Source organism: Niveispirillum fermenti, from assembly GCF_048066175.1.
Taxonomy (GTDB): Bacteria; Pseudomonadota; Alphaproteobacteria; order Azospirillales; family Azospirillaceae; genus Niveispirillum; species Niveispirillum fermenti.
Map to the genome: position 1 here is coordinate 228518 of NZ_JBLTXA010000001.1, position 113087 is coordinate 341604.

Annotated in this window: 115 protein-coding genes, 1 tRNA gene and 1 pseudogene (1 of these 117 cut by a window edge); 40 read left to right on the forward strand and 77 right to left on the reverse strand. The window is 64.9% G+C overall.

Annotated features, from left to right (window positions below):
* The 5 genes from ACM9LZ_RS00955 to ACM9LZ_RS00975 all read right to left on the reverse strand — a co-directional run.
* Nucleotides 1–148, reverse strand: the 5' end (the start) of a protein-coding gene (locus tag ACM9LZ_RS00955; protein ID WP_416617459.1) for a lipid-A-disaccharide synthase N-terminal domain-containing protein. It extends 164 nt beyond the left edge of the window; the window shows 148 of its 312 coding nt (coding positions 1–148); its start codon is at nt 146–148; the stop codon falls past the left edge of the window.
* Nucleotides 145–867: a glycosyltransferase family 2 protein gene (locus ACM9LZ_RS00960; RefSeq protein WP_416617460.1), complete on the reverse strand. Its 723-nt coding sequence runs from the start codon at nt 865–867 to the stop codon at nt 145–147. Before ACM9LZ_RS00960 ends, ACM9LZ_RS00955 begins: the two co-directional genes overlap by 4 nt.
* Before the next feature lie 102 nt (nt 868–969).
* Complete coding sequence (pncA, locus tag ACM9LZ_RS00965) at nt 970–1602, reverse strand: bifunctional nicotinamidase/pyrazinamidase (RefSeq protein WP_416617461.1); 633 nt, start codon at nt 1600–1602, stop codon at nt 970–972.
* 19 nt (nt 1603–1621) lie between these two features.
* Entirely contained in the window at nt 1622–2098 is a 477-nt protein-coding gene (locus ACM9LZ_RS00970) for a nucleoside deaminase (RefSeq protein WP_416617462.1), read from the reverse strand.
* A 191-nt stretch (nt 2099–2289) separates the two neighbouring features.
* Nucleotides 2290–2442 carry a DUF3309 family protein gene (locus ACM9LZ_RS00975; protein WP_416617463.1) on the reverse strand — a complete coding sequence of 51 codons (153 nt, stop codon included), beginning with the start codon at nt 2440–2442 and terminating at the stop codon, nt 2290–2292.
* Between the two features lie 233 nt (nt 2443–2675).
* Here ACM9LZ_RS00975 and ACM9LZ_RS00980 point away from each other — a divergent pair, with 233 nt between their 5' ends.
* A complete protein-coding gene (locus ACM9LZ_RS00980) occupies nt 2676–3080 on the forward strand; it encodes a GreA/GreB family elongation factor (protein WP_416617464.1) in 405 nt (134 codons plus the stop codon).
* A gap of 109 nt (nt 3081–3189) precedes the next feature.
* On the opposite strand, the gene ACM9LZ_RS00985 is transcribed toward ACM9LZ_RS00980, so the two are convergent.
* Nucleotides 3190–3693, reverse strand: coding sequence for a hypothetical protein (locus ACM9LZ_RS00985; protein WP_416617465.1), 504 nt, complete (start codon nt 3691–3693; stop codon nt 3190–3192).
* Nucleotides 3694–3995: 302 nt separating this feature from the next.
* Here ACM9LZ_RS00985 and ACM9LZ_RS00990 point away from each other — a divergent pair, with 302 nt between their 5' ends.
* Entirely contained in the window at nt 3996–4364 is a 369-nt protein-coding gene (locus tag ACM9LZ_RS00990; RefSeq protein ID WP_416617466.1) for a hypothetical protein, read from the forward strand.
* 10 nt (nt 4365–4374) lie between these two features.
* Entirely contained in the window at nt 4375–4725 is a 351-nt protein-coding gene (locus ACM9LZ_RS00995) for a DUF2200 domain-containing protein (protein ID WP_416617467.1), read from the forward strand.
* Nucleotides 4726–4890: 165 nt separating this feature from the next.
* Here the strand turns inward: ACM9LZ_RS00995 and era are convergent, their stop codons facing one another.
* From era to folK, 9 genes are all read right to left on the reverse strand, one after another.
* Complete coding sequence (gene era / locus ACM9LZ_RS01000; protein WP_416617468.1) at nt 4891–5868, reverse strand: GTPase Era; 978 nt, start codon at nt 5866–5868, stop codon at nt 4891–4893.
* A complete protein-coding gene (gene rnc / locus ACM9LZ_RS01005) occupies nt 5865–6554 on the reverse strand; it encodes a ribonuclease III (protein ID WP_416617469.1) in 690 nt (229 codons plus the stop codon). The genes era and rnc overlap by 4 nt, the downstream gene beginning before the upstream one ends.
* The gene (gene lepB / locus ACM9LZ_RS01010) at nt 6551–7384 is read right to left on the reverse strand and encodes a signal peptidase I (RefSeq protein WP_416617470.1); all 834 of its coding nucleotides are present in this window, start codon (nt 7382–7384) and stop codon (nt 6551–6553) included. The genes rnc and lepB overlap by 4 nt, the downstream gene beginning before the upstream one ends.
* Before the next feature lie 6 nt (nt 7385–7390).
* Nucleotides 7391–7807, reverse strand: a complete 417-nt coding sequence (gene acpS / locus ACM9LZ_RS01015) for a holo-ACP synthase (RefSeq protein WP_416617471.1) — start codon at nt 7805–7807, stop codon at nt 7391–7393.
* A complete protein-coding gene (locus tag ACM9LZ_RS01020) occupies nt 7804–8550 on the reverse strand; it encodes a pyridoxine 5'-phosphate synthase (RefSeq protein ID WP_416617634.1) in 747 nt (248 codons plus the stop codon). The genes acpS and ACM9LZ_RS01020 overlap by 4 nt, the downstream gene beginning before the upstream one ends.
* Nucleotides 8550–9074, reverse strand: a complete 525-nt coding sequence (locus tag ACM9LZ_RS01025; RefSeq protein WP_416617472.1) for a DUF2062 domain-containing protein — start codon at nt 9072–9074, stop codon at nt 8550–8552. The genes ACM9LZ_RS01020 and ACM9LZ_RS01025 overlap by 1 nt, the downstream gene beginning before the upstream one ends.
* Before the next feature lie 76 nt (nt 9075–9150).
* Nucleotides 9151–11364 carry a RelA/SpoT family protein gene (locus ACM9LZ_RS01030; protein WP_416617473.1) on the reverse strand — a complete coding sequence of 738 codons (2214 nt, stop codon included), beginning with the start codon at nt 11362–11364 and terminating at the stop codon, nt 9151–9153.
* A 65-nt stretch (nt 11365–11429) separates the two neighbouring features.
* A complete protein-coding gene (gene rpoZ, locus ACM9LZ_RS01035; RefSeq protein ID WP_416617474.1) occupies nt 11430–11816 on the reverse strand; it encodes a DNA-directed RNA polymerase subunit omega in 387 nt (128 codons plus the stop codon).
* An 83-nt stretch (nt 11817–11899) separates the two neighbouring features.
* The gene (folK, locus tag ACM9LZ_RS01040) at nt 11900–12454 is read right to left on the reverse strand and encodes a 2-amino-4-hydroxy-6-hydroxymethyldihydropteridine diphosphokinase (RefSeq protein WP_416617475.1); all 555 of its coding nucleotides are present in this window, start codon (nt 12452–12454) and stop codon (nt 11900–11902) included.
* Between the two features lie 209 nt (nt 12455–12663).
* Between folK and ACM9LZ_RS01045 the strand changes: the two genes are divergently transcribed.
* Nucleotides 12664–13299: a LabA-like NYN domain-containing protein gene (locus ACM9LZ_RS01045; protein ID WP_416617476.1), complete on the forward strand. Its 636-nt coding sequence runs from the start codon at nt 12664–12666 to the stop codon at nt 13297–13299.
* Between the two features lie 202 nt (nt 13300–13501).
* Here ACM9LZ_RS01045 and ACM9LZ_RS01050 read toward each other — a convergent pair whose 3' ends face one another.
* The 4 genes from ACM9LZ_RS01050 to ACM9LZ_RS01065 all read right to left on the reverse strand — a co-directional run bounded on the left by ACM9LZ_RS01050 (nt 13502) and on the right by ACM9LZ_RS01065 (nt 15602).
* Nucleotides 13502–13702: a YdcH family protein gene (locus ACM9LZ_RS01050; RefSeq protein WP_416617477.1), complete on the reverse strand. Its 201-nt coding sequence runs from the start codon at nt 13700–13702 to the stop codon at nt 13502–13504.
* Nucleotides 13703–13811: 109 nt separating this feature from the next.
* Nucleotides 13812–14387, reverse strand: a complete 576-nt coding sequence (locus ACM9LZ_RS01055; protein ID WP_416617478.1) for an FKBP-type peptidyl-prolyl cis-trans isomerase — start codon at nt 14385–14387, stop codon at nt 13812–13814.
* Between the two features lie 76 nt (nt 14388–14463).
* On the reverse strand, nt 14464–14955 hold the full coding sequence (locus ACM9LZ_RS01060) for an FKBP-type peptidyl-prolyl cis-trans isomerase (protein ID WP_416617479.1): 492 nt from the start codon (nt 14953–14955) through the stop codon (nt 14464–14466).
* Nucleotides 14952–15602: a hypothetical protein gene (locus tag ACM9LZ_RS01065; protein WP_416617480.1), complete on the reverse strand. Its 651-nt coding sequence runs from the start codon at nt 15600–15602 to the stop codon at nt 14952–14954. The genes ACM9LZ_RS01060 and ACM9LZ_RS01065 overlap by 4 nt, the downstream gene beginning before the upstream one ends.
* A 178-nt stretch (nt 15603–15780) precedes the next feature.
* Here ACM9LZ_RS01065 and ACM9LZ_RS01070 point away from each other — a divergent pair, with 178 nt between their 5' ends.
* The 3 genes from ACM9LZ_RS01070 (at nt 15781) to ACM9LZ_RS01080 (ending at nt 18973) form a co-directional block, all read left to right on the forward strand.
* Nucleotides 15781–17457 (forward strand): NAD+ synthase, encoded by a 1677-nt coding sequence (locus ACM9LZ_RS01070; protein ID WP_416617481.1) that lies wholly within the window; start codon nt 15781–15783, stop codon nt 17455–17457.
* A 226-nt stretch (nt 17458–17683) separates the two neighbouring features.
* A complete protein-coding gene (locus ACM9LZ_RS01075) occupies nt 17684–18067 on the forward strand; it encodes a chemotaxis response regulator CheY (RefSeq protein WP_416617482.1) in 384 nt (127 codons plus the stop codon).
* 6 nt (nt 18068–18073) lie between these two features.
* On the forward strand, nt 18074–18973 hold the full coding sequence (locus tag ACM9LZ_RS01080; protein ID WP_416617483.1) for a protein phosphatase CheZ: 900 nt from the start codon (nt 18074–18076) through the stop codon (nt 18971–18973).
* Nucleotides 18974–19020: 47 nt separating this feature from the next.
* Here the strand turns inward: ACM9LZ_RS01080 and ACM9LZ_RS01085 are convergent, their stop codons facing one another.
* A complete protein-coding gene (locus tag ACM9LZ_RS01085; RefSeq protein ID WP_416617484.1) occupies nt 19021–19713 on the reverse strand; it encodes a helix-turn-helix transcriptional regulator in 693 nt (230 codons plus the stop codon).
* Nucleotides 19714–19810: 97 nt separating this feature from the next.
* Here ACM9LZ_RS01085 and ACM9LZ_RS01090 point away from each other — a divergent pair, with 97 nt between their 5' ends.
* On the forward strand, nt 19811–20491 hold the full coding sequence (locus tag ACM9LZ_RS01090; RefSeq protein ID WP_416617485.1) for a glutathione S-transferase family protein: 681 nt from the start codon (nt 19811–19813) through the stop codon (nt 20489–20491).
* Between the two features lie 129 nt (nt 20492–20620).
* Here ACM9LZ_RS01090 and mltG read toward each other — a convergent pair whose 3' ends face one another.
* The 5 genes from mltG to fabD form a co-directional block, all read right to left on the reverse strand.
* Nucleotides 20621–21631 (reverse strand): endolytic transglycosylase MltG, encoded by a 1011-nt coding sequence (gene mltG / locus ACM9LZ_RS01095; protein ID WP_416617486.1) that lies wholly within the window; start codon nt 21629–21631, stop codon nt 20621–20623.
* Nucleotides 21632–21638: 7 nt separating this feature from the next.
* Complete coding sequence (fabF, locus tag ACM9LZ_RS01100; protein ID WP_416617487.1) at nt 21639–22904, reverse strand: beta-ketoacyl-ACP synthase II; 1266 nt, start codon at nt 22902–22904, stop codon at nt 21639–21641.
* A gap of 140 nt (nt 22905–23044) precedes the next feature.
* Complete coding sequence (locus tag ACM9LZ_RS01105; protein ID WP_416617488.1) at nt 23045–23278, reverse strand: acyl carrier protein; 234 nt, start codon at nt 23276–23278, stop codon at nt 23045–23047.
* A 211-nt stretch (nt 23279–23489) separates the two neighbouring features.
* Nucleotides 23490–24230 carry a 3-oxoacyl-[acyl-carrier-protein] reductase gene (fabG, locus tag ACM9LZ_RS01110; protein ID WP_416617489.1) on the reverse strand — a complete coding sequence of 247 codons (741 nt, stop codon included), beginning with the start codon at nt 24228–24230 and terminating at the stop codon, nt 23490–23492.
* Between the two features lie 26 nt (nt 24231–24256).
* Nucleotides 24257–25192: an ACP S-malonyltransferase gene (fabD, locus tag ACM9LZ_RS01115; protein ID WP_416617490.1), complete on the reverse strand. Its 936-nt coding sequence runs from the start codon at nt 25190–25192 to the stop codon at nt 24257–24259.
* Nucleotides 25193–25526: 334 nt separating this feature from the next.
* Between fabD and rpsF the strand changes: the two genes are divergently transcribed.
* From rpsF to alr, 6 genes are all read left to right on the forward strand, one after another.
* Entirely contained in the window at nt 25527–25994 is a 468-nt protein-coding gene (rpsF, locus tag ACM9LZ_RS01120) for a 30S ribosomal protein S6 (protein WP_416617491.1), read from the forward strand.
* Entirely contained in the window at nt 25991–26275 is a 285-nt protein-coding gene (gene rpsR, locus ACM9LZ_RS01125) for a 30S ribosomal protein S18 (RefSeq protein WP_416617492.1), read from the forward strand. Before rpsF ends, rpsR begins: the two co-directional genes overlap by 4 nt.
* Nucleotides 26276–26294: 19 nt before the next feature.
* A complete protein-coding gene (gene rplI / locus ACM9LZ_RS01130; protein WP_416617493.1) occupies nt 26295–26849 on the forward strand; it encodes a 50S ribosomal protein L9 in 555 nt (184 codons plus the stop codon).
* Between the two features lie 159 nt (nt 26850–27008).
* Nucleotides 27009–28247 (forward strand): class I SAM-dependent methyltransferase, encoded by a 1239-nt coding sequence (locus tag ACM9LZ_RS01135; protein ID WP_416617494.1) that lies wholly within the window; start codon nt 27009–27011, stop codon nt 28245–28247.
* Nucleotides 28248–28348: 101 nt separating this feature from the next.
* Nucleotides 28349–29851: a replicative DNA helicase gene (locus ACM9LZ_RS01140; RefSeq protein ID WP_416617495.1), complete on the forward strand. Its 1503-nt coding sequence runs from the start codon at nt 28349–28351 to the stop codon at nt 29849–29851.
* Entirely contained in the window at nt 29841–30983 is a 1143-nt protein-coding gene (gene alr / locus ACM9LZ_RS01145; protein ID WP_416617496.1) for an alanine racemase, read from the forward strand. The genes ACM9LZ_RS01140 and alr overlap by 11 nt, the downstream gene beginning before the upstream one ends.
* A 47-nt stretch (nt 30984–31030) precedes the next feature.
* Here alr and ACM9LZ_RS01150 read toward each other — a convergent pair whose 3' ends face one another.
* Nucleotides 31031–31435: a cupin domain-containing protein gene (locus ACM9LZ_RS01150; protein WP_416617497.1), complete on the reverse strand. Its 405-nt coding sequence runs from the start codon at nt 31433–31435 to the stop codon at nt 31031–31033.
* Nucleotides 31432–31878 carry a VOC family protein gene (locus ACM9LZ_RS01155; protein ID WP_416617498.1) on the reverse strand — a complete coding sequence of 149 codons (447 nt, stop codon included), beginning with the start codon at nt 31876–31878 and terminating at the stop codon, nt 31432–31434. Before ACM9LZ_RS01155 ends, ACM9LZ_RS01150 begins: the two co-directional genes overlap by 4 nt.
* Before the next feature lie 69 nt (nt 31879–31947).
* Here ACM9LZ_RS01155 and ACM9LZ_RS01160 point away from each other — a divergent pair, with 69 nt between their 5' ends.
* Nucleotides 31948–32535: a TetR-like C-terminal domain-containing protein gene (locus tag ACM9LZ_RS01160; protein ID WP_416617499.1), complete on the forward strand. Its 588-nt coding sequence runs from the start codon at nt 31948–31950 to the stop codon at nt 32533–32535.
* Here the strand turns inward: ACM9LZ_RS01160 and ACM9LZ_RS01165 are convergent.
* The 5 genes from ACM9LZ_RS01165 to miaA form a co-directional block, all read right to left on the reverse strand.
* Nucleotides 32525–33367 carry a hypothetical protein gene (locus tag ACM9LZ_RS01165; RefSeq protein ID WP_416617500.1) on the reverse strand — a complete coding sequence of 281 codons (843 nt, stop codon included), beginning with the start codon at nt 33365–33367 and terminating at the stop codon, nt 32525–32527. The genes ACM9LZ_RS01160 and ACM9LZ_RS01165 overlap by 11 nt on opposite strands.
* A 221-nt stretch (nt 33368–33588) precedes the next feature.
* A complete protein-coding gene (gene ilvC, locus ACM9LZ_RS01170) occupies nt 33589–34608 on the reverse strand; it encodes a ketol-acid reductoisomerase (protein ID WP_416617501.1) in 1020 nt (339 codons plus the stop codon).
* Nucleotides 34609–34712: 104 nt separating this feature from the next.
* Nucleotides 34713–35228: an acetolactate synthase small subunit gene (gene ilvN, locus ACM9LZ_RS01175; RefSeq protein ID WP_416617502.1), complete on the reverse strand. Its 516-nt coding sequence runs from the start codon at nt 35226–35228 to the stop codon at nt 34713–34715.
* Between the two features lie 63 nt (nt 35229–35291).
* Complete coding sequence (locus ACM9LZ_RS01180; protein ID WP_416617503.1) at nt 35292–37058, reverse strand: acetolactate synthase 3 large subunit; 1767 nt, start codon at nt 37056–37058, stop codon at nt 35292–35294.
* 100 nt (nt 37059–37158) lie between these two features.
* A complete protein-coding gene (miaA, locus tag ACM9LZ_RS01185) occupies nt 37159–38148 on the reverse strand; it encodes a tRNA (adenosine(37)-N6)-dimethylallyltransferase MiaA (protein WP_416617504.1) in 990 nt (329 codons plus the stop codon).
* A gap of 216 nt (nt 38149–38364) precedes the next feature.
* Between miaA and ACM9LZ_RS01190 the strand changes: the two genes are divergently transcribed.
* The 3 genes from ACM9LZ_RS01190 to ACM9LZ_RS01200 all read left to right on the forward strand — a co-directional run bounded on the left by ACM9LZ_RS01190 (nt 38365) and on the right by ACM9LZ_RS01200 (nt 41198).
* Nucleotides 38365–39504 carry an OpgC family protein gene (locus ACM9LZ_RS01190; RefSeq protein WP_416617505.1) on the forward strand — a complete coding sequence of 380 codons (1140 nt, stop codon included), beginning with the start codon at nt 38365–38367 and terminating at the stop codon, nt 39502–39504.
* 103 nt (nt 39505–39607) lie between these two features.
* Complete coding sequence (gene serB, locus ACM9LZ_RS01195) at nt 39608–40507, forward strand: phosphoserine phosphatase SerB (RefSeq protein ID WP_416617635.1); 900 nt, start codon at nt 39608–39610, stop codon at nt 40505–40507.
* Nucleotides 40508–40562: 55 nt separating this feature from the next.
* Nucleotides 40563–41198 (forward strand): LysE family translocator, encoded by a 636-nt coding sequence (locus ACM9LZ_RS01200; RefSeq protein WP_416617506.1) that lies wholly within the window; start codon nt 40563–40565, stop codon nt 41196–41198.
* A 34-nt stretch (nt 41199–41232) separates the two neighbouring features.
* Here the strand turns inward: ACM9LZ_RS01200 and ACM9LZ_RS01205 are convergent, their stop codons facing one another.
* A complete protein-coding gene (locus tag ACM9LZ_RS01205; RefSeq protein ID WP_416617507.1) occupies nt 41233–41823 on the reverse strand; it encodes an FMN-binding negative transcriptional regulator in 591 nt (196 codons plus the stop codon).
* 152 nt (nt 41824–41975) lie between these two features.
* On the opposite strand from ACM9LZ_RS01205, the gene chrA reads away from it, so the two are divergent.
* Nucleotides 41976–43256, forward strand: coding sequence for a chromate efflux transporter (gene chrA / locus ACM9LZ_RS01210; protein ID WP_416617508.1), 1281 nt, complete (start codon nt 41976–41978; stop codon nt 43254–43256).
* 82 nt (nt 43257–43338) lie between these two features.
* Here the strand turns inward: chrA and ACM9LZ_RS01215 are convergent, their stop codons facing one another.
* On the reverse strand, nt 43339–43860 hold the full coding sequence (locus ACM9LZ_RS01215) for an Lrp/AsnC family transcriptional regulator (RefSeq protein ID WP_416617509.1): 522 nt from the start codon (nt 43858–43860) through the stop codon (nt 43339–43341).
* A gap of 123 nt (nt 43861–43983) precedes the next feature.
* Between ACM9LZ_RS01215 and ACM9LZ_RS01220 the strand changes: the two genes are divergently transcribed.
* Nucleotides 43984–44967 (forward strand): mitochondrial fission ELM1 family protein, encoded by a 984-nt coding sequence (locus ACM9LZ_RS01220; RefSeq protein WP_416617510.1) that lies wholly within the window; start codon nt 43984–43986, stop codon nt 44965–44967.
* On the opposite strand, the gene ACM9LZ_RS01225 is transcribed toward ACM9LZ_RS01220, so the two are convergent.
* Together ACM9LZ_RS01225 and ACM9LZ_RS01230 are read right to left on the reverse strand one after the other, a co-directional pair.
* A complete protein-coding gene (locus tag ACM9LZ_RS01225) occupies nt 44943–45491 on the reverse strand; it encodes a GNAT family N-acetyltransferase (RefSeq protein ID WP_416617511.1) in 549 nt (182 codons plus the stop codon). The genes ACM9LZ_RS01220 and ACM9LZ_RS01225 overlap by 25 nt on opposite strands.
* Nucleotides 45492–45497: 6 nt before the next feature.
* On the reverse strand, nt 45498–46391 hold the full coding sequence (locus tag ACM9LZ_RS01230; RefSeq protein WP_416617636.1) for an N-formylglutamate amidohydrolase: 894 nt from the start codon (nt 46389–46391) through the stop codon (nt 45498–45500).
* A 222-nt stretch (nt 46392–46613) separates the two neighbouring features.
* On the opposite strand from ACM9LZ_RS01230, the gene ACM9LZ_RS01235 reads away from it, so the two are divergent.
* From ACM9LZ_RS01235 to ACM9LZ_RS01245, 3 genes are all read left to right on the forward strand, one after another.
* Nucleotides 46614–46688: transfer RNA gene (locus ACM9LZ_RS01235), tRNA-Val, on the forward strand.
* A 183-nt stretch (nt 46689–46871) separates the two neighbouring features.
* Nucleotides 46872–47849 carry an ABC transporter substrate-binding protein gene (locus ACM9LZ_RS01240; RefSeq protein ID WP_416617512.1) on the forward strand — a complete coding sequence of 326 codons (978 nt, stop codon included), beginning with the start codon at nt 46872–46874 and terminating at the stop codon, nt 47847–47849.
* A gap of 7 nt (nt 47850–47856) precedes the next feature.
* Complete coding sequence (locus ACM9LZ_RS01245) at nt 47857–50190, forward strand: ATP-binding protein (protein WP_416617513.1); 2334 nt, start codon at nt 47857–47859, stop codon at nt 50188–50190.
* Nucleotides 50191–50211: 21 nt separating this feature from the next.
* Here ACM9LZ_RS01245 and ACM9LZ_RS01250 read toward each other — a convergent pair whose 3' ends face one another.
* Nucleotides 50212–51525 (reverse strand): hypothetical protein, encoded by a 1314-nt coding sequence (locus ACM9LZ_RS01250; protein WP_416617514.1) that lies wholly within the window; start codon nt 51523–51525, stop codon nt 50212–50214.
* Between the two features lie 356 nt (nt 51526–51881).
* Here ACM9LZ_RS01250 and ACM9LZ_RS01255 point away from each other — a divergent pair, with 356 nt between their 5' ends.
* The 3 genes from ACM9LZ_RS01255 (at nt 51882) to ACM9LZ_RS01265 (ending at nt 54495) form a co-directional block, all read left to right on the forward strand.
* Nucleotides 51882–52430, forward strand: a complete 549-nt coding sequence (locus tag ACM9LZ_RS01255; protein WP_416617515.1) for a PAS domain-containing protein — start codon at nt 51882–51884, stop codon at nt 52428–52430.
* Entirely contained in the window at nt 52405–53709 is a 1305-nt protein-coding gene (locus ACM9LZ_RS01260; protein WP_416617516.1) for a methyl-accepting chemotaxis protein, read from the forward strand. Before ACM9LZ_RS01255 ends, ACM9LZ_RS01260 begins: the two co-directional genes overlap by 26 nt.
* Nucleotides 53710–53829: 120 nt before the next feature.
* Nucleotides 53830–54495 carry a thioredoxin family protein gene (locus tag ACM9LZ_RS01265; RefSeq protein WP_416617517.1) on the forward strand — a complete coding sequence of 222 codons (666 nt, stop codon included), beginning with the start codon at nt 53830–53832 and terminating at the stop codon, nt 54493–54495.
* Nucleotides 54496–55085: 590 nt separating this feature from the next.
* Here the strand turns inward: ACM9LZ_RS01265 and ACM9LZ_RS01270 are convergent.
* On the reverse strand, nt 55086–56165 hold the full coding sequence (locus ACM9LZ_RS01270) for a methyl-accepting chemotaxis protein (protein WP_416617518.1): 1080 nt from the start codon (nt 56163–56165) through the stop codon (nt 55086–55088).
* Nucleotides 56166–56823: 658 nt separating this feature from the next.
* Between ACM9LZ_RS01270 and ACM9LZ_RS01275 the strand changes: the two genes are divergently transcribed.
* Together ACM9LZ_RS01275 and ACM9LZ_RS01280 are read left to right on the forward strand one after the other, a co-directional pair.
* Nucleotides 56824–57144: a helix-turn-helix domain-containing protein gene (locus ACM9LZ_RS01275; protein WP_416617519.1), complete on the forward strand. Its 321-nt coding sequence runs from the start codon at nt 56824–56826 to the stop codon at nt 57142–57144.
* Nucleotides 57145–57210: 66 nt separating this feature from the next.
* Nucleotides 57211–58656: a calcium-binding protein gene (locus ACM9LZ_RS01280; RefSeq protein WP_416617637.1), complete on the forward strand. Its 1446-nt coding sequence runs from the start codon at nt 57211–57213 to the stop codon at nt 58654–58656.
* A gap of 21 nt (nt 58657–58677) precedes the next feature.
* Here ACM9LZ_RS01280 and ACM9LZ_RS01285 read toward each other — a convergent pair whose 3' ends face one another.
* Nucleotides 58678–59121, reverse strand: coding sequence for a MerR family transcriptional regulator (locus tag ACM9LZ_RS01285; protein ID WP_416617520.1), 444 nt, complete (start codon nt 59119–59121; stop codon nt 58678–58680).
* Nucleotides 59122–59242: 121 nt separating this feature from the next.
* On the opposite strand from ACM9LZ_RS01285, the gene ACM9LZ_RS01290 reads away from it, so the two are divergent.
* On the forward strand, nt 59243–61405 hold the full coding sequence (locus tag ACM9LZ_RS01290) for a heavy metal translocating P-type ATPase (RefSeq protein ID WP_416617521.1): 2163 nt from the start codon (nt 59243–59245) through the stop codon (nt 61403–61405).
* 85 nt (nt 61406–61490) lie between these two features.
* On the opposite strand, the gene lpxB is transcribed toward ACM9LZ_RS01290, so the two are convergent.
* From lpxB to rpsB, 15 genes are all read right to left on the reverse strand, one after another.
* The gene (lpxB, locus tag ACM9LZ_RS01295) at nt 61491–62681 is read right to left on the reverse strand and encodes a lipid-A-disaccharide synthase (protein WP_416617522.1); all 1191 of its coding nucleotides are present in this window, start codon (nt 62679–62681) and stop codon (nt 61491–61493) included.
* Entirely contained in the window at nt 62678–63502 is an 825-nt protein-coding gene (locus ACM9LZ_RS01300) for an LpxI family protein (RefSeq protein ID WP_416617523.1), read from the reverse strand. Before ACM9LZ_RS01300 ends, lpxB begins: the two co-directional genes overlap by 4 nt.
* 6 nt (nt 63503–63508) lie before the next feature.
* A complete protein-coding gene (lpxA, locus tag ACM9LZ_RS01305; protein ID WP_416617524.1) occupies nt 63509–64297 on the reverse strand; it encodes an acyl-ACP--UDP-N-acetylglucosamine O-acyltransferase in 789 nt (262 codons plus the stop codon).
* Nucleotides 64298–64400: 103 nt separating this feature from the next.
* A complete protein-coding gene (gene fabZ / locus ACM9LZ_RS01310; RefSeq protein WP_416617525.1) occupies nt 64401–64874 on the reverse strand; it encodes a 3-hydroxyacyl-ACP dehydratase FabZ in 474 nt (157 codons plus the stop codon).
* Nucleotides 64852–65901: a UDP-3-O-(3-hydroxymyristoyl)glucosamine N-acyltransferase gene (gene lpxD / locus ACM9LZ_RS01315; protein WP_416617526.1), complete on the reverse strand. Its 1050-nt coding sequence runs from the start codon at nt 65899–65901 to the stop codon at nt 64852–64854. The genes fabZ and lpxD overlap by 23 nt, the downstream gene beginning before the upstream one ends.
* 75 nt (nt 65902–65976) lie before the next feature.
* Nucleotides 65977–66603, reverse strand: a complete 627-nt coding sequence (locus tag ACM9LZ_RS01320) for an OmpH/Skp family outer membrane protein (RefSeq protein ID WP_416617527.1) — start codon at nt 66601–66603, stop codon at nt 65977–65979.
* A gap of 13 nt (nt 66604–66616) precedes the next feature.
* Nucleotides 66617–68950: an outer membrane protein assembly factor BamA gene (gene bamA, locus ACM9LZ_RS01325; protein ID WP_416617528.1), complete on the reverse strand. Its 2334-nt coding sequence runs from the start codon at nt 68948–68950 to the stop codon at nt 66617–66619.
* Between the two features lie 17 nt (nt 68951–68967).
* Nucleotides 68968–70122: an RIP metalloprotease RseP gene (gene rseP, locus ACM9LZ_RS01330; protein ID WP_416617529.1), complete on the reverse strand. Its 1155-nt coding sequence runs from the start codon at nt 70120–70122 to the stop codon at nt 68968–68970.
* A 40-nt stretch (nt 70123–70162) separates the two neighbouring features.
* Nucleotides 70163–71359, reverse strand: coding sequence for a 1-deoxy-D-xylulose-5-phosphate reductoisomerase (locus ACM9LZ_RS01335; RefSeq protein WP_416617530.1), 1197 nt, complete (start codon nt 71357–71359; stop codon nt 70163–70165).
* Complete coding sequence (locus ACM9LZ_RS01340) at nt 71341–72141, reverse strand: phosphatidate cytidylyltransferase (RefSeq protein ID WP_416617531.1); 801 nt, start codon at nt 72139–72141, stop codon at nt 71341–71343. Before ACM9LZ_RS01340 ends, ACM9LZ_RS01335 begins: the two co-directional genes overlap by 19 nt.
* The gene (locus ACM9LZ_RS01345; protein ID WP_416617532.1) at nt 72104–72844 is read right to left on the reverse strand and encodes an isoprenyl transferase; all 741 of its coding nucleotides are present in this window, start codon (nt 72842–72844) and stop codon (nt 72104–72106) included. The genes ACM9LZ_RS01340 and ACM9LZ_RS01345 overlap by 38 nt, the downstream gene beginning before the upstream one ends.
* Before the next feature lie 34 nt (nt 72845–72878).
* Nucleotides 72879–73439, reverse strand: coding sequence for a ribosome recycling factor (gene frr / locus ACM9LZ_RS01350; protein ID WP_416617533.1), 561 nt, complete (start codon nt 73437–73439; stop codon nt 72879–72881).
* 1 nt (nt 73440) lies between these two features.
* The gene (pyrH, locus tag ACM9LZ_RS01355) at nt 73441–74163 is read right to left on the reverse strand and encodes a UMP kinase (RefSeq protein ID WP_416617534.1); all 723 of its coding nucleotides are present in this window, start codon (nt 74161–74163) and stop codon (nt 73441–73443) included.
* A 118-nt stretch (nt 74164–74281) separates the two neighbouring features.
* Nucleotides 74282–75205: a translation elongation factor Ts gene (gene tsf, locus ACM9LZ_RS01360; RefSeq protein WP_416617535.1), complete on the reverse strand. Its 924-nt coding sequence runs from the start codon at nt 75203–75205 to the stop codon at nt 74282–74284.
* 135 nt (nt 75206–75340) lie between these two features.
* A complete protein-coding gene (rpsB, locus tag ACM9LZ_RS01365) occupies nt 75341–76114 on the reverse strand; it encodes a 30S ribosomal protein S2 (RefSeq protein WP_416617536.1) in 774 nt (257 codons plus the stop codon).
* A 302-nt stretch (nt 76115–76416) separates the two neighbouring features.
* Here rpsB and ACM9LZ_RS01370 point away from each other — a divergent pair, with 302 nt between their 5' ends.
* Nucleotides 76417–76986, forward strand: coding sequence for a hypothetical protein (locus ACM9LZ_RS01370; protein ID WP_416617537.1), 570 nt, complete (start codon nt 76417–76419; stop codon nt 76984–76986).
* Between the two features lie 56 nt (nt 76987–77042).
* Here ACM9LZ_RS01370 and ACM9LZ_RS01375 read toward each other — a convergent pair whose 3' ends face one another.
* Nucleotides 77043–77666 carry a hypothetical protein gene (locus ACM9LZ_RS01375; protein ID WP_416617538.1) on the reverse strand — a complete coding sequence of 208 codons (624 nt, stop codon included), beginning with the start codon at nt 77664–77666 and terminating at the stop codon, nt 77043–77045.
* A 264-nt stretch (nt 77667–77930) separates the two neighbouring features.
* On the opposite strand from ACM9LZ_RS01375, the gene ACM9LZ_RS01380 reads away from it, so the two are divergent.
* The gene (locus ACM9LZ_RS01380; RefSeq protein ID WP_416617539.1) at nt 77931–78926 is read left to right on the forward strand and encodes an LLM class flavin-dependent oxidoreductase; all 996 of its coding nucleotides are present in this window, start codon (nt 77931–77933) and stop codon (nt 78924–78926) included.
* 130 nt (nt 78927–79056) lie between these two features.
* Here ACM9LZ_RS01380 and ACM9LZ_RS01385 read toward each other — a convergent pair whose 3' ends face one another.
* The 4 genes from ACM9LZ_RS01385 to ACM9LZ_RS01400 all read right to left on the reverse strand — a co-directional run bounded on the left by ACM9LZ_RS01385 (nt 79057) and on the right by ACM9LZ_RS01400 (nt 86260).
* Entirely contained in the window at nt 79057–82239 is a 3183-nt protein-coding gene (locus ACM9LZ_RS01385; protein ID WP_416617540.1) for an efflux RND transporter permease subunit, read from the reverse strand.
* 206 nt (nt 82240–82445) lie between these two features.
* Nucleotides 82446–83615, reverse strand: a complete 1170-nt coding sequence (locus ACM9LZ_RS01390) for an efflux RND transporter periplasmic adaptor subunit (protein WP_416617541.1) — start codon at nt 83613–83615, stop codon at nt 82446–82448.
* A gap of 414 nt (nt 83616–84029) precedes the next feature.
* A complete protein-coding gene (locus ACM9LZ_RS01395; protein WP_416617542.1) occupies nt 84030–85040 on the reverse strand; it encodes a LysR family transcriptional regulator in 1011 nt (336 codons plus the stop codon).
* A gap of 116 nt (nt 85041–85156) precedes the next feature.
* Nucleotides 85157–86260, reverse strand: a complete 1104-nt coding sequence (locus ACM9LZ_RS01400) for a Gfo/Idh/MocA family protein (protein WP_416617543.1) — start codon at nt 86258–86260, stop codon at nt 85157–85159.
* Between the two features lie 294 nt (nt 86261–86554).
* Between ACM9LZ_RS01400 and ACM9LZ_RS01405 the strand changes: the two genes are divergently transcribed.
* Nucleotides 86555–87472: an AraC family transcriptional regulator gene (locus ACM9LZ_RS01405; protein ID WP_416617544.1), complete on the forward strand. Its 918-nt coding sequence runs from the start codon at nt 86555–86557 to the stop codon at nt 87470–87472.
* 327 nt (nt 87473–87799) lie between these two features.
* Here ACM9LZ_RS01405 and ACM9LZ_RS01410 read toward each other — a convergent pair whose 3' ends face one another.
* The gene (locus ACM9LZ_RS01410; RefSeq protein ID WP_416617545.1) at nt 87800–88996 is read right to left on the reverse strand and encodes a phosphoglycerate kinase; all 1197 of its coding nucleotides are present in this window, start codon (nt 88994–88996) and stop codon (nt 87800–87802) included.
* Nucleotides 88997–89228: 232 nt separating this feature from the next.
* Here ACM9LZ_RS01410 and ACM9LZ_RS01415 point away from each other — a divergent pair, with 232 nt between their 5' ends.
* The 4 genes from ACM9LZ_RS01415 to ACM9LZ_RS01430 all read left to right on the forward strand — a co-directional run bounded on the left by ACM9LZ_RS01415 (nt 89229) and on the right by ACM9LZ_RS01430 (nt 94735).
* Entirely contained in the window at nt 89229–90809 is a 1581-nt protein-coding gene (locus tag ACM9LZ_RS01415) for a CYTH and CHAD domain-containing protein (protein WP_416617546.1), read from the forward strand.
* 36 nt (nt 90810–90845) lie between these two features.
* A complete protein-coding gene (locus ACM9LZ_RS01420; RefSeq protein WP_416617547.1) occupies nt 90846–91463 on the forward strand; it encodes a ParA family protein in 618 nt (205 codons plus the stop codon).
* A gap of 112 nt (nt 91464–91575) precedes the next feature.
* Entirely contained in the window at nt 91576–93159 is a 1584-nt protein-coding gene (gene guaA / locus ACM9LZ_RS01425) for a glutamine-hydrolyzing GMP synthase (RefSeq protein ID WP_416617548.1), read from the forward strand.
* Between the two features lie 319 nt (nt 93160–93478).
* Nucleotides 93479–94735, forward strand: coding sequence for a tyrosine-type recombinase/integrase (locus ACM9LZ_RS01430; protein WP_416617549.1), 1257 nt, complete (start codon nt 93479–93481; stop codon nt 94733–94735).
* On the opposite strand, the gene ACM9LZ_RS01435 is transcribed toward ACM9LZ_RS01430, so the two are convergent.
* From ACM9LZ_RS01435 to trbG, 4 genes are all read right to left on the reverse strand, one after another.
* The gene (locus tag ACM9LZ_RS01435) at nt 94725–95003 is read right to left on the reverse strand and encodes a helix-turn-helix transcriptional regulator (protein WP_416617550.1); all 279 of its coding nucleotides are present in this window, start codon (nt 95001–95003) and stop codon (nt 94725–94727) included. The two genes, ACM9LZ_RS01430 and ACM9LZ_RS01435, sit on opposite strands and share 11 nt — an antisense overlap.
* A 140-nt stretch (nt 95004–95143) precedes the next feature.
* Entirely contained in the window at nt 95144–95365 is a 222-nt protein-coding gene (locus ACM9LZ_RS01440) for a DUF2274 domain-containing protein (RefSeq protein WP_416617551.1), read from the reverse strand.
* Between the two features lie 2 nt (nt 95366–95367).
* Nucleotides 95368–96504, reverse strand: a complete 1137-nt coding sequence (locus ACM9LZ_RS01445; protein WP_416617552.1) for a TraB/TrbI/VirB10 family type IV secretion system protein — start codon at nt 96502–96504, stop codon at nt 95368–95370.
* Complete coding sequence (gene trbG / locus ACM9LZ_RS01450; protein ID WP_445376480.1) at nt 96501–97394, reverse strand: P-type conjugative transfer protein TrbG; 894 nt, start codon at nt 97392–97394, stop codon at nt 96501–96503. The genes ACM9LZ_RS01445 and trbG overlap by 4 nt, the downstream gene beginning before the upstream one ends.
* A 123-nt stretch (nt 97395–97517) precedes the next feature.
* Here trbG and ACM9LZ_RS01455 point away from each other — a divergent pair, with 123 nt between their 5' ends.
* A complete protein-coding gene (locus ACM9LZ_RS01455) occupies nt 97518–97895 on the forward strand; it encodes a nuclear transport factor 2 family protein (RefSeq protein ID WP_174835074.1) in 378 nt (125 codons plus the stop codon).
* Nucleotides 97896–97900: 5 nt separating this feature from the next.
* Here the strand turns inward: ACM9LZ_RS01455 and trbF are convergent, their stop codons facing one another.
* The 10 genes from trbF to ACM9LZ_RS01505 form a co-directional block, all read right to left on the reverse strand.
* The gene (gene trbF / locus ACM9LZ_RS01460) at nt 97901–98590 is read right to left on the reverse strand and encodes a conjugal transfer protein TrbF (protein WP_416617553.1); all 690 of its coding nucleotides are present in this window, start codon (nt 98588–98590) and stop codon (nt 97901–97903) included.
* The gene (gene trbL / locus ACM9LZ_RS01465; protein WP_416617554.1) at nt 98587–99948 is read right to left on the reverse strand and encodes a P-type conjugative transfer protein TrbL; all 1362 of its coding nucleotides are present in this window, start codon (nt 99946–99948) and stop codon (nt 98587–98589) included. Before trbL ends, trbF begins: the two co-directional genes overlap by 4 nt.
* Nucleotides 99949–99950: 2 nt before the next feature.
* Complete coding sequence (gene trbK-alt, locus ACM9LZ_RS01470; RefSeq protein ID WP_416617555.1) at nt 99951–100217, reverse strand: putative entry exclusion protein TrbK-alt; 267 nt, start codon at nt 100215–100217, stop codon at nt 99951–99953.
* A 14-nt stretch (nt 100218–100231) separates the two neighbouring features.
* Complete coding sequence (gene trbJ, locus ACM9LZ_RS01475; RefSeq protein ID WP_416617556.1) at nt 100232–101005, reverse strand: P-type conjugative transfer protein TrbJ; 774 nt, start codon at nt 101003–101005, stop codon at nt 100232–100234.
* Nucleotides 101002–103488, reverse strand: coding sequence for a conjugal transfer protein TrbE (gene trbE, locus ACM9LZ_RS01480; RefSeq protein ID WP_416617557.1), 2487 nt, complete (start codon nt 103486–103488; stop codon nt 101002–101004). The genes trbJ and trbE overlap by 4 nt, the downstream gene beginning before the upstream one ends.
* 10 nt (nt 103489–103498) lie before the next feature.
* Nucleotides 103499–103780 carry a VirB3 family type IV secretion system protein gene (locus tag ACM9LZ_RS01485; RefSeq protein ID WP_416617558.1) on the reverse strand — a complete coding sequence of 94 codons (282 nt, stop codon included), beginning with the start codon at nt 103778–103780 and terminating at the stop codon, nt 103499–103501.
* The gene (locus ACM9LZ_RS01490; protein ID WP_021696279.1) at nt 103780–104112 is read right to left on the reverse strand and encodes a TrbC/VirB2 family type IV secretion system protein; all 333 of its coding nucleotides are present in this window, start codon (nt 104110–104112) and stop codon (nt 103780–103782) included. The genes ACM9LZ_RS01485 and ACM9LZ_RS01490 overlap by 1 nt, the downstream gene beginning before the upstream one ends.
* Entirely contained in the window at nt 104109–105104 is a 996-nt protein-coding gene (gene trbB / locus ACM9LZ_RS01495) for a P-type conjugative transfer ATPase TrbB (RefSeq protein WP_416617559.1), read from the reverse strand. Before trbB ends, ACM9LZ_RS01490 begins: the two co-directional genes overlap by 4 nt.
* 147 nt (nt 105105–105251) lie before the next feature.
* The gene (locus ACM9LZ_RS01500; RefSeq protein ID WP_171009991.1) at nt 105252–105731 is read right to left on the reverse strand and encodes a CopG family transcriptional regulator; all 480 of its coding nucleotides are present in this window, start codon (nt 105729–105731) and stop codon (nt 105252–105254) included.
* Between the two features lie 10 nt (nt 105732–105741).
* Entirely contained in the window at nt 105742–107730 is a 1989-nt protein-coding gene (locus ACM9LZ_RS01505; protein ID WP_416617560.1) for a conjugal transfer protein TraG, read from the reverse strand.
* Between the two features lie 269 nt (nt 107731–107999).
* Between ACM9LZ_RS01505 and ACM9LZ_RS01510 the strand changes: the two genes are divergently transcribed.
* Nucleotides 108000–108509, forward strand: a complete 510-nt coding sequence (locus tag ACM9LZ_RS01510; RefSeq protein WP_174835064.1) for a winged helix-turn-helix transcriptional regulator — start codon at nt 108000–108002, stop codon at nt 108507–108509.
* A 4-nt stretch (nt 108510–108513) separates the two neighbouring features.
* Nucleotides 108514–109776, forward strand: a complete 1263-nt coding sequence (gene fabF, locus ACM9LZ_RS01515; protein ID WP_416617561.1) for a beta-ketoacyl-ACP synthase II — start codon at nt 108514–108516, stop codon at nt 109774–109776.
* Between the two features lie 78 nt (nt 109777–109854).
* On the opposite strand, the pseudogene ACM9LZ_RS01520 reads toward fabF (ACM9LZ_RS01515), so the two are convergent.
* From ACM9LZ_RS01520 to tet(G), 3 genes and pseudogenes are all read right to left on the reverse strand, one after another.
* Nucleotides 109855–110071, reverse strand: a pseudogene (locus tag ACM9LZ_RS01520) (DUF3363 domain-containing protein); the annotation flags it as partial.
* Nucleotides 110041–111027, reverse strand: coding sequence for a LysR family transcriptional regulator (locus ACM9LZ_RS01525; protein ID WP_465122999.1), 987 nt, complete (start codon nt 111025–111027; stop codon nt 110041–110043). The pseudogene ACM9LZ_RS01520 and the gene ACM9LZ_RS01525, both read right to left, overlap by 31 nt.
* Nucleotides 111028–111043: 16 nt before the next feature.
* The gene (gene tet(G) / locus ACM9LZ_RS01530; RefSeq protein ID WP_416617563.1) at nt 111044–112222 is read right to left on the reverse strand and encodes a tetracycline efflux MFS transporter Tet(G); all 1179 of its coding nucleotides are present in this window, start codon (nt 112220–112222) and stop codon (nt 111044–111046) included.
* 104 nt (nt 112223–112326) lie between these two features.
* On the opposite strand from tet(G), the gene tetR reads away from it, so the two are divergent.
* Nucleotides 112327–112953, forward strand: a complete 627-nt coding sequence (tetR, locus tag ACM9LZ_RS01535) for a tetracycline resistance transcriptional repressor TetR (protein ID WP_416617564.1) — start codon at nt 112327–112329, stop codon at nt 112951–112953.
* Nucleotides 112954–113087: the final 134 nt, after the last annotated feature.

The window sequence follows — 113087 nt, forward strand, 5'->3', positions numbered from 1 at the left end:
TCACGGAACGGCCGGCCCGCTCCGAACTGACCCACTGCACCAGAAAGCGCATCATGAACATGGCCTGGGCCGACAGGCCGAAGACCACCAGCCAGCCCTTGTCGGCGATGGCAGCATGCCACCAGGCGTCGATATGGGTCCAGATCATGGGGCCTTCACCTCGGTCACCGCCCCCGGCCGCTTCTGCCGGCGCAGCAGCCACATCACGCCGAACAGATCGAACAGGCCGATGGCCGCCCGGTGCAGGTTGGTGTATTTCGATACGCCCGACAGGCGCGGCCGGTCCGCGATGGGCATATTGGCATAGGCGAGGCCCCGCCCGCGCACGAAGGCCGGCAGGAAACGGTGCAGGCAATCGATGGCCGGCAGGTCGCAGAACAGGTCGCGGCGCATCAGCTTCAGCCCGCTGCCGGTATCCGGGCAGTCATCCCGCAGCATGGCCCGGCGCAGCCGGTTGGCGAAGGTCGAGGCCAGACGCTTGGACCGCGGCGCGCGGCGCGTCACCCGCACGCCATTGACCAGCACCAGCGAAGGGTCGGCAGCCAGCATGGACAGCATGGCGGGAATGTCGGCCGGGTCGTTCTGGCCGTCGCCATCCATCAGCACCAGCCAGTCCCCCGCCGCCGCCCGCGCGCCCGTGACCAGTCCGGCGCTTTTGCCGGCACAATATTCATGCCGGATCAGGCGCAGGGTGGGATATCCGGGCAGCCCCCCCTGCACGCGCGCCGCCGTGGCATCGCGGGAGGCATCGTCGACAACGATCACCTCGAATGCGGGGCCGCCCGCCATGGCGGCATAAATTTCAGCCAGAAGCGGCAGGATGTTGTCCTGCTCGTCATGGACGGAGATGACCACGGAAAGGTACACGCAACCTCCCTGTCGGTCGGGGGACGATCTCTGCGGGAATAATCCGAAAGCAGGATGAAGGAAAGTGACGCTTTGAAGCAGCCGCCGTGCGGCATCCGGGGGTCAGAGCCCCGCCGCCAGCGTCACACCCGCCGCCCGCAACCGATGCAGGGCGGTTGCCAGCGATCCACCCAGGTCGATGGCCCGGCTGGCACCCGTCAGCAACACGGACGCAAAACCCAGGCGGGTCGCATCCTCGGCCGAGTAGGCCACGCAGTAATCGGTGGCAAGCCCGGCAAAGAACAGCCGCGTGAAACCCCGTTCCCGGCAATAGCCGCCAAGACCCGTGGTCGTGGTCCGGTCATTTTCAAAGAAGGCCGAATAACTGTCGAGATCGGGACGGAAGCCCTTGCGCACGATCAGGCCCGCCATGGGCACATCCAGGCCGGGATGGAATGCCGCCCCCGCCGTGCCCTGCACGCAATGGGTGGGCCACAGGGTCTGGGTTCCATAGGACAGGGTGATATCCTGAAACGGTATGGTGCCCGGATGGCTGGCCGCAAAGCTGGAATGGCCCGGCGGATGCCAATCCTGGGTCAGCACGACCCCGGCCCCGGCGGCGTGGAACCGTCGTGCCAGGGCATTGGCCGCCGGCACCACGGCATCACCATCGGCAACCGCCAGTGCCCCGCCGGAACAGAAATCATTCTGGATATCAACCAGGACCAGAAGGTCCGCCATTGTCAGCGCCGTCATCTCCGCCCCCGCACGCCCTTCAATAGGGAACGCGATCCGCCTTCCCGCACCAGGCCTTGAACACGGCCAGCGCCGCCCCGTTGGGGCGGTGTTCACACGGGATGATACGATTGTCGGGCGGGCTTGCCACCTGCTCATAGATCAGCGCGTCGTCAAAGCCGATCTCCGCCGCCTGGAACCGGTCGTTGGCATAGACGATGCGGTCCACCCGCGCCCACAGGGCGGATGCCAGGCACATGGGGCACGGCTCGCAACTGGCATAAAGCGTCGCACCGCGCAGATCGAAGCGGGCCAAGGCGCGACAGGCATCGCGAATGGCCACCACCTCGGCATGGGCAGTGGGGTCGTTCGTGGATGTGACCTGGTTCCAGCCGCGGCCCACGACATGACCGTCCAGCACGACAACAGACCCGAAGGGCCCGCCATGGCCGGCCTCCATGCCCTGGCGCGACAGCTCGGCGGCCAGTGTCAGGAATTGCTGGTCTGGATCGGACATGGCGGCGGGCGCTTTCGGGCAGGATGGCGGGAAACCACCCAGGGATAGCGCCCGCACCCGCCGCCTGTCACGGGGATATTGGCGGCAACCGCCGCCGCGCCGCTGGTGCGGCGGCGCCAAGCCAACGAATGTTGGCGCCGGCGATTGGGCGGTGATCAGAACCTATGGGTTCTGATCACCGCAAAATAGTATCAGATATGGCCCAACAGGACCAGGATCAGCACGACAATCAGCACGGTGCCCAGCAGGCCGGAGGGGCCATACCCCCACCCCCGGCTGTAGGGCCAGGCCGGAATGATGCCGATCAGGAGAAGGATCAGGATGATAAGGAGGACGGTGGACATGGCTTCACCCATCTTCTGTTGTTGTTCCTCATGTCTTCTCAACACGTGAGAACCGGACAAGGGTGCGAGCCATGGCGTATTAACACTTTGGGAGACCGGAGAGGACACAGGGCACAAGAGGACACAAGGGCACATGGGACCGTCCATTCACGGGGATTGACCTTTTGCCGCCATTCGTCCTTCCTGTGGGGGGTGTCCGCCGCGGGCGGCCCCTTTTTCAAACCGAGGAAGACATGAACAGAAAAACCCAGATCGGGGATCCGCCGATCCGTATCCTGCGCGACGACCTTGAAAGGCTTGAAACCCTTCTTGATTCCATGCACCGGTCCTACGCGCGCATCTCCCTGTTCCTGCAGGAGGAACTGCTGCGCGCCGATATCGTCGACAAACAGCCGCGATCGCCCTTCGTGGGCCTGGGGTCGCATGTCGCCTTCGTCGACGAACAAGGGGCCCCCCACGCCGGCACCCTTTTCATGCCAGAGGACGGGTGTACCAGCCTGCCCGACGGGATTTCCATCCTGACCCCCGTTGGCTGTGCCCTGCTGGGCCTGTCGCAGGGGCAGAGCATCGGGTATGAGACCGTGGACGGGCGCAAGAAGCGCATCACGGTCACCGGGGTCCGGCCGCCAGACCCCTGACCATACCCACATCGCCCCGGCCCGTCACGCCTCCGGCTTCACCGCCGCGGGGCGGGGGCGGGCCGGCCGGCGGCGAAGGCAGGGGCATGTTCGCCCTGGACGGGGCAGATCAGCCGAACTGCAACAGGCCCGGTGCCTTATCGATGATCTCTTCCAGGATCATCTCCGCCGTTTCCAGGTCGCCCTTCAGCTTGTCGCCCATGGCCTTGGCATATTCGGGCCGACGCAGCTTTTCCGCCGCGTCGTGCAGGCTGCGCAGTTCGGAAATGAATATCTCCCGCGCGCCCAGCGGCAGCATGGTCTTGGCCGACAGGACGAAGAAAAAGCGCATGCTGGCCCGGATCAGCAGCCCCAGCATCAGCGTGTCCAGCCGGGCATATTCCTCCTTCAGGTCGTCGACACGGGCCGTATCCACGGCGCGCAGCCGCCCTTCGATCAGAATGCAGAGCGCTTTGAACTCCCCCACCTTGTTGCGAAATTCGTTATAGGTCTGGAAACTGTCCTTGGCGGCCTCGTCCTCGGCCAGCTTGGCCAGTCGCATCGCCTCACGCGCCTGCCCCTCCAGCGCGCCCAGCAGGTCCTGGATTTCCTTGCGGGTATAGGTGCGCTTCATGGCAGGCGTCAGCTCGATCAGTCGGAACCGGATATCGCACCTATATAAGCAATCCCGCCCCTACCCGGAAGCCCGCCCCGATGGTCAGGATGGTTTTTCTGAAGGGAAACGGTATGGCGGGGCAACCGCATGGACATCACGCACCAATGCATGTTCGCCTGCTCCTGAACATCCTCATGGCGCCATCATCCTATTTACCCGCTTCCCCCGCATCTTCCATAGTGGTTCAACGGCAAAGGAAACCGGGGGCCTCGGAAAGGCCCATTGTCCGGTCCAGTGCGCCAATGCCGGGAGGCACGTCCATGAACACGAACGATACCTATCTCGCGGTTTTCACCAGCAACAAGGCCAGCCCCCGCTGGCAGGCCTGGTATGCGATGTCCGGCGAGGAGAGGCGGGCCAGGGACGAGGAGGGGCTTGCCGCCCTTAAGGCGTGGGACGAGGCGCATCGGAACGTGATCGTCTATGCGGGCGGACCACTTGGCCCGACCAAGCGCACGTCGCCGGAGGGCGTGGCGGATGTGGTCAATGAGTTGACCGTCTTCGTCGTGGTGCGCGCCTCGTCACACGAGGCGGCGGCGCGGCTGTTCGAGGGTCATCCGCACTTCACCATCTTCCCCTGCGACAGCGTCGATGTGATGCCGCTCCTCGGTCCCAAATCCGACATGTGAGGCCGCACCCATGACGAAGCACCGCCTCTATACGATGAGTTTCGCCAAGGTTCACCCGCTCTATGTCGCCAAGGCGGAACGGAAGGGCCGCACCAGGGCAGAGGTCGATAAGATCATCTGCTGGCTGACCGGTTACACCCAGCCCGGACTCGACGCCGAACTGGCCAGGCAAACCAGCTTCGAGGATTTCTTCGCCCAGGCGCCGCGACTGAACCCTTCGCGGGATCTGGTCACAGGCGTGGTCTGCGGTGTCCGGGTGGAAAATGTCGAAGATCCGCTGATGAAGGAAATACGCATCCTCGACAAGCTGGTCGACGAGCTTGCCAAAGGCCGGCCGATGGAAAAGATATTGCGGCAATAATACTATTTTGCGGTGATCAGAACCAATTGGTTCTGATCACCGCCCTCAGTCGCCGCCGGACCAACTTGCGATGAGTTCTACTCATCGCAAGTTGGTATAAGATGGAGGGGAAGCGGCAGGGCGCGCACCCGCCGCCGGCCTCTCCCCTTTCCGCCGCCTGACCGCTCAGGCGTTGAAGTCCAGGCCCCAGGCCTCGTACTGGTCGCGCTCCTCGGCCCAGTTCTCCCGCACCTTCACGAACAGGACCAGATGGACCGGACGGCCCAGGAAATCCTGCATCTCCACCCGGGCAGCGGTGGAGATGGACTTGATGCGGCTGCCGCCCTTGCCCAGGATGATGGCCTTCTGGCTGTCGCGCTGGACATAGATCACCTGCGCGATTCGCACGGAGCCGTTCTCGAACTCCTCCCAGCTTTCCGTTTCCACGGTCGTGGCATAGGGCACTTCCTGGTGAAGCTGGAGGAACAGCTTCTCCCGCGTGATCTCCGCGGCCAGCAGACGCTCGGGCATGTCGGAAAGCTGGTCCGGCGGATAGAGCCAGGGGCCTTCCGGCACCGACGACGCGAACCAGGACAGCAGCGTGTCCAGCCCGTCACCCGTCAGGGCCGACACCATGAAGGTCTCTGTGAAGATGCCGAACGCCGCGAATTCAGATGCCAGCGCCAGAAGGCGCTCCCGCTTGATCAGGTCGATCTTGTTCAGCACCAGCACGGCCTGGCGCCCGGCGTCCTTCAGGCGGTCAACGATGCCGCGCGTGTCGTCATCGATGCGGCGCTGGCTGGCATCGAACAGTACGGCCACCTGGTCGGCATCGGTCGCCCCCTGCCATGCGGCGGCCACCATGGCACGTTCCAACCGCTTCTTCGGGGTGAAGATGCCGGGCGTGTCGACATAAAGGATCTGGCTGTCGGCCACCATGCCGATGCCCAGCACGCGCGAGCGCGTGGTCTGCACCTTGGGGCTGACGATGGAAACCTTGGTGCCGACCAGCGCGTTCAGCAGCGTGGACTTGCCCGCATTGGGCGCACCGACCAGCGCCACGAAGCCGCAGCGCGGATGGACCGGTGCGGGGCGGGCGGGGGCGTCGCCATCGGTGTCCTGGCCCGCGAGAAAGCGGGAAACGATATCGTCGGGATCGGTCATGACTTGCGTATCCGGGTCAGCAGGGCTTCGGCGGCAGCCTTTTCCGCCACCCGTTTGGAAGGACCGGAAGCGATGGCCGGCTCATGGCCCTCAACCTCCACGGAGATTTGGAAGACGGGCGCATGGTCCGGACCGCTGCGGCCGATATCCTTATAAAGCGGCAGTTTCTGTCCGCGCGCCAGCGCCCATTCCTGAAGGCCGGTCTTCGGGTCCTGCGGGGGTGCGGCCCGCGCGCCTTCCAGCGCCGCATCCCAATGCCGGCGGATGAAGCCGGCCGCCGCCGGCAGACCGCCATCCAGGTACAAGGCACCGATCACCGCCTCGCAGGCATCGGCCAGGATGGCCGGCTTCACATCGCCCGCCTGTTCGCCAGGCGCCAGGCGCAGGAACCGGCCGAGCCCGATGCGCCCCGCCACCACCACCAGCGCCTCTGCCCGGACCAGCGCCGTCAGGCGGCGGGCCAGCGCCCCTTCCTGCTCCTTGGGAAACCGTTCCAGCAGCCATTCGGCCACGATCAGGCCCAGCACGCGGTCGCCCAGGAACTCCAGCCGCTCATACCCCTTGCCCACGGCGCGGCGGTTGACACCGCCCACCGATGGATGCGTCAGCGCTTCCACCAGCCGCGCCTGATCGGCGAACCGGTGGCCCAGGATATCCTGAAGCGCATCAAGCCCGGCATCCATCATTGAACCCTTTCCCAGAACCGTTCGGTGCGGATCGCCTGGCCCCAGCGCCAGAAGCGCCACAGGCTCTCCTCTTCCCGCACCGACAAAAAGATGTAGGTGGCCCGGCCCACGAGATTTTCCACCGGGATGAAGCCCACGACGTCCGGTACACGGCTGTCCTGCGAATTGTCGCGGCTGTCGCCGATACCGAACACATGGCCCGGCGGTACGTTGAAGACGGGCGTATTGTCCAGTGGCCCGAAATCGCCCGACATCTCGATCACGGGATGCTGGCGGCCGCCGGGCAGCGTCTCGATATATTGCGGGGCCGTGAACGCGCCGCCGAACCCTTCATGCAGAACATAATCGGGCGCGCGGATGCGGGCCACCATCTCGCCATTGATGTACAATGCGCCGCCGATCATCTGCACGCGGTCGCAGGGCAGGCCCACGATGCGCTTGATATAGTCGATCGAGGTATCCTTGGGCAGCTTGAATACGGCCACGTCGCCGCGTTCGGGCAAACGGCCGAACAGACGGCCCGGCGCCCCCTGGCAGTCGGCCGTCACGGCCGGCGCATCATCCCCGAAGCGCAGGAATTCCGGCAGGGAATAGCGGCTGTAGCCATAGGCCGCCTTGTTCACGAACAGATAGTCCCCCACCAGCAGGGTCGGCACCATCGATCCCGTGGGAATGTTGAACGCCTCCACCGCCAAGGTCCGAAACCCCAGGACGACCAGCACGCAGATCAGCATGAAGCGCACGCTTTCCCCCCAGCCGCCGACGGCATGCGGCTTGGTTTCCACCAGTGGCGGCAATACTTCGTCCTGCGGGCGGCGAGGCTGTTCCATGGGCGGTCAGGCCGGTGGCTGGGCAATGGCGGAGATGACGACGAAGGCCTGGGCATAGGGGGGCTCATCCGTCATCGACAGATCGATGCGCGCATCCATGCCGGCCGGCACCAGGGCGGACAGCCGGTCCCGCGCGCCGCCGGACAGCAGCAGGGCCGGCCGGCCCTTGCCGTCGGAGACGACCTCGATATCCTTGAAATGCACGCCGTCGGCGTAACCCGTGCCCAGCGCCTTGGTCGCCGCCTCCTTCGCCGCGAACCGCTTGGCATAAAGGGCAGCACGCACAGGCCCGCGCCCCGCCGCATCGGCCCGCGCCCGCTCGCCAGCCGTGAAGATTCGGGCGGCGAAACGGTCGCCGAAACGGTCCAGGCTGGCCTGGATACGGCGGATATCGACCAGATCGCTGCCGATCCCCAGGATCATGCGGCCCCCGCCCGGCGACCGGCATCCATGCGGGCGCGCATTTCGACGATGGTGGCGGACAGGCCGACGAAGATCGCCTCCCCCATCATGAAATGCCCGATATTCAGTTCCATGATCGACTGGATGGCCGCCACGGGCCCCACATTGTCGAAGGTCAATCCATGACCGGCATGACATTCCAGGCCGATGGCCGCGGCGTGGGCGGCACCGGCCACCAGCCGGTCCAGTTCCGCCTGCCGCAGCGGGCCGGCGGGTGCGTCGGCATAGGCCCCCGTATGCAGTTCAACCACGGGCGCACCCAGCGCGCGGGCCGCATCCAACTGCACCGGGTCGGCCCCGATGAAGATGGACACCCGGATGCCGGCCGCCGCCAGCCGGGCAACATAGGGTGCCAGATGCGCCCTGTTCGCGATGACGTCCAGCCCGCCTTCCGTCGTCCTCTCCTCCCGCTTCTCCGGAACCAGACAGACGGCGTGCGGCCGATGGCGCAGGGCGATGGCCAGCATCTCCTCCGTCGCCGCCATCTCCAGGTTCAGGGGCCGGTCGATCTCGGCCATCAGCCGTTCGATATCATGGTCGCGGATATGGCGACGATCCTCCCGCAGGTGGGCCGTGATGCCATCGGCCCCCGCCGCCACGGCCAGCAGGGCCGCGCGCACCGGGTCGGGATTGTCGCCGCCGCGTGCGTTGCGCACGGTGGCCACATGGTCGATATTCACGCCCAGGCGCAGCGGCCTCAGAATCATGGCAATCCCTCTTCACGCACCTGAAGCGGCCGGGCGGCACGGCGCCGCTTCCGCCGCTTTTCCTGATAGAACCGGATCACGGGCTTGGCAATCGCATAGACGGCAAGGCCGGCCGCAATCCCCATCAGGGTGCCGCCGGCCAGCATGGGCATAAGCACCTGCCAGGGATGGCTGATCAGGAAGGCCAGCGTCAGGCGGGCCTGATCCTCATGCCCCGGCGTGATGCCCATCAGCACGCAGCCCAGCCGGTAACTGGCATACCAGATGGCCGGAAATGTCCAGGGATTGCCCACCACGGTGCCGACCATGGCCCCCATGATGCTGGCCCGGCTCACCCAGGCCAGCAGGAACCCCACCAGGAAATGCAGACCAATCAGCGGTGTCATGGAGACCGCGGCACCAAAGGCCAGCCCCAGCGCGATGGCATGCGGCGTGCCCTCGATGCGCCCCACGCGATGGACGACATAGCGGCCCGACCGTGCCAGTCCCATGGACGGCCAGACCAGCCGACGCAGCCGCATCGCTGGTGTCAATGGTACGCGCCGCCTGAACATGTTTACGGTCCCGGTTCCTTTTGCCGCCCCCTATATAGGGATGTCAGCGGCCGCGTTCGACCGAATGGATCACGGGTGTGGCCCGCAATGCCGCCATGATGTTGGTGAGGTGCTTCACGTCCTTGACGTCCACATCGATCAACATCTCGAAATAGTCGCTGGTGCGGTTGGTGATCTTCAGGTTGGTGATGTTGCCGCCATTCTTGCCGATCACCGTGGACAGGGTGCCCAGCGCCCCCGTCTCGTTCGCAACCACCACCGACAGACGGCCAACCAGATCGTCGGGCGCGTCGGCATCCGGGTCCCAGGACACATCGATCCAGCGTTCCGGACTGTCGTGGAAGCTCTCCAGTGTCTCGCAATCGATCGTATGGATCGTCACACCCTTGCCCGTGGTGACGATGCCCACGATGCGGTCCCCCACGATCGGGTGGCAACAACGGGCATAATGCACCGCCATGCCCGGGATCAGCCCCCGGATGGCCAGCGGCGCACCGCTGGCTTTACGCGCCGGCTTGGCCTTGGTGTTGATGGAAGCCACCACCTTCTCGTCCGCCGTCGCCGCGCTGGGCGTGTAACGGTGACCGGGGAAGATGGAATTGAAGACGTCGCGCACACCCGTCGTGCCGGCACCGACGGCGGCCAGAAGATCATCCACCGACGGCTGCTGATAGATCTTCAGCACACCTTCGAAGGCCTTTTCGGAATATTCGTAGCCTTCCTGGCGGAAGACCCGTTCCATCAGCCCGCGGCCGAGCTTGATATGCTCACCCCGCTGCTGGGTGCGGACAAAGCGGCGGATACGGGCCCGCGCCTTGCCCGTGATGACGAAATTTTCCCAATCCGGCGACGGCGACTGGTTCTTGGAGGTCAGCACCTCCACCTGATCACCGTTCTGCAGGTGGGTGCGCAGGGGCTGCATGCGGCCGTTGATCTTCGCCCCCACGCAGGTGTCACCCACCTGGCTGTGGACGGCATAGGCGAAATCAACAGGCGTGGCGCCGCGCGGCAGGGCGATCAGATCCCCCTTGGGCGTGAAGCAGAAGACCTGATCCTGGAACAGTTCCAGTTTGGTATGTTCCAGGAACTCCTCGGGCCGGCCGGCATGTTCCAGGATGTCCAGCAATTCGCGCAGCCACCGATATTGCCTGCCCTCCGTCTTGGGCTGGCCGGCGGGCGATCCCTGCTTGTAGGACCAATGGGCGGCCACGCCCATGTCGGCCACCTCATGCATGTCGCGGGTGCGGATCTGCACCTCGATGCGCTGCTTCTCGGGGCCGATGACGGTGGTGTGGATCGACTGGTAGCCGTTGGGCTTGGGCGTGGAGATATAGTCCTTGAACCGGCCCGGCACCACGGGGTACCGGGCATGGATGATGCCCAGCGCCTGATAGCATTCGCCCAGCGTATCGACGACGATGCGGAAGGCCATCACGTCGGACAATTGCTCGAACGCGACGTTCTTGGCGTGCATCTTGCGCCAGATCGAATAGGGCGATTTCAGGCGCCCATAGGTCTCCGCATTGGGAACGGCCGACTCGTTGCCGAAACGGACCGTCTTGTCCAATTCCTCGATGATGCGGTCCACGCGGGCCTTGCCCGTGGATTGCAGATCGTCCAGGCGGATGCGGATGCTCTCATAGGCGTCAGGATTCAATTCCTTGAACGCCAGATCCTCCAGCTCGTCCTTCCAGCGCTGGATACCGATACGCTCAGCCAGAGGAACATAGATTTCAAGCGTCTCACGCGCGATGCGGCGGCGCTTCTCCGGCTTCAGGAACTCAATGGTGCTCATATTGTGGAGACGATCCGCCAGCTTCACCAGCAGGACCCGGATATCCTCCGACATGGCCAGCACCAGCTTGCGGAAATTCTCCGCCTGCTTGGTGCTTTCGCTCTGCTCCCCGATATTCTGCAGCTCGATCCGCGACAGCTTGGTCACGCCATCGACCAGACGCGCGACCTCCGCGCCGAACAGACGCTGGATTTCCTCCAGCGTCGTCAGCGTGTCTTCCACCGTATCATGCAGCAAGGCCGTGATGATGCTGTTGGCGTCGAGCTTCAACTCCGTCAACAGCCATGCCACCCAGATCGGGTGCATGTAATAGGGATCGCCACTGGCCCGCGTCTGCGAACCATGTGCCTTCATGGTGAAGACATAGGCGCGGTTGAGCGCTTCCTCTTCGGCATTGGGGTCATACCCCATGACGCGCTCAACCAACTCATACTGGCGAATGATCTTGGCCTGGCGGCTCATTCTACACCGCCCTTCCGCGTCTTCCCACGCCAGCACGGCCCTGACATTTTTTTACTTCCGTCGGCTCAGATATCCTCGTCGGCCAGATCGGCGCCGCCGACCTCACCCTCGGCGAAATCCATATCGCCGCCCAGTTCGTCCTCGGCCTCCGCACGGGCGGCGTCCTGGGCCCAGGACGCCTCGCCGGCCATCAGCTCAACGATCTCCTCCTCGGGCTCGTCCTGCTCCGGCACGCGCTGGTGGCCCTTGATCAGGCTGTTCTTCAGACCGTCCAGGGCGACCGTCTCATCCGCGATCTCGCGCAGGGCGACGACGGGGTTCTTGTCATTGTCCCGATCGATGGACAGCGGCGAACCGGAAGCGATGTCGCGGGCGCGCTGGGCCGCCATCATCACCAGCTCGAAACGGTTCGGGACCTTCAGGACGCAATCTTCAACGGTTACGCGGGCCATTCGACATATACTCCAGCGACGGACAAGCCTTTATCTATAAGGAGCAGACCGGAACATTGCAAGAATGCCCACCCGCGCCCACGTCATTCCAGACCCGACAGGCGGGGCACCGATCCGGCCAGCGGCCGGATGCCCTGCCCCGGCGTCAGCGCCCCGATCAAGTCGGATACCGTAGCGCCATGCACGGGATGGCGCCAATGCGGTGCGACGTCGCGCAACGGATACAGTACAAAGGCGCGCTCGCCCATACGCGGATGCGGCAGGATGGGCGGCCCTTCCTGGAACATGCCCTTGTAGTCCAGCAAATCAAGGTCCAGCACCCGCGCCTCGTTCAACTGCCGACGCATGCGGCCGAACTCTTTTTCCACCTCATGGAGTCGCGACAGCAAGGCGGCGGGGGACAACCCGGTCTCCACCCTGGCGACGGCGTTGACGAACCAGGGCTGATCGGAAGCCGGCACGGGCGCCGTCTCGTAAAAGGCCGACACGGCCGTCACCCGTACATCGCCGGAATTCAGCCGGGCCAGCGCGCGGGTGCATATTTGTGCCGGCGTCCCCAGGGCCTCAGACGCCAAATTCGAGCCAATCGCAATCAGAATCACCGGCCTTACCTGGAAATAAGGGCCATCGCCGGCCATTTACTTGGGGGATGGCGAATGACGGCACTTGCTGCCGAACAGGCTATGGCATACCGTGCCGGAAATCGTTCGTCACCTGCCGCGTGCTTCTGGCTCCCTTGACGGGGCCAAGAGGACCGACCATAAACCTCTTCGTCCGGCCGAAGTGGTGCATGTGAAAATTGCGGCCGGAAAGTAGATTTTTCCAACTCAATTCTTAAGAGGATCGAATGGCACGAAAGATATTTTATCAACAGGAACGGCTGGCCATGTTCATTGATGGGGCCAACCTTTACGCCGCCGCCCGATCCCTGGGATTCGATATTGATTACAAGCGTCTTTTGGAGTTGTTTGCAGCAGAAGGCCGGTTGATCCGCGCTTTTTATTATACGGCACTGGTCGAAGATCAGGAATATTCGCCGATCCGTCCGCTGGTCGACTGGCTGGACTATAACGGCTACACGATGGTCACGAAGCCGACCAAGGAATTCACCGACGCATCGGGCCGGCGCAAGATCAAAGGCAACATGGATATCGAACTCGCCATCGACGTGATGGAGATGGCGGACCATGTCGACCACATCCTGCTGTTCTCCGGCGATGGCGACTTCCGTCGCCTTGTGGAAGCGGTGCAGCGCAAGGGCGTGCGCGTGACCGTGATCAGCACCGTTCGTTCGGCCCCGCCCATGGTCGCGGACGAACTGCGGCGTCAGGCCGACAATTTCCTGGAATTGCAGGACCTTGCCCCCAGCATCCAGCGCAGCCACAGCGGTCGTTACCAGCAGCCCCCGCTGGCGCATGACCATACCGGCCATGACGACCAGAATGTCCAGCCCGAGCAGATGCACGAAGAACCCGGAGAGTAAAGCGCACCCCCGGCGGGCACATCCCGCCGGGGGTATCTTGCGCGCCGGGTTGCGAACCGCCAAGCATTGAGCGATCGGATACAGACGCGCTACGCGCGGCATTCCGGAGGTCACGGTCTTTTCATGCAAAACCCCGGTGATCGGATACCGATCACCGGGGTTTTGCATGAACGCAGCAGCAGAAACCGCGCCGCAATCGCTTCTACGCGATGATATCGGGTACAAGCTGGCTTTCCAGCCGGGCGATCATGTCCTTCAGCAGCAATTTGCGCTTTTTCAGGCGTTGAATCTGGAGTTGATCGACGGGCAACTGCTCCGTCAGCCGCTGGATGACATCATCCATGTCGCGATGCTCTGTTTTCAGAGTCGCGAGTTTCTCCTTCAACATCAATTGGTCGGTCATCGGGTTCCGCGTCGCACAGCTTGTCGCAGGCGCTCCAACGCCCGGGCGCATCCATACCACAAAACGTGCCCCGCATGGGGCACGCATTTTTCAGGGGCGCGGGGTCGCATCAACGAACGGTGCCGGGCTTGGCCAGCAGGTTTGTATTGTTCGGCTTCCGGATGCCGAGCAGTTCAATGGTGAACAGCAGCGTCGCATTGGGCGGGATGCCGCCATCGGGCTGGCCGCGGGCGCCGTAGCCCAGATTGCCGGGAATGGCCAGTTCCCACTGTTCGCCCACGCGCATCATGGGCAACGCCTCCTGCCAGCCGCGGACGACGCGCCCCAGCGGCAGGCTGGCCGGCCGCCCACGGGCATAGGAACTGTCGAATTCCTTGCCGTCGATCAGAACGCCCCGGTAATGCACGGTCACCTCGTCCGACAGGGTGGGACGCAGGGCATTGCCGTCCGCCGCGCGGATGACGCGGTATTGCAGACCGCTGGGGGTCACGCGCCAGCCGGGCTTCTTCAGATTGTCGGAAAGATACTGGGTTTGCGGATCGATGCGCGGCATGGACAGCACGTCCTCCACCGAACCGCCGGCCGGCGGCGGCACCGGCCCGGTCGCCTGCGCCAGGGCTGCCGGGGCAGCCAAGGCCAGCGCCAGGGCGAACAGGGACGCCAGGGTCACGGAACGATCGGTCATGTCAGGACTCCGCATCAGGCAACGAACTGCTAGCGGGTTAGCACGGATGGCGCCCCGGGTCACCCCCTCCGGGCCATCAAAGCTCGCTCGACAGTTTCAAGCGTGTCACCGACAGCAGTTCGATGGTGAAGAAAAGGTTGGAACCGGCCGGCACCTTGCCGCTGGCCGATACCGCAGCGCCATAGCCTGCGCTGGCAGGCACCGCCAGTTCCCAGACATCGCCCGGCCGCATCAGCGGCAGCACCTGCTTCCAGCCGGCGATCACCCGCGTCAATTGCAGGGCGGCGGGCCGGCCCTGGGCGCGCGTATCCTCGAAGACCGTGCCATCCTCCAGGCGCCCCTGGTAATGCATCCGGGCCGTGTCGATCAGACGCGGCGGCACGCCCGCGGCGGGGCCGGATTTGACGATGCGGTACAGGGTCGGCCCCTGCGGCACCGCCCGCCATCCCCCCTGGCCCGAAAGCCGGTCCAGGAATGCCTGCTCCGCCGGCGTCAGGGCACGCGCCGGGGCCACTTGCAGCAACGGCAGGACCATAAGGCCCAGCAGGTGACGGCGCCGCATGATCATGGCGTGGCACTTCCCTTCCGCTCGTCCTGGAACGCCGGGGGCACGCGCCCTTCCGGCGGGTCCAGCGTCATCATGATCAGATCGCCCGGCACCTCGAACAGGGCCGGGTCCTGCGGACCACGCCGGATCTCCGACAATTGCATGGAGATGGCGGCGACACCGCCATCCCCGGTCCGCCCGTCCAGCTTCACATAGATGCCGTCAGGCGTCGCCCACACCCGGCCGTCGAAGCCACCGCCATCGGGCGTCATGTCCTGGACACGGTAACGGGTGACCTTCTCCCCCGCCACGGTCTCCGTTCCCTCCGGTTCTCCCGAAAGCCGGGCGAGAATGCTGGGGACGATACCCACTTCCGGATCAGTCAGGGACAGTTTCATGGCCATGCGGCTTTCGGGCTGGATCACCACGGCCTCGTCCAGGTCGGGCCGCACGATCAGCAGGTTGTTCATGCCATCCACCCGGCTTTCACGCCGCTCCCTCCCCTTGTCATGGAACAGCCGCGCCGACAGCGCCACCCCGTCGACCTGCAGATCCTGGCTGGCGGAGAAGGCCGCCATCGGGGCGGGCAGCGGATCGGCCCCTGCCGGCAGCACAACCGCCAGACACGTCACCAGGGCCGTCAGCAGCATGGACGAAAGGGATGGCATGATGGGCCTCCAGCCTGTTTCATCGAAAATAGCCGGCCAGCACCCGGCGGGGCAAGCCGGAGCAAGCAGGGCGGCCATGCCGTCCCCCGCCGCAGCCGGGCTTGACCCCTTATGCTCAACAAGAGAATAAGGAAGCCGACCGGCCCCGCCGCCGGCCATGCCGCAGGACGAAGATGACATGACCGATCAATTGACCATCGCGCTGGCCCAGATCAACCCCACGGTCGGCATGCTGGATGACAATGCCGCCCTGATCCGCGCCGCGCGGGCGGACGCGGCGGCGGCGGGCGCGGACCTGGTCGTCTTTCCCGAACTGTCGGTCTGCGGCTATCCACCCGAAGATCTGGTGCTGAAGCCGTTCTTCCTGGACAAGGTGGAAGAGACGGTGCGCGGCTTGGCGGCACAGACGGCGGATGGCGGTCCGGCCCTGCTGGTCGGCGCGCCCTGGCGCGTGGATGGCAAGCGTCACAATGCCGCGCTGCTGCTGGATGGCGGCGTCATCGCGGCCGTGCGGCTGAAGCATGACCTGCCCAATTACGGTCCGTTCGACGAAAAGCGGGTATTCGCCGCCGGCCCCCTGCCCGGCCCTGTGAATTTCCGCGGCGTGCGGCTGGGCGTGCTGGTCTGCGAGGATATGTGGACCCCGGACGTCGCCGAGACCCTGGCCGAAACCGGGGCCGAGATTCTGGTCGTCCCCAATGGCAGCCCGTTCGAGATCGACAAGGTCAACCGCCGTCTGGACCTGGCCGTGGCAAGGGTAGTGGAAACGGGACTGCCGCTGATCTATCTTAATCAGGTGGGCGGCCAGGATGAACTGGTGTTCGACGGTGCCTCCTTCGTGCTGAACGCCGACCGGTCGCTGGTGGCCCAGCTCCCGGCCTTCGCGCCGGCCCTTGGCCTCACCCGGTGGGTCCGCACGGAAGAAGGCTGGAAGGGCTCATCGCCCGACATGACGCCGCCGCCCGACGCGCTGGGTGCCATCTATGGCGCCATGGTGCTGGGCCTGCGCGACTATGTGCGCAAGAACCGCTTCCCCGGCGTGATCCTGGGCATGTCCGGCGGCATCGACTCGGCCATCTCCGCCGCCGTCGCCGTCGATGCACTGGGACCGGCGCAGGTGCATTGCGTCATGATGCCCAGCCCCTATACCAGCCAGGAAAGCCTTGACGACGCCGCGGAATGCGCCGGGCTGCTCGGCTGCCGCATCGACACCATCTCCATCCAGCCTGCGATGGCGGCATTCGCCACCATGCTGGCACCGGCCTTCGCCGGCCGGCAACCCGACATCACGGAGGAGAACCTGCAAAGCCGGTCACGCGGCGTGACGCTGATGGCACTCTCCAACAAGTTCGGCGGCATGGTTCTTTCCACAGGCAACAAGTCGGAAATGTCGGTGGGCTATGCCACGCTCTATGGCGACATGTGCGGCGGCTATTCCGTGTTGAAGGACGTGTACAAGACAACCGTCTACCGCCTTTCGCACTGGCGAAACGGCAACCGGCCGGAAGGCGCCCTGGGGCCGGCGGGCCGGGTCATTCCCGAGCGTATCATCACCAAGGCCCCCACGGCGGAATTGAAACCCGACCAGAAGGACCAGGACACGCTGCCGGAATACGAGGTGCTGGACGATATCCTGGAATGCCTGGTCGAGCGCGACCTGTCACTGGCGGAAATCGTGGCCCGCGGGCACGATGCCGCCACGGTCAACCGCGTGTGGCGGATGCTCGACCGCGCCGAATACAAGCGGCGGCAGGCCCCGCCGGGCGTGAAGATCACCTCCCGCAGCTTCGGGCGCGACCGCCGCTATCCCATCACCAGCGGGCTTCTTTCGCTGTTGCGCAGTGCAGAGGGATAGAAAGTCGGAAAAGTTGCGCCCCGGCCCGCCCGCCACGGCTTGACAAGCCACGGGGCGCCAACCAAAGTGCGGGCCAGTAGCCATGCTCGACCATTCCCGATTGGCTTGCCTTTGCCTATCGGGTAGTTTTGGAAGAGTTACCGGCCTGGACGGGGTAATATGCCCGAAATGTCCGGCTTTTTAGACATTGTCTTTTGGTGCAACACGTTCAGGTGGGGGTTCCGCAGTGTCCTTGAACATTCAGGTGCTGGTTGTCGACGATTACGCGACGATGCGGCGTATCATCAGGAACCTGCTCACCCAGATCGGGTTCACGAAGATCGAGGAAGCCGCCGATGGCGCCGAAGCCTTGGCCAAGTTGCGCGCCGCACCCTTCGGTCTGGTGATTTCTGACTGGAACATGGAGCCGATGACCGGCCTGCAGCTTCTGAAGGAAGTGCGCGCCGACGTGCGCCTGAAGGCCACGCCCTTCATCATGGTCACCGCCGAGTCGAAGACGGAAAACGTCATCGCGGCCAAGGAAGCCGGCGTGAACAACTATATCGTCAAGCCGTTCAACGCGGACACGCTGAAGAAAAAGATCGAGAGCGTCCTGGGCGCGCTGGGTTGATCGGCCGTGTCTGAACCGATCTTCGATCTGTCCGACCAAGATTACGACGAGATCGAGGACGCGCTCATGTCGAGTCCGCGCGGGCGTGCCTTCCTGCGTGCGCGGGACAGGCGCAACCGCGTGGTGGCGGTGGATGATGTCCGCCGCCTGATCCGTGAACATCGCGACCATCCGGAGATCGATCCCCGGTCCCACATCAAGGTTCTGCGGCGCGAGCTGCAGGACCTGTCGTCGCATATCGCGGAAACCCGGCGGGAAATCGCCGCATTGAAGCCGGATGACCCCTCCGCCGATCGCATCATGCGCGCGACGGAGGAACTGGACGCCATCCTGCAATCCACCGAGCATGCGACCACGGAAATCCTGAACGGATCGGAACGTATCCAGTCGGTTGCCGACCGGCTGCGCAAGGACCATCCCGATCTGGCCCAGATCCTCGATAACGAGGTGACGGAGATCATGACGGCCTGCTCGTTCCAGGACATCACGGGCCAGCGCATGACCAAGGTGGTGAACACCCTGCGCTATATCGAACGGCGCGTGCATGCGATGATCCAGATCTGGGGGCTGGAGGGGCTGGACGCCGAGGAAATGGCCGCGGCCCTGGCCGATGAACCCAAGGACACCCGCCCGGATGCCCACCTGATGCATGGCCCGCCGCTGCGCGGTGCCATCAATCAGGATGCGGTGGACATGCTGCTGGCCGGTGCCGCCGCCGTAAGGGCCGAAGGGGGCGATCCGCTGGCCCCGCAGCCTGTGGCATCGACGGAGCCGGCGCCGTCCCCCACCCCGCCACCGCCGCCCAAACCCGCCCCAGCGGCAAGAAAGCCGGTGGATGATGAGGATGATGGCGGCATGGGCACAGCGGCCCTGTCGCAATCTGCCGTGGACGACCTCTTTCCATGAGAGCGGTTTTCGGTTGGCCGGAAACAGCTCTCATGGAAAGGGGAGCATCATTCTTCGGCACTCTGCTGCCAGCTCCGTCTCCATCGCGCCCGTAGGGCCGGGGTCCGCTCGGGATAGCGTTCACCCGTGAATTCGGCTCGAACGACCCGGTCTGTGCGGAAATGGCGAAAATCCCGCCGCATTTCACACCAGGCCGCCAGCGTCCGGGCATTGTCGAAGTAAACGATCAGCACCGGCCATATGGTGCGCACCGTCTCCCGGCCCTGCTCATCCCGATAGGTCAGATGCAGCCTGTGCCCGGCATGGATGGCGGCCCGCAGGGCAACCATGTCGATGCTGTCCTCCACGGCACGCAGGCGCGGCGGGGCCACACCGGCCGGCCGCTGCACCACGGGGCGCAGGTCCTCCGGCACCGATGCCTCGATCTTGGCCATCAGATCGGCGGCGGCACGGACCAGCACGGGATCGCCCTGCCGCGCCACCCATTGCGCGCCCAGCATCGCCACTTCAATCTCATCGGGTGTCAGCATCAGGGGCGGCATGTCGAAGCCGCCTTCCAGCATATAGCCGATGCCAGCCTCCCCACGGATCGGCACCCGCTGCCCGATCAGGGTGGCGATATCGCGGTAAATGGAACGCCTCGATATTTCCAGTTCCGTCGCAATGATTTCAGCCGTCACCGGACGGGACGCCCGCCGCAGGATTTGAATGATCTGGAACAACCGGTCGGCGCGACGCATCACCTATCCCCCTGTTTGCAACGCTGCTGACAGTAGGGTGGCAACAGGCAGGGTGTAAACGATACCCGTCAACTGCGATGCCGTGACGGGACAGACGATGATCAAGCTGCATGCCCCCGCTCCCACCCCGGGCCTTGCGGAGCCCGACCCCGTTCTTCTGAAGGTTGAAGTGCAACTGCGCATGGCCGGTCTGGCCTATGAAAGGCTGGTGGGGGGGCCGGACACACCACCCGGGCACAGGCTGCCATTCATAGAGGATGACGGGGAAATCGTGGCCGGCAGCACCCTGATCCGCGACCATGTGGAACGCACCTATGGCATCGACCTGGACAAGGGGCTGTCTGTGCGGGAGAGGGCAAACGCCTGGTCCATCGAACGGATGCTGGAAGATCATCTCGGCCGGTTGATGGCGTATGCGCCCCGGTCGCCGGACATCAATGCCAACACCAAGGGCGTGCGCGGCCCCCTCGCAGCCAATATGCCCACCCATGACGCAGCCCCGCAGGACGGAGCCGAACGGCTGGAACAGGCCGGCCGTTCGCTTTCAGCCCTTTCCGTGCTGCTGGGCGACCATCCCTTCATGATGGGGTTCTATCCCACAGGCGTCGATGCCATCACCTTCGCCATGCTGGCCTGCCTCTCCGCACGGCCATCCGATACACCGCTACACCAGATGGTCGAGGCCCATGGCGCATTCGGCCCCTATGTGCGGCGCATGGCGGCCCGGTTCTGCTCCGACTCTGTCTGGTGGTGGGGCGAACGATCCATTGCCGCCTGAACCGGTGATGGACGGTCTTTACACCGCGCTGCCGGCACCCGCCCGCCGCCGGGATGCCGGGGCTGATACCCTTTCCCGCCGTCAAGGCGAACGGCTGTGGCAAACGCCTGCAACCGTAGCCCGATCACCTCAACCGCCGTCCCGCACCCGCCGCCAGTTCACGACATTGCGATTATGCTGTTCCAGCGTCTCCGCAAAGGCATGGCCACCCGTGCCGTCGGCCACGAAATAGAGATACTTGTGGCTTTCCGGCTGCAGAACGGCCCGCAGCGACAGCAGGCCGGGATTGGCGATGGGGCCGGGGGGCAATCCATCGACCATATAGGTGTTGTAGGGCGATTCCAGTCGCCAGTCGGCCCGGGTCAGGTCACGGTCGATCTGCCCGCGGGCGTCCGACAGGGCATAGATGATGGTCGGGTCCGATTGCAGCCGCATGCCCAGCCGCAGGCGATTGATGAACACACCCGCCACACGTGGCCGCTCTGCCGCCACGCCGGTTTCCTTCTCCACGATGGATGCCAGGATCACGGCCTCTGCCGGTGTTTTCAGGGGCAGGTCGGGCGCCCGTTCGGCCCAGAGCCGTTCCAGAACCTGAGTCATATCCGCACCCATGCGAGCCAGAACCGCTGAACGCGCATCGTCGCGCAGGAAATGATAGGTCTCCGGCAACAAGGTGCCGTCGGCCGGAATCGTCGTCACCTCCCCGGCCATGGCGGGCTGGGCCTTCAGCAGTTCCACGATCTGCCAGCTTGTCAGGCCCTCCGGCACCGTCACGCGATGGATGACGGTCTTGCCGCTGATGACCAGGTCGATGGCCTGTTCCAGGCTGATCCCCGCCGCAAAACGATATTCCCCGGCGCGCAGGCGGGCACCATCGCCCCGCAGCCGGACGGCGACCAGCATGTCCCATTCGTGCCGGGTCACGCCGCCATCGGCCAAAGTGCGGGCAATCCCCTGCACACCGGTGCCGCGCGGGATGATCAGCACCGTATCGGTCGCCAGTGGTCCCGGTCCGGCATATCGCTGCCAGCCGATCCATGCCGCCGCGGCCCCCGCCGCGACCAGACCCAAAAACAGCGCCGCTGTCAGCCAGAGCCAACGGCGGCGCTGTTTGGTCGTGTTTTCCGGCTGCCCGCTCACGCGCAGATCAGGACACAGCCTTGAAGACCAGCGAAGCGTTGGTGCCGCCAAAGCCGAAGCTGTTGGACAGGGCGGCGCGCACCTTGCGCTCCCTGGCCTGCTTCGGCACCAGATCGGCACCCTCCGTCCCCTCATCGGGGTTTTCCAGGTTCAAGGTGGGCGGCACGATCTGGTCGCGGATGGACAGGACCGAATAGATCGCCTCCACAGCGCCGGCTGCACCCAGCAGATGGCCGATGGCCGACTTGGTCGATGACATGGAAGCGCCGGCCAGATCACCGCCGAACAGGCGCTTCACGGCGCCCAGTTCGATCAGGTCGCCCAGCGGGGTGGAGGTGCCGTGGGCATTGATGTAGTCCACATCACCCGGGTTCAGGCCGGCCCGCTTCATGGCCATGCGCATGGACCGGAAGCCGCCATTGCCATCCTCCGACGGGGAGGTGATGTGGTAGGCATCGCCGGAAAGGCCATAGCCGACAACTTCGGCATAGATCTTGGCACCGCGCGCCTTGGCGTGCTCCAGTTCCTCCAGCACGACAACGCCGGCGCCCTCGCCCATGACGAAGCCATCGCGACCCTTGTCGTAAGGGCGGCTGGCCTGTTCGGGCGTATCGTTGAAGCCCGTGGACAGCGCGCGGGCCGCGGCGAAGCCGGCGATACCCAGGCGGCTGCAGGCGCCCTCCGCCCCACCCGCGATCATCACGTCGGCATCATCCAGCGCGATCATGCGCGCGGCGTCGCCGATGGAATGGGCCCCCGTGGAGCAGGCGGTCACCACGGCGTGGTTCGGACCCTTGTAGCCGTGATTGATGGAAATATGGCCCGACGCCAGATTGATCAGGCAGGACGGGATGAAGAAGGGCGAGACGCGGCGCGGCCCCTTCTCGGCCAGCACCAGCGATGTCTCGTAGATGCCGGGCAGACCGCCGATGCCGGAGCCCACGGAAACGCCCGTGCGCTCGAATTCCTCGTCGTTGGATGGCTTCCAGCCGCTGTCCTTGATGGCTTCATCGGCCGCCGCGATGGCGAACATGATGAAGTCGTCCATCTTCTTCTGTTCCTTGGGCGGAATGAAGAGATCGAGGTTCAGCGTTCCATCGCTGCCATCGCCACGCGGCACCTGGCCCGCGATCTTGCAGGGAAGATCGGAGACGTCGAAGCCCTGGATGGTACGGATGCCGGACTGACCCTTGATCAGGCGGTCCCAGTTGGTTTGCACCCCAACCCCGAGCGGGGTCACGAGACCAAGACCGGTGATGACGACGCGGCGCATGTATCCGACCTGCAAAAGTGGAAACGGAAAGGGGCATCGGCCAGCGACCGGCCCAACAGGAAATGGGGATCGGCAATCGGCATTGCCAGACCCGGGGACGGCGGCAAGCCGGCCCCGGGCCCATCACCCACCCTTGGAAATCAGCTCTTGGAGCTGATGAAGTCGATGGCGTCCTTGACGGTCAGGATCTTCTCGGCGGCGTCGTCCGGAATCTCGATGCCGAACTCTTCCTCGAACGCCATGACCAGTTCGACGGTGTCCAGGCTGTCAGCGCCCAGATCGTCGATGAAGCTGGCGGTATCGGTGACCTTGGCCTCTTCGACGCCCAGGTGCTCGACAACGATCTTCTTCACGCGTTCAGCAACATCGCTCATTTATTTGACCTTTCAGGATCTTCCGGTGGGACCAGCCCAGGGCTGGTTGTTTAGGGCTCTTGCGGGGTCCAGAACAAGCGGATTCCTTGGCCCGGCCCCCGCGATGCCGGTCAGGAAAGCGTCGTCACTTAACATGAACCGCGCGCCCTGACCAGCACTCAGCAAGCATCGACGCCGGCGACCCCGCACAAGGGGGCGCGCTGGGCCTGCATCAGATCATGGCCATGCCGCCATTCACATGCAGCGTCTGACCCGTGACATAGGCCGCCTCGTTGGAAGCCAGATAGAGGACGGCGGCGGCAATATCGTCGGGCGTGCCCAGTCGGCCGGCGGGAATGCGGCTGTTCATCGCCTCCTTCTGCGCGTCGTTCAGAACGTCGGTCATGGCCGTGGCAATCATGCCGGGCGCCACGGCGTTCACCGTGATGCCCCGCGTCGCCACCTCCTGGGCCAGCGCCTTCGACATGCCGATCATGCCGGCCTTGCTGGCCGCATAATTGACCTGTCCGGGATTGCCCGTGACACCCACGACGGAGGTAATGCCGATGATACGGCCCCAGCGGCGCTTCATCATGCCCTTCACGGCGGCGCGCGCCAGACGGAAACCGGCCGTCAGGTTGACATTGATGACACTGTCCCAATCCTCGTCCTTCATGCGCAGGATCAGGCCATCGCGCGTCAGGCCGGCATTGTTGACCAGGATGTCCACCGTGCCGCCCAGCGCGGCCTCGGCCTTCTTGAAGAGATCCTCCACCTGTGCCGGATCGGACAGGTTGGCGGGGACGACGACAGCGCGCTCGCCCAGGTCGGCGGCCAGCGCTTCCAGCGCTTCCACCTTCGTGCCGTGCAGCGCGACCTTCGCACCTCTGGCATGCAGCGTGCGGGCGATGGCGGCGCCGATGCCGCCCGATGCACCCGTGACGAGGGCCGTCTTGCCGGACAGGTCGAACATGGTAACCTCCCAAAAAAGAAAGCGGATCAGCCCAGGGTGAACGCATCGATATCGGCGGGCCCGCCGATGGAACTGGCCACCAGTTCCTTGTCGATCCGCTTGGCCAGGCCTGCCAGCACCTTGCCGGCCCCCAGCTCCACCAGTTCGGTCACACCCTGCCCTTTCATATAGAGCACGCTTTCCCGCCAGCGGACGGCGCCGGTCACCTGCTCCACCAGCAGGCGGCGGATCATGTCCGGGTCCGTCACGGCAGTGGCCGTGACATTGGCGACCAGCGGGGCCGCCGGCGACCGGATGACGGTGCCGGCCAGCGCCGCGGCCATGGCGTCGGCTGCCGGCTGCATCAGGGGACAATGGAAGGGGGCGGACACGGGAAGCAGCATGGCGCGCTTGAACCCGCGCTCGGCCGCGATCCTGATGGCGCGCTCCACCGCCTCCTTATGCCCGGAGACGACCACCTGGCCAGGGGCGTTGTCATTGGCCGCCGTGCAGACCTGGCCCTGCGCCGCTTCCGCCGCGATCTCGCGTGCGGCTTCCAGATCGGCGCCAAGGATGGCCGCCATGGCGCCCATGCCGACAGGAACCGCCTTCTGCATGGACTGGCCACGCAGCTTCAGCAGGCGCGCGGTGTCGGAAAGGCTGATGGCGCCAGCCGCGCACAGCGCGGAATATTCACCCAGGCTGTGGCCGGCCACGAAGGCGGCCCCCGACAGGTCCAGTCCCTTCTCGGCCTGAAGCACACGAGTCACGGCGACCGAAACCGCCATCAGGGCCGGCTGGGCGTTCTCCGTCAGGGTCAGTTCATCACCCGGCCCCTCGAACATCAGGGCGGAGAGCTTCTGGCCCAGGGCCTCATCCACTTCGGCGAAGGTGTCGCGTGCTATGGCGAACCGCTCGGCCAGTTCGCGGCCCATGCCGACGGCCTGGCTGCCCTGGCCGGGAAAGACGAAAGCGCGGGTCATGGTGGTTCCTGCAATATGTCCGGTGCGGCCTTGATACAGCGACGGGTGGCCCTGTCAAGTCACCGTGCCCGCCGGGAGGGGCCGCAAAGCCTTGTGACGCGGACGTAAGCCCGTATATTCCGGCCCGGTGCCCATGCGTGGAACCATCGGCGCCCATGCGACCGGCCCGCGCCGCCGCCCCTTGCGCGGCGCGGGACAGTCTGTATAGTGCGCGGCTTCCGAAACCCCGCCGGCGCTTTGCCAAGGTGCCGGCTAGGACCGTGCGGCTGGCCCCCTCCCCTTCAAACCGGGATCGGGACGCAGCGACGGACCATCAATAGCCATGGGGAATTTTATGGCGCTTTATGAAACCATCCTGATCTGCCGGCAGGATATTTCCTCCACGCAGGTCGAGAGCCTGACCGAAACCTTCAGCAACATCCTGAAGGAACAGGGCGGCTCGGTCGTCAAGACCGAACAGTGGGGTCTGAAGACCCTGACCTACCGGATCAAGAAGAACCGCAAGGGTCACTATGTCTATCTCGGCCTGGACGCGCCCGCCGCGGCCGTTGCCGAGATGGAACGCAACATGTCCATCAACGAGGACGTGCTGCGCTACATGACCGTCAAGGTCGAGAAGATCGACGAAGGCCAGACCGCCATGCTCGCCAACAAGGGCGAACGTGCCGAGCGCGGCCCCCGCGGTGGCTTCGGCGACCGTGGCCCCCGTCGTGAATTCGGTGACCGCGGCCCGCGCGAGGGCGGCTTCAGCCGTGGCCCGCGTCGTGAGGCCGCTTCGGAAGGTGAAGGAGACCGCGCATGAGCACCGAACGTCCCCAGGGCGCGTCCACGGGTGGCGCTCCCCGCTCCGGTGGCGGTGGCCGCCGGCCGTTCTTCCGTCGCCGGAAGACCTGCCCGTTCTCCGGCCCCAACGCGCCGGCGATCGATTACAAGGACATCAAGCTGCTGTCCCGCTTCATCTCGGAACGCGGCAAGATCGTTCCGTCCCGTATCACCGCCGTTTCGGCGAAGAAGCAGCGTGAGCTGGCCCGTGCGATCAAGCGCGCCCGCTTCCTGGCTCTTCTGCCTTACGTCGTGAAGTAAGCGAACCGGGAGAAAAGACATGGACGTCATTCTGCTGGAACGCGTCGAGAAGCTGGGTGTGCTGGGCCAGGTGGTCAAGGTGAAGCCGGGCTATGCCCGCAATTACCTGCTGCCGAAGAAGAAGGCCCTGCGCGCCACCAAGGAAAACCTGGCCTATTTCGAGACCCAGAAGGCGCAGATCGAAGCGCGCAATCTGGAGCTGAAGAAGGAAGCCGAGGTCGTGGCGACCAAGGTCGACGGCATCGCCGTCGTCGTGGTCCGTCAGGCTGCCGAGTCCGGCGTCCTGTACGGTTCCGTCTCCTCGCGCGATATCGCCGAGGCCGTGACGGCGGCCGGCACCACGATCGCCCGCGGCCAGGTGGCCATCGCCGAGCCGATCAAGACCCTGGGCCTGTTCAAGGTCCGCGTCGTTCTGCATCCGGAAGTGTCCGTGACCGTGACGGTCAACGTGGCCCGTTCGGTTGAAGAAGCCGCGGTCCAGGCCCAGCGTGGCGGCATGGTCGTTGGCCGCGACGACGAGGACGAGGACGAGGCGACCGAAGAGGTCGAAGCCACCGAGGAGACCGAGGCCTGACAGGTCCCGGTGCCGGATGGAAACATCCGGCTTCCCCGATTGGGTGAAAAAGGGCGTTCCCTGCATGGGGGCGCCCTTTTTTACATTCAAGAACCTTCCCTGTGACATTAACCATGACTACATTTCCAGGACGTTTCAGCGGCCTGGGGATGTACCGACATGCTGTTGTTCCGTCTGCTTTCCTCACTGGTCCGGCACGGACGCCTCTGCCTGATCGATGCACGCGGCGGGCGCCATTATTACGGCACCGCAACGGATGAGGAGGCGCCCGTCACCGTGCGGGTGACCGATCCGGCGCTTCATTGGAAACTGGGGCTGCATCCCGGCCTATACGCAGGCGAGGCCTATATGGACGGCACCCTGCAGATGGTCGAGGGCAGCCTGTATGATTTCATCAGCCTGATCACACGCAATGCGGGGCTGGGTCACCTGAGCCCGACGAGCGCGTTTGTCCAGCGCTTCGGCGTCGGCGTGCAACGCTTCATCCAGCAGCGCAACCCGCTGGACCGGTCGCGCCGGAACGTCGCCCATCATTACGACCTGTCCCGTCAATTCTATGACCTGTTCCTGGACGCCGACAGGCAATATTCGTGTGCCTATTTCCCAAAGCCGGGCCTGACACTGGAACAGGCGCAGGAGGCCAAGAAGCGGCACATCGCATCCAAGCTGCTGTTGCAACCGGGGTGCCACGTGCTGGATATCGGCTGCGGCTGGGGCGGCATGGCGCTGACCCTGGCGCAGATGGCGGATGTGAGGGTAACTGGCATCACGCTTTCCAAGGAACAACTGGCCGTGGCCCGGGAGCGGGCCGCCGCGGCCGGCCTGGATGACCGGGTGAATTTCGAGCTGTGCGATTACCGCGAATTGCCCGGCCGGTTCGACCGCATCGTCAGCGTCGGCATGTTCGAGCATGTCGGCGTGCCGCAATATCCCCTGTTCTTTGAACGGGTGCGCGACCTGCTGGCCGATGACGGCGTGGCCCTGCTGCATTCCATCGGACGGATGGAAGGGCCCGGCACCACCAATCCCTGGATCCGCAAATACATCTTCCCCGGCGGTTATTCACCTGCCCTGTCGGAGGTGACGCCCGCGATCGAGCAGGCTGGCCTGTGGCTGACGGATGCCGAGATCTGGCGGTTGCATTATGCGGAAACGCTGCGCCATTGGCGTGAACGGTTCCTGGCCAACCGGGAGAAGGCCAAGGCGCTTTATGATGAGCGTTTCTGCCGCATGTGGGAATTCTACCTCGTCGGGTCGGAATGCGCCTTCCGCCATCAGGGGCATCTGGTGTTCCAGTTGCAGATGGCCCGGCAGGTCGATGCCGTACCTTTGTCACGCGATTACATGATCGACGCTGAACGGCAGCGGCCGGCGGGGCGCAAGACGCGCGCTGCCTGATTTATCCACAGGATATCCCCCGATCCATCCCCGCCTTTTCAAGTCAGCCCCCGCGCGATGGCGTAACGCTGTCGGCGGGGGCCTGCTAAACTGGCGCCATCATGGATGCCAAGCTGATCGACCCCGCCGCTTTCGCCGGTGCCACCCCCGTTGCCTATCGCACGCCGCCGCACAATGAAGAGGCGGAGCAGACGGTGCTGGGCGCCATCCTGGTCAATAACCGGGCCTTCGAGAAGGTCGGCGAGTTTCTGCGGGCTGAACATTTCTTCGATCCCGCGAACCAGAAAATCTTCCAGGCCATCGCCAAGATGGTCGACCGGGGCCAGGTGGCCAACCCGATCACCCTGAAGGCCTATTTCGAGCAGGATCGCGACCTGTCGGATATCGGCGGTCCGGAATATCTGGCCCGACTGGCCGCCGCCATCGTCACGGTCCATAATCTGGAGGATTATGGGCGCGTCATTCATGACGCCTATCTGCGCCGGCAATTGATCGAAGTCGGCGAGGATATGGTCAACCATGCCTACAAGCATGACCTGGACATCGGCGCCAACGACCAGATCGAGGATGCCGAAAAGAAACTGTTCGAGCTGGCTGCCACAGGCGACATCAAGGGTGATTTCATCCCCTTCGACCGGGCACTGACGGCAGCCATCCAGACGGCAGAGGCGGCTTTCCGCCGATCCAGCCACGTCACGGGCGTCACCTCGGGCCTGCGCGACCTGGATACCAAGCTGGGCGGTCTGCACCCCAGCGACCTGCTGATCCTGGCCGGCCGCCCGTCCATGGGCAAGACGGCGCTGGCCACCAACATCGCCTTCAATGCCGCCAAGGCCTACATGCTGTCGGGCGGCAAGGAAGGGGCGCCCGTCGGCTTCTTCTCGCTGGAAATGTCGGCGGAACAGTTGGCCCTGCGTATCCTGGCCGATCAGGCCGAAGTGTCGGGCGACAAGATCCGCCGTGGCGAGATTTCCGCCACGGACTTTCCGAAATTCGTGGAAGCCAGCCAATACCTGTCCAAGGTGCCCTTCCATGTGGATGACACACCGGCCCTGACCATCTCCGCCGTGCGTACACGCGCCCGCCGGTTGAAGCGCACCCATGGGCTGGGCCTGATCGTGGTCGATTATCTCCAGCTTCTGCGCGGCGGCGGGTCCGGGCGCGGCGAACAGAACCGCGTGCAGGAGATTTCGGAAATCACGCGCGGCCTGAAGGCCATTGCCAAGGAACTGGACCTGCCCGTCATCGCGCTGTCGCAGCTTTCCCGCTCGGTGGAAAGCCGCGAGGACAAGCGGCCCCAGCTTTCCGACCTGCGCGAATCCGGCTCCATCGAGCAGGATGCCGACGTTGTGATGTTCGTCTTCCGCGAGCAATATTATCTGGAACGCGCCGAACCGGGTCGACGGCCCGACGAATCGGAAGACAAATATAATGACCGTTACCAGCAATGGCAGGAGCGGCTGGCGCAGGTTCATAATACGGCCGATGTCATCATCGGCAAGCAGCGCCATGGGCCGGTCGGCACCGTGCGCCTCTATTTCGACGGCAATTATACGCGCTTCGGCGATCTGGATACCCAACACGGCGGATCATATGACGAATGATCTGGCGGGGCTGTTGCAAAGCCCCGAGGCGGCGCGTGTCGGCGCCGTCCTGATCATCGATCTGGCCGCGCTGGTTTCAAACTGGCGCGACCTGGCGGCCCGCGTGGCACCGGCCGAGTGCGCCGCCGTCGTAAAGGCCAATGGCTACGGGCTGGGTGACATTGCTGTGGCCAGGGCCCTTTGGCAGGCCGGTGCCCGCAGCTTCTTCGTGGCCGATATCGAAGCGGGCCTGCGCATTCGCCGCGCCTTGCCCGATGCCCGCGTCATCATCCTGCATGGTGTTCCCGCCGGCACGGAGGACGAAGTGGCCGGCCAGCGCCTGACGCCCGTGCTGAGCAGCCTGGGCGAGATCGCCCGCTGGTCGGGCCATGCCCACCGGCTGGGCGACCGGCTGCCCGCGATTATTCATATCGATACCGGAATGAATCGCCTGGGCCTACCATCCGATGAATTGGAACGGTTGTGCAATGATCCTGATCGGCACTTGTCAGGGCTGGATTTGAACGGGTGGATGAGTCATCTCGCCTGCGCCGATGATCCCCGCCACCCATTGACGCCCGAACAATTGCGTCGGGTGCATGCCGCGCTGGCCCGCCTGCCCTCGGCACCGGTCAGCCTGGCCAACTCGGCCGGCATATTTCATGGCGCCGATTACCATTTCGATCTGGTTCGGCCCGGCATCGCGCTTTACGGCGCCAATCCGGCCCCCTGGCTGGCCAACCCGATGCGGCCTGTGATCCGGCTGCTGGCCCGTATTCTCCAGGTTCGCGCGGTCGCCCCGCCCATGACGGTCGGCTATGACGCAACCCATCATGTCGATCGCCCGAGCAAGGTCGCGGCACTGGGGATGGGTTATGCCGATGGCTACCCCTGGTCGCTGGCCGGCAAGGGCACGGCCAGCATTGCCGGCCATGCCGCGCCGCTGGTGGCGCGGGTGTCCATGGATCTGTTGACCGCCGATGTCAGCGCTGTGCCAGACCATCTGCTGCAAGTCGGGGGCTGGGCCGACATTATCGGCCCTCATCGGGACGTGGACCAGGTGGCGCGAGAGGCCGGCACCATCGGGTATGAGATATTGACCCGGCTGGGCCAACGCTATCACCGGATCTATCTCGGGGGCGCCAGCGTTTGAGATACCGGTAACCGGCTGTGATCACCGGGACTTGATATGAGGCGGTTTCACTGCGGCTTGGCGAACCATTCGACAATGGCCGGCATCCGCCTTTCAAACCCGCCCGGAATGAACAGGTTCAGCAGACCGGCCCGGTCCGCCCCCGGATTGCGGAAATCATGATCGACACCGGGAGGGATGCGAATGAAGGAGCCCGCCGCGAAGGATCGCCATTCAGTCCCGATCAGGATTTCCGGTGTACCGGCCAGAATATAGAAGATTTCATCATTGTCCGCATGCGCATGGGCGCCGATTTCCCGCTGACCCGGTTCCAGCCACCATTGCGAGATGGAATAGCCGGCCGCCGTTTCCGCCTCGTCCGCCAGGAAGATCGCCGTCAACCCGTCGCCCAGGGCGTAATGCCGGCCGCCGCCCGGCGGAAGGGCGATAATGTCGTGTCGCGGTTCGCTCATGCCCCCGTTTCCTCGTTCCAGCGGCGCTGCATCTCTTCCGGACTGACCTGTTCGATGGTCTGCGACAGCATCCAGCGATGGCCGAACGGGTCCATGACCATGGCACTGCGCTCCCCGAAGCTTTGATTTGCCGCCGGGCGGATGATGATGGCCCCTGCCGCCGCGGCGCGCGCCAGATCCTCATCCACGGCCGTCGTGGACAGGTACAATGTCACCGGTGTGCCGCCGATCGTGTCGGGGCTGAGTGCGCCGAAATCCGGATATTCGTCGGACATCATCACCACGCTTTCACCCAGCCGCAGTTCCGCATGACCGATCCGGCCGTCCATCGGGTCGGTCATGCGGAAAATCTCCACCGCCCCGAAGGCCTGGATATAGAATTCGATGGCCGCAGCCGCATTCTTCACGGTGAAATAGGGCATCACGCCCGTGACGCTGGACATTTCGCACCCCTTGTCATCAGATTTCAATTACGAAACGTTTCGTTTCGTAATGAGTCAATGGGGAACGAAATGAAACCGCGCGGGCGTCCGCCCAGCCCGGCCGCCAGGGAAAAGGCCTTGTCGGCGGCGCACGGAATATTGATGGAGGAAGGGTTCGGCCGCCTGACCGTGGAGGCAGTGGCGGCCCGGTCGGGCGTGGGCAAGGCCACCATCTATCGCAACTGGACCAACGCTTGCGAACTGGCCATGGCTGCATTGATCGATGGGGCACCCGTCGAGGCGACAGCCATGGAGCCCGGTTTCAAGGCCGCATTGACGGCGCAGATGCGAGCCCTGGTGAAGGCCTTTGCCACCACACGCGGACGGCAGATCGCCATGACACTGGCCGCCGCCGACCCGGAAAGCGAGATGACACGCGCTTTCCGGAACCGCGTAATCCTGTCCAGCCGGGAGGCGGGCCGCGCGCTGGTGCAGGATGCCGTAAGACGCGGTGAAATCGGCCCGCCTGTCGAGATCGAGATCCTGCTGGACATGATCTACGGCCCCGTCTTCTATCGCATCCTGGCCGGGCATCAGCCGCTGACCGCCGGCTTCGCCGAAGGGCTGGCGGAAAACGCCGTCACGATCCTGAAGGCGCCGGGTGGGGTCACGCCGTGATCGAGATATTGGCCTCCGACACCTGAACGGCGATGGTCAGCGTTTCGGTATAGGTGCTGGTATAGGTCATCTCCATCACCGACCCGGCCGCCATGCCGGCCGCGTCCGATGATGCCCCGCCGGGGTCCATCGCCTCCAGCGCGCCGTTCAACCGTTCAAGCGTCTCTCCGGCAGCGGCCAGATCGTCGCGCGAGGCCTTGAGGCTTTCCTCCAGTTCCCGCTGCTCCTCCTCGCTCATCCACAAGGTATTGTCCTTGCTGGCTTCTGCCTGGGTCAGCAGCGTGCGGGCCCGGCCCGCGATGTCGCGAACCTCCTGCACATAGGCGCGGGCATAGGAAACCGGGACACCCCCTGGTGTCATGCCGGGCTGCGCTTCCACGGGTTTGGCGGGATCGGGTTCTCCCCGCGCGATGGCGGCTGCACGTTCAGCAGGATCGACATCGCGGCCTTCCACCAATGCCTTCGCCTCGTCCGAGAGCTTGCGGGTCATGCCCGAGGCTTCGCGCGCCACATTGGCCAGCTTGCGCACATCGCCCTTGGCGGCGGCCTGCCGCGCCTCCTGCTCCAACTCCCCCATACGGCGCTTGGATTGCGTCAGCTTCTCATTGGCGGCCTTGCGGTCGATCTCCGACCGGGCCTGATCCAGGAACTTGCCCAGTTCCTCCACCCGCGCCAGCGACTTGGCCGCGTCGTTGAAGGAGCCGCCCAGACCAAGGTCCATCAGGCGCTTATAGATATCTTCCTGTGACCGGCCGGTGGTCGGCGTGTCCTTGGATGCCTTGAACCGCTCCTCAACCGCCTTGTCCACATGGCGATCGATCGCCGTCTTCATCGCTTTCGCGTTGGCGGCACTGAAGAGCGAGTTCGCGTTTAGCGAAATCATGGGCTCCCCCAAAAGGCGATCATTTTGATCTACCCTCAAACTACCCTGTTCGCGTCAAACGGGCAAGAAGCCTGAATACGGTCTTTCGTGATAGCATATGAAAAGCAAAACCGCCCGGCGGAAGAACCCGCCGGGCGGTCTGCTTGACAACCAAGAAGCCGTCGGACGGCTCAGTTCTTGGACTTGTCCACCAACTGATTGGCGGCGATCCAGGGCATCATGGCGCGCAGCTTGCCACCCACTTCCTCGATCGGATGCTCGGCCTGGCGGCGGCGGGTCGCCTTGAAGGACGGGGTGCCGGCCTTGTTCTCCAGCATCCAGTCGCGCACGAAGCGGCCGGACTGGATGTCTTCCAGCACGCGCTTCATTTCGGCCTTGGTCTCGTCCGTCACGATGCGCGGACCGGTGACGTAATCACCATATTCGGCCGTGTTGGAGATGGAATAGCGCATATTGGCGATGCCACCTTCGTAGATCAGGTCCACGATCAGCTTCACTTCGTGCAGGCACTCGAAATAGGCCATCTCCGGGGCATAGCCGGCCTCGACCAGCGTCTCGAAACCGGTCTGGATCAGCTTGGTCAGGCCGCCGCACAGCACGGCCTGCTCACCGAACAGGTCGGTCTCGCACTCTTCCTTGAAGGTGGTCTCGATGATGCCCGAACGGCCACCGCCGACGGCCGACGCATAGGACAGGGCGACGTCCAGGGCGTTGCCGGAAGCGTTCTGATGCACGGCCACCAGGCAGGGAACGCCGCCGCCCTTCTTGTATTCGCCGCGCACGGTGTGCCCGGGGCCCTTGGGCGCGATCATGAACACATCCGTGTCGGGACGCGGCTCGATCAGGCGGAAATGCACGTTCAGGCCATGGGCGAAGGCAATGGCGGAACCCTGCTTCAGGTTCGGGCCGATCTCGTTATTGTACAGGTCGGCCTGATGCTCGTCCGGCGTCAGGATCATGATGACGTCGGCGGATGCAGCGGCCTCCGCCGGGGTCACGCAGGTGAAGCCGGCGGCTTCGGCCTTGGCGCGGGTCGGCGAGTTCGCCTTCAGCGCGATGATCACGTCCGTCACACCGCTGTCGCGCAGATTCTGGGCGTGGGCATGGCCCTGGCTGCCATAGCCGACGATGGCCACCTTCTTGCCCTTGATCAGGTTGACGTCGGCGTCGCGATCGTAATAGACGCGCATGGGAATGTTCCTTCGTTCTGCTCTGCTGTTGCTCTGTCCGTCCCCGGCGCGGGGTACGGCATCGGGTTGAAAAGGCGCGTCCCGGCCCTGCCGGGACAGGTCCCTTAAAGGGTGGCCGTACCGCGCGACAGGGCGGCAGCCCCCGTGCGGCTGATATCGATCTCACCCAATTGCTTCATCAGGTCGATGAACCGGTCCAGGTCCTCCGCGGCACCGGTAATCTCGAACACGAAGCTGCTGATCGTGGCATCGACGACACGGGCCTTGAACACATCGGCGATGCGCAGGCTTTCCACCCGCCGCTCACCATTGGCCACGACCTTGACCAGGGCCATCTCCCGCTCGATGAACGGGCCTTCCAGCGTCAGGTCCTTGACCTTGTGGACGGGAACCAGGCGATCGAGCTGCACCTTGATCTGTTCGATGATCATCGGCGTACCGGAGGTGACGACGGTGATGCGCGACAGGTTGTCGCCCGTATCGATCTCCGCCACCGTCAGGCTCTCGATATTGTAGCCGCGGCCGGAAAACAGGCCGATGACCCGGGCCAGCACGCCCGGCTCGTTATCCACCAGCACGGAGATGGTGTGGCGGCGGATATTGGACTCTTGGATTGTCACGGGGAAAGGCTCCCAGCTTCTTTGTTCTTCAGGGGCGGAGGATCGGCGGACGAGGGGGCCGGCTTATACCAGTACCATCCCCTCCTCCGGCGTGGCCTCGGCCACCTTGTCCTCCGGCCCCAGCAGGATCTCGTTATGCGCCTTGCCACCCGGGATCATGGGGAAGCAGTTTTCCTTCTGGTCCACGCACATGTCCACGATGACGGCGCGGGGCGTGGCGATCATCTCGGCAATGACGTCATCGACCTCGCTCACCTTCGTGGCGCGCAGGCCCACGCCGCCAAAGGCATCGGCCAGCTTCACGAAATCCGGCAGCGCTTCGGAATAGCTTTCCGAGTAGCGCGAGCCATGCAGCAATTCCTGCCACTGCCGGACCATGCCCATCCACTGGTTGTTCAGGATGAACACCTTGACCGGCAGGCGATATTGCAGGGCCGTCGACATTTCCTGGATATTCATCTGGATCGACGCCTCCCCGGCCACGTCGATGCAAAGCGCCTTGGGATTGGCGATCTGCGCCCCGATTGCAGCCGGCAGGCCGTAACCCATGGTGCCCAGCCCGCCCGAGGTCAGCCAGCGGTTCGGCTTGTTGAACGGCAGGAACTGTGCCGCCCACATCTGATGCTGCCCGACCTCTGTGGAGATGAACACATCATCGCGGCCAGCAATGGCGGCACGCAGCCGTTCCAGCGCGAATTGCGGCTTGATGACCTTGTCCGTCTTCTCGTACCGCAGGCAGTCACGGGCGCGCCAGACGCCGATCTGGTCCCACCATTCCTTCAATGCCGCCTGGTCGGCCCGCTTGTTGCGCGCCTTCCAGATGCGGATCATGTCTTCCAGCACGTAAGCCGCATCGCCGACGATGGGCAGATCGACGCGAACATTCTTGTTGATGTTCGACGGATCGATATCGATATGGATCTTCTTGGAATTCGGGCTGAACTCGCTGATCTTGCCCGTGACCCGGTCATCGAACCGCGCACCGACGCAGACCATCAGGTCACAGCCATGCATGGCCAGATTGGCCTCGTAGGTGCCGTGCATGCCCAGCATGCCCAGCCATTGCTGATCATGGGCCGGATAGGCACCCAGACCCATCAGGGTGGTGGTGCAGGGATAGCCCGTCATGCGGACAAGCTGTGTCAGCAACTGGCTGGCCACGGGGCCGGAATTGATGACGCCGCCACCGACATAGAAGATGGGACGCTTGGCATTGGCCAGCAGTTCCACCGCCTCCTCGACCTTGTTCAGGTCGGGCTTCACCTGGGGGCGATAGGATTTCGGCTGGCTTTCGCCCGGCGTGCGATAGGTGCCCTCGGCGAACTGCACATCCTTGGGAATGTCGATGACGACGGGACCCGGACGGCCGTTCTTGGCCACATAGAACGCCTCGTGCAGCGTCCGGGCCAGATTGTTGACATCCTTGACCAGGTAATTGTGCTTGGTCGCGGGCCGGGTGATGCCGGTCGTGTCGCATTCCTGGAACGCATCATTGCCGATCAGATGCGTCGGCACCTGCCCCGTCAGGCAGACGATCGGGATGCTGTCCATCAGTGCATCGACCAGACCGGTGACGGCGTTGGTGGCACCGGGGCCGGACGTGACCAGCACGACGCCGACCTTGCCGGACGAACGCGCATAGCCTTCCGCCGCATGGACGGCGGCCTGTTCGTGGCGAACCAGGATGTGCTTGATCTGGTTCTGCTTGAACAGCGCATCATAGATGGGTAGTACCGCGCCGCCCGGATATCCGAAGATCGTGTCTACACCCTGGTCCCGAAGGGCCTTGATGACGATTTCCGCACCGGAGAGGCTGGTTCCCGAAGACATGATATGCGCTTTCAAACAGTTCCAACTGGGTTGAAAAACGCCGCCTTTCGCAGGGGCGAAGGGCGACGTGGCGGCACACTAGATGGAACCGGAAAGGTGGTCAACCCATTTTAGTAATGTTCTTAGTCATGTCAGCCATGATACGGTCATAAAATTTCGTGAACGCTGTTCCAGATGCAAGTTCCATCGCATCCAACCGCAGTGCGGCAGGCATTTGATTGCGAAACCAGGTCATCTGGCGCTTGGCATAGTTGCGGGTCAGTTGCTGGGCGGTGGCGGTTGCCGTGGCCCGGTCCATCCGCCCTTCGATCAGCGCCGCGATTTCCGGCACGCCCAGCGCCTTCATGGCCGGCAGGGCGGGGTCCAGCTTCTGCCCCAGCAGCGCCGCCACCTCCTGCTCCGCGCCCTGTTCCAGCATAGCCAGGAAACGCCGATCGCACCGGGCGTAAAGCACGGCACGCGGCGGCTCAACGACAAGGGTGGTGAAGGAGAGATGTGCCGGCACGTCGCGCGGCGGGTCGGCCTGCCAGGCGCTGATCGGCCGGCCCGTAGCCTGCATCACCTCCCAGGCGCGGATCAGACGCTGGCTGTCGGTGGGATGCAGGCGGGCGGCCGTGACGGGATCGATCGAGGCCAATCGCGCGTGCAGGGCGGGGCTGCCGATCGCTGCCTGCAGGTCCATGGCCGCCTGCCGCACATCCGCCGGAATATCGGGAATGTCGGACAGGCCCTGCATCAGCGACCGCAGATAAAGCCCGGTCCCGCCCACCACGATGGGCAGCCGGCCCGCCGCATGTGCGGCATCGATCTCGGCCAGGGCCCGCTGGCGCCAGCGGGCGGCGCTCATCCGCATCGAAGCCGGGACGATCCCGTAAAGCGCATGCGGCGCCGCCGCCTCGTCCGCCGGCGACGGGCGGGCAGTGATGACACGCAGGTCAGCATATACCTGCATGCTGTCGGCATTGATCACCACACCGTCCGCACGGTCCGCCAGGGCCAGGGCCAGCCCCGATTTGCCCGACGCGGTCGGCCCGCCAACCACCAGCACGGGGTGCTGCGGCGGGTGGGTGGGTCCAGGGTCTGCTGCCATCGGCGCCACGGCGTCGGCCTTTTTGAAGAAATATGGAAAGGAAGATCAGGTATCTGGTAGCCGCCGCAGGGGCTGCTTGTCATGGGCTTATCACGGCGGGGCCAGGAAATTTCCACCCTGCCGCCATGATTGGGGTGTTCCATAAGGAGATTGGCGGTACAAGGTGACCGTCCATGCCCGTCGATGGGGCCGGCCACGGGACAGGGAGTTCGCGTCATGCGTGATCTGCGGATCGATTTCTTCCGGGGCCTCGCCCTTTGCGCGATCTTCCTCAACCATATCCCGGGACCGGCCACGGCCCTGACCTGGCGGCATTACGGTTTCTCCGATGCGGCGGATGCCTTCGTCTTCCTGGCGGGATTCAGTGCGGCGCTGGCCTGGGGCGCCGGGTTCCGCGGCGAACGGGACACCGCCCGGGCCAAGGGAAGCGCCCTGCGCCGTGCCCTGCACCTCTACCGGGCCCATCTTCTGCTGGTGGGCGCCATGCTGGTGCTGGTGACGGCGGGCGCCTGGATTTATGCCAATCCCGCGATCAAGGAGATGATGGCCCTGGGCTATCTGGGCAACCATCCGGCAGACGGATGGCTGCGCGTCGCCCTGCTGGTCTATCTGCCCAATCTGGGCGACATCCTGCCCATGTACATTGTCTTCATCAGCATGCTGGCGCTGCTGGGGCCGGTGATGGCCCGCAACCCGCTGCCGACCTTCGTCCTGTCCGCGCTGGTCTGGGCCTGGGGGGGCATGACCGGGATCGCACCGCCCGCCCATCCGGGAGGCTGGTCCTGGTTCTTCAACCCGCTGTGCTGGCAGTTCCTGTTCGTCATCGGCTTCCTGCTGGGCAATCGCGTATCCAGTGGCAAGCCGCTGCCGCATCATCCGCTGCTGATGACGGGCGCCGTCATCATGGTGCTTTACGCGCTGCTGGCCACGACACCCTGGCAGTCGTTTGGCATCGGGCGCGAGTTCCGCGTCTTCGACCCCGATGCGCTGATCCCGCATGGCAAGGCGACGCTGGAGATCGGGCGCCTGCTGCACTTCCTGTCCCTGGCTTATATCGTGTCGTCCCTGATCCGGCCGGATGCCGGCTTCCTGGGGGGGCTGGCCGGACGGCAGTTCTCCATCATGGGCCGGCACAGCCTGCCCGTGTTCGCAGGCGGTGTGCTGCTGTCGGTTCTGTGGACCATCCTGATCGAACAGACGCCCACGACGAACCGCATGGAATGGATGATGGGCCTGTCGGGGCTGCTGATCCTGCGCGCCATCGCCATGGTATGGGAACATGCGGGTCCCGCCGACCGGCCCGCGGCACGCCCGATGCCGGCACCGGCACCGGCGATGCCGGTCGCCGCGACCTGATCATTCCGGATGGCATCCCCTCACGCATGATCGGTTGCCAGCAGACGGCAGGGACGCGATAAGGGCGGCAATCGACCACCCCTGACGGACGGGAAACCCGATGCTGCGCCAAGTCCTGACCCTGATCGCCAATCCCGCCGCACCGGCGCTGGACGACGCCACCGCCAAGGCGGCACGGGCGGCGCTGACCGAACTGGGGGCCGAAACGGCGCCGGCGGACTGGCTGGCACCGTCCCTGGCCTGCGATATCGGGTTCGACGGGCTGAACGAGGATCAGGCGCAGGCCGCCGTTGCCCGCGCCCTGGCGGGCCGCCCCGTGGATATCGTGGCCCAGGCCGTTGAGGGACGGCGCAAGTCCGTACTGGTCGCCGACATGGAATCGACCATCATCCAGCAGGAAATGCTGGATGAGCTGGGCGACCTGATCGGGGCACGCGAACGTATCGCCACCATCACGGCCCGCGCCATGAATGGGGAGATCGGCTTCAAGGGCGCCCTGCGCGAGCGGGTGGCCCTGCTGGCCGGGCTGGATGCCGGCGTGCTGACGCAGATGATCGGCCGCGTCACCTATATGCCGGGGGCCGCCACCCTGATCGCGACGCTGCGCCGGCATGGCGTCTATTGCGCACTGGTGTCGGGCGGGTTCAAGACCTTCACGGCCCACGTGCGTGAAACGCTGGGCTTCGATGAGGATCAGGCCAACGACCTGATCCTTGCGGATGGCAAGCTGGCCGGGACGGTGGTCGAACCCATCCTGGACAAGGATGCCAAGCATCAAGCCCTGATCCGCATCACCGCCGCGCGCCGGGTGCCGGTAGCCGCCAGCATCACCGTCGGCGATGGTGCCAACGACCTGCCCATGCTGATGGCGGCGGGCATCGGCGTGGCCTATCACGCAAAGCCCAGCGTGGCGGCACAGGCCCGCGCCCGCATCGATCATGGTGACTTGACGGCACTGCTTTACATCCAAGGCTACAGGGCTTCGGAAATCACAGTGGCATAAGGTTGCCCGGAACGGCACCATCGGGACAGGTTCATCCAGGATGGAGTGCGCGTCCATGCCGGTCTTTCCCGTTGAAACGCTGCTGCTGTTCCTGACGGCGGCCCTGGCGCTGAATCTGACGCCGGGGCCGGACATGCTGTTCTGTCTGGGCAGCGGCGCCCAGCGAGGCCCCAGGGCCGGGCTGGCCGCCGCGTTGGGCGTGGCGACAGGGGCGATGGCGCATACCGCCGCCGCGGCCTTCGGTCTGGCGGGCCTGCTGATGGCCTCGCCGCTGCTGTTCGAGATTGTGCGCTGGGCGGGTGCGGCCTATCTCCTGTGGCTGGCCTGGAACACGTTCCGCGCCCCACCGCCGGCCGCCGCCGGCACGGCGACCAGCCAGCGCGATATCGGCCGCATCTTCCTGCGCGGGGCCATCACCAACATCCTCAACCCCAAGATCGCCATCTTCTTCCTGGCCTTCCTGCCGCAATTCATCGATCCGGCCCGCGGATCGGTCATCGTGCAAGCCCTGGTGCTGGGCACGCTGCTGAACCTGTCGGGCACCATCGTCAATGCGATGGTGGGGATGGGGGCCGGTGGGGTGGGGCGACGTCTGGCCCGCAACCCCGCAGCCGCCCGCATGCTGAACCGCATCTCCGGCACCGTCTTCCTGGGCATGGCCGTGCGCCTGGGACTGATGAGCCGGACCTGAAGGCGGCCGCCCCTGACACAGGGGGCCCAGGGCATCAGGGTATCTCCAGCACGCCGGAAAGCCCGGCCCGCACACCGGCCCGGTCCGCCTCCGGCCGGTTCTGGCTCAGCTTGGCCTTACCCTCCACCTTGTCCACATGCAGGACCAGCCCGACAATGGCGCGCAGATTTGCGGCAATGAAATCCGCCGGGGCGTCAGCGACCTTCCAGGGCACCTCCCGCCCCATCTCCTGTCGGTCGGTCAGACGGCTGACGATGGCTAACACGGCATCCGGGTCCTCCACCACCTCCAGACGCCCGTGAACATGCACGGTCAGGTAATTCCAGGTTGGCACGACCTTGTGATGGATGGCCTTGCCCAGATACCAGGACGGGCTGACATAGCCGTCACCCCCCTGGAAGAGGGCCAGCGACGGCACGCCCGGATCGAAGCGTCGCCAATGCGGGTTGGCCCGCGCGACATGGCCTGTAAGCCGCAGCCCGTCCGCCCCGCGCTCCCGCAGCAGGGGCAGCAGTGTGGACAGCAATCCGCCATCCCCCAGACTGACCAGCGTAGCCAGCGGCCGGTGGTCGATCAGGTCCAGCGCGGCCTGCATCTCCATCGTGAACGCATCGGGTATATACATCGGCGCGCGCTCCCCGTCTCGTGCCGTCGGACCTCCCCCATTCCTGCCGCAGAACGCAGCGCATCGCATTCATTGACTTGTAACAATGACAAACTTGCATCCGGCCCGTGGCACACGCAGCATCGCGCCACATCGGGGGGGGGGGGAGCTTAATGCCTGATTTTGCTCAAGCGCTGCGTTTCTGGTTCTGGCTGGGCTGCGTCAGCTTCGGCGGGCCGGCGGGGCAGATCGCCCTGATGCAGCAGGAGCTGGTGGAACGGCGGCGCTGGATCGACGGCACGCGGTTTCTGCACGGGCTGAACTTCGCCATGCTGCTGCCGGGACCGGAGGCGCAGCAGCTTGCCACCTATATCGGCTGGCGCCTGCATGGGACCCTGGGCGGGCTGGCTGCCGGCGGGCTGTTCATCCTGCCCGGCGCGCTGGTGCTGCTGGCCCTGTCATGGCTGGCGGCCGAACATGGGGATCTGGCCTGGGTCGGCGCCCTGTTCGACGGGGTGAAGCCCGTCGTGATCGCCATCATCGCGGCTTCCGTCTGGCGGCTGGGCCGGCGCACCTTGCGCGGGATCGCTGCCCTGCTGCTGGCCCTGGCGGCCTTCCTGGCACTCTATCTGGGCCACCTGCCCTTCCCCATCCTGATCGCCCTGGCCGCGCTGCTGGGTTATCTGGCCGCACGAATGGGCCGCGACTGGTTCACCCACCCCGCACATGCCCCCGGACATCCCGACGATGGCGAGGGGCACCTCCCCGACGACCGGCCCCCGTCGCGCGGTTCGCGGCGGCTGGTACGGCTGGCCCTGCTTTTTGCCGTGCTGCTGCTGGTGCCGGTCCTGGGGGTGGTGCTGTTGCTGGGCCGCACGCCCTGGGCCGATATCGCCGACCTGTTCACCACAGCCGCCTTCGTCACGTTCGGCGGCGCCTATGCCGTGTTGCCCTACATCGCCGAGCGCGCCGTGGAACATTATCACTGGCTGACGGCGGCGGACATGCTGAACGGGCTGGCCCTGGCCGAAAGCACGCCGGGCCCGCTGATCCTGGTCACCCAGTATGTCGGCTTCTTCGCGGGCTGGAACCATTCCGGCGGCCTGTCGCCGGGGATGGCCGGGATGATCGCGGCGGGCCTTACCACCTATGTCACCTTCCTGCCCTGCTTCTTCTTCATCTTCGCCGGTGCCCCCTATATCGAGGCGCTGATCCGCAACCGGGCGGCGGCCGGAGCGCTGGCGGCCATCACGGCGGCCGTGGTCGGCGTCATCCTGAACCTGGGCGTGGTGATGGGCGAACAGGTGCTGCTGCCCGGCGGCCAGCCGGACCCGGTGGCATTGATCGTCGCATGTCTGGCGCTGTTCGCGCTGCTGCGCCTGCAGGTCGCCGTGCATTGGCTGGTGCTGGCGGGTGCCGGCTTCGGGCTGGTCCGCATGCTGCTGGTCGCCTGAACCAGGGTCCATGACGACGAAGGGCGCCCCCATGGGGGCGCCCTGGCGGGACGTGGGAAAGACCGATCACGCCGGGCGCGAATCAGACTTCGTCTTCCTCGTCATCATCTTCCTTGACCTCCGGCCCGACATCGACATCGATGGGCACACCGGGGGCATATTTGGACTGGCGGATGGCCAGGGCCGATTTCACATGGCTGACATTGGGGGCCGCCGTCAGCTTCGTGGTCAGGAAACGCTGATAGCTGTCCCAGTCCACCGCCACGACCTTCAGCAGGAAGTCGGTTTCCCCGGCCAGCATGTTGCATTCCCGAACCTCCGGCCAGCTATTGACCAGTGATTCGAAACGCTTCAGATCGCTTTCCGCCTGGGACGACAGGCCGACCTGTGCGAAAACCGTGACATGGAATCCCATGGATTCCGGGTTGATGTCGGCATGGTAACCGCGGATGTAGCCGGCCTCCTCCAGCGCGCGCACACGGCGCAGGCAGGGGGGAGCGGAAATGCCGGCGCGCCGGGCCAGTTCCACATTGGTCATCCGGCCGTCCGCCTGCAGGTCACGCAGGATGCGCCGATCGATTCGGTCGAGTTTGACCCGCCGCATGGTGATTTTTTAACTCCAGGAGTTCATGATTTGAGCAAGGATATTACACGCCCAGCCCCTTCCCGCAAGGGAGAGCCGGATTACGATATAAAATTTCCCAAATCAAGCCCCACAGGTGCGGATGTGACCAGTAAACCCCCAACCTGCTGGGTAGTGTCCGACGGGCGGGCGGGAATCGAAAACCCCTGCCTGGGGCTGGCGGAAGCGCTGGACCTGACACCGGTCGTCAAGCGGGTCCGGCTGCGCACACCGTGGCGGCAGACCACCCCCTATCTGCCGCTGCCCGGCATCGCGGCGGCACTGGCACCCGGATCGGACACGCTGGACACGCCCTGGCCCGACCTTCTGATCAGTTCCGGCCGTCAGGCCGTGGCCCTGTCGATGGCGGCCGGACGCCGCTCGCCCCGTACGGTGCGGGTGCATATCCAGAATCCGGGCGTGCCCTTCGACCGGTTCGATCTTGTCAGCCTTCCAAGCCACGACCGGAAGAAAGCCCCCAACCTGGTGGAAAGCCGCGGCGCCATCCACCGCGTGACGGCAAGGAAACTGGCCAGGGCGGCCGCGGATTTCGCACCGCTGGCAGCCGGGCTGGCCCGCCCCCTGGTGGCGGTGATGATCGGCGGGTCCAACCGGTTCTATACGCTGGACGAAGCGATGATGACCGGCCTGGCCGACCAGTTGGCCACCCTGGTGCGCGACCAGGGGGTGGGCATGATGATCACCACATCCCGCCGGACGGGGGCGGGCAACGAAGCCATCCTGCGCCGGGCCCTTACAGGGCTGCCGGTGTTCCTGTGGGACGGTACGGGACCGAATCCATATTTCGGGATGCTGGCCCTGGCGGACCACCTGATCGTCACGTCCGACAGCGTCGCCATGGTTTCGGAGGCGACCGCCACGGGCAAGCCGGTGCATGTCATCGATCTGGCCGGCAATGCGGAGAAGTTCGACCGGTTCCACGCCATGCTGCGCGCAGACGGGGTGACACGCCCCTTTACGGGGCGGCTGGAGACATGGACGTACACTCCTTTGGACGATACCGCCCGGTTGGCCGCCCGCGTCCGGGAATTGCTGGACGAGCGTCAGGCCGGCAGCGGGGCCGGCTGATCGGCATTGCCGGGGGGCGGGGCGGCCGGGTCGCCCAGCGGACGGACCATCAGCACCCAGTCCAGCCAGCGGCCATGCTTGACACCCAGGCCCGGCACCGATCCGGCCAGCGTGAAGCCCAGGGCGCGATGCAACCCCAGGGAGCCCTGGTTGCTGCCATCCCCGATGACGGCGACCATGCGGCGGTATCCCGCGCGTGTACAATGGTCGATCAACGCCTTCAGCAAGGCCCGTCCCACCCCCATCCCCTGCGCGTCGGGTGCAACATAGATGGAATTCTCCACTGTGAAGCGATAGCCGGGCCGGTCGCGGAAGGCGCTGCCATAGGCATAGCCCAGCACCCGCCCCGCCTGTTCGGCCACCAGATAGGGATAGCCGCCGGTCTGCACGGCCAGCATGCGCCGCGCCATTTCCGCCGCATCGGGCGGTGCCGCCTCATAGCTGGCCGTCCCCTCCAGCACATGCGGCGCATAGATGGCGGCGATGGCATCGGCATCCGCCACCGTGGCCGGGCGCAACAGCATTTTCCTTCACCCCCCCTTCACGGCGGCCGCCCGGCGACCGCGCGGCTTCAGCCCGTCGCCGGGCAGGCGACCCAGCCGGGCGACCAGCCGGCACATATGCTCGGCCAGCACCTCCAGATAGGGCCGGCGGGCCAGGGCATGCTCGTCCATATATAGCGACCGGTTCAACTCCACCTGCAGGGCATGCACACCGTCGGCGGGGCGGCCGTAATGGCGTGTCGTGTAGCCGCCGGCATAGGGGGCATTGCGGCCCACCACATAACCCAGCCCCGTCAGCACCTCCTCCACCGCCCCGACAACGCCGGCATGGCAGGCGCTGCCGTAGCAGTCGCCCAGGACCATATCCAGGCTGCCGCTCTCCGCGGCTTCCGGCGGCAGGCCGATGGACGGCATGGAATGGCAATCGATCAGGATGCAATAGCCGAACCGGTTCCTGGTTTCGTCAACCAGTCGCCGCAGGGCTGCATGGTAGGGGTAGTAGCAGCGGTCGACCCGTTCCACGGCCTCCGCGAAGCGCAGACGCTGGCCGTAAATCTCCTCCCCACTGGCGACGACACGGGGAATGGTCCCCAGTCCTGCTGCCACCCGCGGGCTGCGGCTGTTGACATAGCTGGGCAGGGGCCCGTCGAACATCACGGGATCGAACTCGAATGGCTCCCGGTTCAGGTCCAGATAGGCGCGCGGCAGCATCGCTGCGAGCAACGGAACGCCCAGGCCAACGCAGGACCCGAAAATCTCATCGACGAAGCAATCCTCCGACCGGCGCAAGGCGCGCGGGTCCAGGCGTGACCGTGCGATGAAGGCAGCGGGATAATCCCGCCCGCTGTGGGGCGATGCCAGCACGACCGGCATCTGCGGACCCGCCGGCGGCCGGTGGATGATGAAGACGCCACCGCCCATGCCGGTGCCGGGGGGACGGCCGGGGACAGGGGGGGCGGAGCAGGCGTCATCCGGGCAACTCATGCCCCAGATGTATCGGATTGCGACGCCCCCTTCCAGCCAGCCGAAAGGGTCGGCAAAAAAACCGGCGATTTTCTGAAAACAGGGTGTTGCATTGCCCCGAACTGGTTGCTATAAGCCCGCCCACCCCGGAACGACAACGCCGGGGCGAACGAACGGATCGGGCGCGTAGCTCAGCGGGAGAGCACTACGTTGACATCGTAGGGGTCACAGGTTCAATCCCTGTCGCGCCCACCATCCGTTGCAAAGTCCGGAAGGGCCGGTTCCAGCAGGAACCGGCCCTTCGGCTTTCCAGGCCTTTTCCAAACGGATAGGCTTCCGGCTCTAGCCCCCGATGCCACCCCATGTTGCAATGGACGCCATTGCCATCGTCCCGCACCGGTCAGAGGGCGTTGGCGGCCTTTGCGTTCGGGAGTGTCCATGCGTTCGCGGCGTTTCATTTTCTTTCCGGCGGCCGTCGCCGTCCTGATCGCTGCCATCTGGATGCTGTTTCCCATCGGCCATCTGAGGGATCGGGACAAACTGGTCATTGCCGAAAGCCGGCAGATCATGTCCGCCCTGATTTCGGTGGCAGAAGCGGACGGCCATTTCGCCCAGCAGGGCCTGGCGGTGGAACTGCTGCCCGTCGCCAATGGACGCATGGCCCTGCAGACCATGCTGGATGGCCGGGCCGATCTGGCCCTGTCCTCGGACGTGCCGGCAGCCAACGCCATCGCCACAGGGCAGCCGATTCGCCTTCTGGCCACGGTGGAAACATCCGACCGGGACGTGGTGGTCGCATCGCCCGCCGGCAACGAGATCACCCGTCCCGATGCTCTTGCCGGCCGCCGCGTCGGATTCGTCCCCGGTACCAATTCGGAATATTTCCTGGGCCTTCTGCTGCGCCAGAACGGGTTGAGCGAACAGGTGACGCGCGTCCCGCTGGAAAGCGACGCCATCATGCAGGCCCTTTACCGCAATGAGGTGGATGCGGTTTCGGTGTGGACGACGTTGCGAATTACATCCGCCGACATGTTCCCCCAGGGCTTCGACGTCCTGGCCCTGCCGGGCCTTTACACCGAAAGCTGGATTCTTTCCACACGGGCAGACGTGGTGCAGGAGCGCTCCGACACGCTGCGGCGCCTGGAGAAGGCGTTGCTGGCCGCGGAGCAGACCATCCTGCATGATCGCGAACACGCCATTCCGATCGTGGCGGCCGCGACGGGCATCAGCCCGGCGCTGGTGCGTGCCCACTGGGACAATTACGGTTTCACCTTGCGACTGGACCAGGCCCTGCTGCTCTCGCTGGAAGCCCATGTCCGACGGGCCGGCGGCAATCCGGGGCCGGAACTGCTGGACTTCCTGCAACTGGACCTGTTGAAATCCGTTGATCCCAGTCGTGTGACCATCCTGGATTAGCCTCGGCATGAATATCAGGACACGGATCGTCGCCACGCTTATCTTTGCGGCCGTCGCGGTGGCGGTGTCCGTGGGCGCGGCGCTGTGGGCCTGGGGCATGATGGGACGCCTGACAGCGCATGTGACGGAAACGCACGCCCTGGTGCGGACCATCTTCGAACTGAGCCTGCTGACACGGGAATATTCCGACACGGGCAGCGAGCGGGCCCTGTTCCAGTGGCAGCGTGGCCATGCGAACCTGGACATGGAGTTGTCCCGCCTGCTCGATGCCTCCACCGACGAGATCGACCAGACGCTGCTGAAACGGCTGAAGCTGGATAATGCCATGGTCCGGCCGGTGCTGGAGCGCTATGCCCTGGATCATACGGACCCCGAGGCCGCCAATACGGCGCTGGCATCGCTGATGCTGCGCTTCAATGTCATGGCATCGGATGCCGACCGGCTGGCGGCGAACGCCAATGCACGGGTCAATCAGCAGGGCCGGCTGCTCCTGCTTTTGCAGATCCTGCCGCTGGCGCTGCTGGCACCGGCCGTCGCCCTGGCCCTGGCCGCCAGCCAGCGCGTGATCGGCGGCCTTCAGCGTGTCGGGCAGGGCGTGGAGGCTATCGGCGGCGGCAATCTGGGGCACCGGCTGGATGTCAGCGGCCAGGACGAGTTCGCGCAATTGTCCGCCGGCGTCAATCGCATGGCGATACAGCTCCAGGCGCTTTACGCCGACATTGCCGGCAAGATGGAGGCGCTGTCCGTCGCAAAGCAACTGGCCGAGGCTGGAGAGAAGGCCAAGGGCGCTTTCCTGGCCAACATGAGCCACGAGATCCGCACGCCCCTGAACGCCGTGATCGGATTCGCCGACCTGCTGCGCGACGGCACGGCACCGGTGGCGGATCGGGAGAAATGGCTGGGCCTGCAGATGGAGGCCGCCCGCGCGCTGATCGCCATCGTGGACGATGTGCTGGACCTCTCCAAGATCGAGGCCGGGCGCCTGGACCTGGAGCCCGCGGCCCTGGACCCTGCGGCCCTGGCGGAAAGCTGTGTGGCCCTGCTGATGCCGCGCGCGGCAGACAAGGGGCTGGCCATCCGCGCTGCCCTGGCCGACGACCTGCCGAACTGGGTCGTGGGCGATGCCGTCCGTCTGCGGCAGATCCTGCTGAACCTGCTGTCCAACGCCGTCAAATTCACCAGTACCGGCGGCGTGACCCTGAGCCTGGTGCGTCACGGCAGCAGTCTGGTCTTCACCGTCAGCGACACCGGCATGGGTATCCCGCCGGAACGCCAGCAGCATCTGTTCATGCCCTTCAGCCAGTTGGACGCCTCGATCACGCGGCGTTTCGGCGGCACGGGCCTGGGGCTGGCCATCACCAAGCGGCTGGTGGACGCCATGGGCGGCAGTATCGCGCTGGACAGCCGGCCGGGCCAGGGCAGCCAGTTCCATGTCACCCTGCCCCTGCCCGAGGCGCGGGCCCCGCGCATCCAGCCGGAGCCGGAACCGCAGGCGGCCTTGCCGTCCTATCGCCCGCTGACCATCCTGCTGGCGGAGGATGTCTTCGCGAACCAGATGCTGGTCCGCGCCATCCTGGAACGCGCCGGGCACCGTGTGCAGGTGGTGGAGAACGGACAGGAAGCCGTGGACATGCTGGCGACGGCCGGGGACCTGTTCGATCTGGTCCTGATGGACGTGCAGATGCCCATCATGGACGGGATGGAAGCCACGCGGCGCATCCGCAAGGCCGGAGCACGCCTGCCCATTCTGGCGCTGACCGCCAATGTCCTGCGGGAGGAACGAGAGGCCTGTGAGGCCGCCGGCATGTCCGGCCATCTGGCCAAGCCGCTGACCCCCCAGGCGCTGAACAAGGCCATAGCGGAGATCGCGGGTTTCCGTTTCACCCGAGCGGATGCCCTGCCCGCCCCCTCTGTGGCCGATGCACCCGACCCGACCCCTGCGCTCCCGACCGATCCCCCGGCCGGCGATACGGTGCTGGTCATGGATGTGCTGGAGGAACTGCTGGCCGTGACGGGGGATGAGATCGGCATCACTCTGCTTCAGGATGCGATGGAGTCCTTCAAAGTCCGTTGCGACGCGATCTTGAATGCCGGGGGCGATCTGGCCTGTATCGAACGCGAAGCGCATGCCCTCGTCTCCACAGCCGGCAATCTGGGCTTCATGCCCCTGTCGCAGCAGGCCCGCAAGATGATGAACGCGGCGGCGGATCATGACCAGGGCCGGACCGAACGCCTGCTGCGCGACCTGCCGGACCTGTGCGCAGCCGCATTGACTGTCGGCGATGACATGCTGAAACGCCTGCACGAACGCCAGAAGGATACCGGACCCACGCTGGCCTGACCGCTGGTCTGAACTCTGGGTTTACTTCGGTGCGTTACCCGTGCGGCGCGGGTCCAGCAGGGGCCGCTGACGCTGGAAATCGGTGCGTGACCGGCGGACGACATGTTCGGGCACATCGACCCAGCCACCGATCAGTTCGCCGGACAGGAATCGGATGCCGGCCTCCTCGCACAGATCCTCCATGGCCATGCCCTCCACCCCTTCCACGGCCGGCAGCAGGCGGTGACGCAGGGCCTGCTGGGCGAAACGGGTGATATCGGGCCGCCACCGTTCCACCGACGCACCCGGCGGCAGTGCCGCGTTGACGACCCGGATGCCCGACGCCTCGATGCCCCCCAGGTCCATGCCGGTCAGCGGCACCTCCAGCATCACGGTGCTGCCAAAGGGTTTCACGGCGGCCACCAGTTCGGACAGCCGGCCGGCCGGCACGCCCGCGGGCATGCCATGGAAATGATAGGTGGTGAAGGGCAGCAGGTGGCGGGGGATATCCCGCAATACATGCAACAATGTCTGCCGCCGTGTCGTGGCCGCCAGACTCTCGAAATGGATGGGCAATGACAGGAAAAACCGAAAGCGGTTGTCGTAAAGCTCCAGCGCCGTGGCCAGCGACTCGTGCGCGACACGGATGTCCAGGTCCAGGATTTGCTGCGGGTCCGCCGGGTCCTCCAGACAATCATAACCCCAAAGCGGCGACCGGCCGGCACGGGTCCGGCAGCCCCGGGCCATGTAGAGTGACAGGACCTGCCGTCCCACATCCCAGACGGGGCGGTAGCGTACCTGCAGCGGACCGGCCTTTTCCATAGGAGCATGCCGGGCGACACCCTCTGCGGCAGACGGCGGCATGGCGGGGCCGTGCGGCGGCGCGACCGCCCCGGCCCGCGCCGCGTCCAGCATCTGGCGGAGATTGGCGGGGACCAGCACCATCTCCGATCCCATTTCATGCATGGCCGTGCGGACGGTGATACTGTCCGTATCGGCACCGCCAAGCAGCATGACCTGCAACTCTTCCACCACCTTGGCGCACACCAGGCGGGCTTGGTCCGGCCCCAGATGGGCGAAGACGACGACATAGGCCTCCGCCCCGTGACGGAACCAGGCATCATGGGCGGAAAGATGCTGGGTCAGGAGCTTTTCCGCCAGTTGGTGAACCCGGCTGGCAATACCCTCCCAGCGGTTGCCCAGCTTCTCATGCAGGCTTTCAAGCCCCATCAGGTGGATGCTGCCGGCCTGGGTCGGATCGCGTCGATCGAAAATGCGGCGCAGGGCGGCGGACAGGTCCGAACTGCCCCCCGGTGCCATCCCCGGCTCGGCCCTGGATGCGTCGGCCGGCGGCACCTTCGCGCCTGGCGGACTGGCGGCGGGTGGTGCGCCAGACGGGCTGGCATGCGGTGCGTCATCCGCCGGCGGTGCAGGCAAACGCCTGCCTGCGGCTTTCGGCTCGCGGCCCAGTAAAGCGGAAAGAAAGGACGCCACCATTTCGCGCATCGCCCGGACCTCCACCCGTCAACCAAGAATAATCCCATCCCGGTTAACGATCCCTATCTCTCCTGATAGAATGCCATCACCCGCCACGCTTTATAATGACGGCCGCAATGCAGCGATAAAGTACATGATATGGATCAATGCGGGCACTCAATCATTCAGGCAAGCACGCGGCATGCGATGCCCTGTTCGGAAAGATCGGAAACGCCATGACGGTTGCAGATACCGCGCGCAGCAAGGGCCGGCCACCCCTGACCGGAATTGAACGAACCTTCCATGATGATGAACTGATCGTCACCAAGACCGACAAGGGTGGCCGCATCACCTATGCCAACCGCACCTTCCTGCGCATCGCCGGGCTCAGCGAGGGAGAGGCCCTGGGCAAGCCGCACAACCTGATCCGACACCCCGACATGCCGCGCGTGGTCTTCAAGCTGCTGTGGGATACGCTGGGCGCCGGCCAGGAGATTTTCGCCTATGTCCTGAACCGGGCGGTGAATGGCGATCATTACTGGGTCTTTGCCCATGTCACGCCTTCCCACGATCTGGGCGGCAATGTCGTGGGATATCATTCCAACCGCCGCACGGCGGACCGCCGGATCGTGAACGATGTCATCACCCCGCTCTACAAGCAATTGCTGGCCGAAGAGGCCAGGCACCAGCGCATCCGCGAGGGGATGGCCGCCAGCGAGGCGATGTTGATGGCAATGCTGCGGGAACGGGGGGTCAGCTATGAACAACTCATCTTCTCTCTTTAAGGCGCGGCTGACCGGCGTGGCCGTGCTGGCGGGATCGGTGATCGATCTGGCCGGCAACGGGCTGGGGCTGCACACGGTGGCCATCGCGGGCGGCGTCATCACTCTGCTGGCGGCCTTGGCCAGCTTCTACTATCTGGCGCGTGTGGACCGGGTGCTGACGGGCGCTGCGGCCGTGCTGGAAAGGCTTGCCCGTGGCGATTACGAGGCCCGGATCACCGGTATCAGCGAAGGCGGGCCCCTGGGCACGCTGCTGCACATGATCAATGATGTGACCGACCGGGCCGATGCCTTCGTGCGCGAGGCGACCGCCTCCCTCCAGGCCATCACCAACCAGAACTATCACCGCCGTGTCATCGAGAAGGGCATGGTCGGCACTTTCCTGCTGGGCAGCCGGGCCATCAATGCCGCCAACAACGCCATGTCCGACAAGGTCAGCAATTTCCAGCGGATCGCAGACGAGTTCGAGAAGACCGTGAAATCGGTGGCGGACGGTCTGGGCAATGCCGCCCGCGACGTGGAGGATGCCGCCTCCACCCTGGCCCAGGCCGCCGAGGGCACGAACCATGAATGCATGGCCGTGGCCGCCGCCGCCGAGCAGGCCAGCACCAACGTGCAGACCGTGGCCGCCGCCGCCGAGCAGTTGAGCGCCGCCATCCGGTCCATCACCCAACAGGTGGATCGTTCACGCGACATCACCAACGCTGCCGTGGGCCGTGCGCGCGCCGCCAATGACAGGGTGGCCACCCTGTCGGTCGCTGCCGTCCGCATCGGTGAGGTGGTCGGCCTGATCCAGGAGATCGCGGCGCAGACCAATCTACTGGCCCTGAATGCCACGATCGAGGCGGCAAGGGCCGGAGAGGCCGGCAAGGGCTTTGCCGTGGTGGCGTCGGAGGTGAAGAACCTGGCCGGCCAGACCGCACGCGCCACGGAGGATATCCAGACCCAGGTCGCCGATATCCAGGCCGCCACGCAATCGGCCGTGGACAGCATCAACGAGATCACCCAGGTGATTGCCGATGTGAATGGCACCACGGTCAACATCGCCGCCGCCGTCGAACAGCAAGGCGCCGCCACGTCGGAAATCGCCCGCAACGTGGAGGAAGCAGCCGTGGGCACGCGGAACGTGTCGGAACGCATCACCATCGTCACGCGGGCCGCATCGGAAACGGGTGCCTCCTCCAGCCAGTTGTTGGGCTCCGCCGAACATCTGGCCCGCGAATCCGGGCATCTGGGTGGGGAAATGTCATCCTTCCTGACGGCCCTGCGGCGCGTGATCTGATCGCTGCAACCGCGACGCGCAAGAAAATGACGGCTCCCGCGACATTTTTGTCCGGGGGCCGTTTGATTTTCGCGTTGCAGGCCCTACATTCTGGCAACCCCACAAAAATAGAGGTCTGCCATGTCTATGACGTTCACCCGCCGTGGATTCCTGCATTCCGCCGGTGCGCTTGCCGCCGGCGGTGCCCTGATGGCCGGCCCCTTGCGTGCCGGCACCGCCTGGGCTGCGACCGGCCCGGCCATCGGCCAGCCTGCGCCTGCCTTCACCGTGACGAATGTCGACGGGGCCAGCGTCAATCTTGCAGACTACAAGGGCAAGCTGGTGGTGCTGGAATGGACCAACCATGGCTGCCCCTTCGTCCGCAAACATTATGATTCCGGCAATATGCAGGCCTTGCAGAAAGAGGCGACGGACCAGGACATCGTCTGGCTGGCCGTGATCAGCTCCGCCCCCGGTGAGCAGGGACACCTGTCCCCCGCCGACGCCAAGGCGCGCATGCAGGAGGAACGCTGGGCCGCCAGCACCATCCTGCTGGACCCCGAAGGCACCATGGGCCGGGCCTATGATGCCAAGACCACACCCCACATGTACATCATCGGCACCGACGGCACCCTGCTCTATAACGGCGCCATCGATGACAAGCCGACGGCCAAGCAGGAAGACATCAAGGGCGCGCGCAACCATGTGCGCGAAGCGCTGGCCGAAATCCGGGCCGGAAAGCCGGTCAGCATGGCCAGCACGAAGCCTTATGGCTGCAATGTCAAATATTCCAAGACCACCACCTGACCCTGGGATGACTGATGACATGCCGGACAAGGGGCCGGCGGAATGGCCTTGGCAATGATGCCGCCTGCCCGGGCCGGCATCATTGCCGGGCTTCCTGCCATCATGCAGGTCCGGGTAATTGGGCTACATTTCAGGCAGAAAAAAAGGCCGTGGCATTGCCACGGCCTGAGTTTAGGGAGGAAACGCCCAAGAAGTGCGTTACGACAGAGGGCCAAGGGCCGTGTCGCAAGAACGAATATGCTCGCTGCGACGCCGTTGTGCAAGTGCAAAATATAGCGGTCGCCATGCGGGAATTTCCTACCAAACCCATGGATTGCCAACATTTTCAGCAATTTCGACCAAGGTAGGGGTGACGCTGCATTGCAGCATAGTTATGCGACGTGATTATTTGACTTGAAAATGGGCATTGTCAGATGCGGGCAACAATGCCACGGCCAACGCCCCAACCAATGCAGTCCCTGTAACCTGTAACAGTGGTACAGCCCACGGGGCACCTGCCCGACGGCAGGAAACAAAAAGGGGCGCCGGCAGCATGCCGGCACCCCATAACGCATCATCGAACCTGCCCCGGAGCGCCCCTGCCCCGTGGTTCAATGCGCTGTTTCGCCCCCCGTCTGGACGATCACGCCATACCAGCCCAGACCGCGATAGGTTTCATAGCCCGGCGTCAGGGCAAAACCGACCAGCCGACCGAACTTGTCCACGTAATGCCCCATGGCCTTGCCATGGGTTTCCAGCGGGAAGGTTTCCGACAATTGCCCGCGGCCGTCGGAAGAGGAGATGATACGCCCGGCGGCATCGACAAGCAGGCACCGCGTTCGCCCCTCCTCGCTGCGATCCAGACGCACGCCGGAGGTCACGGCGCGGGCCTGCGGTTCCCAGTCGAAGAAGATGCCCATGGCGCCGATGATCTCGCCATCCACAGCACCATCGCGGCGCACCGCCGTGGAATAGGTGGCAACGGTGCGCCCATCCAGCGTGGGGTTGGCGGTGATGTCCACCACTGTGAAATCGGACCCGTCACGGGTGCTCAGCGCCTGACGGAACCAGGATTCGTTGGCCACATTCGTGCCAATGGCATTGGGGAAGCGCCGCGGCCGGCCGGTGGCCACCACCCGGCCCTGACGGTCGGCGACCCACAGATCCAGATAGACCGTGTAGCTGTCCAGGATCACGCCGAGGCGGGAAGAGGCGAAGGCCGACGCTTCAGTACCGGGCTGGGCGACGCAATCGACCACGGCCTTGTCCGTCGCCCACCAGCGCACATCGCAGGAGCGCTCATACAGATTGCGGTCGATGATTTCGATCATGTTGAGCGCCAGATCAGCCAGACGCTGGCCGCGAAAGCGAACCATCAAATCTTCACCGACCGTCGCCATACGGTCGACCAGTTGCCCAATTTCTGTGCGAAGCTCGCTGGCGACGACACTGACCTGCCGGGAGATGGAGTTCACCTCGTTCGCCACGACGGCGAACCCCCGCCCCGCGTCGCCGGCCCGACCGGCTTCGATCAAGGCATTGAAAGCCAGCATCTTGGTCGTCCGGTTGATGTCCTCAATCGCGGAAACCTTCTGGCTCGCCACATCCAGCACATTACGGGTGAGATCGATCAAGCTGTTATCCATGGGGGCGGCCTCTTGTTGCGCTGCACTCGCATTTCCGCAAAGCAAAAAGCGTGCCCTTTCACCGGAGAAACTTAAACCATTGATGAAAAATGAAAGTTAAATTACGCAACTGCGATACAAAAATTTTCATGCCCGCTTTTTAAGCATTTCGGCTCTCAGCGCATAGGTCATGGGCTGTTGCATTCGAAACAATGTGCAGAATCTGGGCTTAATTTAGCAAAAATATAATCAAAATTGAAACTTCTGCCGCAGATCTACGGCCTCCCTGCCCAGCCGACAGGACAGCTCTCAAGTTCTATGAGGGGCGATGTCGCAAGCCGGGGAGGAAACCCGGAAAAGGCGATGGCGGAACGGCCGGATTCCAAGGGGCGATAGGAAGCCGGCCATTCCGCCATCCAACGACCCCGGCTTGGGGTATCGGAGCCGTTGGCGCCTTAGACCGTCGACGCTGATGGGGTTAAGCGACGACGGGATCTCGGTTTAAACGTCCGTGAATGGCCATGTGGCCATTCACGGACGTTTTGTCCGGCACCGGAAACAGGGGCGACGTTCCGGCGCCGAACGATGTACAGTAATCCTGAAATATGAACTTCATGTCAAGCGATTTCATAATGAGCAATCCTGAACTTTTCCACCTTGCCCCCTGGCCCTCGCCTGTGTCACCCTGCCCACCGGTCATGTGTGGAGATGGATGATGCCCGCAGTGGCGAGCCCCCGCGGGAAACCGCGTGGCGAGGAAAGCGAGAAGACGAAGCTGACGCGGCAGATGCGGCGGGAGGCCGGAAAATGGCTGGCCAGCAAGCGTGAGCAGGCGGGCATGACCCAGGCGCAGGTTGCCGAGCATGTCGGTTACCGCTATTACACCTTCGTTTCCCAGGTCGAAGGCGGCCATGGGCGCGTACCGTCCGAACATTTCGAGCTTTGGGCACAGGCCATCGGCGTCCCGCCGCAGGATTTCACCCGTAAGCTCCTCAGCTATTACGAGCCGGAAATCCACCGGCTGCTTTTTCCCGGTGATTGTTGATATCGCGCATCTGCGTGGCTTGGGGCCAGCGCGGATGCCGGAGCAAGGAGGGGGCACTTGGGCGACGTGCTGCGGTTCATCCGGGCCGTGACGCAGACCGGCCACTGGACAAACCAGGAGAAGGCGGAGCTTTTCCGCCTGACAGAGGGGCTGGCCGCTCATGACAGCGGAGTGGAGACGGCGTCGGGCATTTCCGACAGCGGTGATCCCTGGTTCATCATCTATTGCGCCGAGACGGGTGACGTGCTGGTGCATGTGGCGCGCATTGCCGGCCGCTTCGTGGTGCATGACCTGTCGGGCGACCTGCTGATCGAAGGCGATGACCTGCGCGGGCTGATCAGCCGCGCCGCCGGCCGGCAGGCCGTGGAGGATGCGCATGGCGGATACGGCAACGTCGTCGTGCTGGCTGCCCTGGCGCTCGTCGTCGATTTCTTCCTCAACACCGAACGGGCCGTGGCCGCCGCACCGGACCATGAACAGCCTGCCGCATTACCCCTTCCGTCCGCCGATCCGCTTCTACTGTTCACGGATGATGATGCGTCCCCGGCCATCGGCGGACAGCCTGACCGCGCACCGGATCGCGGTGGCACGCATGGTCACTGGGCCCTGCCGGTCCTGGGCGAAGGCCTGATCAACACAGGCGATGATCGCCATGCCGTGCCGCCGGCTTCCACTCTCACCGTCCGGGAAAATCCGGGCGACCTGCCGTCCATACTGCTGCCCGACACGGATCCGGCGCTGCCCGCAACCGATCCGGAACGGCCACCGACGGGCGGGCTTGTCCTGCTGGCCGGTGACGAGGGGGCGACGCTGGTCGGTGGTGACGGGCATGATCTGCTGGTCGGCGGGGATGGTGACGACCTGCTGATCGGTGGTCATGGCAATGACACGCTGATCGGCGGCAGCGGCAGCGATACGCTGATCGGCGGCGAAGGCGACGACACGATCTTCGTTGCTGCCGGCGACGTCGCCACGGGCGGTCCTGGCAGCGACCGTTTCCTGATCATGGACAGTCTGGTCGACCAGTGGGTCCAGCAGAAGGTTCAGGGTGCGGCCATCAACCTGTCGCAGAACGTCACCGATTTCCGCTTTGCCGATGGCGACGAGTTGCTGTTCACCGCCCAACGCTGGCATGTGACCCTGCGCCTGACCGATGGTTCCTATGAGCGGACCTTCGGCCCCAACGGCCTGTCCGATCTCGTGGGGCCCGGCGCCGCCGACAAGGTGGCATCCATCCTGGATGCGGAAGGCCGCCGGTCCGACAAGGATGGCTGGGACGGTGACAGCCTGGCCAGCCTGCTGCCATCGGGACAGGCACCGGCCGATGATCTGGATATCGCGGGGGGCGTGGATATCGAAATCGACGCCGACAATGACGGTCAGATCGACACCATCGTCACCGTTCGCCCCCGGCAGGATGTTCCACCGGCGCACGAGCCACCGCCCGATCCGGACAACAGTGTCAGCCTGACCGGGATCAGCGATCCGGTCGATACCGGCTATTGGGGCTGACCGCGCGCCCGGCACCCGCGATCATGTGAATTCCGACTGGTCTGGACCGTCATGATCCGGGTGCTGGCAAAGCGCGTGATGGCCCAGCACCTCGATCACCCGACAATCCGCGATGGTGCCATGGGCACAGTGCGCGACCATGCGCTCCAGTTCCGCCTCCAGCGCCCGCAGCCGGCCGATGCGGGCCCGCACGGCTGCAAGCTGCGTGCGGGCAATGGCATCGGCCGCGGCACAGGACTGGTCGGGCCGGTCCGACAGGCTCAGCAGACTGCGGATGGCATCCAGCGGAAAGCCCAGCTCGCGGGCATGGCGGATGAAGGTCAGCCGCTCCAGCACCTTGCCTTCATAGAGCCGCTGATTGCCCGTGCTGCGTTCCGGCGGGGTCAACAGGCCGATCTGCTCATAGTAACGGATGGTCGGCACCTTTACGCCGGCCGCCGCCGCAAGCTTCCCGATCGTCAGCATCAAATTTCCCCTTGAACCTATAGCCGCTGGAGACATTAGGCTTTTCAGCGGATAAGGACAACGCCCCCGGGCGGGCAGGAGATTTGGAATGAAAGCGGGGACGAAAGCAGCCCAAGGCACCATGCGCTCACATGAATGGGCCCTTTCCGGCATGGATTGCGGCTCCTGCGCCACCAGGATCCGCGACGCGCTGGGGCAAATGCCCGGTGTCACGGGGGTGGACGTGGCGTTGATGGCGGAGCGGCTGCGCCTGACCCTGGAGGCCGGCCGAACGACACCGGCGGAAGTGGAGGCGGTGGTGCGCGCGCTGGGCTATGGCATCACCGCGCGTCCGAGGGACGCAGGATCGCAGCCCGACAGCCACGACCCGCAGGGACATGCAGGTCACGTTCATGATGACCCGGCCGGCCGGGCCCTGCCCTGGTCCCGCACGGGCAAGGGCAGGCTGGTCATCTTCACAGGCCTGTTGCTGGCCGCTGCATGGGCGGTGGAGATACTGGGTTCGTCCACGACCGGCAGATGGGCCTTCACGATTGCATGCCTGTTGGGGCTGGCGCCCGTCACCCGGCGCGCGCTTGCCGCCCTTCGCCGCGGGCAGCCCTTCACCATCGAAAGCCTGATGAGCGTCGCCGCCATCGGTGCCCTGTTCATCGATGCCGCGGAGGAAGCGGCCCTGGTGGTATTCCTGTTTGCCGTGGGCGAGGTACTGGAAGGGGTTGCGGCCGGCAAGGCCCGCGATGGCATCCGGGCCCTGACCCGACTGGTGCCCCGCACCGCCCTTTTGCAGGAAGCCGGCGTGGTGCGGGAAGTGCCGGCCGAAACACTGGCCGTCGGCCAGACCGTGCTGGTCCGCCCCGGCGACCGCATCCCCGCCGACGGCGAGATCATCCAAGGCACATCCGGCATCGATGAAAGCCCCGTCACGGGGGAAAGCGTACCGCGCAGCCGAGGGCCGGGCGACGACGTCTTCGCCGGCTCCATCAATACGGAAGCCGCCTTGCAGGTGAGGGTTTCGAGGATGGCGGCAGACAACACGATCGCCCGCATCATCCGGCTGGTGGAAGAGGCGGAAGAGGCCCGCGCGCCCACGGAACGCTTCATCGACCGGTTCAGTCGCGGGTACATGCCCGCCATCGTGATGCTGGCCGCCCTGGTCGTGCTTGTGCCGCCGCTGGCCTTCGCCCAGCCCTGGGATATCTGGGTCTATCGCGGACTGGCCCTGCTACTGATCGGCTGTCCCTGCGCCCTGGTGATCTCCGTCCCCGCTTCCATCGCCGCCACGCTGTCCACCGGCGCGCGGCACGGCCTCCTGATGAAGGGGGGTGCCGTGGTGGAGGCCGCAGCCAGTATCGGCCAGGTCGCCTTCGACAAGACCGGCACCCTGACGCATGGCCGCCCACAGGTGACCGATATCGTGCCGCTGACCGGCGCCACCGAGTCGCAGGCATTGGCCGTGGCCGCCGCGGTGGAGGCCGGGTCCAGCCACCCGCTGGCCCAGGCCATCCTGCGGAAGGCGCAGGATGCAGATACACCCGTGCTGAATGGGCAGGAGGCCCGGGCCATTGCCGGCAGGGGCGTTGAGGCCGTTGTGGAGGGTGAGCGCGCCTGGGTCGCCAGTCCCCGACATGCCGCCGAGGCCGGCGCACTGGACGATGACGGTCGCACCCGTGCCGCAGCGCTGGAAGCGGAGGGCAAGACAGTGGCTGTCGTCTTCCGCGCGGGACGGGGTCTGGGCCTGATCGCCCTGCGCGACGAGCCGCGCGCCGACGCGGCCGAGGCCGTGCGCCAATTGAAGGCGCTGGGCATCGGTGCCACGATCCTGACGGGGGACAATCCCCGCACAGCCGCCGCCATCGCCGGCGGAATGGGTATGGAATACCGGGCCGAGATGCTGCCCGGCGACAAATTGCAGGCCATCCGGGAGATGGGTGGCACCCGCGGCATCATGATGATCGGCGACGGCATCAATGATGCGCCGGCCCTGCGTCAGGCAAGCGTCGGCGTCGCCATGGGATCGGGCACGGATGTGGCGCTTGAAACCGCCGATGCCGCCATCCTGCGCAACCGGGTGACCGATGTTCCCGCGCTGATCCGGCTGTCCCGCGCCGCGATGACCAATATCCGGCAGAATGTCGCCCTGGCGCTGGGGTTGAAAGCCATTTTCCTGGCCACCTCCATCCTGGGGTTGACGGGGCTGTGGATTGCCATCCTGGCCGACACGGGCGCCACGGTGCTGGTCACGCTGAACGCCCTGCGCCTACTGGGCCACGATCCAGACCGGTAGATGTATGCTCCTTGAAGATAGTTGCTTGGCTACGCCGCACCAGCGATGACGCCCCCGACCCGTTCCTTTTTTTCAGGCCGGACCGTTATTTCCCACCGGACAGGCCTGGTGCCCCGGCACCGGCAATCACACGCAACACCGCGTCGGCGGCCCGCTGGCTGGGGGTTTGCGAACCGTCCTGACCCAGCCAGCGGGCCACCTGCGCCACGCCATCCACCTGCTCGCGCCGCGCCGCCGGGTCGGACAACAGCCTGTCCACCGCCACCGCCAGCTTCTCCGGCGTGCAATCCTGCTGCAGCCGTTCGGGCACCAGCATGCGATCCAGCATGATGTTGACCAGATTGGCGTATTTCACGCGGATCAGCCGCCGGTAGAGATAGAAGGTCAGCGGATGGATGCGATAGGCGATGACGGCAGGCAGTCGGGCCAGCGCCAGTTCCAGCGCCACGGTACCGCTGGCGGCCAAAGCCACCCGGCTGGCGGCCATGGCGTCGTATTTCTCCTCATCCCCCTGGACGACCAGCGACGGCACCGGCCACTGCGCCGCCGCGGCCGTGACGGCGGCGGCAACCTTGCCCAAGGTGGGGATGACGACATGCAGGCCGGGATGGCGCTGTTTCAGGATAGCCAGCGTCGCCGCGAAATCGGGCAGCAGCAGCCTGACCTCGCTGCGCCGGCTGCCGGGCAGCACGCACAGCAACGGCACGTCCGGCGCAATGCCGTGACGGGCGCGGAAGGCGGGGCCGTCCCCGCGTTCCACCCCCGCCTCAACGATGGAATGACCGACAAAGGTAGCCGGCAGGCCCACCGCCTCGAAGTAAGGCGGCTCGAACGGCAGCAGCACCAGCAGGTGATCCAGAAAGGCCGCAATCTTGCGTGCCCGGCCAGGCCGCCAGGCCCAGACGGTGGGGGCGACATAATGGATCAGCCTGATCCCTTTATCGGCGCGCCGCACCTTCTTCAGGACACGGAAACAGAAATCCGGTGCATCGATGGTCACAACGGCGTCGGGCTTCGATGACAGGATCGCCGCCGCCGTCTGATCGATGCGGCGGATCAGGCCGGGCAGCCTCGGCAGCAACTCCGCCAGGCCCATCAGTGTCAGTTCCTCCATCGGGAACAGACTGTCCAGCCCCTCGGCCATCATGCGTTCCCCGCCGATGCCGGCAAAGCGGACCTGCCCGCCCGTCGCCTGTTTCAGCGCCGCCATCAGCCGGGCGCCCAGCACATCGCCCGATGGCTCCCCCGCGATCAGGAAGATGAAGGGTGCGGTCATGGACCGGCCTCCACCCCCGCCACCCACAACCCCGCCATGTCGGCAGCGGCCAGGGCGGCTGGCCGGCCCGGGAACAAGGTGCCGCCAGCCTCTGCCGCGATGCCGGAAAATCCGCCGGCGATGGCGGCGGCCACCGTGTCCGGCCCGATGGTGGGCAGGTCCAGCCGGCGATCCTGGCCGGGCTTGGCACATTTGACCAGAACAGGGCCGGTCCCCGCCCGCTTCAGCCCGGCGCAGCGGGCGATCAGGGCGTCGGTCCCTTCGATCGCCTCCACCCCCAGCACCAGCCCCCCCTGGATGACGACCGCTTGCCCCACATCCATGGCACCCAGGGCGCGGGCCACGATCAGCCCGTGGGCGATGTCCGCATGGCCGGCGGCATCGGGTGCCACGCGGGTCAGGACACCCGCCGGGGTCAGCAGGTCAGCGACAAGCCCCTGGATGCCCATCACCTGGAAACCTTCCTCCTCCAGCAGTGCCGCGATGGCCCGCAGCAGGCCGTCATCGCCCAACGCCTTCAGGCCAAGACGCGCAAAGAATTGTGCAGCCCGCCAGTCGGGACGCAGGTCGGTCAGCGATGGCCGCCGCACACCACCCGCCATGACGATATGGGTCACCCCTTCCGCCCGCAGACGGTCCAGGATGGCGCCGGCCGCTCCCATGCGGGACATCATGTGCGGCATGTCGGGTGTCAGCCAGGCCTCTGCCCCCTGCCCTTCCAGCGCGACCACGAAGTAGGGCCGGCGTCCCTGGCGGCAGCTTTCCACCACCTGCCGCGGCAGGTCGCCGCCGCCGGCGATGATGCCCAGCCGTTCGGCCATCACTGGTCAGCGCGGCAGGGTCAGGGCGCGGGAACCCCGGTCGGACAGAAAGGACAGGATGTCGGCCACGGATGCCATGCCGGCATATTCATCGGCCACCAGGGCCTGGCGGCTGGCAAGGTCGCCCTCCCCCTCGAACAATTTTCGGAAGGCGCCGCGCACGGCGTGCATATCTTCCCGCGAGAAGCCGCGGCGCTGCATGCCCACCAGGTTCAGGCCGGCAAGCCAGGCGCGGTCGCCCTTCACCAGGCCATAGGGGATGACATCCGCCTCCACGCCCGACATGCCGCCGATCATGGCATGGGCACCGATGCGCACGAACTGGTGAACGGCTGACAGCCCGCCCAGCACGGCATGGTCGCCCACCACCACATGCCCGCCCAGCGTGGCATTGTTGGCGAAGATGACATTGTCGCCGACGATGCAGTCATGGCCGATATGGACGCCGACCATGAACAGCCCGCCATCGCCCACGCGCGTCACCATGCCCCCACCCTCGGTGCCGGTATTCATGGTGACATGCTCGCGAATACGGTTGTTGCGGCCGATGATCAGCTCGGAAGGCTCGCCCTTGTATTTCAGATCCTGCGGCGCATGGCCCAGCGAGGCAAAGGGCCAGACGGTCGTGCCTTCGCCGATGGTGGTCCGTCCATCGATGACGACATGACTGATCAGGCGCACATAATCGCCCAGCACCACGTCAGGCCCCACTACGCAGAAGGGGCCGACCTCCACGCCGGCACCCAGCCGCGCCCCCGGATAGACCACGGCACTGGGATGGATATTCGCGCTCATGGCCGGAACCTCGATCAGTTTGATGTGGAAAGGGGCGGTTGCCCGCCCCCTCACTGCCTAACAAAGGCGTTTGACAAAATTGCGTCCGGCCAACGCGGCCGGATCAGCCTTCCATGACGATCATGGCCGTATATGTGGCCTCGGCATGCAGATTTCCATCCACCCAGGCTTCGCCGCGGAACTTCCAGACATTGCGGCGATTCTGCACCTTCTGGACCTTGATGTGAATCTGGTCGCCGGGGCCGATGGGCCGGCGAAACTTCGCCTCCTCGATCCCCATGAAATACACCAGACGGCCTTCTGCCTCCTGTCCCAGGGTCTGCATGACCAGGATGGCCGAGGTCTGGGCCATGGCTTCCACGATCATGACGCCGGGAAACACCGGCTTCTGCGGGAAATGACCGGTGAATTGCGGCTCGTTCATCGTCACGTTCTTGATGCCGGTGCAGCTTTCACCGGGGACGATATCCTTCACCCTGTCGACCAGCAGCAACGGATAGCGATGCGGGATCAATTCCATGATCCGCATGATATCAAGTTCCTTCACTTCGGCCTTACTCGTTTCCGTCGTGCTCATCGCCCCGTCCACTTCTACCCCTCGCCAGTCGCGCCATCATCGCCACCTGCCGAAAATACTGCCGCTTGGGCTGTGCCGGCGTACCGAGCACCTCCGTCATGGGCGGCACATCCCGCATGACGCCGCTCTGCGCTGCGATCCGGGCACCGGCCCCGATGGTCAGATGGCCGGCAACCCCCGCCTGCGCCGCCAGAACGGCGTGATGGTCGAATCTGGTGCTTCCCGAAATACCCGACTGGGCCACGATGACGCACCCAGTCCCGAGCGTGACGTTGTGCCCGATCTGGACCAGATTATCAATCATGCAGCCCCGCCCGATCACGGTATCGGGCCCGGCACCCCGGTCGATTGTCACATTCGCCCCGACCTCCACATCATCATCGATGATGACGCGGCCAAGCTGGGGCACGCGCACATGGCCCGCAACATCCATGGCGAAACCGAACCCGTCCTGACCGATACGGGCACCGGGATAGATGACGACGCGGTCACCCACCAGGCAATGCGACAGCGACGCACAGGCCCCGATGACACTATCCGCCCCGACCCGCACATTGCGACCGATAACGGCATTGGCGGCAATGCGGCTGCGCGGCCCGATCTCCGCACCTGCCTCCACAACGGCGCCGGCCGCCACCTCCACCCCCTCGCCCAGCCGGGCGGTGGGGTCGATATGGGCGGCGGGCGACACGGCCCCTGAGGCGACGGGCAACGGATAGAAGGCCTGCGCGCACAGCGCGTAGGCGCGATAGGGCTTCGGCGACAGCAGCAGGGCCATACCGGCCGGCGCCCGATCGGCCAGCGACGGATGCACCACACAGGCGCCGGCCTTGCTGGCCCGGAAGGCCTCCACGTACTTTCGATTGTCCAGGAAGCCCAACTGCCCCGGCCCTGCCTGATCCAGCGGCGCCACATCGGACAATAGCAGGTCCGGATCGGCTCCCGACGCCACCTCGGCTCCCGACCGGGAAGCCAGTTCGGCCAGGGTGAAGGGGCCGGCACGGTCGAAGAAGCGGGGATCGGCCATGGGGAAATCCTTCATATTGGAATACTGGCACCGCGAACAGCGCCCGGATGGCAACCCTGCCCGCAGCGGCGCCGGTTACGGTGCCGGCAGCGTGACCGTCACCTGGGGCAGGCGGTTGTTCAGCCTGTCCAGCACCTCATCCGTCAGGTCGGTGGCCTTGCCTGACTGATAGACGATGAACTGACGGGAAATGACCAATGTCGCCCCCGACTCTCCGGCCACCTCGGCGATCACCTGATCCAGCGTGTTGATCACATTGTTGCGGGCCTGGTTGAAGGCGATGTCCAGCCGCCGGGTGCGTTCCTGCAGGGCGCGGCCGGTGGCCGAGACCTGGGTTTCGAACTCCGTGCGCTTGCGGTCGAACTCCTCCACCGACACGGTCTGTCGCAGGCGGGCAAGTTCCTGTTCCGCCTGTCGCAAATCCTCCTGCTGCCGGCCAACATCACGCTGAAGCAGATCCTTCTGCACATCCAACTGCTGCTGGATGTTCTGCATGGCCGTGGCCTGCTGAAGGATGGACGGAATGTCCACCACGGCCACCTGGGCATAGGGCAGTCCACGGCGGGCCGGTGCGGGGCTGGTGGCAGATACCGCCTGCTGCGGTTCCGCCGCCACCTGCGCCATGGCCGGAGCCGGAAAGACGGACAGCCCGGCCACAAGGGCCAGGCTGCCAGGCAAGGGGGACAGGCGGCGGCGCTTCAAGGCCCCGCCCCCGTCAGAACCGGGTGCCGAAGCTGAACTTCAGCGTCTCGGTCTGGTCATAAGGCTCCTTGGCGATCGGGTAGGCCAGATCCAGGCGGATCGGACCGAACGGCGACTTCCAGGACACGCCCACGCCGGCGGACATGCGGATCTTGGCGCTGTCATAGAACACGTCGCCTTCGCCCGGCTTCTCCTTGGCCGCCGTCAGGGTGCCGGCATCGTAGAAGGCATGAGCCTTCACGCCCAACTCGTCCGGCAGGCCCAGCTTGGTGGTCAGTTCCAGGCTCGCACGGCTGAAGATCGTGCCGCCGAGCGCATCGCTGTAGCGCGTATCGTTGATGTTGGGCACGTTGCGGGGGCCGATACCGCCGATCTCGAAGCCGCGCAGCGTGTCGCCGCCGATGAAGAAGCGGTCGTTGATGCGCAGGTCCTTGCCCATGCCCCAGATATAGCCGGCCTCCGTCGTCAGACCCAGAACCACCTCCTCGAACGGCTCCCAATACTGGCCGCCCGTGATGCGGTTGCGCAGATAGCGGGTATCACCGCCGACACCGGCGAATTCGACCGACCACAGGAAGTAATAGCCCGATGTCGGCTCGATGCGGCTGTCGCGGTCGTCATACAGCAACTGGCTTTCCACCGACGACGTGATGGTCGAGCCCATCTGGTCCTGCAGGAAACGGGAGGACCCGAAATAAATATTGTCGATCTTGTTGTGAACCAGCGAGTAGCTGATACGCTGACGCAGCTTTTCCGACAGCGGGAAACCGGCGCGCAGCACCATGCCGGTGCTTTCCAGATCATAGGAGATGGTATCGCGGTTATCGCGCACCACGCGGAACAGATCGACACCGGCCGCCAGGTCGCGGTCCAGGAAGTACGGCTCCGTGTAGCCCAGATCGACCTCGAAGCTGCGCGAGGACAGCAGGGTCGACAGGCGCAGGTCCTGGCCCGTCCCCATCAGGTTGCGCTGACGGATGGAGAAGTCCAGCAGCGCGCCGTCGGTGGAGGAATAGCCGGCACCCAACTGGATTTCACCTGTGGGCTGCTCCTCCACCTCCAGCGTGATGACGGACTGATCGCGGCTGCTGCCCTCGGCCGTCTTGATCTCGACGCCCGATTGCAGGAAATAGCCCAGATCCTTCACGCGCTGTTCGGAGCGCCGCACCTTGGAGATGCTGAACGGATCGCCTTCCACCAGCAGCATCTCACGGCGGATCACCTTGTCCAGCGTGGAGTAATTGCCGATGATGTCGATGCGCTCCACGAAGACGCGCGGACTTTCCTTCAACTCGAACACCAGATCGATGGTCTGGTCTTCCTGGTTGCGCTGCAACAGCGGGTCGATCTCGACGAACGCATATTGCAGGTCGCCCAGACGGTTGGTCAGCGCCGTGATGCTCTCTTCGATCTTGTCGCCATTGTACCATTCCCCGGCATAGGCGGTCAGCGCGCTGTAAAGCGGCTCGACATCCACGTCGGGAATGTCGGAAACGATCTCGATCTTGCCGAAGCGGTAGCGCTTGCCTTCATCCACCGTGATGGTGATGAAGAAATCCTCCCGATCGGGGGTCAGTTCCGCGACGGCCGTCAGAACCTTGAAATCGGCATAGCCGTTGCGCAGGTAATGCCGGCGGATCTGCTCCTGGTCATAGCGCAGGCGCTCGGGATCGTAATTGTCGTTCGAGGACAGGAACCGCCACCAGCGCGACTCCTTCGTGATCATGATGTCGCGCAGGTCGCTGTCGTCGAACACGTTGTTATTGACGAAATTGATCGCCTGCACGCCCGTCATCTGGCCTTCTTCGATCTCGAAGATCAGGTCGACGCGGTTCTGCTCAAGCTGGACGATCTTCGGCTCGATGCGCGCAGCGAAGCGGCCCTTGCGGCGGTAAAGCTCCTGGATGCGCTCCATATCGTTCTGCACGCGGGTCCGCGTGTAGACGGTACGGGGGCGAAGCTGCACCTCCGGGGCGATATCCTCCGTCTTGATACGGCGGTTCCCCTCGAACGCGATGCGGTTGATGATGGGGTTTTCCACCACCGCGATCAGCATCACGCCACCGTCGCGCCGGATCGACACGTCGGCGAACAGGCCGGTCGCAAACAGCGACTTCAGCGACTGATCGATCTTGTCCGGATCGAAATTGTCGCCCACCTGCACGGTGAGATAGGAACGGACCGTCGTCGGCTCGATACGCTGCGAGCCTTCGACACGGATTTCGCGAATGATGCCGCCATCAAACGCCTCCTGGGCCATGGCGCCGGTTGACAGCGCGATGGTGGATGTAGCGGTGGTGCCGCCCAGCAGCAGGCACAGCGCCGCGAACCTGGAAACCGAGACCAACTGTTCCCCCGAAAAGGCTATGACAGGACACCCTTGAAGAAGTCGACGACACGTAGCTGCACAAGGTCATTCCACGTGGCGAAAACCATCAAGGTCAATACCAAAGCCAGACCGACCCGGAAACCATATTCCTGGGCCCTCTCGCCAAGCGGCCGTCCGCGAACGGCCTCCACTGCGTAATACAGCAAATGTCCCCCGTCCAGCATCGGAATAGGGAACAGGTTGATCAGGCCGAGATTGATGGAAAGCACGGCCACGAACCAGATCATGGTCACGAAGCCCGTCTGGGCGACCTGACCCGACATCTGGGCGATGCGGATGGGCCCGCCCAGCTCGTTCGTGCTGCGTACACCCATCACCATCTGCCAGACGGCGTCCAGGGTGCCTTCCGTCAACCGGACCGTCTCCTTGCAGGCTTCCCACAGGGCCGTCAGCGGCGTCTGGCGGCGATATTCATCATTTCCACGCAGCACACCCAGCCGGCCTATCGTGTGGATATTGCCGAACCGGTCCTCCATCTGCTCCGCCCGCGGGGTCACGGTCAGTTCCAGCCGGTCCGAACGGTCCGGATTGGCGGGATCCGGCCGGTCCACCACCATCTGCACGGTGTGCCCCGGATTCATGACGATGACGCCCAGCACATCCTCGAACCGCGGCGTGCTGCGGCCGTCCATGGAGACGATACGGTCGCCCGGCTTCATCCCGGCATCCGCCGCCGCCCCTTCGGGAAGCACTTCCCGGATAATGGGCGGGGTATAGGGCTGGCCATAGATCATGAACATGAAGGCCAGCGCCAGGATGGCGAACAGGAAATTGGCGGCCGGCCCGGCCGCCACGATGGCCATGCGCTGGCCGACCCGCTTGTGGTGAAAGGATACGGCGCGTTCCGACGCCTCTATCTGCGCCACCTGGGCGGAAGGCGTGCTGGCGGCACCGGCGTCGCCGAACATCTTCACATAGCCGCCCAGCGGGATCAGGCTGAACTTCCAGCGCGTGCCACTACTGTCGGTGCGGCCGAAAACCTCCGGCCCGAACCCGATGGAAAAGACCTCGACCCGGACGCCGTTGCGGCGGGCCACCAGGAAATGTCCCATCTCGTGCACGAAGACCAGCACGGTCAGCACGACGAGGAACATGACCCCGTAATTCCAGACGAAGCCCAAGACTTCCATCAAAGCGCCTCCAGGGGCACCGGCACCCAAATCCACCGGCTCAATTTGCGCGACCTAAAACCGCAATTTCGGCAAAGGCGTGGCAACGTGCCTCCGCATCCGCCGCTTCCACCGCCGCCAGAGACCCCGGCGGGGTATGCGGCAGGACGGACAGGCACTTTTCCACCACCCGCGGGATGTCCAGAAAGCGAAGCTCTCCGGCCAGGAAGGCGGCCACGGCCACCTCGTTCGCGGCATTCAGGATTGTAGGGGCCGCCCCCCCGCTTTGCAAGGCGCGTCGGGCCAGTCCCAGGGCCGGGAATCGGGCCATGTCGGGCGACTCGAAGGTCAGCGTGGCCGCCCGTGCCAGATCCAGCCTGTCCCCCGGCGTGGCGATACGGTCCGGCCAGGCCAGCGCCACGGCGATGGGCGTGCGCATGTCGGGCGTGCCCAGTTGGGCCAGCACCGAACCATCGACATATTCGACCAGGGAATGGATCACCGATTGCGGATGGACCAGCACATCGATCCGGTCCTCCGGCATCGCGAAGAGATGGTGGGCCTCGATCAATTCCAGCCCCTTGTTCATCATGCTGGCACTGTCGACGCTGATCTTGGCACCCATGGACCAGTTGGGATGCGCACAGGCTTGCGCCGGCGTCACGTCCCGCATCGCCTCTCGCGTCCAGGTACGGAAGGGTCCGCCCGAAGCGGTCAGCACCAGCCGGGAAATCCGGTCGCGCCGCGCCTCGTCGAACACCTGAAATATGGCACTATGCTCGCTGTCGACCGGCAACAGCGTGGCGCCATGGCGCCGGACGGACTGCATCACAAGGTCGCCGGCACAGACCAGCACTTCCTTGTTGGCAAGCGCGATGGTCGCCCCGCGCTCCACCGCCGCCAGGGTCGGGGCCAGGCCGGCCGCGCCGACGATGGCCGCCATCACCCAATCGGCCGCGGGACGGCTGGCAGCCTCCACCACGGCCGCGGCACCGGCCGCCACCTCGATCCCCGTCCCGGCCAGGGCGTCCTTCAGGTCGGCATAACAGGCATCGTCGGCCGCTACAGCCAGAGCCGGGCGCAGCAGGCGGGCCTGCTCGGCCAGCCGGGCCACATTGCGGCCGGCGACCAGCGCCTCCACCTGGAAACGGTCGGGATATGCTGCCAGCAATTCGACCGTGTTGGTTCCCACCGACCCGGTGCTGCCCAGCACGGTCACGCGGCGGGTTTCCTGCGGCGTCACCAAAATCGCACCCACTCCCCGGCCACCAGCTCGAACAAGGCATAAAGCGGGGCTGCGAACAGCAGCCCGTCGATACGGTCCAGGATGCCGCCATGGCCGGGGATCAGGTTGGAACTGTCCTTCACGCCCACGCGGCGCTTCATGAAACTCTCGAAAAGGTCGCCGGCCTGCCCCGCCACGGCCAGCACCGCGCCGATGCCGGCATAGGCGGCGATCGCCAAGGCGTTCACATGGTGCGGCACATCCGTGGCGGCCGGCGGCACCAGCCAGCCGGGCAGCCAGTCCCCGCTCTGCGCGGCACCGAACAATGCGCCCAGGCCGGCAGCGGCAGCCATGCCGCCGATCAGACCGGCCCATGTCTTCTTGGGGCTGATGCGCGGCGCCAGCTTGGGCCCGCCGATGGACCGGCCGGCGGCATAGGCACCGATATCGGTGGCCCAGATGGCCAGCACCAGGAAAAGGAACAAGGCCAGCCCATAGGGGCCGCTTTCCAGCCGCAGCCAGTACATCGAAACGAACGGCACGATGACATAGACGGGAGCGAAGAGGATCAGGCCGGGCGTGCGGCCGGCCGCGGGGGCGACAAGCCGGACCGTTTCCCACGCCGACAGGCCGGCGAGCGCCAGCAGCAGCAGCTGGAACGGCACCCCGCCCCACCAGACGGCGGCCAGCACCGGGGGTGCCAGCACCAGGGCGGAGATGACGCGCAGCGTCAGGTTCGACCGTGGCGGGCGGGGGGGCGGCATATCGGTCACGGGATCATCGACTTCCGACCGTGGCGCCGAAACGCCGGTCACGCCGGTGATATTCCTGGATAGACGCCTCCAGGTCGCGCTTGGTGAAATCGGGCCAAAGCGTATCCACGAACACGAGTTCGGCATAGGCCAGTTGCCAGAGCAGGAAATTGCTGATGCGCTTTTCCCCGCTGGTGCGGATCATCAGGTCCGGGTCGGGAATGTCGGGAGCGGTCGAAAGCTGGCCGGCGAAACTGTCGGCCGTGATGTCGCCCGGGGTCAGTTCCCCCCGCTCCACGGCCTGCGCCAGCCGGCGGGCGGCATCGACCAGTTCCTGGCGCCCGCCATAGGACAGGGCCAGGACCAGCGTCATGTCGGTATTCCCGGCCGTCACCGCCTCGGAATGGTCGATCAGCGCCTGGATGTCGGCGGAAAGACGGGCGCGCTCCCCGATGACACGCAGACGGATGCCGTTCTTGTGCAGCTTGGCGATCTCCCCCCGCAGATAGAAGCGCAGAAGCTGCATCAGGGTCGAGACCTCGTCGTCCGGACGACTCCAGTTCTCCGTGGAGAAACTGTAGAGCGTCAGGTAGCGCACGCCCATCTCGCGCGCGCCTTCGATCACCTGACGGACGGCGTCCACGCCCTTCTTGTGGCCGGCCGTCCGTGGCAGGCCGCGTGCCGTCGCCCAGCGTCCATTGCCATCCATGATGATGGCGATGTGCGTGGGCGGCGGGGTATAGGCGGGTGTTTCGGGGCCCGGCATGGCTGGCAGGTCCTTAATCCTTCGTCGGGACGGATCAGACCTGCAGGATTTCCTTTTCCTTCGTGGCCAGCGCCTCATCAACCTTCTTGATATGGGCGTCGGTCACGGCCTGGACCTTGTCGGACCATGTCTTCTGCTCATCCTCGGAAAGCTCGCCATCCTTCTGCAGCTTCTTCAGGACGTCCATGCCATCGCGGCGCACATTGCGCACGGCGACACGGGTCTGTTCCGCATATTTGGCGGCGACCTTGGACAGTTCCTTGCGGCGCTCCGAATTCAACTCTGGAATCGGCACGCGGATGGTCGACCCCTCCGTCTGCGGGTTGAGGCCCAGCCCGCTGTCCCGGATCGCCTTTTCCACGGCCTTCACCGTGGAACGGTCGAAAACCTGCACGTTGATGAGGCGGGGCTCCGGCACGGAGATATTGGCCACCTGATTCAGCGGCACGGTCGTCCCATAGGCCTCGACGGTCACCGGCTCCAGCAGGTTGGCGGAAGCGCGGCCCGTGCGCAGACCCGCGAATTCCTTGCGGAGCGTTTCCAATGCGCCGGCCATGCGACGCTCGATATCCTTGATCAGATCGGGAGCGGCCACCTTATGCCTCTTCGGTTATGATGGTGAATTTACCCTGCCCGGCCATCACTTCGGCGAAGCCGCCGTCCTTCTGGATGGAGAAGACAAGGATGGGAATCTTGTTTTCGCGGGCAAGCGAAATCGCCGAAGCATCCATGACCTGGAGGTCGCGCGACAGCACGTCCAGATAGGTCAGACGGTCGTAGCGGATGGCGTCCTTCACCTTCTTGGGGTCGGCGCTGTAGACGCCATCCACCTTGGTGGCCTTCAGCATCGCATCGCAGCCCATTTCGGAGGCGCGGAGTGCGGCGGCCGTGTCGGTGGTGAAGAACGGGTTGCCCGTGCCGGCGGCGAAGATCACCACGCGGCCTTTTTCCATGTGGCGCTCGGCGCGGCGGCGGATATAGGGCTCACACACGCTGTCCATGGGGATGGCCGACTGCACGCGGGTTTCCACGCCGGCCTTTTCCAGGGCGTTCTGCACGGCCAGCGCGTTCATCACGGTGGCCAGCATGCCCATGTAATCCGCGGTGGCGCGCTCCATGCCGGAAGCAGCACCGGAAATGCCACGGAAGATGTTGCCGCCGCCGATCACGGCGCAGACCTCGATTCCCATATCGATGACGGACTTGATCTCATTCGCCATCCGGCTGACGACGTTGGGATCGATCCCGTATTCCCGCTCCCCCATAAGGGCTTCGCCTGAGAGTTTCAGAAGAACGCGCTTGTAACGGGCCTCGGGCACGGGCTTGTCCTTTCGATTGGTCCGATCCGCAAAGGGCGGCCGGGACCGGCCGAAACCGGTCCCAACTCCTCACTGGCAAACAAAGCCGGCGCGTCACCAGCACCGGCTCCGTCCCGCCTCAGCCGGCCATCTTGGCGACTTCGGCGGCGAAATCGGCCTGTTCCTTCTCGATGCCTTCGCCCAGGGCGAAGCGCACGAAGCCGGTCAGGGCCACCGGGGCGCCAGCGGTCTTGGCGGCATTCTCCACGACCTTGCGGATCTTGGTCTCGCCGTCGATGACATAGAGCTGCTCCAGCAGCACCACTTCCTCATAATACTTGCGGATGCGGCCTTCGACCATCTTCTCGATGATGTTCTCCGGCTTGCCGCTCACCCGGGCCTGCTCGACCAGCACGGCACGCTCGCGGTCCAGGTTGGCGGTGGAGACGTCGCCGACGTCCAGCGCCTCGGGACGGGCGGCGGCGACATGCATGGCGATCTGCTTGCCCAGATCGGCCAGCACGGCCTTGTCACCGGTCGATTCCAGGGCGACCAGCACGCCAATCTTGCCCAGCCCCGGAACCAGGGCGGAGTGGACGTAGGAGGCCACGACGCCGTCATTCACCGTCAGACGGGCGACGCGGCGCAGGCTCATGTTCTCGCCGATGGTGGCGACCAGGCTGGTCAGCTCATCGGTGACATTGCGGCCGGTGCCCGGATAGTCAGTGGCCTTCAGCGACTCCAGATCGCCATTGCCGTCCAGCGCAAGCTTGGTGACGGTGGACACGGCGGCCTGGAAAGCCTCGTTGCGGGCAACGAAGTCGGTCTCGGCATTCAGCTCGACGGCGGCGCCGGCCAGGCCATTGGTGGCAACGCCAACCAGGCCTTCGGCGGCCACGCGGCCAGCCTTCTTGGCGGCGGCGGCAAGACCCTTCTTGCGCAGCCAGTCGATCGCGGCTTCCAGGTCGCCGCCCGTCTCGGTCAGCGCCTTCTTGCAATCCATCATGCCAGCGCCGGACTTCTCGCGCAGGTCCTTCACGAGCGCAGCGGTGATCTCGGCCATTTTCGCCTCTCTATCGTCGGAATGTGACGGGTCAGGATAAATCTTGCTGGGGCCGGCGCAAACGGCCAACCCCGGACAGCACAACGGCCGGACCGCACCCGGACAGGGTCGCGGCCCGGCCGTCGCACATCAAACTCAGGCCTCGGCCGGGGCTTCTTCCGGCACGACCTCGACGGGGGCCTCTTCCTGGCTGCCGATATCGATGCCGGCGGCCGACATCTCGGCCTGCAGGCCGTCCAGCACGGCGCCGCTCAGCAGCTCGCAATAGGTCTCGATGGCGCGCAGCGCGTCATCGTTGCCCGGAACCGGGAAGGTGATGCCATCGGGATCGGAGTTGCTGTCCAGGATGGCAACGACCGGGATGCCCAGCTTGTTGGCTTCCTGGATGGCCAGGCTTTCCTTGTTGGTGTCGATGATCACCAGCAGGTCGGGCAGGCCGCCCATGTCACGGATACCGCCCAGCGCGCGCTCCAGCTTGTCGCGGTCGCGCGTCATGTTCAGCAGTTCCTTCTTGGTGCGGCCGGAGCCCTCACCCACGGAAAGCTGCTCGTCCATGTCCTTCAGGCGGCGGATCGACTGGGAGATGGTCTTCCAGTTGGTCAGCATGCCGCCGAGCCAGCGATGGTTCACATAATACTGGCCGCAGCGCTTCGCCGCCTCGGCCACCTTTTCCTGGGCGGCGCGCTTGGTGCCGACGAACAGGACGCGGCCGCCGCCGGCGACAACGTCACGCACGGCCTGCATGGAGCGGTGCAGCAGCGGAACGGTCTGTTCCAGGTCGATGATATGCACGCCGTTGCGCGCACCGAAGATGTAGGTCGACATCTTCGGGTTCCAGCGACGGGTGTGGTGACCGAAATGGACACCAGCTTCCAGAAGCTGGCGCATGGTGAAAGTGGGCATAGCCATAGGAAAACGTCCTTTTCCGGTTTGTCCTCCGTGGGCGACGTCGCCCTGGCACCTGCCAGGCCGACACCGGATCGATGGAAGGCCCCTGTCCGGGGGAAACTGTCCCCTGATAAAAGCCATCGCACCGCAAGCCCACGTGTGGGATTAACGACGGGCGGTGGAATACCCCAGCCGTGCCGGCATTGCAACCCCGCTCCAGTATCCGCTTTGCGCGTCGGCCATGTCTTGGCAGGGGGGCCGGGCTGTCATATGGTCCGCGCCCGCGGGTTGACCCCGATTTCCGACACCCCATGTAGCAGCGCATGAACGCCCCCGTCCGCCCGTCCAATGCCTCGCCCGATCTGTTGACGGGCTTTCTGCGACTGAATGCCGGCGGGCGCGATCCCGTCACCCCGCTGTGGCTGGAAGCCGATGGGTTGCCGGAGGTGCCGCGGCGCCTGCTGGCCCATGACCATGGCATGACGGCAACGCTGGAAGCCTTCTGGGGCGAGCGGATGCGCCTGGAGGTGCTGCATACAGAGGAGATCGACGGGCTTCTGCGCCGCCATGTGCTGCTGTCGGGCGCCGACCGCGGCATTCCCGCGGAACTGGGCCTGATCGAGATCCGGCTGGAAGCGCTGCCGCCCGGCGCCCTGTTCGCGGTGAGGCAACGGCGCATCCCGTTCGGCGCCATCCTGTCGGCCTGCGGCACCGCGTTCCGCAGCCAGCCGGCCGGGTTCCTGCGCCTTGTCGCCGACGAGTCGCTGGGCCGCCTGCTGCGTGTGACACCGGGCAGCCCCGTCCATGGCCGGGCCACCACCCTTTACGCCCATGATGATGGGCGCCTGCTGGCCAATGCCGTCGAACTGCTGAGCGGACATCGGCCGGGTTGAGGGACCCGGGTGAGGGGCCGGCAGCGCATGGCCCCTGCCCGCCCGTTCCAGATCGGCTATCGCCGCAACACCACGGCCGCGGATGCCACGCCGAAGCCCAGCGACACGGCCGCCACCGCCAGCAGCAGCCAATAGACCTGCCGCACCTCCGCCAATGCCCCGGCGGTATGGACGCGGAATTCATCGATCACGGGATCGTTGGCACGGGCCGCCGGCACCTCGTTGGCCAGCACTTGGGTCTGTTGCAGATACCAAAGCTGCGACACGGGCTCCCCCGCCCGCATCGCGGCGACCACGGCCGCGACTCCATTGGCCAGATTGTCATGCGCCAAGCGCAACTGCCGGGCCTTCTGCTCGTTCATGGGGGCCAGCGCCTGCTCCAGCCGGGCAGCCAGGCGGCGGAACTCCGGAATGCGGGTGTCCACGCGCGCGGCCGTGGCGTCGCGCGTGCGCTCATCGAAGATCAGCAGGAGGACGTCGCGCTGCAAGGCACGGCTGGTGGAGCGCAGTTCGGTGGCCGTGGCGAACACCTCCTGCCCGCGTTCCTGCGCGCGCAGCGCCGGCAGGCCGAGCATCAGGGTCGCAGCCAGCAAGGCCACGATCACGGGGACGAGACCCGCCGCCAGCGCCGGCAGGATGCGGCCGCGCGGTTCTTCCAGATCCCAATAGCGATTGGTCATTCAACAAACTCCCGGGAACTTTGAGATCAACTGCCTTTTCGTTCTTTTCCCGGACTGTCGCATGGGCCGGCAACAAAAAGCGACTGCTTATCGACCCTGGCGGCGCGGCCATGCCTGGCCACAAGCCACGGGCAGGGTCGCAGCGGGAACCTGGAAGACCCATATGGGAGCAAGGGCCCATTCTGGTCCGGAACCGATCGACGTCACGGCGTCCCGCCCGCAAGGCGGGGCCATAACAGGGCTGCGGGCAAACATCCCGCAGATATGACATTGGCAGAACTCTCCATCCTGGAACTGGGACGGGTGCGGCAGGGCGGGACACGGCGCGCGGCGCTGGACGAGGCCCGGACCCTTGCACAACATGCCGAGAACTGGGGCTACAAGCGGCTCTGGGTCGCCGAGCATCACAATATCCAGACCGTGACCACGGCCGCCACGGCCCTGGTCATCGCCCATGTCGCGGCCGGCACCTCCACGATCCGGGTCGGCGCCGGCGGCATCATGCTGCCCAACCATGCGCCCTATGTCATCGCCGAGCAGTTCGGCACGCTGGAAACATTGTTCCCCGGCCGCATCGACCTGGGCCTTGGCCGCGCGCCGGGCACCGACCCGTTGACCTTGCGCGCCCTGCGCCGGGATCCCGCCAACGCCGACAATTTCCCGCAGGATGTGCTGGAGCTTCAGGCCTTTCTGGCGCCGGCCGGCCCCGGCCAGCGGATCGAGGCCGTACCGGGTTCCGGCACCAATGTGCCCTTGTGGATCTTGGGCTCCAGCCTGTTCGGAGCGCATCTGGCAGCCGAACTCGGCCTGCCCTACGGTTTCGCCTCGCATTTCGCGCCGGGCGCGCTGGATCAGGCGCTGTCCGTCTATCGGACCCGCTTCAAGCCGTCCGACCAGCGCGACCGGCCCTATGCGCTGGTCGGGGTGAACATCATCGCCGCCGATACGGATGAGGAAGCCCGGTTCCTGGCGACCTCGCAGCAGATGTCCTTCACGGATCTGGTGCGCGGGGGCCGCAAGCTGACCCAGCCGCCCATCACCGACATCGAAACCTATTGGACCAATCCGCGGGAAAAGGCGCAGGTGCAGCAGATGCTGGCCTGCAGCATCGTGGGGGGGCCGGCCACGGTGCGGCGGGGGATCGAGGATCTCCTGACCCGCACGCAGGCCGACGAACTGATGATCGTCTCCGACACGTTCGATCCGGCCAGGCGGCTGCGTTCGTTCGAGATCATTGCGGAGGTTATGCGCGGCGCCTGACAGCGCCCCATCATAAGGGAACGGCAAAAGGCCCTGGGCATCCGCACCGATGCCCAGGGCCTTTTGCCATCACGATCCCGCAGGTACCGCCCGGCGCCGGTGACGGCCACCGGGCGGTACCCCCATCCGGTCAGTCGCCGGCCGCCGCCATACCGGCCGGGATGGACGCGGCCGCCCGTTCCTGACGGCGGGCACCGGCCATGTAGCGCAGAAGCACATAGAAGACCGGGGTCAGCATCAGCCCGAACAGCGTGACGCCCAGCATGCCGAAGAACACGGCGATGCCCATGGCGTGGCGCATCTCCGCGCCGGCCCCGGTGGAGGTGACCAGCGGCACCACGCCCATGATGAAGGCGATGGACGTCATCAGGATGGGGCGCAGGCGCAGGCGGCTGGCCTCGATCGCGGCCTGGACAACGGTACGGCCGTGCATTTCCAGTTCGCGGGCGAATTCCACGATCAGGATCGCGTTCTTCGCCGACAATCCGACAAGCACCATGAAGCCGATCTGGGTGAAGATGTTGTTGTCCCCCCCGGTCAGCCAGACACCGGCCAGGGCCGACATCAGGCTCATGGGCACGATCATCAGGATGGCCAGCGGCAGGGTCAGGCTCTCATACTGGGCCGCCAGCACCAGGAAGACCAGCAGGACCGAGATGGGAAACACCCACAAGGCCGCGTTGCCGGCCAGGATCTGCTGATAGGTCAGGTCGGTCCATTCGAACCTGATGCCGCGCGGCAGCACCTCCGCCGCGATGCGCTCCGCCGCCGCCTGGGCCTGGCCCGACGAATAGCCGGGCGCCGGCCCGCCATTGATGTCGGCAGCAGTGTAGCCGTTGTAGCGGACCACCATTTCCGGACCATAACTCTGCGTCACCTGCACCAGCGACGACAGCGGCACCATGACGCCCTGGTCGTTGCGGGTCTTCAGCAGGCCGATATCGTCGGCATGGGCCCTGAACGGCGCATCCGCCTGGACCCGCACCTGATAGACACGACCGAACGTGTTGAAATCATTGACATAGAGCGAACCCAGATAGACCTGCATCGTCTCAAACACATCCGTGACCGGCACGCCCAACTGCTTAGCCTTCACCCGGTCCAGGTCGACATCCAGTTGCGGGACATTGATTTCATAGGAGGTGAAGGTCGGCCCCAGTTCGGGCGTCTGCGCGGCGCGGGCCACGAAATCGTTGGCGGCCTTGGCCAGTGCCTCGTACCCCAGCGACCCGCGATCCTCCAGTTGCAGCTTGAAGCCGCCCAGCGTGCCCAGCCCCATGACGGGCGGCGGCGGGAAGACGGCCACGAAGGCTTCCTTCACGCCGTTGAACTGCTGTTGCAGGCTGGCGGCGATGACATCGGCCGACAGGCCTTCCTTCTGCCGTTCCTCGTAAGGCTTCAGCGTGGTGAAGACGATGCCGGCGGAGGAGGAATTGGTGAAGCCGTTCACCGAAAGGCCGGGAAAGGCCACGGCATTGGCGATGCCGGGCTGCTTCAGCGCGATGTCCGTCATGGTGCGGATCACATCTTCCGTGCGGTCCAGCGAGGCACCGGTCGGAAGCTGGGCAAAGGCGATCAGATATTCCTTGTCCTGGGCCGGCACGAAACCGCCCGGCACCGCGCGGCCCAGCACGAAGGTCAGGCCCAGCAGCAGGACATAGACCAGCATCATGGCCCCCTTGTGCCGGATGACGCCGCCCACACCCTTGCCATAGCTTTCCGATCCCCGCTGGAAAACGCGGTTGAAGCCCCGGAAGAACCCGCCCAGCACCTTGTTCATGCCGCGGGTCAGCCAATCCGGCTTGTCGTGATGGCCCCTCAGCAGCAGGGCGGACAAGGCCGGCGACAGGGTCAGTGAGTTGAAGGCCGAAATGACGGTGGAAATCGCGATGGTCATCGCGAACTGCTTGTAGAACTCGCCCGACAGGCCGGACATGGCGGCCAGCGGCACGAACACGGCCACCAGGGTCAGGGCGATGGCGATGATGGGGCCGCTCACCTCCTGCATCGCTTTATAGGTCGCCTCGCGCGGGGACAGACCTTCGGAGATGTTGCGCTCCACATTCTCCACCACGACGATGGCGTCATCGACCACGATGCCGATGGCCAGCACCATGCCGAACAGCGACAGGGCATTGATGGAAAAGCCGAACAGCAGCATCAGGGAGAAGGTGCCCACGATCGAGACGGGCACGGCCAGCAGCGGGATGATGGAGGCCCGCCAGGTCTGCAGGAACACGATCACCACCAGCACGACCAGCGCGATGGCTTCCAGCAGCGTGTGAATGACCGCGTCGATGCTGGCCTGCACGAAGCGGGTCGGATCATAGACGATGGCATATTCAACGCCGTCGGGCATGTCCTGCTGCAATTCCGCCATCACCTCGCGCACGGTTTCGGAGATGGCGAGCGCATTGGCGCCCGGTGCCTGGTTGATGGCGATGGCCACGGCCGGCTTGTTGTCCAGAAGCGAGCGCAACCCGTATTGGGATGCCGCCAGTTCCACCCGCGCCACGTCACGCAGATAGGTGACGGCGCCATCGGCCGTCTTCAGGACAATGTCCTGGAACTCCTCCACCGACTTCAGCCGGCCCTGGGCATTCACGGAAAGCTGCAGGGGTGCGTCGGGAACGGACGGGCTGGCGCCGATCACGCCGGCCGCGACCTGCACATTCTGTTCGCGTATGGCGTTGACGACATCATTGGCCGTCATGCCGCGCTCGGCGACCTTCTGCGGGTCCAGCCAGACCCGCATGGCATAGTCGCCCGACCCCCACAGCAGCACCTCGCCCACGCCGGAAATGCGCGCCAGCCGGTCGCGCACGTTCAACACGGCGTAGTTGCGCAGATAGGTCATGTCATAACGGTCGTCCGGCGAGCGCAGATGCACCACCATGGTGAGCGTCGGGGAGGACTTGACCGTCGTGACGCCCAGCCGCTGCACATCCTGCGGCAGGCGGGGCAGCGCCTGGGCCACGCGGTTCTGCACAAGCTGCGTGGCCTTGTCCGGATCGGTGCCCAGCTTGAAGGTCACGGTCAGGGCCATGTTGCCGTCGCTGTTGGCCTGGGACTGCATGTAAAGCATGTCCTCCACGCCGTTGATCTGTTCCTCCAGCGGCGAGGCGACGGTTTCGGCGATGACCTTGGGGTTGGCGCCGGGATACTGGGCGCGCACCACCACCGATGGCGGCACGACCTCCGGATATTCGGATACGGGCAACTGGAACAGGGCGATGAACCCCGCCAGGAAGACGACCACCGACAACACGCCCGCGAAGATCGGGCGGTCGATGAAGAAACGGGAAATGTTCATGGGAGCCTCGGTCCGCGAACAGGGCGCGGATTGGATTGGGCCTGGATGAAAGACAAGACGCCCCCGTCACCCTGCCCAACAGGATGCAGATCACGCCGGGACCTGCCCCCTCCCCACCTTCCCCGCGGAAACGGAGAAGGCGGGGCAATGCAAAAGGGGGACAGACGGGTGCCGGACCGAACCTGTGTGAGACGGGGCGGGCGGCGTTACCGGGCCGCCACCTGCGTGTCGGGGCGTTCCATCGCCACCAGCTTGGGATTGATCACATCGCCGGGACGGGCGCGCTGGATGCCGTTGACGATGATCCGCTCGCCGGGGGCCAGCCCCTGCGTCACGATGCGCAATCCTTCCTGACGGCTGCCCAGGGTGACAGGCCGGTAGGCCACCTTGTTCGCCGCATCCACCACCAGCACGAACTTCTTGTCCTGATCGGTGCCGATGGCCCGTTCATCCACCATCACGGCCGCCTGCGGCTCCGACCCGCCCACCTTGATCCGGGCATAAAGGCCGGGGACCAGCATACCGTCGGGATTGTCGAAACGGGCGCGGACCCGGATGGTGCCGGAAACCGGGTCCAGGCGGTTGTCCACGTCATCGATGCTGCCATCGCGCGAATAATCCGCCTCGTTGGCCAGGCCAAGCTGTACGGGCACACCGGCCTTGTCCTTCACCGACGCGATATGGCGCAGATAGGTCTGCTCATCCACATCGAAAGAGGCATAGATGGGGGAAACCGAGACCAGCGTGGTCAGGGGCTGGGATGCCGCCCCGGCTGCCACGACATTGCCGACCGTGATCTCGGCGCGGGAAACCCGGCCGCCGATGGGGGCGGCCACGCTGGTATAGGACAGGTTCAGGCGTGCCACCTCCAGTTCGGCCTCCGCGGCGCGCAGGCTGGCGCCGGCATCGCGGGCGGCGTGCTCACGCTCGTCCAGGGTGCGGCGCGTGATGGTGCTGTCGGCGACAAGCCGGGATGCGCGGTCCAGTTCCGCCTTCGTGAAGCGCACACGCGCCTGGGCGGCCGCCAGTTGCGCCTCGGCCCGCGACAGTTCCGCCCGGTAGGGGGCGGGATCGATCGTGAACAGAACATCGCCCTTCTGCACCAGAGTACCATTGCGGAAATGAACCTGGGTGATGGTGCCGGAAACCCGGGGGCGGACATCCACCCGCTCCACGGCCTCCAGCCGGCCGGAATAGCTCTGCCAGTCCACGACCTTGCGGGCCACGACGGGGGCGACATCCACCTCCACCGCGGCCGGGGCCGCGATGGCGACGGGCGTGTCATCCGCCTGCCCCTGAATGGCGGCGGCGGCGATGACGGCCAACGACACCCCAGCCGCCATCACATAGACCAGCTTGCTGCGCGTGATCGACATTGGGTCAACTCCTGCAAAAATGCGCAGACAAGGGTTTCCCGCCGCCGCCTGCGGGCGGGGGATCACGGAAACGGCCGGCCTGTGGAAGACAGCTCCGCCGTCAGCGCCCGGCATGCCGGACCCCTGGTCAAACGCCTTTGGTTTCGTTTTTGAAAAGCCCCATCCGGCTGGATGAGGCTGCCTCGATTTTCGACTTTACCGGCTTTGCTGCGCCGCCGCTGTGATGGCCGTCGCACCTTGTCGATTTTTTTGGCAACCGATGAAACCCGGAAGATATCGGCTGTCAAAATCCTTTGCCGTTCAAGCCACAAGCACATTCAGCCCCATGAGGCCGCCGGCCCTGGAGGTAATTGAGCAAGTGCAGCATCCCGCAGGCGCCGTCATGAATAAAGACGGTTTTTCTGAGCAGACAATTCACCCAGGACGAACAATCACCCCCGGCCCCACCGCCGGGTCGGCCCCCATGCCCACCCCACAGCAGGCCTCAGCGCTGTAACAGGCCAGGGGATGGTCCTCCCCCTGCAGAAGCGGACATTTCTCAAACAGGCTGACCACCCAGTCCACGAACAGCCGCACACGATGGGACGGCTGGCGGTTCTGGGGATAAACCGCGGAAATCGGCATGGGTGCCGGCCGGTACTGGGGCAGCACCTCCACCAGTTCACCCGCTTGCAGACGGTCCAGCGCCATGAACAGGGCCGGCTGGATCAGGCCATAACCTTCGACACCACACGCGACATAGGCTTCGCTGTCATTGACGGCGACCGGCCCGGTCAGCGGCACCTCCACCTCCACCCCGTCCCGGACGAAATCGAACGGGTAAGACCGGTTGCCCAGATGGGGGGAGAAATAGCGCACACCCTGATGACCAGCCAGGTCCTCCAGCCCTTCGGGACGGCCGAACCGGTCCAGATAGGCGGGGCTGGCGCAGGTCAGCCGGGACAGGCGGCCCAGGCGCCGCGCCACCAGCGAACTGTCAGGCAGGGGGCCGATCCGCAGCACGCAATCAACACCCTCCTGCACGAGGTCGATCTGCCGGTCATTCATGCCCAGCTTCAATTCGATATCGGGATAAAGCGCATGAAAATCCCGTAGGGCCGGCACGACCACCAGCCGGCCGATTGATGTCGGCATGTCCACATGCAGCCGGCCCCGCGGGTGGCGCTTGCCATCGATGAAGATGGTCTCCACCTCCTCCACCTCCGCCAGGATGCGCTGGGCGCGCTCATAGAAGGTCTGGCCATCGGCCGTCAGGCTGAGGCTGCGGGTGGTGCGCTGGAGAAGCCGGCAGCCCAGATGGGCCTCCAGCCCCTGGATGATGGTTGTGACCGATGCCCGCGGCAGGCCCAGCATGTCGGCTGCCCGGGCAAAGCCGTTCAAATCCACGACATGCACAAAGACGTGCATCGCCTGCAACTTGTCCATGATGAACCCCATCCCCACTGGCCCGCCGGCCCCGACATGGCCGTCATCATAGGCCGGCGGGCGGCGGCCCCGCTATGCGCCCGGTCACTCCGCCGCCTTGCCGTCCGCGTGACAGGTCACCCGGCCACGTTCTGCCGCACGCCGGTCTGTGCGGCGCGCTCCACCGCAGCCACCAGGCGGCTGTTGTGAAGCGCGTGGGCGAAGCCGGGCGTGTGGTGGGTTCCGGCCGCCATGTCACGCGCCAGCGACGCATAGACTTCACCGACATTGATCGCGGCCCCCTTCCAGAAATCGGCCGCGGTGGGGCCGACACCTGTGGCGACGGGGGCATCGGGTGCCTCGAACGGGACGCTGGCCGACAAGGTCAGATCGCCCACCTGCACGCCGGCCAGGTGACTGCCCTGGAGCTTCAGCCAGCCCAGCGATCCGCGAACCTCCAGGATGAAATTCGCATCCTCCGCCGGTATACCCGCCAGGACCTGAACCGAGACGGGCGCACCGCTCGACGTCCGGGCGATCAGATCCAGATGATCGGGAATGTCGCGAACGGAGGTCTCGCCGGTATCGACAATGTCGATCTCCGGCCAGAGAAGTTCGGTGCGCGCATCGACCTCGGTGATGTCGCCCAGCACGGCCTCGATGACGTCCAGCACATGGCCCGTGGTGATGGTCATGAAGCTCGCACCCGATGCGGCCTTGTTGAAATAATCGTAGGCTGCGATCGTTTGCGGGCCATAGCCGAAGGTCGTGGCACCGACACGGGCCGACAGCAGGCGGCCAAGCCTGCCCGAAGCCACCAGTTCGGCCGCCCGGCGGGCCGCCGGATTGTGCCGCCCCTGAAGGCCGATGGCCGTGTGCAGCGAGGATGCGGCTGCCGCCATCTCCGCGGTCTGCGCCAGCGTCGCGCCCAGCGGCGCCTCGCAATAGACGGTCTTGCCGGCCGCAAGCGCCGCCATCACCAGATCCCGGTGGGCCGGAACCTTCACGGCCACGGTGACGATATCGATGGATGGATCCCTGATCATCGCATAGGGATCGGCGTACCAGCGCGTAGCACCGAACGCCTCGGCGGCGGCCCTGGCGCTCTCCTCACGCCGCGTGGCCACCGCGGCCAGCACAAGGGCGGGCTGCGCCTGGAGCGCCGGAACGTGCGACGCCCCGGCCCAGCTTGCCCTTGTATCCGCGCCGATGATGCCAACGCGATATCTGTTATCCGACATGTTTCTATGCTCCGCTGCGGGTCAATTGGGACGCCTGTGGGTGGGACGCCTGTGGGTCCGTCGCCCGAAACATAGGAACGCCTCCGGAGCGGAAGCTACGCAGTTACGATCAGGAACCGGCTCTCCACGCTCAATCACACGGCCGGCCCGTGATGATTGAGACGAACGGGCGCGCTCTTGATAGAATATGCATAGTACGGCGCATGCCTTTGCAGCGAAGAATGGACATCGCACCATGCATGGCCGGCAAGCCGCCATGTCCGCAAGCGCAGACCGGCAGGACATTCGACCCCCATGACGAAGCCAGAATTCTCCGACCTCCTCCAGATCATCGAACGTCACGCCCGCCACGATTACGTGACGCCGATCAAGGGCTTGAAGGTCGGGCGGACGGATATGCCGTCAGAGGTGGGCCATTCGATCTATCAGCCGTCCTTCGGACTGGTCGCGCGTGGCGTGAAGGAATTAATGGTGGGCGAGACCCCGTTCCATTACGCCGCTGGAGAGTCGCTGCTATGCACCGCCGATGTACCGGTGACCTCGCAAGTAACCGAGGCAAGCCCTTCGGCGCCTTATCTTGCGGTCCATCTTGATATCGATCCCATGGTTGTCGCCGACCTTCTGCGCGAGCGTGCCGGCGACAGGCCCAGGTCGGACGACACCGTGATGGCCGGGAAATACAGGCTTGATCCGGAACTGCTCGATCCCCTGATCCGGCTGATCTCGCTGCTTGACCGCCCACGTGACATTCCGGTCCTGGCGCCCTTGATCCGGCGGGAAATCACCTGGCGCCTGCTGCACACCGACCATGGGCCGCTGCTCAGCCAGCTTGCCTTCGCGAACGGGCACGCAACGCGGATCGGGCGCACGACAGCGTGGATCAGGGCCAACTATGCCGAAGCCCTCAACATCTCCGACCTTGCCGCGCAGGCCAATATGAGCGTCGCGAGCTTCCACCGCCATTTCAAGGCTGTGACCTCCATGTCGCCCGTGCAGTTCCAAAAGCGCGTCCGCCTGCAGGAAGCGCGGCGCGTCCTGTCAGGCTCCAGCACGATTTCCGCCGTCGCCTATGATGTCGGCTACCAAAGCATATCCCAGTTCAACCGCGACTATCGGCGGCTGTTCAACCTGACCCCCAGCGACGATGCCGCCACGTTGCGCGCCACACTTGGCCGTGAACCATCGGCAGCCCCACAGGCCCTGACGGGCTGACGGGTCGCGAAGCCCTGTTCCCACCTTCGAGAGTCCGTCCAGGACTTTTTTTATTTACTATCAAAACCTTACTTTATCATCACTCCTGCTGCGGCCTGGGGTAATACCAACGTGCGATGAGTAGAACTCATCGCACGTTGGTCCGGCGGCGACCGCCGCAGCGCCGCTTGTGCGGCGTCGCCCGAGCCAACGAATGTTGGCGCCGGCGATTGAGGACGGTGACCGGAACCAACAGGTTCCGGTCACCGCAAAATAGTATAACGGCGAAATGAAAAAGCCCGGCTCACGAAAGCAAGCCGGGCGCATCATTTGCCACCATCCTCGCTGTCAGGCGTGCTTCTCCAATGCAGCGACACCCGGCAGCACCTTGCCTTCCAGCCATTCCAGGAAAGCCCCCCCCGCCGTGGAAACGTAGGAGAAGCGGGCGGCCACGCCGGCATGTTCCAGCGCCGCGACCGTATCGCCGCCGCCGGCCACGGACAGAAGCCGTCCCTGGGCCGTCAGGTTGGCGGCAATCGCGGCCACGCCGTTGGTGGCCGTGTCGAAGGGCATCAGTTCAAAGGCGCCGAACGGGCCGTTCCAGACCAGCGTCCTGGCGCCTTCCAGCTTCCGGCCCACCAGTTCGATCGTGGCGGGGCCCGCATCCAGCATCATCTCGCCGTCTTGGATATCGGTCACGGCCGCCACGCGATGATCGGCATTGGCCTTGAACTCCCGTGCCATCAGGCCATCCACGGGCAACACGATCTCGCACCCGCCGCCGGCTGCCTTTTCCATGATGGCGCGGGCCTGGTCGGCCATATCACGTTCGCACAGGGAAGAACCGACCGACACACCCTTGGCAAAAAGGAAGGTGTTGGCCATGCCGCCACCCAGCACCAGGATATCGACCTTCGACACCATGTTGAGCAGCAGGTCGAGCTTGGTGGAGATCTTGGCCCCGCCGACCACGGCGGCCACCGGCCGTTCCGGTGCCGCCAGCGCCTTGCCCAGCGCTTCCAGTTCCGCCTGCATCAGGCGGCCGGCCGCACTGGGCAGCAGGTGGGCAATGCCCTCCGTCGAGGCATGTGCCCGGTGGGCGGAAGAGAAGGCGTCGTTGACATAGACGTCCCCCAGCGCCGCCAGGCCCTTGGCCAGTTCCGGATCGTTCTTTTCCTCACCCGCATGGAAACGGGTATTCTCCAGGATCAGGACCCCACCGGCGGGCAGGGTCGCCACGGCGGCGGCGGCCTTGTCGCCAACGCAATCCTCGGCGAAGGCCACCGGCGCCCCCAGCGCCTTTTCCACGGCCGGCACGACCTGACGCAGGCTGTTCTTCGTGTCCGGGCCGTTCTTGGGACGGCCGAAATGCGACATGACCACAACCTTGGCGCCCTTGCCGGCGATTTCCTTCAGCGTCGGCACCAGGCGGTCGATGCGGGTCGTGTCGGTGACCTGCCCGTCAGCCATGGGCACGTTCAGGTCGGCGCGGACAAGCACGGTCTTGCCCGTGACATCGATGGTGTCGAGGGTCTGGAAGCGCATGGAGGAGGTCCCCGTCAGGAAGGATGTGGCGTTCTTTACCAGGGCGCAAGGAAACACCATTGCCCGCCGGCTTTCAACACCCGCACCCGTCGGTGTGGCGTGCAAAAAAATCGCCCGCTGCGATAGACAGGCTTTCACGGAATTGTCATCGTCCCCACATGAATGGCGGAAATCCGGGCGAATCGTCCTTTCCGCCGGCTTTCGTGCGCAATCATGGGGTGAACGGAAAAGAATGTCGGGTCAGGAGATCGAGCTGAAACTGGCGGTGGCGCCGGCCGACATGGATCGGCTGCGCAAACTTCCCTGCCTGTCGGCCACCATCGCCAAGCCATCGGTCAAATCGCTCGATAGCATCTATTTCGATACCGTGGATCGCCGGCTGGCCGCCAGCGGCCTGTCATTGCGCGTGCGCCGTGTGGGACGCAAGCTGGTCCAGACGTTGAAATCCGCCCCGGCACCCGGGGCCGGTGCCCTGGTGCGCGGCGAGTGGGAGGCGGAGGTGTCGCAGCCCCGCCCCGATCTTTCCGTCCTGCCCGACCCGGCTGTGCTGGAACCGTTGGGCGATTTGTCGGCCGACGCGCTGGAGCCCGTGTTCGAGACGCGCATCCGCCGGCAGGTGCGCCGCCTTTCGCCTGTGGACGGCATCGTGATTGAAGTGGCGCTGGACCAGGGAGAAATCCTGGCCCCCGGCGGGCTGTCGCTACCCGTCCACGAGGTGGAACTGGAACTGGCGGAAGGCACGGACACGGGCGCTCTCTATGATCTTGCCCGCGCCATCCATGCCGACGTGCCGGTGCGCCTGGAGATGGCCACCAAATCGGCCCGCGGTTATGCGCTGGCCGCCGGCACGGAGCCGGCCAGTGTCAAGGCGTCCAGGCTGACCCTGGCGCCCGACGCGACGGTGGAGGAGGCCCTGTCGGCCATCGTCCGTCACTGTCTGGGCCATCTGATGGCGAACGAGCCGGTCACCCGGCTGGGCCAGGACCCAGAGGGTGTGCATCAGATGCGCGTGGCGCTGCGCCGCCTGCGTTCCGCCCTGCAGATCTTCCGGCCCTTCATTCCGGCCGAACAGATGGATGACCTCGCCCCGCGCGTGAAGGCGCTGGCCGATGCGCTGGGTCCCGCACGGGAATGGGACGTGTTCCTTGGTGAATTGCTGCCGCCCGTGGCCGGGGCGCTGCCGGACCATGCCGGCCTGGAGGCGTTGACGACGGCAGCCCGTGCGGCCCGCGACCAAGGCTATGTGCAGGTTCGGGCGGCCCTGGCCGATCCCGGCCATACGGCACTGCTGCTGGATCTGGCCGCCTGGGTTGATGCGCGGGGCTGGCGCAACCAGCCGGTCAGCGAGCAGTCGACACTGCTGCTGGCGCCCGTGATCGACATGGCCGGTGCCCTGCTGGGCAAGCGTCACCGCCAAGCCCGCAAGCGGGGGCGCGGCTTTGCCCGCCAGGCGGCCGCCGCGCGGCATGAATTGCGCATCGCACTGAAGAAACTGCGCTATGCCGCCGATTTCTTCCGGTCCCTGTACGAAGGCAAGGCCCTGCGCCGCTTCCTGGACGAATTGTCGAACCTGCAGGACCATCTGGGCCATTTGCAGGATGTGGCGACGGTGGACAAGCTGGTGGCCGACCTGGAACGCGATGCGGCAGCCGGCCGGCCCGGCGAATGGCGTCTGGGTGCCGGCCTGGTCGCCGGCTGGCATGCACGCGGCCTGCACGACCTGGAAGAGGATATCGTCGCCGACTGGCAGCGCTTCGGCGAGGCAAGACCCTTCTGGCAGGAAAAGGAAGAGGAGGAGGACGGCGACAGGTAACCCCCCATCCCTTTCCGGCAAGCTAGAGGAACTCCCATGCGCACCATCCTGGTCAGCAATATAAAAGGTGGCGTCGGCAAGACGACCATCGCGACGCACCTGGCGGCATCCTTCGCGCAGTCGGGGCACAGGACGGTACTGGCCGATGTCGACCGGCAGCGCTCCTCGCTGGGCTGGCTGAAATCCAGGCCGGAAACGGCGGCAGCCATTACCGGTGTGGATTGGGTGAAGGATATCGGAAAGCCGCCAGCGGCCACAGGCCGGCTGGTTATCGACGCGCCGGCCGCGATGCGTCCCAAGGATGTGGAGGAACTGGTCCGCCGCGCCGACATCGTGGTGCTGCCCGTATTGCCGGGCGCCTTCGACGAGGCGGCGACGGCCCGGTTTCTGGCCAAGCTGGAAGAGGTGAAGGCCATCGCCCGCGAAAAGGTCCCCGTGGCCATCATCGGCAACCGTCTGCGGGCCCGGACAAGGGCCGCCGACCGGCTGGATGCCTTCCTGGCTGGGGCTGGGCATCAGGTCGTCGCCCGCCTGCGCGACAGTCAGCTTTATCCCGATCTGGCGGCCGACGGGTTGACCCTGTTCGACCTGAAAGGCAAGCGGGCCATCGACCTGCGTGCCGATTGGGAACCGCTGCTGGCGTTTGTGGGATAGGCAGGGGGCGGTCTCGTCTCCATTAGGGCAGCCTTGCGAGGCTGCGGCTTGTCCTGTCGGGCGGGCTTGGATAGGTTGCACCGCATTTTCCGCCCACCGCAGGAACATGCCCATGGCCGCCGACGCCGTCACCACCGCCCCCGCCGCCCACCCCGACCGTGTCCTGATCCTGGATTTCGGGTCACAGGTGACGCAGCTGATCGCGCGCCGCGTGCGCGAGGCCGGCATCTATTGCGAGATCATTCCCTTCAGCGCCGATGCCGAGCGTATCCGCGCCTTCGCGCCCAGGGCGGTGATTCTGTCGGGTGGGCCCGCCAGCGTGACGGAAGCCGACAGCCCCCGTGCCAATGACGCCGTCTGGTCTCTGGGCGTGCCGGTCTTCGGAATCTGCTATGGCCAGCAGACCATGTGCGAACAGTTGGGCGGCAAGGTGGAACCGGGTGACACCCGTGAATTCGGCCGTGCCTTCGTGGATGTCAAGGATGACTGTGCCCTGTTCGAAGGCGTGTGGGCAGTGGGCGCGCGCGAGCAGGTATGGATGAGCCATGGCGACCGCGTGACGAAGCTGCCCGACGGTTTCCGCATCGTCGCGACCTCCGAAGGCGCCCCCTATGCCATCATCGCCGACGATGCCCGTCGTTTCTACGCCGTGCAGTTCCATCCGGAGGTGGTCCACACCCCCCATGGCGATGCCCTGATCCGCAATTTCCTGTTCAAGGTGGCCGGCCTGAAGGGCGACTGGACCATGGCCGCCTTCCGGGCAGAGGCCGTCGCCCGCATCCGCGAACAGGTGGGCGCGTCCAAGGTGATCTGCGGCCTTTCGGGCGGCGTCGACAGTTCCGTGGCCGCCGTGCTGATCCATGAGGCCATCGGCGCGCAATTGACGTGCATCTTCGTCGATACCGGCCTGATGCGCACAGGCGAGGCAGAGCAGGTGGTCACCCTGTTCCGCGACCATTACAACATCCCCCTAGTACATGTGGATGCGTCCGACCTGTTCCTGGGGCAACTGGAAGGCGTGTCCGACCCGGAGCAGAAGCGCAAAATCATCGGCCGCCTGTTCATCGAAGTGTTTGATGGCGAGGCTGCGAAAATCGGCGGCGCGGAATTCCTGGCCCAGGGCACGCTCTATCCCGATGTGATCGAAAGCGTGTCCTTCACCGGCGGCCCCAGCGTGACCATCAAGTCGCACCATAATGTCGGTGGTCTGCCCGACCGCATGAAGCTGAAACTGGTGGAACCGCTGCGCGAACTGTTCAAGGACGAGGTGCGCGCGCTGGGCCGTGAACTGGGCCTGCCCCACAGCTTCGTTGGCCGCCACCCGTTCCCCGGTCCGGGCCTGGCCATCCGCGTGCCCGGCGAGATCACGCGCGAGAAGCTGGAAATCCTGCGCAAGGCCGACGCGGTCTATCTGGAGGAAATCCGCAATGCCGGCCTCTACGACGCCATCTGGCAGGCCTTCGCCGTCCTGCTGCCCGTGCGCACGGTTGGTGTGATGGGCGATGGCCGCACCTATGATTACGCCTGCGCCTTGCGGGCGGTAACCTCGGTGGATGGAATGACGGCCGACTATTACCCATTCGATCACAGCTTCCTGGGCCGCGTCGCCACCCGCATCATCAATGAGGTGCGGGGCATCAACCGCGTGACCTATGACATCACGTCGAAGCCGCCCGGCACGATCGAGTGGGAATAATTCGGGCCTATCCGAACGCCGCCGATAACCGCCGATCTCCGCACATAACTAACTGAAATCATTAAATAAATCTGCCATCATCTATCGCCGTCTATCGCGGGGCAAACCTCGCGATAGACGGTATAGCTGACGGTGTGGCGTCTCTTGTCGCATTGCCAAAACAAATATACCGTCAGGAGCAAGAGAGCTTCTGACGGTATTTTTTTCGACCTTATTCCCTTGAGAATAATAGGAAATTTTCCGTTCAGGGAGGCCATTTCTGGCCTGACGGTATATTGGGCGGCTCTCTGGCGTTTTTGAACGATCTCGGAGGGTCAAAATGCTGACTGACGCGGGCATCAAAGCCCTGAAACCAAAGGATAAATTGTATAAGGTCGTTGACCGTGACGGTATGTATGTCGTGGTCAATCCCTCGGGGGCGGTCGTGTTCCGATATGACTACCGCCTCAACGGGCGTCGGGAGACTTTGACGCTCGGCCGCTACGGCGCGTCCGACCTGTCTCTGGCGCGGGCGCGCGAGAAGCTAATCGACGCCAAGCGCGCCATACTTGAAGGGCGGTCGCCCGCCCGAGAGAAGCAACGCGAGAAGCGCCGTATCAAAGAGGCAAAGAGCTTCGGCGAGTTTGGCGAACGCTGGTTGCAGGAGGCGAAGATGGCCGACAGCACCCGCGCGATGCGGCGCTCGATCTATGAGCGGGACATTCTTCCGACTTTTCGGAACCGGCTGCTGACCGAAATCAGCCCCGATGATCTCCGCGCCATGTGCGCCAAGGTGAAGGCACGCGGAGCCCCGGCCACGGCCGTTCACGTCCGCGACATCGTGAAGCTCGTTTATGCCTTTGCGATCCTGCACGGGGAAAAGGTGCCGAACCCGGCCGATGAGGTCGGGCCTGCCTCTATCGCGACCTTTGTTCCCAAAGACCGCTCTCTCTCGCCTGCTGAAATCCGCGTCATGCTCGGCCAGCTTGAGCATGTGCCGACGCTGCCGACGATCCGGCTCGGCATGAAGCTGTTCCTGCTCACCATGGTCCGAAAGAGTGAGCTACAGGATGCGACTTGGGATGAGGTCGATTTCGAGAACGCGGTCTGGTCGATCCCCAAGGAGCGGATGAAGCGATCCAAGGCGCACAACGTCTATCTCGCGGAGCAAGCCATCGACATCCTCATTGCGCTCAAGACCTGCGCCGGCAATTCCAAATATCTGCTGCCATCGCGTTACGACGCGGATGCTCCCATGTCGCGGGCGACCTTCAATCGCATCACCACCGCTGTCGTGATGCGGGCGAAGAAAGAGGGCTTGCCGCTCGAACCGTTCACGGTCCACGATCTACGCCGGACGGGCTCCACGCTCCTGAACGAGCTGGGCTTCAATAGCGACTGGATCGAAAAGTGCTTGGCGCATGAAGACGGGCGGTCGTCCCGTGGCATCTACAACAAGGCAGAATATGAGCACCAGCGCCGCCATATGATGCAGGAATGGGCGAACCTTGTGGACGCTTGGGTAGCGGGCCAGAAATACGCTCCAACGCTGTATCCGCCGTCAATGGACCTTTTGGTGCCTGAACCTAGCGTTTGACGGGCCGGAATTTCCTGAGCTTCACATCAGGAGACGGCGCACGTTTGATAGCTTTCTCTCTGGAGGCTTGGCGACGTTCTTCAAGCCAAGCCTCCACCTCGGCCAAGTCCCAAACCACGCACCGGGCCGTCAGATAGAACCGTTGGGGAAAATCACCCCGTTGCTCCATGTCGTAGATTGTAGTGTCAGCAAGGGGAACGAGTTCTCGAAGCTGATGCCTGCGAATCGTCCGTTTACCCAGCGCAGATGTTGGATCACTCATCTTCATAACCTCGTTAAGCCATGTTCAACGGGATTCCGGGCAACCGGAGGCTCCCGAAACTAGGCGAACCATGCAGCGAGGTCAGCGGCGTGTAGCGTGCCGCATTTGCGCCTATGCGCTGGCGGCACCCCCTGCCGGAATGGGACTTAGCTGGCGGCCCGCCGCGCCTTGGCGAAACCGCGATCCGTAGCGATGAAGTGTTGAAGCATCGGCACGATGAGTTTGGCGGGATCGGCGACGGGCTGGCCGCTCTGGCGAGCCAGCACCTCGGCATAGACGATCAGATCGCGGTTGAGGGTCGCGGGCAGCTCCAGCATGACCTTTACGGGCTTGTCGTCGGGCAGCGGGCCGAGTTTCAGTTTCGTCATGGTCAACCTCCTGCCGGCTCGAATACTAAATCGCGGGTGACGATGATCCTGACCGGGAAGCCCGGCCGGATGGTCAGCGTCGGCGCGACCTGCAATTGGCGCTGCACGATCTGCTGGCCCGCCTGATTGACGGTATCCTGCGCCCCGTCGCGGATGGCGCGGATCAGCCGGTCCTCGTCGCTCGTCGCCAGCTCCGAGCCGACTGCAAGCAGCGTGGACAGCCCTGCGGCCTTCATTAGATCCCACCAATGATAATCGACCCCATCCTCAAGCCCGGCATAGCCGCTGGCATCCGCGCCCGGCAGGCGCTCCAAAACGATGGAGCGGCCGCCCGGCAGGATCAGACGATTCCACACCAGCAACACGCGGCGCTGGCCGAAGGTCACGCCATCATCGTATTGGCCGATGATACGGGTGCCCTGCGGGATCAACAGCAGCGAGCCGGTCGGGCTGTCATAGACGTTCTCGGTGACTTGGGCCGTGATCTGGCCGGGCAGATCGGAACGGATGCCGGTTATCAACGCGGCCGGGATCACGGCCCCGGCCTGAAGGATATAGGGCGATGCCGGCGGCGCGACGCGATCCGGGGCGACGGTCTGCCGGTCCACGGGTCCATTGAGAAATGCCGCGTGGCGATCCTGTGTCGCGGGCTGTCCGCCGAGGCCAAGCCCGCCGAGGCCGGGCATGGCCGTCCCTGCCGGCGCTCCCGTGCGCGGGCCGGACTGGAAAAAGACGTTGCTCAAGCGCGCGGCTTCTTCCTCGGCCCTGCGGCGTTCTTCTTCGGGATCGACGGCGGGCGTCGTCATGACGGGCGGCGCGACCGGCTGTCCCCTTGTCTGCGCGTCGAGGATCGGACGGCCGAGGTCGCCGGGTAGCGCGGGGCCGAGCGCCGGCCCGCTATAGTCGCTCGGCAGGCCGGACAGGCCGTCCGCCGTGGGCCGGTTCTCGGTCGAATAGAGTTCGTCGCCTCCCGGCCCCCCGTCGCGGGTCTGGAACGCGTACATCAGCGCCCCACCGATGCCGAGAAGCGCGACGGCTCCGACGCCTGCCAGCATCTTGCGGGACAGGCGCGTAACACGGGGCGGCTCGGCGCGCAGGCGCATGGGCGCGATGGTGTCGGTGATGGTGTTCTCGCTCATGACGGGGTGTCTCCGGTCGCGCTGGCGGGCTGGGCGGCGGCGGCCTGCGTCGGGTTGGTGCGGACGATCCTGACAACCTGCTGGCGGTTGCCGCTGCCAAGGCGCAGCTCGGCCGCGCCGAACAGGCGATCCACGATCAGGACGTTCTGATGGATACGGCTGTTGACGATCTGCGGCTCGCCGTTCGCGCCAAGCACGAAGATCGGCGGCATCTCGCCCTGCACGATCCCGGCCGGGAAGACGACATAGACGCGCCTGCCATCGTCGAAGACGGAAACCGGCCGCCATGGCGGGCTGTCGCCCTGCACCTGCAAGGCGTAGCGATAGTTCCGTGCCGCCTCGGCCGGAATGATCGGCGCGGCCGGAACCGTCTGGCGCTGGCCGGCAGGCGGTGCGGGATAGGCCCATGCCACGGCGGGCATGTAGAGCGATTCCCGCGCGCGCAGCTCGATCATGTAGGTGCGCCGGTCGGTGGTGACGATAAGGTTGGTGGAAATGTCCGGCCGCGTGGGCTTCACGAGGATATGGACACGACGGTTTGCGCCGCTGCCGCTTTCGGTGTCGCCGATGATCCAGCGGGCGGTGTCCCCGGCCGCGATCGGCCCCGCGCCTGTCAGACTCTCGCCCGGCTCCAGCGCAATGGTCGTGATCTGCCCGACTGCGGCATAGACCTGATAGAGCGCGCCTTCCGACCACGGATAAATCTGGATGGCGTTGTAGTAGCCTTCGCGGCGCGGCTCGACGCGGGCGGCGGCATTGGCGTTCTCGACGCGGCCGGTCGGCGTGCCGGCGGCGGTGCCGCCGCGCGCCACGGTCCATGCCGGGGGCACATGCAGCGGCCGGGGCGTATTGTCGGTTGCCGCCGCCTGCACGGTCGGCAGCGGCGGCACGCTGGCGTCGTAGCTGAATTGCGGTGTCCGGTTGGTCGCGCAGCCTGCCAAAGTAATTGCAAACGCCGTCGCAAAAATCGCATAGGTTAGCGACTTCAGGATCAGTAAGGAGGAACCAACAGAATGGATTCTGTGCCGACGATTGTTGCCCGGTATATCGACGCCTACAACAGGATGAATGTTCAGGCGATGCTCGACTGCCTGTCGGGCGACGTTCGGTTTATCAACAGATCGAACGGAGAGACGACGAACGAAACGCACGGGATCGAGGCATTTCGCGCGCTGGCGGAACAGGGCGTCCAGTTGTTTGCTGAAAGAGAACAGACGATCCTCGACTGTATCGCGATAGACGACCGTGCAGCCGTGCGCATCGGCTATCGCGCCAAGGTCAAAACCGACCTGCCCAATGGCTGGAAGGCCGGGCAGGAAGTCAAGATGACGGGCACCTCGTTCTTCATGATCTCCGAGGGAAAGATCAGCGAGGTGATTGATGCAAGCTGAGCGTTTCATTGGCTCATCTCCCGCGACCATGAAATTGCATTGACGTAGATTCCCAGCGGATTGGCGCGCAGGCGTTCGGCGTCGCGCGGTGGCTGGATGACGATGGTGAGGATGGCCGTCCATCGTTCCGTGGTGGAAAGCTGGCCGTTCTCGAAATGCCTTTCCGTCCAAGCCACGCGGAAGCTGTTGGGCGAGGCCCGGATGACGCTGGACACCTCGACGGCGACCTGCTGACGGCCGACGCGGGTGAAGGGATCATTGGCACGGGCGTAATCGTTGAGCGCCGCCGCGCCGCGATCCGTGGTCCACTCATAGGCGCGAAGCCAGTTCTGACGGACAATGATCGCGTCGGCCGGGATCGCGCGGACCTGCTCGATGAAGCGGCCGAGATGAAAAGCGATTTGCGGATCGGTCGGGCGATAGTCGGCATTGGCGGGCGCGACGGTCTGCGCCTGACCGAGATTGTCCACCTGCACGACCCAAGGCACCACGGTCCCGCGCGCGGTCTGCCAGACCAGCGCCGAGGCGAAGCCGGCAGACAGGATCAGGGAGCCGAAGGCCATGAGCCTCCAGTTGCGAGCCTGCACGCGGGCCGAGCCGATACGCTCATCCCAAGCCTGCGCGGCCTTCTGATAGGGCGTCTCGGGTTCCGGCGATTTGCCGTAATGGGTTGCTGGTCGTTTGAAGATGCTCATGAGCGGTCACTTTCGGAAAGGTTGACGGAGGAACCGGAACCGTGGCTGTCGCCAGACCGCACCGCATGGGCGGCCATGGTGGTGCCGTGGTTCATTGCCTGCGAGCGGCGCATCTGCTGCGCCCATGCGGGCGGGCTGCCGGCCGGGCCGGATGCTGCTGCGGTGGGATCGGCGCTCGCGCCGCCGACTGTGCCCATGGTGGAGCTGCCGCCCGACGCGCCGAAACCGGCTTTCGCACCAGCGGAGAAGCTGGATTTGACGGATTCGCTGGCGCGCGCGGCGGCGCGTTTGAGGGGCGAGATAGCCGCCGATCCTGCGGCACGCGCGACGCCGCCGAGGCCGGAAGCGACACCGGCCGCGCCGGACTGGCCGAGCGAGCCGACGCTGTAGGCAGCGGTCGCCGCGCCCGCGGTGGCCGCACCGCCGCGGACGGCCGCGGCCCCGCCGGACAGGGCAGCGGCACCGCCTTTGGCGGCGAGCATGGCCCCGCCGCCAGCGGCGACGGCTGCGCCTGCGACCGCAAGCCCGGTTCCCACGGCAGCACCCGCGCCAAGCTGCGGGCCGCCAGAGACGATGCCGTTGGCGATGCCGGGACCGAAGATGCCGAGGCCGAGCAGCGACAGGGCTGCCAGCACAATCGCCATGGCGTCGTCGATAGTCGGGGTTGCCCCGCCGAAACCGGCGGTGAATTGCGAAAACAGGGTGCTGCCGATGCCGATGATAACGGCGAGGACCAAGACCTTGATGCCGGACGATACTACGTTCCCCAAGACCTTCTCGGCCATGAACGCGGTCTTGCCGAACAGCCCGAAGGGGATGAGGACGAAGCCGGCGAGCGTCACCAATTTGAACTCGATCAGCGTCACGAAAAGCTGGATCGCCAAAATGAAAAACGCGAGCACAACCAGCGCCCACGCAAACAACAGGCACGCGATCTGGATGAAGTTCTCGAAGAAGGCGATCCAGCCCATCAGGTCGGAAATGGAGTCGAGCAGCGGGCGGCCGGCGTCGAGGCCGGTCTGCGCCACGCGGCCCGGCCGCATCAGATCGGTGACGGAAAAGCCGGTGCCCGACGCCATCAGGCCGAGGCCGGCGAAGCTCTCGAAAACGATCCGAGCGAGATTGTTCCAGTTGGAGATGATGTAGGCGAAGACGCCGACGAACAGGGTCTTTTTGATTAGCCGCGCGATGATGTCGTCATCCGCGCCCCATGCCCAAAACAGGGCGGCGAGCGTCACGTCGATGACGATCAGGGTGGTGGCGATGAAGGCGACTTCGCCGCCGAGCAGGCCGAAACCGCTGTCGATGTAGGAGGTGAATACGCCTAGAAACGAGTCGATGACGCCCGTGTTGCCCATGGTCAGCGCGCCTCGCTGCGGTCACGGCCGAGGAAGCGGTCGCGGGATTCTGCCCATGCGGCGAGGCAATCGGTGTCGCTCGCCGCCGCCTCGCCGAGCTGCTGGCAGCGGCGCAGGGTTTCGCGCAGCGGATCAGCCGGGGACTGGAAGGCCGAGGCCGGGGGCGGCGCGGAAGGCTCGTCCTTCCGCGCCATGTCGATTGCGGTCGCCGTGACGGCGATGGCGATGAATACAACGGCCCCGAGCCGGGCCAGCATCTTGCCGTCCATGGCGAGCCTCCCCGTCAGTTGTTGCCGTTGAACATCTGCGCGTTGCCCGGCTGATAGCCGCTGCCGGGCGTCAGGAACCGCTCGCGCTGGATGCGGCCCTGTTCGGCGGCGGTCGCGCGCTCGGCCTCCGTGAGCGCATCGGCGCGGCCGTTCGCCGAGATGACCGCGATCAGGTCGGAAAGCTGTTGCGACTGGAGCGCGAGAAGCTGATTGCCGGCCTGTGTGGCTTGCAGCGCGCCGGTTGCGCCCTGACTCTGGCCGACCAGCGCGGCCATCTCGGCACTGTTGCCGTCGATATTGCCGACCGCACCCGCCTGCACGCGCATGGCGTCCTGCAAGCCGCCGACCGTGTTCTCCCAGCGGCCGCGCGCATCGGCGACAAGCTGGGCGTCGGTCGCCGATAGCGAGACATTGCCATATTGGCTCTGGAACGCTTGGTCGATCTGCCCGACCTCGAACGCGATATTCTGCGCCTGCCCCAAAAGCTGCTGCGTGCGCTGGACGTTCTGCTGGAGCTGCTGGAGCGACGAATATGGCAGGCTCGCCAGATTGCGGGCCTGATTGATGAGCATCTGCGCCTCGTTCTGGAGGCTGGTGATCTGGTTGTTGATCTGCTCCAGCGTGCGCGCTGCCGTGAGCACGTTCTGCGCATAGTTGCTCGGGTCATAAACGATGCGGTCGAAGCCGAATTGCGCATGGACCGGGCTCGCCAGCATGGGCGACAGCGCGACGGGCACGGCGAGCGCCAGTGCAAGGGCCGAGGCCCCGACGAACTTGGGATAGGTCATGGAAGAATCTCCTGTGTGGTATCGAGCCGGGCCGGCGCGGCGGATTCCGGCCGGTCGGCAAGATTGGTGAGGTTTGGGATCAGTTCGGCCGCCCAATCGACGCCGCGCTCGCGCAGCCATGCGGCGAGGAAGCCGTCGCGGCCGTGTTCGGCGACGATCTGCGCAATGAGCGTCTGGTCGGATTTGGCGGATGCGGCGCAGAGTGCGAGGCCGACTTCGGACAGGCCAAGCTCGAACAGGCGATTGCCCCTGCGGCTTTGGCAGTAATAATCCCGCTTGGGCGTGGCCCTTGCGAGGATTTCGATCTGCCGGTCATTCAATCCGAAGCGCCGATAAATCTCGGTAATCTGCGGCTCGATGGCGCGCTCGTTCGGCAGCAGGAGCCGCGTGGGGCAGCTCTCGATAATCGCGGGTGCGATGTTGCTGCCGTCAATGTCGGACAGGCTTTGCGTGGCGAAGATGACGCTGGCGTTTTTCTTGCGCAGCGTTTTCAGCCATTCGCGGAGCTGGCCGGCGAAACCTTCATCGTCGAGCGCGAGCCAGCCTTCATCTATGATGAGCAGCGTGGGTCGGCCGTCGAGCCGGTCGCCGATGCGGTGGAACAGGTAGGACAGGACGGCCGGGGCCGCGCCGGTCCCGACAAGGCCCTCGATCTCGAACGCCTGCACATCGGCCGAGCCGAGATGTTCGGCTTCGGCGTCGAGCAGCCGGCCATAGGCCCCACCGACGCAGAACGGCCGGAGCGCCTGTTTCAGATCGTTGGATTGCAGCAGCACCGCAAGGCCGGTGATCGTGCGTTCCTCGACCGGTGCCGAGGCGAGCGAAGTCAGCGCCGTCCAAAGATATTCCTTCACCTCGGGCGTGATGGCGATGCCTTCGCGCATGAGGATGGCGGCGATCCAGTCGGCCGCCCATGCGCGTTCATAGGTGTCGTGGATGCGGGCAAGCGGCTGGAGCGAAACGGACGCCTCGGCCCCTTCTGTCAGCCCGCCGCCCAAATCGTGCCAGTCGCCGCCCATGGCGAGCGACGCGGCGCGGATGCTGCCGCCGAAGTCGAAGGCGAACACCTGTGATCCTGCATAGCGCCGGAACTGCAAAGCCATGAGGGCGAGCAACACGCTCTTGCCCGCCCCCGTGGGGCCGACGACAAGGGTGTGCCCTACGTCGCCGACATGCAAAGACAACCGGAACGGGGTTGAGCCTTCGGTCTTTCCAAAGAGCAAAGGGGGCGCACCGAAATGCTCGTCCCGTTCCGGCCCCGCCCACACCGCCGACAGCGGGATCATGTGGGCGAGATTCAAAGTGCTGATAGGCGGCTGGCGGACATTGGCGTAGGCGTGTCCGGGCAGGCTGCCGAGCCATGCGTCAACTGCGTTGACGCTCTCGGGCATGGCGGTGAAGTCGCGGCCCTGAACGATCTTCTCGACCAGGCGCAGCTTCTCGTCGGCAATGCGCGGGTCGGCATCCCATACGGCGACGGTGGCCGTGACATAGGCCATGCCCGCCACGTCCGCGCCGAGTTCCTGCAAGGCCATGTCGGCGTCGAGCGCCTTGTTGGCCGCGTCGGTGTCCACCAGCGCGGACGCCTCGTTCGTCATCACCTCTTTCAGAATCGCGGCGATGGACTTGCGCTTGGCGAACCATTGGCGGCGGATGCGAGTCAGCAGCCGCGTCGCATCGGTCTTGTCGAGCAGGATCGCCCGCGTGCTCCACCTGTAGGGGAACGGCAGGCGATTCATTTCGTCGAGCAGGCCCGGCGTCGTCGCGGTCGGGAATCCCACGATGGTCAGGACACGCAGATGCGCGTCGCCAAGGCGCGGCTCCAGCCCGCCGGTCAAGGGCTGGTCGGCGAGCAGCGCGTCGAGGTGCATCGGCACCTCGGGCACGCGCACGAGATGCCGGTTGGTCGAGATGGTGGAATGGAGATAGGTTAGCGTCGCGCCGTCATCCATCCAACGGCACTCCGGCATGAAGCCGTCGAGCAAGGCCAGCACGCGGTCGGTGCGGTCGATGAAGGCGCGCAGCAGCTCCCACGGGTCGACGCCGGTTTTCTCGCGGCCCTCGTAGAGCCATGTTTCGGCGCGGGCGGCTTCCTCGGCCGGGGGCAGCCAGAGGAAGGTCAGAAAATAGCCCGACACGAAATGCGTGCCTGCTTCCTCGAACCCGGCTTTGCGCTCGGCATCGACCAGCGCCGATGCGGGATCGGGAAAGGTGCTGTCGGGATAGGTTGCGGCCTCGTTGCGCTGCGCCTCGACAAAGATGCTCCAACCGGAGCCGAGGCGGCGCACGGCGTTGTTGATGCGGCCGGCGACGGCGACCAGCTCGGCGGCGACAGCGGAATCCAGATCGGGACCGCGAAACTTCGCGGTCCTCTGAAAACTGCCGTCCTTGTTCAAGACGACGCCGGAGCCGAGCAACGCGGCCCATGGCAGATAGTCGGCGAGCCGGGTGGCGGTGCGGCGATATTCGGAAAGGTTCATCATGGCCGCGCCCTCACGCCGCCAGATGGCCGGGGATGCGCAGATGCCTACGCCCGACCTCGACGAATTGGGGATCGCGCTTCGCCGCCCATACGGCTGCGAAATGGCCGATGGCCCAAATGGCGATGCCGACCAGCCAGAGGCGCAGGCCGAGGCCAACGGCCCCGGCCAGCGTTCCGTTCAGAATCGCGATGGAGCGCGGTGCGCCGCCGAGCAAAATATGCTCGGTCAGCGCCCGGTGGACCGGGATCGAGAAACCCGGCACCGCGTCGAGCTGTTCGAGTCCGCCCGCCATCAAACGAGCGCCCCGCCGCCGAAGGAGAAGAACGACAGGAAGAAGCTCGATGCGGCGAACGCGATGGACAGGCCGAAAACGATCTGGATCAGGCGACGGAAGCCGCCGCTGGTATCGCCGAACGCGAGGGTCAGGCCCGTCACGATGATGATGATGACGGCGATGATCTTGGCGACCGGCCCCTCAATGGACTGGAGGATTTGCTGCAAGGGCTGTTCCCACGGCATCGACGAACCGGACGCATGGGCGGCCGGGGCGAGCATGAGGCTGATGGCAAGGGTGGATGCGGCGGTCGCGGCGAAGCGATAGCCGCGCGTGAGCGTGCGGATCATGAAGATTCTCCTGTGCTGGTGGGGATTGTCGAAGGGATGGGATGCCTGATGCGGTAGTCGCCGTCCGGCCCCAGCCCCTCGACGCGGGCAAGCTCGGCGAGCCGGCGCGCGGAACCGCGCCCGGAAAGGACGGCAACAAGGTCGATAGTCTCGGCGATGAGTGCGCGCGGGACGGTGACGACAGCCTCTTGGATGAGCTGTTCAAGGCGACGAAGCGCGCCGATGCCAGTGCCGGCGTGAATGGTGCCGACGCCGCCCGGATGACCCGTTCCCCATGCTTTGAGCAGGTCGAGGGCTTCGGCACCGCGCACCTCGCCAATGGGAATACGGTCGGGGCGCAGGCGCAGCGAGGAACGGACCAGATCGGAAAGCGTCGCCACGCCGTCTTTCGTCCGCATGGCGACAAGGTTGGGCGCGGCGCATTGCAGCTCGCGCGTGTCCTCGATGATGACGACGCGATCCTGCGTCTTTGCCACCTCGGCGAGCAGCGCGTTGGTCAGCGTGGTCTTGCCGGTGCTGGTGCCGCCTGCCACCAAGATATTGGCGCGGGCTGCGACGGCTTCGCGCAGCGTTTCCGCCTGCTCGGCGGACATGATGCCCGCCGCCACATAGTCGTCGAGCGTGAACACCGCGACGGCGGGTTTGCGGATGGCGAAGGCCGGCGCGGCGACCACGGGCGGCAGAAGCCCCTCGAACCTCTCGCCACTTTCCGGCAGTTCGGCCGAGACGCGCGGGCTGCGGGCATGAACCTCCGCGCCGACATGATGGGCGACCAGCCGCACGATGCGTTCGCCATCGGCGGCGGACAGCCGTTCGCCCGTGTCGGAAAGTCCTTCGGACAGGCGGTCCACCCAAAGGCGGCCGTCCGGGTTCAACATCACCTCGACCACGGCCGGGTCTTCGAGCAGCCGGGCGATTGCGGGGCCGAGCGCGGTGCGCAACATGCGCGCGCCGCGCTGGATCGCTTCCTGTCTGTGGTGGTTGGTGGTCATGTCGGCCCCGGCTTTCTGGCGGGGCGCAACAGGCGGTCCCCGGATCGGGGTCGATTAAGAAAGCCCGGAATTGGGCCGGTTCAACAAGTATCTAGCTGCGTGCGGTGATCGGCGGCGAACGGCGGTAAATAGGATGGGTCCGAATACTTACTCTTGATCGCCGTTGCTCTCGGACTCGTCCGGCAACGGATCGTCGGGAAGTGAGTCGAGGTCGCGCGACAGCTCTTTGAGGAACCTGTCGCCGGTCGCCAGACGCCGGCCGAGATTCTGCATGAAGCCCTCGAACCGCTCCGCGCCTTTGGCACGGGCAGCGGATTGTGCGGCTCCCGTGAGCGGCGGGGTGATCGTCATCCAGAAATGGATGAACTGCGCGACCGTCTCGCCGAGGACGGCGAGATCTAGGTCGAGCGTGTCGATCTGGCGGCCGAGCTTGTCCAAGCGGCGCGACATGGCGGCTTCAAGCTGGTCGTCGGCATCGCCGGACAGGTAGGACATGACCGCCGCCTCCACGATGGCGGATTTCGAGACATTGCGGCGCAGCGCCACCGAGCGGCGCAGCGCCATCGCCTCGATCTGCGGAATGAGCGCGGGGTCGAAATAGATATTCAGGCGGGTGCGTGTGGTCATGGGCGTGTCCTCAAAGCTCGATTCCATCATCGGGGTTCAGCGCCACCTGCCGCGCGACCATCCTCATGCGCTGGCGCATGGCGCGGGCCTTGGCCGCGTCAACGTCTGGCTCGTCGTCCAGAAACTCGAACTCCTGTTCGGGCGGCTGCACCGACGCGACGATTTCCTCATGCTCCGGCAATTCCGGCTCGCGGCGGATGCCGGCATTGGCGGGATCGCCCTCGGCCCCGTCTGCCGCGACCGTCGCGGAACGATTTTCCGCCGCAACCACGCGGCCGGACCAGTCATCGGCGGATGGGCTGGGCGCCAGCGGAGCGGCGACCAGATCGGGCGGGGTCAGGATGCGTTCCTGAAACCGCGCATCCTCGTAGTAGCGGGCCTTGGTCGCGCGGACCGGCGGCGTGCCCGCCACCATGACGATTTCGTCCGTTGGCGGAAGCTGCATGATCTCGCCCGGCGTGAGCAGCGGCCGGGCCGTCTCCTGCCTCGACACCATCAGATGCCCGAGCCACGGGGCTAATCTGTGCCCGGCATAGTTGGTGGAATCGCGCAACTCAGTCGCGGTGCCGAGTGCATCGCTCACCCGCTTGGCGGTGCGTTCGTCGTTCGTGGCGAAGCTGACGCGAACATGGCAGTTGTCGAGAATGGCGTTATTCGGCCCATAAGCGCGTTCAATCTGGTTGAGGCTCTGCGCGATCAGGAAGCCTTTGATGCCGTAGCCCGCCATGAAGGCGAGCGCCGATTCAAAGAAGTCGAGCCGGCCGAGCGCCGGAAACTCGTCCAGCATCAACAGCAAGCGATGGCGCTTGCTGGAGGTGGTCAATTCCTCGGTCAACCGCCTGCCGATCTGGTTGAGGATCAGGCGGATGAGCGGCTTGGTGCGGTTTATGTCGGACGGCGGCACGACCAGATAGAGCGTGACGGGCTGGCGGCTGCCGACCAGATCGGCAATGCGCCAGTCGCAGCGCGCCGTCACCCGCGCCACCACCGGATCGCGGTAGAGGCCGAGAAACGACATAGCGGTGGACAGCACGCCGCTGCGCTCGTTCTCGCTCTTGTTCAACAGCTCGCGGGCCGACGACGCGATCACGGGATGAACGCCAGCCTCGCCGAGATGCGGCGTATCCATCATGGCGCGCAAGGTCGCCTCGACCGGGCGGCGTGGATCGGACAGGAAGTTGGCGACGCCTGCCAGCGTCTTGTCCTTCTCCGCATAGAGAACATGCAGGATCGCGCCGACAAGCAGGCTATGGCTGGTCTTTTCCCAATGGTTGCGCTTGTCGAGGCTGCCTTCGGGATCGACCAGAATATCCGCGATATTCTGAACGTCCCGAACCTCCCATTCGCCCTGTCTCACCTCTAGCAACGGGTTGTAGGCGGACGATCTGGCGTTGGTCGGATCGAACAGCAGGACGCGGCCGTGCTTCGCCCGGAAGCCGGCTGTCAGCGTCCAGTTTTCCCCTTTTATGTCGTGGACGATGGCGGATGCGGGCCATGTCAGCAGCGTCGGCACCACCAATCCGACACCTTTGCCGCTCCGGGTCGGGGCGAAGCATAGGACATGCTCGGGACCGTCATGGCGCAGATAGTCTTGGGTATGACGGCCGAGCACCACGCCATCGGGGCCGAGCAACCCCGCCGCGCGGATTTCCCGATCCTCGGCCCATCGCGCCGATCCATATGTGGCGACGTTGCGTGCTTCCCGCGCCCGGATGATCGACATGAAGATGGCGGCGGCGATGGCGAGGAAGCCGCCCGATACCGCGATGATGCCGCCCTCGACGAAGATCGCGGGCGCGTAGGCGTCGAACGAAAACCACCACCAGAAAAACGCGGGCGGATAATAGACCGGCAGACCCGCCAGCTCGAACCATGGCGCTCCAAGCTGCGGCTGGAAGCCGAGGCGAAACGCCGTCCATTGCGTCGCTGCCCACACCATCACCAGAACGATGGTGAAGACGACAGCGATTTGGCCCCAAAGGATTCGTCCTCCGCGCAATGCAGGCTCCAGTCGGCAAAAGAGACGGAGCCGATCAGAGAGTAGGCAAAATTGGGACAGGCAACAGGAAAGGGGCTGCGGGAGGGCTGCCGGATACTATCGGCGGCAAATAGGACGGGTTGCCTTCACCGCCATCCGGCCGGGTGATCGCCGCTGCGCAACTGGCGGGGCGAATCGCCGCAACGGACGCATTGGATGGCCCTCGCGTCATGTCGCCGCTGTCATAGATGTAACTTGCATAATAGAAGTTACATCATTATGGATGTGCCATGCAACGAACAAGCTTTCTGTCATCCGAATGTCCCGCAGCCCGAGCGCTGGAAAGCGTCGGTGACTGGTGGAGCATCTTGATCCTGCGAGACGCCTTCCAAGGGTTGAGCAAATTCGATGAATTCGAGAAAAACCTCGGAATTTCCGCGAACATTTTGGCGAGGCGATTGAAGCATCTCACGGCGGAAGGACTGTTTGAAAGGCGACGATACAATGATCATCCGCCTCGATTTGAATACGTCCTTACCGACAAGGGGCGAGATTTTTATCCGGTAGCAATCGCCCTGTTTGCATGGGGGAACCGGAACCTTGCGCCCAATGAAATAGCCATGCGCCTTGGAGACAAGAAAACCGGATGGGAGAGGACCGCCGTTATCATCGACGCGAATACAGGAGAAGCAATCACTCCTGAAAACACCGTTCTTCTGGCAGGCCCCGCCGCAACAGAGGAAACGATGCGCGTCATAAATCGCGTGAAGCAAATAAGCTCAGAAAAAGAAACGGAATAATCCAATGCGCCGAATTGTTGTAACCGGCATGGGTTTAGTTGGCCCTCTTGGTTCTGGCATCGAAACAAGCTGGAAAAGACTTCTCGACGGGAAATCGGGAATCAGGAGTTTGCCCGATGAAATTTCCAACGATCTACCGGTGAAAATCGGCGGACTCGTTCCTAGCCTGATTGAAGATTCCGAAGCCGGTTTTGATCCCGACTTGATCGTTGACACAAAGGATCAACGAAAAATGGATCGCTTCATTGTGTTTGCACTTGCGGCCGCGAAGGAGGCTCTTGAAACGGCGGGATGGCATCCCACCAGCGACTACGAACGTGAGCGCACGGCGACAGTTATCGCCTCTGGTATAGGCGGGTTTCCTGCTATCGCTTCGGCAGTTCGCATAACGGATACACGGGGAGCACGGAGGCTCTCACCGTTTACCGTGCCATCGTTTCTTGCCAACCTCGCGGCAGGACAGGTTACCATCAGGCATGGATTTACAGGTCCTATTGGCACGCCTGTAACCGCCTGCGCCGCTAGCGTTCAGGCCGTCGGCGACGCCGCGCGGTTGATACGCTCCAACGAGGCCGACATCGCTCTGTGCGGCGGGGCAGAGGCATGCATTGACAAGGTTAGTCTCGGGGCATTTGCTGCCGCGCGAGCACTATCCACCGGCTACAATACTACCCCGGAACTGGCGTCGAGGCCGTTCGACGCCGGGCGCGATGGTTTCGTAATGTCCGAAGGGGCGGGTCTGATCGTCATAGAGGAATTGGAACATGCCCTCGCTCGGGGTGCCAAGCCCATAGCCGAATTGGTAGGATACGGCACTACCGCTGATGCACACCATATGACTGCCGGTCCAGAGGACGGTCGAGGTGCGGCCCGTGCGATGAAAATCGCGCTCCAGAGTGCCGGGTTGAAGCCAGACGATATTCAGCATTTGAACGCTCATTCGACCTCCACCCTCGTAGGGGATCGTGGAGAAATAGCGGCGATAAAATCCGTTTTTGGCAATCATGACGTGGCGGTAAGCGCCACGAAATCGGCGACCGGACACTTACTTGGTGCCGCAGGCGGCATTGAGGCGATTTTCACGATACTCGCCCTACGGGATCAAATCGCTCCCCCAACGAGAAATTTAGCAAACCCCGATCCTGCGGTCGCAGGTATCGACCTCGTTCATCAATCTTCACGTCCTATTGTCATGGAACATGCCATTTCCAACGGATTCGGCTTTGGCGGCGTTAATGCAAGTGTCGCTTTCCGGCGATGGCAGTAACAGTTCCTGACGGTGGCGGCTTATGCGACTACTTCGGTTCGCTATGATGTTGAGAGGAAGCCGAATATAGCGTTGATCCTATACCGCCAGTCCTATCTGCTCGCGCAACTGCCACGATACCGATCCACCCTGCATAATGCATGACCTCGCTGCCGAGCTGGCGGTTGATGACCTGTCTCCACGGGACAAGGGTGCATTTATGGCTCTTTTCAACCACAGCGAACTTGCTGCTGGATAATTGTACGGTGCCGATGGACTTGCAGCTCACGCCCTCGCTATCCGTGGCAGTACCGAATTCGTGCAGACCTGTCGGCCCATGTCGTTGGCGAGGCTGAGCAGGTTGCGAAGCGCCGTGCTGCGGTTGGACGGCGACCAGACAGCCGAGAAGGCGACCGGCTCCGGCTCGTCGGCGAAGGGCAAGAAGACAATGCCGGTTGACGGCAACAGCGCCGTGGCCGCACTGACGATGGTGATGCCGAAGCCCTGTCCGACCAAGGACAAAAGGGTGCCACGCCCCACGTCGAAGCGCAGGATCGACGGCGCAGGCCAGTGCTCGGCGTGGCGTAGCACGATATGGCTATGAACCTGCGGCCCAGTGCCGCCACGCCGGACAAGAAACGTCTCGCCTGCCAGATCGGGCCATGTGACGGCTGACCGCTTGGCGAGCGGATGTCGTTCCGGTAGCACCGCCAAGAGCGGTTCGGTCCATGTGCGACGGGAATGGCAGTCGGGTAGTTGGGGCGTGCCCGCGACGAACGCCACATCCAACCTGCCGGCGCGAAGCTGCACCACCGCTTCACGGGCTGGGCCTTCGGTGATTTCGACTTCAACGCCGGGGTGATCCTTGCGGTATCGGCCGATCAGCTTTGCTAGGAAGCTGCGGGGGATTAGGGCATGGATTCCGATGCGAAGCCGGCCGCTTTCTCCGGCTGCCGCCATGCCAGCGGTCTTAATCGCATGGTCCAATAGATCGACACCGGCCGCGATCCGCTCGACGAAGTGGCGACCGGCCTCGGTCAGTCGGACACCTCGTGCATGGCGCTCGAACAGGAGGATGCCAAGGTCTTCCTCCAGTGCCTTCACGCGCGCGCTGACGCTGGATTGCGCCACGCCGAGCGCATTGGCGGCGTGGCGGAAGTTCAGATATTCGGCGACGGCGAGAGTGTGAACTAAGGTCATCATCGGCACTCGCCCCGAGAGGAGATGATGGCTCAACGGATTTAATCCGTCATTCCCCGTAAGTCTACGCATACCAATTCGCCATGACTCAATCACAATGAGTTGCGAAAGGTCTGCGTAGTATTGGCAGACATATTAAATAGAGGATCACGCCGACAATCCAAACCCAACCGTTCCATGCTCCTATGGTAGCAGAATAGAGTGCCGTGAAGCCAAGCGGTCCCGCGATAGAGCTTAGATTGGTGAGGCTTGTAAGCGTTCCCTGTAAAGCTCCTTGCTTGTTACTGCTGACATTATTTGAAAGCATTGCCTGCAAGGCCGGCATGCCAACACCTCCGGCGGCAAGCAGCAACAAAATCGGGAACACCATCCATCCCTGCGTGGCAAAAGCCAGAAGAATGAAGCCAGTCGCATCCGCAGCCATGCCAAAGAGCAGCGTGCGCCGCTCTCCAAGCCGGCTTGAAAGCGGACCGGTAACAAACGCTTGGAAGATTGCATGTGTTGCTCCAAACGCCGCAAGCGACAAACCAACAGTCGTGGTGTCCCACTGAAAACGGTCCTCGCCATAGATGACCCACAGGGCCGCAGGCACTTGGCCGATCAGTTGAATAATGAAGAAAACTGCGAAAAGTGCAGCTAGCCCGCGCAATGTATCATCCAGCCGGAACAGAACGAATGGTTTGATACGAACCGGCTTTCCGGCCCCGCCATGGCTGTGATGAGTCTCCTTGAGAAAAATGTAGGCAAGCAGGAACGCGAAGCCGTTGAGAAGGGCAGCGGCGATAAACGGAGCATGGGCAGAAATACCACCGAGCATGCCACCAAGTGCTGGCCCGGCAATCATGCCTGCTCCATAACAGGCCCCCATGTAGCCGAACCAGCGTGCGCGAGAACCTTCCCCCGTCGAATCGGCAATGGTTGAGGCAGCTACGGCTCCGGTTGCTCCCGTGATGCCAGAAACGATTCGGCCGATATAGAGAACCCATAAGACCGGCGCTGATGCCATAATCGTGTAATCGACTGCGGCCCCCGCAAGAGAAGCCAGAAGCACCGGACGCCGACCGTAAGCATCTGAAAACTGTCCAAGCACGGGCGCGAAGATGACCTGCATCAACGCATAGAGTGACAGCAAAGCACCATAGTGACCAGCGACCTGCTCCGCCGGTACAAGCTCGCGCAGAAGCGTCGGAAGGACCGGCATGATGAGGCCGAGTCCCATGGCGTCGAGACTGACGATCAGCAGGGCGATGATGGCAGAGCTGCGCACCTGAAACTCCAGCGCCGCTCAATGCGAGCGACTTTATCAATGATAAGAACATAGACATAGAAATTATCGTTGATAAATTGTCAAGCACTGGCAGAGGAACGTGAATGACCAAACTGGACAAAGGCACCGTGATCGCAGCGGCGCTGGAGCTGCTGAACGAGGTTGGCATGGACAACCTGACGACGCGAAAGCTCGCTGAACGCCTCAAGGTTCAGCAGCCTGCGCTTTACTGGCATTTCCAGAGCAAGCGCGCGCTGCTTGACGCACTTGCGGAGGCGATGTTGACGGAACGCCACACCCGCTCGCTACCCGGAGAGAACGAAGACTGGCGGCTATTCCTGAAAGAGAACGCCCAGAGTTTCAGAACGGCGTTGCTCTATTATCGCGACGGGGCGCGCATCCATGCCGGCACTCGACCGACAGAACCGAATTTTGGCACTGCCGAGACACAAATACGCTTTCTCTGCGCGGCGGGCTTTGGTCCGAAGCACGCTGTTTGGGCGCTCCGGGCGGTCAGTCACTATGTGGTCGGTTCCGTTCTCGAACAGCAGGCATCTGATGCCGATGAGAGAATGTCGGACAGATCAGATGTGTCCGGGCAGGCAGCATCGTCCTTCCTGCACGATCTGTTTCACGAGTTGGAAACAGAAGGCATAGATGCTGCGTTCAACTTCGGACTTGACAGCCTCATCACCGGTTTCGAGCGGCTACGTTCATCCGCAATAGATTAAAGGCTTATGCGCGACCCCAGTGAGGTCGGCAAGAACGCTGGCGGCATTGCAGAAATGGGCTGGAAAAGTCGTGCTTCGTCTCGGTGGCGATATGACGATAGTTCAGACAACCGAGAAGGCGACCGGCTCTGACT

Coding starts and splice junctions, on each gene's coding strand:
- ACM9LZ_RS01215 (WP_416617509.1), bottom strand. CDS start 43,860: ATGCGGCGGGTCAAACTCGACCGAATCGATCGGCGCATCCTGCGTGAC.
- fabZ (WP_416617525.1), bottom strand. CDS start 64,874: ATGAGCACGACGGAAACGAGTAAGGCCGAAGTGAAGGAACTTGATATC.
- ACM9LZ_RS01255 (WP_416617515.1), top strand. CDS start 51,882: ATGACGGTTGCAGATACCGCGCGCAGCAAGGGCCGGCCACCCCTGACC.
- ACM9LZ_RS00980 (WP_416617464.1), top strand. CDS start 2,676: ATGAACAGAAAAACCCAGATCGGGGATCCGCCGATCCGTATCCTGCGC.
- ACM9LZ_RS01135 (WP_416617494.1), top strand. CDS start 27,009: ATGCTGTTGTTCCGTCTGCTTTCCTCACTGGTCCGGCACGGACGCCTC.
- ACM9LZ_RS01190 (WP_416617505.1), top strand. CDS start 38,365: ATGCGTGATCTGCGGATCGATTTCTTCCGGGGCCTCGCCCTTTGCGCG.
- ACM9LZ_RS01445 (WP_416617552.1), bottom strand. CDS start 96,504: ATGAGCGAGAACACCATCACCGACACCATCGCGCCCATGCGCCTGCGC.
- ACM9LZ_RS01370 (WP_416617537.1), top strand. CDS start 76,417: ATGAACGCCCCCGTCCGCCCGTCCAATGCCTCGCCCGATCTGTTGACG.
- era (WP_416617468.1), bottom strand. CDS start 5,868: ATGACCGATCCCGACGATATCGTTTCCCGCTTTCTCGCGGGCCAGGAC.
- ACM9LZ_RS01510 (WP_174835064.1), top strand. CDS start 108,000: ATGCAACGAACAAGCTTTCTGTCATCCGAATGTCCCGCAGCCCGAGCG.
- ACM9LZ_RS01240 (WP_416617512.1), top strand. CDS start 46,872: ATGCGTTCGCGGCGTTTCATTTTCTTTCCGGCGGCCGTCGCCGTCCTG.
- ACM9LZ_RS01490 (WP_021696279.1), bottom strand. CDS start 104,112: ATGATCCGCACGCTCACGCGCGGCTATCGCTTCGCCGCGACCGCCGCA.
- ACM9LZ_RS01525 (WP_465122999.1), bottom strand. CDS start 111,027: ATGCGTAGACTTACGGGGAATGACGGATTAAATCCGTTGAGCCATCAT.
- ACM9LZ_RS01025 (WP_416617472.1), bottom strand. CDS start 9,074: ATGCGGCTGCGTCGGCTGGTCTGGCCGTCCATGGGACTGGCACGGTCG.
- rpsF (WP_416617491.1), top strand. CDS start 25,527: ATGGCGCTTTATGAAACCATCCTGATCTGCCGGCAGGATATTTCCTCC.
- trbF (WP_416617553.1), bottom strand. CDS start 98,590: ATGAGCATCTTCAAACGACCAGCAACCCATTACGGCAAATCGCCGGAA.
- ACM9LZ_RS01500 (WP_171009991.1), bottom strand. CDS start 105,731: ATGACCACACGCACCCGCCTGAATATCTATTTCGACCCCGCGCTCATT.
- rpoZ (WP_416617474.1), bottom strand. CDS start 11,816: ATGGCCCGCGTAACCGTTGAAGATTGCGTCCTGAAGGTCCCGAACCGT.
- ACM9LZ_RS01380 (WP_416617539.1), top strand. CDS start 77,931: ATGACATTGGCAGAACTCTCCATCCTGGAACTGGGACGGGTGCGGCAG.
- ACM9LZ_RS01070 (WP_416617481.1), top strand. CDS start 15,781: ATGACCGATCAATTGACCATCGCGCTGGCCCAGATCAACCCCACGGTC.
- ACM9LZ_RS01430 (WP_416617549.1), top strand. CDS start 93,479: ATGCTGACTGACGCGGGCATCAAAGCCCTGAAACCAAAGGATAAATTG.
- ACM9LZ_RS01405 (WP_416617544.1), top strand. CDS start 86,555: ATGACGAAGCCAGAATTCTCCGACCTCCTCCAGATCATCGAACGTCAC.
- rnc (WP_416617469.1), bottom strand. CDS start 6,554: ATGATGGATGCCGGGCTTGATGCGCTTCAGGATATCCTGGGCCACCGG.
- ACM9LZ_RS01440 (WP_416617551.1), bottom strand. CDS start 95,365: ATGACGAAACTGAAACTCGGCCCGCTGCCCGACGACAAGCCCGTAAAG.
- ACM9LZ_RS01165 (WP_416617500.1), bottom strand. CDS start 33,367: ATGAAGACGGCGATCGATCGCCATGTGGACAAGGCGGTTGAGGAGCGG.
- ACM9LZ_RS01180 (WP_416617503.1), bottom strand. CDS start 37,058: ATGTCTTCGGGAACCAGCCTCTCCGGTGCGGAAATCGTCATCAAGGCC.
- rpsB (WP_416617536.1), bottom strand. CDS start 76,114: ATGGCTATGCCCACTTTCACCATGCGCCAGCTTCTGGAAGCTGGTGTC.
- ACM9LZ_RS01415 (WP_416617546.1), top strand. CDS start 89,229: ATGTCGGGTCAGGAGATCGAGCTGAAACTGGCGGTGGCGCCGGCCGAC.
- ACM9LZ_RS01225 (WP_416617511.1), bottom strand. CDS start 45,491: ATGCTGTTGCGCCCGGCCACGGTGGCGGATGCCGATGCCATCGCCGCC.
- ACM9LZ_RS01205 (WP_416617507.1), bottom strand. CDS start 41,823: ATGTATATACCCGATGCGTTCACGATGGAGATGCAGGCCGCGCTGGAC.
- ACM9LZ_RS01060 (WP_416617479.1), bottom strand. CDS start 14,955: ATGATCATGCGGCGCCGTCACCTGCTGGGCCTTATGGTCCTGCCGTTG.
- ACM9LZ_RS01230 (WP_416617636.1), bottom strand. CDS start 46,391: ATGGGCGGTGGCGTCTTCATCATCCACCGGCCGCCGGCGGGTCCGCAG.
- ACM9LZ_RS01290 (WP_416617521.1), top strand. CDS start 59,243: ATGCGCTCACATGAATGGGCCCTTTCCGGCATGGATTGCGGCTCCTGC.
- miaA (WP_416617504.1), bottom strand. CDS start 38,148: ATGGCAGCAGACCCTGGACCCACCCACCCGCCGCAGCACCCCGTGCTG.
- ACM9LZ_RS01245 (WP_416617513.1), top strand. CDS start 47,857: ATGAATATCAGGACACGGATCGTCGCCACGCTTATCTTTGCGGCCGTC.
- lpxD (WP_416617526.1), bottom strand. CDS start 65,901: ATGGCCGATCCCCGCTTCTTCGACCGTGCCGGCCCCTTCACCCTGGCC.
- trbL (WP_416617554.1), bottom strand. CDS start 99,948: ATGGGCAACACGGGCGTCATCGACTCGTTTCTAGGCGTATTCACCTCC.
- ACM9LZ_RS01390 (WP_416617541.1), bottom strand. CDS start 83,615: ATGTCGATCACGCGCAGCAAGCTGGTCTATGTGATGGCGGCTGGGGTG.
- ilvC (WP_416617501.1), bottom strand. CDS start 34,608: ATGCGCGTCTATTACGATCGCGACGCCGACGTCAACCTGATCAAGGGC.
- trbB (WP_416617559.1), bottom strand. CDS start 105,104: ATGACCACCAACCACCACAGACAGGAAGCGATCCAGCGCGGCGCGCGC.
- ACM9LZ_RS01395 (WP_416617542.1), bottom strand. CDS start 85,040: ATGGACAAGTTGCAGGCGATGCACGTCTTTGTGCATGTCGTGGATTTG.
- ACM9LZ_RS01410 (WP_416617545.1), bottom strand. CDS start 88,996: ATGCGCTTCCAGACCCTCGACACCATCGATGTCACGGGCAAGACCGTG.
- ACM9LZ_RS01160 (WP_416617499.1), top strand. CDS start 31,948: ATGAAACCGCGCGGGCGTCCGCCCAGCCCGGCCGCCAGGGAAAAGGCC.
- ACM9LZ_RS00995 (WP_416617467.1), top strand. CDS start 4,375: ATGACGAAGCACCGCCTCTATACGATGAGTTTCGCCAAGGTTCACCCG.
- ACM9LZ_RS01085 (WP_416617484.1), bottom strand. CDS start 19,713: ATGCGTCGCGCCGACCGGTTGTTCCAGATCATTCAAATCCTGCGGCGG.
- ACM9LZ_RS01030 (WP_416617473.1), bottom strand. CDS start 11,364: ATGAGCCGCCAGGCCAAGATCATTCGCCAGTATGAGTTGGTTGAGCGC.
- ACM9LZ_RS01300 (WP_416617523.1), bottom strand. CDS start 63,502: ATGGCCGAACGGCTGGGCATCATCGCCGGCGGCGGCGACCTGCCGCGG.
- fabF (WP_416617561.1), top strand. CDS start 108,514: ATGCGCCGAATTGTTGTAACCGGCATGGGTTTAGTTGGCCCTCTTGGT.
- ACM9LZ_RS01400 (WP_416617543.1), bottom strand. CDS start 86,260: ATGTCGGATAACAGATATCGCGTTGGCATCATCGGCGCGGATACAAGG.
- ACM9LZ_RS01260 (WP_416617516.1), top strand. CDS start 52,405: ATGAACAACTCATCTTCTCTCTTTAAGGCGCGGCTGACCGGCGTGGCC.
- lepB (WP_416617470.1), bottom strand. CDS start 7,384: ATGGAACAGCCTCGCCGCCCGCAGGACGAAGTATTGCCGCCACTGGTG.
- ACM9LZ_RS00985 (WP_416617465.1), bottom strand. CDS start 3,693: ATGAAGCGCACCTATACCCGCAAGGAAATCCAGGACCTGCTGGGCGCG.
- ACM9LZ_RS01140 (WP_416617495.1), top strand. CDS start 28,349: ATGGATGCCAAGCTGATCGACCCCGCCGCTTTCGCCGGTGCCACCCCC.
- rplI (WP_416617493.1), top strand. CDS start 26,295: ATGGACGTCATTCTGCTGGAACGCGTCGAGAAGCTGGGTGTGCTGGGC.
- ACM9LZ_RS00975 (WP_416617463.1), bottom strand. CDS start 2,442: ATGTCCACCGTCCTCCTTATCATCCTGATCCTTCTCCTGATCGGCATC.
- tsf (WP_416617535.1), bottom strand. CDS start 75,205: ATGGCCGAGATCACCGCTGCGCTCGTGAAGGACCTGCGCGAGAAGTCC.
- ACM9LZ_RS01420 (WP_416617547.1), top strand. CDS start 90,846: ATGCGCACCATCCTGGTCAGCAATATAAAAGGTGGCGTCGGCAAGACG.
- rseP (WP_416617529.1), bottom strand. CDS start 70,122: ATGGAAGTCTTGGGCTTCGTCTGGAATTACGGGGTCATGTTCCTCGTC.
- ACM9LZ_RS01455 (WP_174835074.1), top strand. CDS start 97,518: ATGGATTCTGTGCCGACGATTGTTGCCCGGTATATCGACGCCTACAAC.
- fabD (WP_416617490.1), bottom strand. CDS start 25,192: ATGACCCGCGCTTTCGTCTTTCCCGGCCAGGGCAGCCAGGCCGTCGGC.
- ACM9LZ_RS01345 (WP_416617532.1), bottom strand. CDS start 72,844: ATGCCGGGCCCCGAAACACCCGCCTATACCCCGCCGCCCACGCACATC.
- lpxB (WP_416617522.1), bottom strand. CDS start 62,681: ATGACCGCACCCTTCATCTTCCTGATCGCGGGGGAGCCATCGGGCGAT.
- ACM9LZ_RS01155 (WP_416617498.1), bottom strand. CDS start 31,878: ATGTCCAGCGTCACGGGCGTGATGCCCTATTTCACCGTGAAGAATGCG.
- alr (WP_416617496.1), top strand. CDS start 29,841: ATGACGAATGATCTGGCGGGGCTGTTGCAAAGCCCCGAGGCGGCGCGT.
- pncA (WP_416617461.1), bottom strand. CDS start 1,602: ATGACGGCGCTGACAATGGCGGACCTTCTGGTCCTGGTTGATATCCAG.
- rpsR (WP_416617492.1), top strand. CDS start 25,991: ATGAGCACCGAACGTCCCCAGGGCGCGTCCACGGGTGGCGCTCCCCGC.
- folK (WP_416617475.1), bottom strand. CDS start 12,454: ATGGCCGGCGATGGCCCTTATTTCCAGGTAAGGCCGGTGATTCTGATT.
- fabG (WP_416617489.1), bottom strand. CDS start 24,230: ATGTTCGACCTGTCCGGCAAGACGGCCCTCGTCACGGGTGCATCGGGC.
- trbJ (WP_416617556.1), bottom strand. CDS start 101,005: ATGACCTATCCCAAGTTCGTCGGGGCCTCGGCCCTTGCACTGGCGCTC.
- ACM9LZ_RS01090 (WP_416617485.1), top strand. CDS start 19,811: ATGATCAAGCTGCATGCCCCCGCTCCCACCCCGGGCCTTGCGGAGCCC.
- lpxA (WP_416617524.1), bottom strand. CDS start 64,297: ATGAGCGCGAATATCCATCCCAGTGCCGTGGTCTATCCGGGGGCGCGG.
- ACM9LZ_RS01435 (WP_416617550.1), bottom strand. CDS start 95,003: ATGAAGATGAGTGATCCAACATCTGCGCTGGGTAAACGGACGATTCGC.
- ACM9LZ_RS01200 (WP_416617506.1), top strand. CDS start 40,563: ATGCCGGTCTTTCCCGTTGAAACGCTGCTGCTGTTCCTGACGGCGGCC.
- ACM9LZ_RS01375 (WP_416617538.1), bottom strand. CDS start 77,666: ATGACCAATCGCTATTGGGATCTGGAAGAACCGCGCGGCCGCATCCTG.
- guaA (WP_416617548.1), top strand. CDS start 91,576: ATGGCCGCCGACGCCGTCACCACCGCCCCCGCCGCCCACCCCGACCGT.
- ACM9LZ_RS01105 (WP_416617488.1), bottom strand. CDS start 23,278: ATGAGCGATGTTGCTGAACGCGTGAAGAAGATCGTTGTCGAGCACCTG.
- ACM9LZ_RS00990 (WP_416617466.1), top strand. CDS start 3,996: ATGAACACGAACGATACCTATCTCGCGGTTTTCACCAGCAACAAGGCC.
- ACM9LZ_RS01050 (WP_416617477.1), bottom strand. CDS start 13,702: ATGACCGACCAATTGATGTTGAAGGAGAAACTCGCGACTCTGAAAACA.
- trbK-alt (WP_416617555.1), bottom strand. CDS start 100,217: ATGGACGGCAAGATGCTGGCCCGGCTCGGGGCCGTTGTATTCATCGCC.
- ACM9LZ_RS01065 (WP_416617480.1), bottom strand. CDS start 15,602: ATGCCATCCCTTTCGTCCATGCTGCTGACGGCCCTGGTGACGTGTCTG.
- tetR (WP_416617564.1), top strand. CDS start 112,327: ATGACCAAACTGGACAAAGGCACCGTGATCGCAGCGGCGCTGGAGCTG.
- ACM9LZ_RS01150 (WP_416617497.1), bottom strand. CDS start 31,435: ATGAGCGAACCGCGACACGACATTATCGCCCTTCCGCCGGGCGGCGGC.
- ACM9LZ_RS01385 (WP_416617540.1), bottom strand. CDS start 82,239: ATGAACATTTCCCGTTTCTTCATCGACCGCCCGATCTTCGCGGGCGTG.
- fabF (WP_416617487.1), bottom strand. CDS start 22,904: ATGCGCCGCGTCGTCATCACCGGTCTTGGTCTCGTGACCCCGCTCGGG.
- chrA (WP_416617508.1), top strand. CDS start 41,976: ATGCCTGATTTTGCTCAAGCGCTGCGTTTCTGGTTCTGGCTGGGCTGC.
- ACM9LZ_RS01265 (WP_416617517.1), top strand. CDS start 53,830: ATGTCTATGACGTTCACCCGCCGTGGATTCCTGCATTCCGCCGGTGCG.
- ACM9LZ_RS01055 (WP_416617478.1), bottom strand. CDS start 14,387: ATGACCGATCGTTCCGTGACCCTGGCGTCCCTGTTCGCCCTGGCGCTG.
- ACM9LZ_RS00970 (WP_416617462.1), bottom strand. CDS start 2,098: ATGTCCGATCCAGACCAGCAATTCCTGACACTGGCCGCCGAGCTGTCG.
- ACM9LZ_RS01045 (WP_416617476.1), top strand. CDS start 12,664: ATGGCACGAAAGATATTTTATCAACAGGAACGGCTGGCCATGTTCATT.
- trbE (WP_416617557.1), bottom strand. CDS start 103,488: ATGATGAACCTTTCCGAATATCGCCGCACCGCCACCCGGCTCGCCGAC.
- ACM9LZ_RS01485 (WP_416617558.1), bottom strand. CDS start 103,780: ATGGCGGGCGGACTCGAACAGCTCGACGCGGTGCCGGGTTTCTCGATC.
- ACM9LZ_RS01285 (WP_416617520.1), bottom strand. CDS start 59,121: ATGCTGACGATCGGGAAGCTTGCGGCGGCGGCCGGCGTAAAGGTGCCG.
- acpS (WP_416617471.1), bottom strand. CDS start 7,807: ATGATCCTGGGGATCGGCAGCGATCTGGTCGATATCCGCCGTATCCAG.